Annotated in this window: 99 protein-coding genes, 1 tRNA gene, 4 pseudogenes and 1 riboswitch (2 of these 105 only partly in view); of the genes and pseudogenes, 22 read left to right on the top strand and 82 right to left on the bottom strand. The window is 40.3% G+C overall.

The genetic code is table 11. The features are described 5' to 3' along the window. Together SanJ4206_RS01310 and SanJ4206_RS01305 are read left to right on the top strand one after the other, a co-directional pair. Nucleotides 1–896, top strand: partial view of a replication-associated recombination protein A gene (locus tag SanJ4206_RS01310; protein ID WP_003028906.1) — the 3' portion only. The gene continues 376 nt to the left of window position 1, outside the view; 896 of the gene's 1,272 nt are visible here — the last part of the coding sequence; its start codon lies beyond the left edge, outside the window; it ends in the stop codon at nt 894–896. A 272-nt stretch (nt 897–1,168) separates the two neighbouring features. Next, a tRNA-Lys gene (locus SanJ4206_RS01305) sits at nt 1,169–1,241 on the top strand. 44 nt (nt 1,242–1,285) lie between these two features. Here SanJ4206_RS01305 and SanJ4206_RS01300 read toward each other — a convergent pair. Then, nucleotides 1,286–2,542 carry an ISL3 family transposase gene (locus tag SanJ4206_RS01300; RefSeq protein ID WP_157622003.1) on the bottom strand — a complete coding sequence of 419 codons (1,257 nt, stop codon included), beginning with the start codon at nt 2,540–2,542 and terminating at the stop codon, nt 1,286–1,288. 341 nt (nt 2,543–2,883) lie between these two features. Between SanJ4206_RS01300 and SanJ4206_RS01295 the strand changes: the two genes are divergently transcribed. Next, a complete protein-coding gene (locus SanJ4206_RS01295) occupies nt 2,884–3,399 on the top strand; it encodes a DUF308 domain-containing protein (protein WP_003028540.1) in 516 nt (171 codons plus the stop codon). A 72-nt stretch (nt 3,400–3,471) separates the two neighbouring features. Here SanJ4206_RS01295 and SanJ4206_RS01290 read toward each other — a convergent pair whose 3' ends face one another. From SanJ4206_RS01290 to SanJ4206_RS01205, 18 genes are all read right to left on the bottom strand, one after another. Further along, a complete protein-coding gene (locus SanJ4206_RS01290) occupies nt 3,472–4,131 on the bottom strand; it encodes an HD domain-containing protein (protein ID WP_003028539.1) in 660 nt (219 codons plus the stop codon). Nucleotides 4,132–4,196: 65 nt separating this feature from the next. Then, nucleotides 4,197–4,835, bottom strand: a complete 639-nt coding sequence (locus tag SanJ4206_RS01285) for a deoxynucleoside kinase (protein WP_022525275.1) — start codon at nt 4,833–4,835, stop codon at nt 4,197–4,199. A gap of 186 nt (nt 4,836–5,021) precedes the next feature. Next, entirely contained in the window at nt 5,022–5,789 is a 768-nt protein-coding gene (locus SanJ4206_RS01280; protein WP_003028537.1) for an epoxyqueuosine reductase QueH, read from the bottom strand. A gap of 331 nt (nt 5,790–6,120) precedes the next feature. Beyond that, on the bottom strand, nt 6,121–7,743 hold the full coding sequence (groL, locus tag SanJ4206_RS01275) for a chaperonin GroEL (protein WP_022525276.1): 1,623 nt from the start codon (nt 7,741–7,743) through the stop codon (nt 6,121–6,123). A 32-nt stretch (nt 7,744–7,775) separates the two neighbouring features. Continuing rightward, complete coding sequence (gene groES, locus SanJ4206_RS01270; protein WP_003070727.1) at nt 7,776–8,057, bottom strand: co-chaperone GroES; 282 nt, start codon at nt 8,055–8,057, stop codon at nt 7,776–7,778. A gap of 144 nt (nt 8,058–8,201) precedes the next feature. Then, on the bottom strand, nt 8,202–8,492 hold the full coding sequence (locus SanJ4206_RS01265; RefSeq protein WP_003028533.1) for a hypothetical protein: 291 nt from the start codon (nt 8,490–8,492) through the stop codon (nt 8,202–8,204). 15 nt (nt 8,493–8,507) lie between these two features. Next, a complete protein-coding gene (locus SanJ4206_RS01260) occupies nt 8,508–9,338 on the bottom strand; it encodes a PTS system mannose/fructose/sorbose family transporter subunit IID (RefSeq protein ID WP_022525277.1) in 831 nt (276 codons plus the stop codon). 1 nt (nt 9,339) lies between these two features. Beyond that, entirely contained in the window at nt 9,340–10,188 is an 849-nt protein-coding gene (locus tag SanJ4206_RS01255) for a PTS mannose/fructose/sorbose/N-acetylgalactosamine transporter subunit IIC (protein ID WP_003028530.1), read from the bottom strand. A gap of 32 nt (nt 10,189–10,220) precedes the next feature. Continuing rightward, entirely contained in the window at nt 10,221–10,715 is a 495-nt protein-coding gene (locus SanJ4206_RS01250; protein WP_003028529.1) for a PTS sugar transporter subunit IIB, read from the bottom strand. A 23-nt stretch (nt 10,716–10,738) separates the two neighbouring features. Further along, a complete protein-coding gene (locus tag SanJ4206_RS01245; protein WP_003028528.1) occupies nt 10,739–11,173 on the bottom strand; it encodes a PTS sugar transporter subunit IIA in 435 nt (144 codons plus the stop codon). Between the two features lie 196 nt (nt 11,174–11,369). After that, a complete protein-coding gene (locus tag SanJ4206_RS01240) occupies nt 11,370–12,656 on the bottom strand; it encodes an ABC transporter substrate-binding protein (protein WP_037593416.1) in 1,287 nt (428 codons plus the stop codon). Beyond that, complete coding sequence (locus tag SanJ4206_RS01235) at nt 12,653–13,336, bottom strand: response regulator transcription factor (RefSeq protein WP_003028525.1); 684 nt, start codon at nt 13,334–13,336, stop codon at nt 12,653–12,655. Before SanJ4206_RS01235 ends, SanJ4206_RS01240 begins: the two co-directional genes overlap by 4 nt. Continuing rightward, nucleotides 13,329–14,642, bottom strand: coding sequence for a sensor histidine kinase (locus SanJ4206_RS01230; RefSeq protein WP_003028524.1), 1,314 nt, complete (start codon nt 14,640–14,642; stop codon nt 13,329–13,331). Before SanJ4206_RS01230 ends, SanJ4206_RS01235 begins: the two co-directional genes overlap by 8 nt. After that, nucleotides 14,642–15,628 (bottom strand): sugar ABC transporter substrate-binding protein, encoded by a 987-nt coding sequence (locus SanJ4206_RS01225; protein WP_003028523.1) that lies wholly within the window; start codon nt 15,626–15,628, stop codon nt 14,642–14,644. Before SanJ4206_RS01225 ends, SanJ4206_RS01230 begins: the two co-directional genes overlap by 1 nt. 292 nt (nt 15,629–15,920) lie before the next feature. Beyond that, nucleotides 15,921–16,316, bottom strand: a complete 396-nt coding sequence (locus SanJ4206_RS01220) for a single-stranded DNA-binding protein (RefSeq protein WP_003028522.1) — start codon at nt 16,314–16,316, stop codon at nt 15,921–15,923. Nucleotides 16,317–16,396: 80 nt separating this feature from the next. Then, nucleotides 16,397–17,023: a YtpR family tRNA-binding protein gene (gene ytpR / locus SanJ4206_RS01215; RefSeq protein ID WP_003028521.1), complete on the bottom strand. Its 627-nt coding sequence runs from the start codon at nt 17,021–17,023 to the stop codon at nt 16,397–16,399. Nucleotides 17,024–17,039: 16 nt separating this feature from the next. Then, nucleotides 17,040–17,357 carry a thioredoxin family protein gene (locus SanJ4206_RS01210; RefSeq protein ID WP_003028520.1) on the bottom strand — a complete coding sequence of 106 codons (318 nt, stop codon included), beginning with the start codon at nt 17,355–17,357 and terminating at the stop codon, nt 17,040–17,042. Beyond that, a complete protein-coding gene (locus SanJ4206_RS01205) occupies nt 17,354–17,641 on the bottom strand; it encodes a DUF4651 domain-containing protein (RefSeq protein ID WP_003028519.1) in 288 nt (95 codons plus the stop codon). Before SanJ4206_RS01205 ends, SanJ4206_RS01210 begins: the two co-directional genes overlap by 4 nt. 119 nt (nt 17,642–17,760) lie before the next feature. Between SanJ4206_RS01205 and pepA the strand changes: the two genes are divergently transcribed. Next, on the top strand, nt 17,761–18,825 hold the full coding sequence (gene pepA / locus SanJ4206_RS01200; RefSeq protein ID WP_022525279.1) for a glutamyl aminopeptidase: 1,065 nt from the start codon (nt 17,761–17,763) through the stop codon (nt 18,823–18,825). A gap of 62 nt (nt 18,826–18,887) precedes the next feature. Here pepA and SanJ4206_RS01195 read toward each other — a convergent pair whose 3' ends face one another. The 39 genes from SanJ4206_RS01195 to pbp1b all read right to left on the bottom strand — a co-directional run bounded on the left by SanJ4206_RS01195 (nt 18,888) and on the right by pbp1b (nt 69,540). Continuing rightward, nucleotides 18,888–19,448: a folate family ECF transporter S component gene (locus tag SanJ4206_RS01195; RefSeq protein ID WP_022525280.1), complete on the bottom strand. Its 561-nt coding sequence runs from the start codon at nt 19,446–19,448 to the stop codon at nt 18,888–18,890. A 33-nt stretch (nt 19,449–19,481) separates the two neighbouring features. Then, a riboswitch (THF riboswitch) is annotated at nt 19,482–19,571 on the bottom strand. A 54-nt stretch (nt 19,572–19,625) separates the two neighbouring features. After that, on the bottom strand, nt 19,626–20,930 hold the full coding sequence (locus SanJ4206_RS01190; RefSeq protein WP_022525281.1) for a bifunctional folylpolyglutamate synthase/dihydrofolate synthase: 1,305 nt from the start codon (nt 20,928–20,930) through the stop codon (nt 19,626–19,628). A gap of 65 nt (nt 20,931–20,995) precedes the next feature. Beyond that, a complete protein-coding gene (locus SanJ4206_RS01185; RefSeq protein ID WP_003028515.1) occupies nt 20,996–21,634 on the bottom strand; it encodes a hypothetical protein in 639 nt (212 codons plus the stop codon). A gap of 263 nt (nt 21,635–21,897) precedes the next feature. After that, the gene (locus SanJ4206_RS01180; protein WP_003028513.1) at nt 21,898–23,757 is read right to left on the bottom strand and encodes a proline--tRNA ligase; all 1,860 of its coding nucleotides are present in this window, start codon (nt 23,755–23,757) and stop codon (nt 21,898–21,900) included. A gap of 37 nt (nt 23,758–23,794) precedes the next feature. Beyond that, nucleotides 23,795–25,066 carry a M50 family metallopeptidase gene (locus SanJ4206_RS01175; RefSeq protein ID WP_022525283.1) on the bottom strand — a complete coding sequence of 424 codons (1,272 nt, stop codon included), beginning with the start codon at nt 25,064–25,066 and terminating at the stop codon, nt 23,795–23,797. 441 nt (nt 25,067–25,507) lie between these two features. Beyond that, nucleotides 25,508–26,311: a phosphatidate cytidylyltransferase gene (locus SanJ4206_RS01170; RefSeq protein WP_003028511.1), complete on the bottom strand. Its 804-nt coding sequence runs from the start codon at nt 26,309–26,311 to the stop codon at nt 25,508–25,510. 8 nt (nt 26,312–26,319) lie between these two features. Beyond that, on the bottom strand, nt 26,320–27,069 hold the full coding sequence (locus SanJ4206_RS01165; protein WP_003028510.1) for an isoprenyl transferase: 750 nt from the start codon (nt 27,067–27,069) through the stop codon (nt 26,320–26,322). A gap of 344 nt (nt 27,070–27,413) precedes the next feature. Next, nucleotides 27,414–27,752, bottom strand: coding sequence for a preprotein translocase subunit YajC (gene yajC, locus SanJ4206_RS01160; RefSeq protein ID WP_003028509.1), 339 nt, complete (start codon nt 27,750–27,752; stop codon nt 27,414–27,416). 102 nt (nt 27,753–27,854) lie between these two features. Beyond that, the gene (locus SanJ4206_RS01155) at nt 27,855–28,343 is read right to left on the bottom strand and encodes a prolyl-tRNA synthetase associated domain-containing protein (RefSeq protein ID WP_003028508.1); all 489 of its coding nucleotides are present in this window, start codon (nt 28,341–28,343) and stop codon (nt 27,855–27,857) included. A 93-nt stretch (nt 28,344–28,436) separates the two neighbouring features. Further along, on the bottom strand, nt 28,437–30,413 hold the full coding sequence (tkt, locus tag SanJ4206_RS01150; RefSeq protein ID WP_022525284.1) for a transketolase: 1,977 nt from the start codon (nt 30,411–30,413) through the stop codon (nt 28,437–28,439). A gap of 114 nt (nt 30,414–30,527) precedes the next feature. Then, nucleotides 30,528–31,619, bottom strand: coding sequence for an L-ascorbate 6-phosphate lactonase (ulaG, locus tag SanJ4206_RS01145; protein WP_003028504.1), 1,092 nt, complete (start codon nt 31,617–31,619; stop codon nt 30,528–30,530). 160 nt (nt 31,620–31,779) lie between these two features. Continuing rightward, entirely contained in the window at nt 31,780–33,450 is a 1,671-nt protein-coding gene (locus tag SanJ4206_RS01140) for a BglG family transcription antiterminator (protein ID WP_022525286.1), read from the bottom strand. Nucleotides 33,451–33,646: 196 nt separating this feature from the next. Then, nucleotides 33,647–34,348 carry an L-ribulose-5-phosphate 4-epimerase gene (locus SanJ4206_RS01135; protein ID WP_003028497.1) on the bottom strand — a complete coding sequence of 234 codons (702 nt, stop codon included), beginning with the start codon at nt 34,346–34,348 and terminating at the stop codon, nt 33,647–33,649. After that, entirely contained in the window at nt 34,342–35,211 is an 870-nt protein-coding gene (locus SanJ4206_RS01130; protein WP_022525287.1) for an L-ribulose-5-phosphate 3-epimerase, read from the bottom strand. The genes SanJ4206_RS01135 and SanJ4206_RS01130 overlap by 7 nt, the downstream gene beginning before the upstream one ends. A gap of 3 nt (nt 35,212–35,214) precedes the next feature. Continuing rightward, nucleotides 35,215–35,880 carry a 3-keto-L-gulonate-6-phosphate decarboxylase UlaD gene (locus SanJ4206_RS01125; RefSeq protein WP_003032302.1) on the bottom strand — a complete coding sequence of 222 codons (666 nt, stop codon included), beginning with the start codon at nt 35,878–35,880 and terminating at the stop codon, nt 35,215–35,217. A 47-nt stretch (nt 35,881–35,927) separates the two neighbouring features. After that, complete coding sequence (locus SanJ4206_RS01120; RefSeq protein ID WP_006269994.1) at nt 35,928–36,413, bottom strand: PTS sugar transporter subunit IIA; 486 nt, start codon at nt 36,411–36,413, stop codon at nt 35,928–35,930. A gap of 186 nt (nt 36,414–36,599) precedes the next feature. Continuing rightward, nucleotides 36,600–36,881, bottom strand: coding sequence for a PTS sugar transporter subunit IIB (locus tag SanJ4206_RS01115; protein ID WP_003028490.1), 282 nt, complete (start codon nt 36,879–36,881; stop codon nt 36,600–36,602). A gap of 30 nt (nt 36,882–36,911) precedes the next feature. Then, nucleotides 36,912–38,369 carry a PTS ascorbate transporter subunit IIC gene (locus tag SanJ4206_RS01110; RefSeq protein WP_003028488.1) on the bottom strand — a complete coding sequence of 486 codons (1,458 nt, stop codon included), beginning with the start codon at nt 38,367–38,369 and terminating at the stop codon, nt 36,912–36,914. A gap of 196 nt (nt 38,370–38,565) precedes the next feature. Beyond that, nucleotides 38,566–40,698: an AAA family ATPase gene (locus SanJ4206_RS01105; protein WP_022525288.1), complete on the bottom strand. Its 2,133-nt coding sequence runs from the start codon at nt 40,696–40,698 to the stop codon at nt 38,566–38,568. A gap of 437 nt (nt 40,699–41,135) precedes the next feature. Further along, nucleotides 41,136–42,950 (bottom strand): glutamine--fructose-6-phosphate transaminase (isomerizing), encoded by a 1,815-nt coding sequence (gene glmS / locus SanJ4206_RS01100; protein WP_003028480.1) that lies wholly within the window; start codon nt 42,948–42,950, stop codon nt 41,136–41,138. 388 nt (nt 42,951–43,338) lie between these two features. Continuing rightward, on the bottom strand, nt 43,339–44,538 hold the full coding sequence (locus tag SanJ4206_RS01095) for an acetate kinase (protein WP_003028479.1): 1,200 nt from the start codon (nt 44,536–44,538) through the stop codon (nt 43,339–43,341). Between the two features lie 46 nt (nt 44,539–44,584). Next, nucleotides 44,585–45,538, bottom strand: a complete 954-nt coding sequence (locus tag SanJ4206_RS01090) for a class I SAM-dependent methyltransferase (RefSeq protein ID WP_003028478.1) — start codon at nt 45,536–45,538, stop codon at nt 44,585–44,587. A gap of 67 nt (nt 45,539–45,605) precedes the next feature. Then, a complete protein-coding gene (comGG, locus tag SanJ4206_RS01085; RefSeq protein WP_003028477.1) occupies nt 45,606–45,932 on the bottom strand; it encodes a competence type IV pilus minor pilin ComGG in 327 nt (108 codons plus the stop codon). Further along, nucleotides 45,913–46,350, bottom strand: coding sequence for a competence type IV pilus minor pilin ComGF (gene comGF, locus SanJ4206_RS01080; protein WP_003028476.1), 438 nt, complete (start codon nt 46,348–46,350; stop codon nt 45,913–45,915). The genes comGG and comGF overlap by 20 nt, the downstream gene beginning before the upstream one ends. Further along, nucleotides 46,334–46,627, bottom strand: coding sequence for a competence type IV pilus minor pilin ComGE (gene comGE, locus SanJ4206_RS01075; RefSeq protein WP_003028475.1), 294 nt, complete (start codon nt 46,625–46,627; stop codon nt 46,334–46,336). Before comGE ends, comGF begins: the two co-directional genes overlap by 17 nt. Then, complete coding sequence (gene comGD / locus SanJ4206_RS01070; protein WP_037582611.1) at nt 46,599–47,027, bottom strand: competence type IV pilus minor pilin ComGD; 429 nt, start codon at nt 47,025–47,027, stop codon at nt 46,599–46,601. The genes comGE and comGD overlap by 29 nt, the downstream gene beginning before the upstream one ends. After that, on the bottom strand, nt 46,987–47,304 hold the full coding sequence (gene comGC, locus SanJ4206_RS01065; RefSeq protein ID WP_003028473.1) for a competence type IV pilus major pilin ComGC: 318 nt from the start codon (nt 47,302–47,304) through the stop codon (nt 46,987–46,989). The genes comGD and comGC overlap by 41 nt, the downstream gene beginning before the upstream one ends. Further along, nucleotides 47,301–48,323: a competence type IV pilus assembly protein ComGB gene (gene comGB / locus SanJ4206_RS01060; RefSeq protein ID WP_003028472.1), complete on the bottom strand. Its 1,023-nt coding sequence runs from the start codon at nt 48,321–48,323 to the stop codon at nt 47,301–47,303. The genes comGC and comGB overlap by 4 nt, the downstream gene beginning before the upstream one ends. Next, complete coding sequence (comGA, locus tag SanJ4206_RS01055; protein WP_003028470.1) at nt 48,265–49,206, bottom strand: competence type IV pilus ATPase ComGA; 942 nt, start codon at nt 49,204–49,206, stop codon at nt 48,265–48,267. The genes comGB and comGA overlap by 59 nt, the downstream gene beginning before the upstream one ends. A gap of 69 nt (nt 49,207–49,275) precedes the next feature. Then, nucleotides 49,276–49,641, bottom strand: coding sequence for a DUF1033 family protein (locus tag SanJ4206_RS01050; RefSeq protein ID WP_022525291.1), 366 nt, complete (start codon nt 49,639–49,641; stop codon nt 49,276–49,278). A 184-nt stretch (nt 49,642–49,825) separates the two neighbouring features. Beyond that, on the bottom strand, nt 49,826–51,172 hold the full coding sequence (glnA, locus tag SanJ4206_RS01045) for a type I glutamate--ammonia ligase (protein ID WP_022525292.1): 1,347 nt from the start codon (nt 51,170–51,172) through the stop codon (nt 49,826–49,828). 38 nt (nt 51,173–51,210) lie between these two features. After that, the gene (locus SanJ4206_RS01040; protein WP_003028467.1) at nt 51,211–51,570 is read right to left on the bottom strand and encodes a MerR family transcriptional regulator; all 360 of its coding nucleotides are present in this window, start codon (nt 51,568–51,570) and stop codon (nt 51,211–51,213) included. 76 nt (nt 51,571–51,646) lie between these two features. Continuing rightward, nucleotides 51,647–52,177, bottom strand: coding sequence for an FUSC family protein (locus SanJ4206_RS01035; protein ID WP_003028466.1), 531 nt, complete (start codon nt 52,175–52,177; stop codon nt 51,647–51,649). Between the two features lie 150 nt (nt 52,178–52,327). Next, nucleotides 52,328–53,011 (bottom strand): CHAP domain-containing protein, encoded by a 684-nt coding sequence (locus SanJ4206_RS01030; RefSeq protein ID WP_003028465.1) that lies wholly within the window; start codon nt 53,009–53,011, stop codon nt 52,328–52,330. Between the two features lie 182 nt (nt 53,012–53,193). Continuing rightward, entirely contained in the window at nt 53,194–58,107 is a 4,914-nt protein-coding gene (locus SanJ4206_RS01025; RefSeq protein ID WP_157622002.1) for an antigen I/II family LPXTG-anchored adhesin, read from the bottom strand. Between the two features lie 221 nt (nt 58,108–58,328). Further along, on the bottom strand, nt 58,329–59,528 hold the full coding sequence (locus SanJ4206_RS01020; protein ID WP_003029436.1) for a phosphoglycerate kinase: 1,200 nt from the start codon (nt 59,526–59,528) through the stop codon (nt 58,329–58,331). 131 nt (nt 59,529–59,659) lie between these two features. Further along, nucleotides 59,660–63,298, bottom strand: a complete 3,639-nt coding sequence (rpoC, locus tag SanJ4206_RS01015; protein ID WP_003038969.1) for a DNA-directed RNA polymerase subunit beta' — start codon at nt 63,296–63,298, stop codon at nt 59,660–59,662. A gap of 38 nt (nt 63,299–63,336) precedes the next feature. Then, nucleotides 63,337–66,903, bottom strand: coding sequence for a DNA-directed RNA polymerase subunit beta (gene rpoB / locus SanJ4206_RS01010; RefSeq protein ID WP_003029439.1), 3,567 nt, complete (start codon nt 66,901–66,903; stop codon nt 63,337–63,339). Nucleotides 66,904–67,200: 297 nt separating this feature from the next. Then, nucleotides 67,201–69,540, bottom strand: coding sequence for a penicillin-binding protein PBP1B (pbp1b, locus tag SanJ4206_RS01005; RefSeq protein ID WP_003029441.1), 2,340 nt, complete (start codon nt 69,538–69,540; stop codon nt 67,201–67,203). Between the two features lie 182 nt (nt 69,541–69,722). Between pbp1b and tyrS the strand changes: the two genes are divergently transcribed. Beyond that, on the top strand, nt 69,723–70,979 hold the full coding sequence (gene tyrS / locus SanJ4206_RS01000; RefSeq protein ID WP_003029444.1) for a tyrosine--tRNA ligase: 1,257 nt from the start codon (nt 69,723–69,725) through the stop codon (nt 70,977–70,979). A 244-nt stretch (nt 70,980–71,223) separates the two neighbouring features. After that, a complete protein-coding gene (locus SanJ4206_RS00990; protein WP_003029446.1) occupies nt 71,224–72,060 on the top strand; it encodes a putative RNA methyltransferase in 837 nt (278 codons plus the stop codon). 57 nt (nt 72,061–72,117) lie between these two features. On the opposite strand, the gene SanJ4206_RS00985 is transcribed toward SanJ4206_RS00990, so the two are convergent. The 8 genes from SanJ4206_RS00985 to SanJ4206_RS00950 all read right to left on the bottom strand — a co-directional run bounded on the left by SanJ4206_RS00985 (nt 72,118) and on the right by SanJ4206_RS00950 (nt 79,933). Then, on the bottom strand, nt 72,118–72,798 hold the full coding sequence (locus tag SanJ4206_RS00985; RefSeq protein WP_003029447.1) for a rhomboid family intramembrane serine protease: 681 nt from the start codon (nt 72,796–72,798) through the stop codon (nt 72,118–72,120). Beyond that, nucleotides 72,791–73,318, bottom strand: coding sequence for a 5-formyltetrahydrofolate cyclo-ligase (locus tag SanJ4206_RS00980; RefSeq protein WP_003029448.1), 528 nt, complete (start codon nt 73,316–73,318; stop codon nt 72,791–72,793). Before SanJ4206_RS00980 ends, SanJ4206_RS00985 begins: the two co-directional genes overlap by 8 nt. 44 nt (nt 73,319–73,362) lie before the next feature. Continuing rightward, on the bottom strand, nt 73,363–74,493 hold the full coding sequence (locus SanJ4206_RS00975) for an N-acetyldiaminopimelate deacetylase (RefSeq protein WP_022525454.1): 1,131 nt from the start codon (nt 74,491–74,493) through the stop codon (nt 73,363–73,365). A 12-nt stretch (nt 74,494–74,505) separates the two neighbouring features. After that, nucleotides 74,506–75,204 (bottom strand): 2,3,4,5-tetrahydropyridine-2,6-dicarboxylate N-acetyltransferase, encoded by a 699-nt coding sequence (dapD, locus tag SanJ4206_RS00970; protein WP_003029450.1) that lies wholly within the window; start codon nt 75,202–75,204, stop codon nt 74,506–74,508. Nucleotides 75,205–75,318: 114 nt separating this feature from the next. Continuing rightward, nucleotides 75,319–76,776, bottom strand: coding sequence for a glutamate--tRNA ligase (gltX, locus tag SanJ4206_RS00965; RefSeq protein WP_022525455.1), 1,458 nt, complete (start codon nt 76,774–76,776; stop codon nt 75,319–75,321). 207 nt (nt 76,777–76,983) lie between these two features. After that, nucleotides 76,984–78,402 (bottom strand): DNA repair protein RadA, encoded by a 1,419-nt coding sequence (gene radA / locus SanJ4206_RS00960; RefSeq protein ID WP_100069431.1) that lies wholly within the window; start codon nt 78,400–78,402, stop codon nt 76,984–76,986. Then, nucleotides 78,362–78,805 carry a dUTP diphosphatase gene (locus tag SanJ4206_RS00955; RefSeq protein WP_003029453.1) on the bottom strand — a complete coding sequence of 148 codons (444 nt, stop codon included), beginning with the start codon at nt 78,803–78,805 and terminating at the stop codon, nt 78,362–78,364. Before SanJ4206_RS00955 ends, radA begins: the two co-directional genes overlap by 41 nt. Before the next feature lie 93 nt (nt 78,806–78,898). Continuing rightward, on the bottom strand, nt 78,899–79,933 hold the full coding sequence (locus SanJ4206_RS00950) for a S66 family peptidase (RefSeq protein WP_157622001.1): 1,035 nt from the start codon (nt 79,931–79,933) through the stop codon (nt 78,899–78,901). 332 nt (nt 79,934–80,265) lie between these two features. Between SanJ4206_RS00950 and SanJ4206_RS00940 the strand changes: the two are divergent. After that, nucleotides 80,266–81,375, top strand: a pseudogene (locus tag SanJ4206_RS00940) (IS110 family RNA-guided transposase). A 265-nt stretch (nt 81,376–81,640) separates the two neighbouring features. Here SanJ4206_RS00940 and dinB read toward each other — a convergent pair. After that, entirely contained in the window at nt 81,641–82,708 is a 1,068-nt protein-coding gene (gene dinB / locus SanJ4206_RS00935; protein WP_022525442.1) for a DNA polymerase IV, read from the bottom strand. Nucleotides 82,709–82,957: 249 nt separating this feature from the next. Here dinB and pflB point away from each other — a divergent pair, with 249 nt between their 5' ends. The 5 genes from pflB to SanJ4206_RS00910 all read left to right on the top strand — a co-directional run bounded on the left by pflB (nt 82,958) and on the right by SanJ4206_RS00910 (nt 89,189). Further along, a complete protein-coding gene (gene pflB, locus SanJ4206_RS00930; RefSeq protein WP_003029425.1) occupies nt 82,958–85,273 on the top strand; it encodes a formate C-acetyltransferase in 2,316 nt (771 codons plus the stop codon). A 100-nt stretch (nt 85,274–85,373) separates the two neighbouring features. Further along, nucleotides 85,374–86,150, top strand: a complete 777-nt coding sequence (locus tag SanJ4206_RS00925; protein WP_003029424.1) for a threonine/serine exporter family protein — start codon at nt 85,374–85,376, stop codon at nt 86,148–86,150. 3 nt (nt 86,151–86,153) lie between these two features. Then, nucleotides 86,154–86,603, top strand: a complete 450-nt coding sequence (locus SanJ4206_RS00920; protein ID WP_003029423.1) for a threonine/serine exporter family protein — start codon at nt 86,154–86,156, stop codon at nt 86,601–86,603. Nucleotides 86,604–86,734: 131 nt separating this feature from the next. Then, nucleotides 86,735–87,907 carry a hydroxymethylglutaryl-CoA synthase gene (locus tag SanJ4206_RS00915; RefSeq protein ID WP_037582701.1) on the top strand — a complete coding sequence of 391 codons (1,173 nt, stop codon included), beginning with the start codon at nt 86,735–86,737 and terminating at the stop codon, nt 87,905–87,907. A gap of 1 nt (nt 87,908) precedes the next feature. Continuing rightward, complete coding sequence (locus tag SanJ4206_RS00910; protein WP_003029420.1) at nt 87,909–89,189, top strand: hydroxymethylglutaryl-CoA reductase, degradative; 1,281 nt, start codon at nt 87,909–87,911, stop codon at nt 89,187–89,189. 29 nt (nt 89,190–89,218) lie between these two features. Here the strand turns inward: SanJ4206_RS00910 and fni are convergent, their stop codons facing one another. From fni to gla, 8 genes are all read right to left on the bottom strand, one after another. Next, on the bottom strand, nt 89,219–90,235 hold the full coding sequence (gene fni, locus SanJ4206_RS00905; RefSeq protein WP_003029419.1) for a type 2 isopentenyl-diphosphate Delta-isomerase: 1,017 nt from the start codon (nt 90,233–90,235) through the stop codon (nt 89,219–89,221). Next, nucleotides 90,236–91,231, bottom strand: coding sequence for a phosphomevalonate kinase (locus SanJ4206_RS00900; protein WP_003029418.1), 996 nt, complete (start codon nt 91,229–91,231; stop codon nt 90,236–90,238). It lies immediately after the preceding gene. Continuing rightward, nucleotides 91,224–92,168 (bottom strand): diphosphomevalonate decarboxylase, encoded by a 945-nt coding sequence (gene mvaD, locus SanJ4206_RS00895; protein ID WP_003029416.1) that lies wholly within the window; start codon nt 92,166–92,168, stop codon nt 91,224–91,226. Before mvaD ends, SanJ4206_RS00900 begins: the two co-directional genes overlap by 8 nt. Next, a complete protein-coding gene (mvk, locus tag SanJ4206_RS00890) occupies nt 92,150–93,028 on the bottom strand; it encodes a mevalonate kinase (RefSeq protein ID WP_003029415.1) in 879 nt (292 codons plus the stop codon). Before mvk ends, mvaD begins: the two co-directional genes overlap by 19 nt. A gap of 165 nt (nt 93,029–93,193) precedes the next feature. Next, a complete protein-coding gene (locus tag SanJ4206_RS00885) occupies nt 93,194–94,129 on the bottom strand; it encodes a serine hydrolase domain-containing protein (protein WP_022525439.1) in 936 nt (311 codons plus the stop codon). Continuing rightward, nucleotides 94,126–94,866 (bottom strand): CppA N-terminal domain-containing protein, encoded by a 741-nt coding sequence (locus SanJ4206_RS00880; protein WP_003029412.1) that lies wholly within the window; start codon nt 94,864–94,866, stop codon nt 94,126–94,128. The genes SanJ4206_RS00885 and SanJ4206_RS00880 overlap by 4 nt, the downstream gene beginning before the upstream one ends. A gap of 81 nt (nt 94,867–94,947) precedes the next feature. Beyond that, nucleotides 94,948–96,213, bottom strand: a complete 1,266-nt coding sequence (locus SanJ4206_RS00875) for a hypothetical protein (RefSeq protein WP_003029411.1) — start codon at nt 96,211–96,213, stop codon at nt 94,948–94,950. A gap of 216 nt (nt 96,214–96,429) precedes the next feature. Continuing rightward, nucleotides 96,430–97,281, bottom strand: a complete 852-nt coding sequence (gla, locus tag SanJ4206_RS00870; protein WP_003029408.1) for an aquaglyceroporin Gla — start codon at nt 97,279–97,281, stop codon at nt 96,430–96,432. Between the two features lie 108 nt (nt 97,282–97,389). Between gla and SanJ4206_RS00865 the strand changes: the two genes are divergently transcribed. After that, entirely contained in the window at nt 97,390–99,669 is a 2,280-nt protein-coding gene (locus tag SanJ4206_RS00865) for a Xaa-Pro dipeptidyl-peptidase (protein WP_003029407.1), read from the top strand. Nucleotides 99,670–99,705: 36 nt separating this feature from the next. Beyond that, nucleotides 99,706–100,005, top strand: a complete 300-nt coding sequence (locus SanJ4206_RS00860) for a YbaB/EbfC family nucleoid-associated protein (RefSeq protein ID WP_003027109.1) — start codon at nt 99,706–99,708, stop codon at nt 100,003–100,005. A 54-nt stretch (nt 100,006–100,059) separates the two neighbouring features. Here SanJ4206_RS00860 and SanJ4206_RS00855 read toward each other — a convergent pair whose 3' ends face one another. From SanJ4206_RS00855 to SanJ4206_RS00845, 3 genes are all read right to left on the bottom strand, one after another. Next, on the bottom strand, nt 100,060–101,817 hold the full coding sequence (locus SanJ4206_RS00855) for a glycerophosphoryl diester phosphodiesterase membrane domain-containing protein (protein ID WP_022525438.1): 1,758 nt from the start codon (nt 101,815–101,817) through the stop codon (nt 100,060–100,062). A gap of 87 nt (nt 101,818–101,904) precedes the next feature. After that, on the bottom strand, nt 101,905–102,093 hold the full coding sequence (locus SanJ4206_RS00850) for a hypothetical protein (protein WP_080554327.1): 189 nt from the start codon (nt 102,091–102,093) through the stop codon (nt 101,905–101,907). Between the two features lie 48 nt (nt 102,094–102,141). Beyond that, nucleotides 102,142–102,636, bottom strand: coding sequence for a DUF536 domain-containing protein (locus SanJ4206_RS00845; protein WP_003029403.1), 495 nt, complete (start codon nt 102,634–102,636; stop codon nt 102,142–102,144). Between the two features lie 144 nt (nt 102,637–102,780). Between SanJ4206_RS00845 and aao the strand changes: the two genes are divergently transcribed. After that, nucleotides 102,781–103,953 carry an aminoacetone oxidase gene (gene aao, locus SanJ4206_RS00840; protein WP_003029401.1) on the top strand — a complete coding sequence of 391 codons (1,173 nt, stop codon included), beginning with the start codon at nt 102,781–102,783 and terminating at the stop codon, nt 103,951–103,953. A 53-nt stretch (nt 103,954–104,006) separates the two neighbouring features. Here the strand turns inward: aao and SanJ4206_RS00835 are convergent, their stop codons facing one another. Then, nucleotides 104,007–104,738: a MerR family transcriptional regulator gene (locus SanJ4206_RS00835; RefSeq protein ID WP_003029399.1), complete on the bottom strand. Its 732-nt coding sequence runs from the start codon at nt 104,736–104,738 to the stop codon at nt 104,007–104,009. 606 nt (nt 104,739–105,344) lie between these two features. On the opposite strand from SanJ4206_RS00835, the gene SanJ4206_RS00830 reads away from it, so the two are divergent. The 3 genes from SanJ4206_RS00830 to SanJ4206_RS00825 all read left to right on the top strand — a co-directional run bounded on the left by SanJ4206_RS00830 (nt 105,345) and on the right by SanJ4206_RS00825 (nt 106,756). Continuing rightward, the gene (locus SanJ4206_RS00830; protein ID WP_003029397.1) at nt 105,345–106,019 is read left to right on the top strand and encodes a hypothetical protein; all 675 of its coding nucleotides are present in this window, start codon (nt 105,345–105,347) and stop codon (nt 106,017–106,019) included. 12 nt (nt 106,020–106,031) lie between these two features. Next, nucleotides 106,032–106,181, top strand: a complete 150-nt coding sequence (locus SanJ4206_RS09895; RefSeq protein ID WP_003029396.1) for a hypothetical protein — start codon at nt 106,032–106,034, stop codon at nt 106,179–106,181. 68 nt (nt 106,182–106,249) lie between these two features. Beyond that, nucleotides 106,250–106,756 (top strand): hypothetical protein, encoded by a 507-nt coding sequence (locus SanJ4206_RS00825; protein WP_003029395.1) that lies wholly within the window; start codon nt 106,250–106,252, stop codon nt 106,754–106,756. 382 nt (nt 106,757–107,138) lie between these two features. On the opposite strand, the gene SanJ4206_RS00820 is transcribed toward SanJ4206_RS00825, so the two are convergent. Together SanJ4206_RS00820 and SanJ4206_RS00815 are read right to left on the bottom strand one after the other, a co-directional pair. Next, nucleotides 107,139–112,010, bottom strand: coding sequence for an SspB-related isopeptide-forming adhesin (locus SanJ4206_RS00820; protein WP_157622000.1), 4,872 nt, complete (start codon nt 112,008–112,010; stop codon nt 107,139–107,141). Between the two features lie 25 nt (nt 112,011–112,035). After that, entirely contained in the window at nt 112,036–113,463 is a 1,428-nt protein-coding gene (locus SanJ4206_RS00815; protein WP_003027933.1) for a MucBP domain-containing protein, read from the bottom strand. 513 nt (nt 113,464–113,976) lie between these two features. Here SanJ4206_RS00815 and SanJ4206_RS00810 point away from each other — a divergent pair. Both SanJ4206_RS00810 and SanJ4206_RS09820 read left to right on the top strand, forming a co-directional pair. Then, nucleotides 113,977–114,087: pseudogene (locus tag SanJ4206_RS00810) on the top strand (type II toxin-antitoxin system prevent-host-death family antitoxin); the annotation flags it as partial. Between the two features lie 79 nt (nt 114,088–114,166). Beyond that, nucleotides 114,167–114,424, top strand: a pseudogene (locus SanJ4206_RS09820) (IS3 family transposase); the annotation flags it as partial. A gap of 3 nt (nt 114,425–114,427) precedes the next feature. On the opposite strand, the pseudogene SanJ4206_RS09890 reads toward SanJ4206_RS09820, so the two are convergent. After that, nucleotides 114,428–114,532: pseudogene (locus tag SanJ4206_RS09890) on the bottom strand (IS982 family transposase); the annotation flags it as partial. 169 nt (nt 114,533–114,701) lie between these two features. Between SanJ4206_RS09890 and SanJ4206_RS00790 the strand changes: the two are divergent. Together SanJ4206_RS00790 and SanJ4206_RS00785 are read left to right on the top strand one after the other, a co-directional pair. Continuing rightward, nucleotides 114,702–115,043: a DUF771 domain-containing protein gene (locus SanJ4206_RS00790; protein ID WP_022525474.1), complete on the top strand. Its 342-nt coding sequence runs from the start codon at nt 114,702–114,704 to the stop codon at nt 115,041–115,043. Nucleotides 115,044–115,096: 53 nt separating this feature from the next. Next, on the top strand, nt 115,097–115,343 hold the start of the coding sequence (locus tag SanJ4206_RS00785) for a site-specific integrase (RefSeq protein WP_157621999.1). 896 nt of this gene lie beyond the right edge of the window; only the first 247 of its 1,143 coding nucleotides appear in the window; the start codon lies at nt 115,097–115,099; its stop codon lies off the right edge, out of view.

Below are 115,343 nucleotides of genomic sequence, written 5' to 3'. Positions count from 1 at the left end.
CGACAGAAAATCCTTTTTTCTCCGTCACTCCCGCTATTCGCAGCCGGGTACAGATTTTCGAGCTGGAACCTCTGACAAATGATGATATTAAACAAGCCATTCAAACAGCCCTGACGGACACCGAACGAGGTTTTGATTTTCCTGTCCAGCTAGATGATGACGCTCTGGATTTCATTACCACTTCCACCAACGGTGACCTGCGCTCAGCCTTTAATTCTCTAGATTTAGCAGTTCTCTCTACCAAAGAGGATACTGAAGGGGTTCGCCATATCACTCTGGATATTATGGAAAACAGCCTGCAAAAGAGCTACATTACTATGGACAAAGACGGAGACGGGCACTATGACGTTCTGTCCGCCTTACAGAAGTCTATTCGCGGGTCTGATGTCAATGCCAGTCTCCATTATGCAGCTCGCTTGATTGAAGCTGGAGACCTTCCCAGTCTTGCACGACGTCTGACGGTCATCGCTTATGAGGACATTGGTCTGGCAAACCCCGATGCTCAGATTCATACGGTGACTGCACTTGAAGCCGCTCAAAAAATTGGATTCCCAGAAGCTCGCATCCTCATTGCCAACATTGTCATTGACCTAGCGCTCTCTCCTAAGTCCAACTCGGCCTACGTAGCCATGGACAAGGCGCTCTCTGACTTGCGCCAGAACGGAAATCTCGCTATCCCTCGCCATCTACGAGATGGTCACTACGCTGGCAGTAAGGAGCTGGGAAATGCGCAAGATTACAAATATCCACATAACTATCCTGGTAATTGGGTGCAGCAAGACTACCTTCCTGAAAAAATTAAAAATGCCGATTATTTCACTCCGAACGAAAATGGGAAGTACGAACGAGCCCTTGGCATGACTAAAAATAAGATTGAACAACTCAAAAACCACTAAAAAATCATGGTATCGTTTGCAAAAAATCAATTTTTTCTCTTGAATTTTTCAAAAATTGTGGTATCATAATTATAGAAACGCTGTGGTGTACGACTTCACACTTAAGTGTTGACCGACTATTTTTTGTATTATTAGGGAAACAAAAGACTTCTAACAGCTTGCAGGCCGTTTCACGCGGAAGCAGCTTCAGTTAGAGCGAGTTGCCCACCTGCTTAATTGCGCGGGTTCAATACAAATCGTGAAGGTCCGGCACCAATACAGCTTTTTCTGTTGCCTCCTTAGCTCAGTTGGTAGAGCAGTGGACTCTTAATCCATGGGTCACAGGTTCGAGCCCTGTAGGGGGCATAATAAAATTTGGCTCTTTGTCAACTGTAGTGGGTTGATGTCAGCTAAGCTTTAGAGAGGACGAGATTCGTTCTCTCTCTTTTGATGTTCAAAGCGATGAGAATGCGTTTCTTAAAGTTGTCAAAGTTCCTGAATCCAAAAGCGTTTCGCTTAATGACCTTGATGAGATTGTTAGTTGCTTCCAGCTTGGCGTTGGAGTAGGGCAGTTCCAAGGCATTGAGAATCTTGTCTCTGTCCTTCAGAAAAGTTCGAAAAACTGTCTGAAAAATCGGGTGAACATCAGAAATAACCTCCTCAATTAGGTCAAAGAAATAATCAGCTTGCTTTTCCTGAAAGTGAAAGAGCAGGAGCTGGTAAAGCTCATAGTGCTGTCGAAGTTGGTCCGAATAGCTGAGCAGCTGATGGAGAATCTCTTGATTGGTTAAATGCGCCCGAAAAGCTGGTCTGTAAAAACGCTTATGGCTAAGCTTGCGGCTGTCCTGCTGGAGGAGTTTCCAATAGCGTTTGAGGGCTCGGTATTCCTGAGATTTTCGGTCGAATTGGTTCATGATTTGGATGCGGACACGGTTCATAGCTCGGCTGAGGTGCTGGATAATGTGGAAACGATCCAGAACGATTTGGGCATGCGGGAAAAGCTGCTTGGCCAGCTGATAGTAAGGACTGAACATGTCCATGGTCATCACTTTGACCCTCATACGAACCTGTCTAGGATAGCGTAGAAAATGATTTCGAATGACCGCTTGGGTTCTGCCGTCCAGGATGGCTAGGACCTCATTGGTATTAAAATCCTGAGCGATAAAGCTCATCTTCCCTTTCTTGAAGCCATACTCATCCCAGCTCATGATTTCTGGCAGTCTCTGCCAGTTGGTTTCAAATTTGAATTCCTTGAGCTTGCGAATGACGGTTGAGGTCGAGAACGAGAGCCTGTGGGCAATATCAGTCATGGCTTGCTTCTCAACCAATAATTGAGCGATTTTTTGTTTGACTGCAGCGGCAATCTGGTGATTTTTCTGGACGAGGGAGGTTTCAGCGACGGCCATTTTTCCACAGTTTTTACAGCGAAAGCGCCGCTTTTTGAGTCGGATAAGGGTTTTGTATCCTGCTGTCTCCAGATAAGGGATTTTAGAAGGTTTCTGGAAGTCGTATTTGGTCATCTGTCCCTTGCAGGCAGGGCATGGAGGGGCATCATAGTCAAGGTGGGCCAGGATTTCTTTGTGAGTACCGGCATCAAAAAGATTGTCTATTTTGATATTTTGGTCTTCAATTCCAAGAAGTTTTGTGATAAAATCGAGTTGTTCCATATGAGTCTTTCTAATGTGAGTTTGGTCGCTTTTCATTATAGGTCATATGGGACTTTTTGTATACACAAAAATAGCTCCATAATCTCTGCGGTGGTGTTACCCACTACAGAAATTATAGAGCCAAAATTTAAGTAGAAAGCCTATATGATAGGCTTTTTTGTTGTTCTCACTTATAATCTTCTAACCTTGTTATAGTTACAAAAAATAATAAAACAGCCTTTTTTGTTCCACAAAAAGCCATACTAAAATTCTCAAACTATCTATTTCCTTTCTTGACATCTCCCATCAAAAAAGTTAAAACGCTTTCATCCTCAAACTATACTATACAGGGAGGTATTGAAATGAAATTTTCTAATCGTTTACTGCTATTCCTTGCAGGAGTTGTTTTTGTCCTTTTAGCACTTTTCCTATTTACAAACCCAGTAGCTAATCTTGTTGCTTACAGCTGGTGGATTGCATTTGGTTTACTGGTTGCTTCTATAGCAGCTATTTTAGGCTATTTCTCTGTACCAAAAGAGCTTCGCTCACCAGTTTATCTTTTCCAAGGGATTGTTAATCTTCTCTTAGCTCTTTACCTCGTTGCCTATGGCTTTGTGACCCTGCCAGTTGTCATTCCAACTGTTTTAGGAATTTGGTTAATTGTAGAAGCCATTATAGCTTTCTTTAAAGGTAATCGTCTGGGATTGATTTTCCCTATTATTGGTAGCCATATCATGTGGATAGCATTGCTTGCATTTTTACTAGGTCTAGTGATTCTGTTCAATCCAGTAGCTACAAGTGTCTTTGTCGTTTATGTCGTTGCCTTTGCATTTTTAGTTGCTGGCTTCACCTACATTATTGATGCCTTTCGTAAATAATCTAGTTGCTATTTCTATCGCATTCAAAAAAGCTGGGAAATCATATTCTCAGCTTTTTCGTCTCTTTAATTATCACTTTTTCGCATCCCATTCTGCGTAGAATTGCTCTAAGTATTCTTCCAAAAAGTGATGACGACCTATTGCTAATTGCTTAGCATAGTCTGTATTCATCAAATCTTTTAACTTCAACAACTTTTCATAAAAATGTAGAATTGCTGTTCCTTGATTACTTCGATATTCTTCTACCGTCATATCTTCTCGTGGTCGCAAGGCAGGGTCATGAATGGGTCTGCCCGTATATCCAGAATAAGCCATAGCTCGCGCTATTCCAATTGCTCCAATCGCATCTAAACGGTCGGCGTCTTGAACAATTTTCCCCTCCAAAGTGCTGACATTTTTCTGCTGATGTCCACCTTTAAATGACATCGTTGCAATAATCTCCAGTACATGAGCTGTTTCCTCATCTGAAGCCTGATGATTCTGTAGCCATTGCTTGACCTTTTGCAAGCCCACCCCTTCATTCTCATTTAATTTCCCGTCAGCTATATCATGCAGCAAGGCAGCTAGCTCACAAATAAAAACATCTGCTTGTTCTTGTTTAGCAATTTCTACAGCATTGTTTGTGACACGCACAATATGCCACCAGTCATGCCCACTCATCTCGTTTTTCAATTCAGCATAAACAAAATCTCTTGCTTCTTGAAGAATTTTCGCTTGTCTATCCGTTATCATCTATCTCCCTTTTTATTTATATATACAAAAATCTCGAAGTGATTTCGAGACTTTCTTGATTGAATTTATTTCTCAAGCCCAATTGTTCTCATTTTTTCTTGAATTTGTTGGTAGACGTGATTCCAGTCATTTGGATTTGCAATATCTAAATCATCCGTTGCAATTCTCATTTTAGGACTGTAGTTGTAATCCTCATACCAATTTTGATAATGCTTATAAAGCAGTTGATAGTAGTCAGCTAGTCCATTTTCTTCATTTGGTTGCTCATAATTGCGACCGCGTTTTTTGATATTGTTCATAATATGGTCGAAACTACCATCTAAATAAATCAACAAATCTGGCGCTTTCTTAGGCAGACCTTCGATTTCTTCCATCATATTGTCCAAAAGTTCCAAGTAGATATCATACTCTTGCTCACTGATACTTCCCTTGAGTGTATTGATATAAGTAAACAAAGCGTCTTCATAAATAGAACGATCTAGAATATTATTATCGTCATGATAAGCCGCTTTGATCATTTTAAAGCGTTTATTTAGAAAATAAATCTGCAAAGCAAAACCATACTTATCAGGGTCTTCATAATACTTATCCAAAATAGGATTTTCTTCTACAGGCTCAAAAAAAGGCTGTGTCCCTAGTTCCTCGGCTAGTCGATAAGTGTAGGTCGTCTTTCCTACCCCAATCATGCCCGCTAAAATAATCACTATCTTCCTGCACCTCCCAAATCTATCCAATATCAGGTTATCAGCCTCAGCCGAACCACCATATATTGTGCCAAAGAAAATGATAACACAATATATTGATGACGTCAAGATATAAAACTTCTAAATGTATAAACAAAAATAACCTTGTACAAAGAAGCACAATTAGCTCCAATACAAGCGTTATTTTTAGGATTCTCCATTCGTGACAGTAAATTTAATATGCGAATAATCTTTTTCTAAATCTTTCCCTTTCAAAAAAGCTGTCGCATCTTTTTTAATCTGAATGAGGTCAATTCCTTGCGCTTGTGCTGCAAATACACAACCACAATAGCATTGGCGGTAAATGTCGTACTCCTCGCACATTTCGACCGAGCGCTTATAGCCTTGATTTTTCTTGAAATCACTAGGAAGATACTGCGTTGCGTAAACTTTCTGCACTTCAATTCCAACGCTATTGATCGTCTGCGAATTTTTATGAGGGCTGATTGTCAAGGCGCTTCCAAAATAGTCAAATCCCAAATCAACCGCTACTTGCGCTGTCTTATCCAAGCGATAATCATAGCAAACTTTACAACGATCGCCACCTTCCGGCTCTTCTTCCAAACCGTGTACTGTTCGGAAAAATTCTTGTGGCTCATAGGGGGCTTCTAAATATTGAACATGATTACCAGTATTTTCATTAAAATCGTGAACAAATTTTTGGGCAACATAGGCACGACGCTGGTATTCTGCTTTGGGATGAATATTTGAATTGGCAAAATAAACCGTCACGTCCGCATACTTGGTCAAATACTCCAGCGTATAAGTGGAGCAAGGTGCACAGCAGGTGTGCATTAAAATCGTAGGACGCTTCTGGTCCGCCTCCCAAACTTTGACCATTTTTTGCATCACGCGGTCGTAATTGATCTTTTGATTGGGATTCATCTTGCTCAGAATGGCTTCAACATCAATCATCGTTTTCTCCTTAGAAATGTATCACTATTTTACCACAGAAAGGGAGTAGTGACAAATAGACAGAATAGAATATCATTCTCATGACAACACGAATTTATTCAGCAAGAGAGAATAAATCTCTAATATTCAATGAACAATCATTCTGTTTCGTTTGTCTTCTCTGTACCTATCTTATGTGCCCAAACTAAAAAATAATAAAAAGAGAAGCGAGCTTGGATTTATTGAATCCATCACCACTTCTCTTTTTAATATCCTTGAGGACACGCTTACACTTTAATATAAAAGTAATCTTGTACAAAATTGAACATGATTAAGAACTGTATTTCTTAAACTACATCATTCCACCCATCATGCTTGGATCCATTGCTGGAGTTGGGCTAGCTGGTTCTGGTTGGCTGGCAACAACTGCTTCTGTTGTCAAAATGAGGCTAGCTACTGAAGCTGCATTTTGAAGGGCAGAACGAGTGACTTTGACTGGGTCAATGATCCCTGCTTCAATCATGTTAACCCATTCGCCAGTTGCAGCATTAAAGCCTGTACCAACTTCAGAGTTTTTCAAACGGTCAATGACGATCGAGCCTTCAAATCCTGCATTGAGAGCGATTTGACGAACTGGTTCTTCCAAAGCACGAAGAACGATATTACGACCTGTTGCTTCATCACCTGATAAGTCTAAGGCTTCAACAGCATTTAAAACATTCACAAAGGCTGTTCCACCACCTGAGACAATTCCTTCTTCAACAGCGGCGCGAGTTGCATTGAGGGCATCTTCAATGCGGAGTTTCATTTCTTTGAGTTCTGTTTCTGTTGCAGCACCCACTTTGATGACTGCCACACCACCTGATAATTTCGCCAAACGTTCTTGTAGTTTTTCTTTGTCAAATTCAGATGTAGCACTTTCAATTTGCGATTTAATGACAGCCACGCGGTTAGCAATCGCTTCAGCAGCTCCTGAACCTTCCACAATCACTGTGCTATCTTTGTCGACAGTAACTTTTGAGGCTTGTCCAAGTGCTTCAATGGTTGCATCTTTCAATTCTAGACCAAGATCTTCTGTAATCACTGTACCGCCAGTCAGAATCGCAATATCTTCTAACATAGCCTTACGACGGTCACCGAAGCCTGGCGCTTTCACAGCGACTACATTGAAAGTACCGCGGATTTTATTTAACACAAGAGTTGGAAGAGCTTCACCGTCTACATCATCTGCGATAATCAATAATGGACGACTAGTCTTCAAGATATTTTCCAACAAAGGAAGAATTTCTTGGATATTAGAAATCTTCTTATCTGTAATCAAGATATATGGATTATCTAAATCAGCAACCATTTTTTCATTATCTGTTACCATGTATTGAGAAAGATAGCCACGGTCAAACTGCATACCTTCCACAACATCAAGCTCTGTTTCCATTCCTTTTGATTCTTCAATAGTGATGACACCGTCGTTGCCAACTTTTTCCATAGCTTCAGAAATGTATTCTCCGACTTTTTCAGAACGTGATGAGACAGCTGCAACTTGCGCAATCGCTTCTTTATTAGAAACCGGAACAGAATTTGCTTTTAAGGCTTCAACAGCTGTTGCAACAGCTGTTTCAATACCACGACGAATGCCAATTGGGTTTGCACCAGCCGTTACATTTTTGATTCCTTCGCGAACAATGGCTTGGGTCAAGACAGTCGCAGTAGTTGTTCCGTCACCAGCGATATCATTAGTTTTTGAAGCAACTTCTGACACCAACTTAGCGCCCATATTTTCAAAATGATCTTCGAGTTCAATTTCTTTTGCAATAGTCACACCGTCATTTGTGATGAGTGGTGAGCCAAATGATTTTTCAAGAACAACATTGCGTCCTTTAGGTCCTAAGGTTACTTTAACGGTATCTGCCAAAATATCAACACCACGTACCATAGCACTTCTTGCATCTGCTGAAAATTTAATATCTTTTGCCATTTTTACAATTCCTCTTTCTATAAATGTTTAATTTATTCAACAATCGCTAGAATATTTGTCTCATTGACAACGAGATACTTTTCTTCGCCGTCTTTGACTTCAATTCCTGCATGGCTTTCAACGAGAACAGTATCATCGGCCTTCACGCTTGGAGCAACGAGTTCACCGTTGAGCGTACGAATTCCTTCCCCGACAGCTATAACTTTTGCCGTCTTCGTTGCATCTTGTCCTGCTCCTGCAATGACAAAGCCACCAACTTTTTGTTCTCTTTCTTCTACTTTTAGGACCACACGGTCGCCTAATGGTTTAAGCATTTGTTTACCTCCAATATCTTGTTTTAGCACTCTACAAGTGCGAGTGCTAATATTTACATTTTCTATTGTATCACTTGGTCAGAAATAGTCAAGAAAAAAACTCTGTCAAACGACAAAGTTTTTAGGGGGAAAGCAAATAAATTTTTATCGAACCAATCTTAATTTTTCTTCAAAATCATCAATGACTCTTTGAAGATTCAGTCGTCCTTTGTAAATACCATAACCAAAGACAAGCATGGCTAATATTCCCAACACTGCTAGGATCATTCCAAGAACAAAGGCAATGAGATTGATTTGACGGAAAAAATAGACCAGAACAAGACCGATACTAGCAATGGTAAAGAAGAGACTAAACCAACGTCCGAGATTTTCAATCATGTGTTTTTGATATTGAATTTCCGTTTCATAGCCTTGAATCAATTCTTGTTCTGTCATAATTTTCTCCTATTTTTAGTATTTCAATCCTGGGTTGAAGAACCCAACCAATACACCAAGGAAGGCTACTACAACGAGAAGCAACATTACTTTAATTGGTGAAAGGTTTTTCTTCGCCATCAACCACCAGCAAAAGACGATAAACAAAGCTGTCAATAAACCTGGATAAACACCGTCTAATTGGCTTTGTAAAACCAAGAAGGCTTTCCCTGAAGAATCTTTCAATTTGAAAGCTGTCTTAACAGGTACCCATGTCGCTGCAACCGCACCGATGACCATACCACCAATGATAGACACAGACTTACGGATAGCTTGTCCTTGAGGGCCTACAAGAAATTCAACTGCTTTATCTCCTAGTTCGTACCCTTTAAAGTAGGCGAATTTCATACCAAAGTAGGCGAGCAAGTTCCAAACCACGATATAGAAAATCGCACCAAGTGGTGAGCCACCATTTGACAAACCGAGAGCAATACCTAGTATAATCGGAATCAAGGTACCAACAATCAGTGAATCACCAATTCCTGCAACAGGTCCCATGAGACCAGCACGAAGACCGTTAATTGTTTCATCATCTACTCCATCAGCCCCATTCGCACGCGCTTCTTCTAAACCTGCTGTAATCCCTACAATCAATGCACCTAATTGCGGCTCCGTGTTAAAGAATGCGGTGTAGGTGTGCATTGCTTTTGCTTGATCTTCTTTTTTAGAATATAATTCTTCCACAATTGGTAGCATTGAAGCCAGATATCCAAAGGTTTGCATGTGTTCTTGTGAGAAGCAAGTTAAGTTCCCATAATACCAATGATGAAAAGATTTTCCTAATGTTTTTTTCGTTAATTTAACCATTTTAAATATCCTCCTCATCGTCATCATCAAAACTTGCACTAGCAGCCGCTTGTGCTCTTACATTTTTCGCCATTTGAATTTCATAGAATAATACTGCAAAGATTAATGAAATGACTGCACAAGATACAAGGTTAAGTCCTAATGAAGCTGCTAAAGTAAATCCAACAAAGAATGGAATGAAATCAACAGCTTTTTCAACGATTTGTTTTAAGAGGATGGCAATTCCGACACATGGAAGGAGAGAGCCGACCGTAAAGAGGGTTTTCATTGGAATACCATCCAATGGAAGAGCTGTTTTTAAAGCAGTAACCGCATCGGCACCTAATTTACACATAATAAGCGTTGGCAAGAATGAGAATACTAAATGGGAAATCCATGGGAAGCCCCAGTCTACCACATATAAGCGTTTAAATTCACCTTTTTCAACAGCTTTCCAGCCAATATGTTGCCAAAGTAGATTCATAGTAGCTGTACCATAGAAAAGAACTGTACCGACTGTACCAACGAGTGTTCCCATTGATTTAGCCAAGTTAGCAGCATCTGCAGAATCAAGTGACAGTCCTTGTGATTGAATAGCAACCATTGCCAGAGGAATCCCAATATAAGAAACCGCACGAACGTCAGCTGAAACAGTACCGCCAGGTGTTACCAAAGCAATGTAAACAAGTTGCATCGCAACCCCACAGATGATACCTAATTTCACATCTCCTAGGATCAGTCCTGAAACGAGACCACCTACAAGTGGGCGTCCAAGAGTATAGTTACCAATGGATGTACCACCTAGTCCAGGCATGGATGATAGACAGGCAAATAACCCTAATAAAGCGGCTTGAAACCACGAAATTGTCATAATAAAGCCTCCTTAATGCTTATTATATTTTATTAAAAACCGAATTTAGACTTGAAATCGTCCCAATAGCCAATAGACACATCTGGTAAGAGTTGGAATTTCACTTTATAGCCAGCTTTTTGAATTGCTTCAAGTGCTTCTGCTTCTTCCTGTGTAATGGATTGATTGTTTCCCAATTTAGTAGCACCCGGACGATCATTAGCTGGACCAACGATGATTTCTTTGATATCACCAGGCACAAAACCTTGATCAACTAGTATTTCTTTCATATCAATTGGATTTTTAGTAATCAAGAAATAGCGACTATCGGAATCCAATACCTTTTGTGATTTTTCTTTCCATGCTTCTTTTGTCCAAACAAATGTTTTTTTATCAGAAGCTGCTTTGTAGGCTTGTTTCAAAACTGCATTTCCTGCTGCAGCATTATTGACAGCAACTAAGCCGTCACAAGGATATTCTTTTGCCCAACGAGTTACTGTTTGACCGTGAATCATACGGTCATCAATACGTACAAATGAAATTGTCATGATAAATCTCCTTTTATTTCTTCTTAAATATCATCTTCGTCATCTTCATCACTAGCAGTCACATCAAATTCTTGCAGAGCTGCGGATGCTTCTGAGAGAATGGCTTGTGCCAAGTCTTTTCCTTCCAACATATCCTTCATTACTAAGCCTGTGAGTGCCATTGTCAAATTGAGACCACCAAGTACGACTGCCGTGTTTAACTTACCAAGTTCTGACAAAACGTTGCAAGCTGTCGTCAAAGGGCTTCCTCCGACAATGTCTGCCAACACCAAAACCGTATCTTCTGTTCCCAGATTTGCTAACGCTTGACGAAAGTCAAGAGCGAAATCATCAACAGACTTGCCTTCTTTCAGACCTACTGCAATGACTTGGTCGGTCTTATCACCAGCAAACATCTTCAATGAGCTTTGCACACCTTCTGCTAGTCCACCATGACTGACTAGTACTAGATATTTCATGTTCTTTCCCCCTTCATTTCTGTCTTTATTTTACTAAATCTGGAACCGGTTTCACATTGTCAAATGTCACTTTGTAAAGATGACATTTGTTAGTTAAAATATGACAAATGTCATATAGTTTTTCAAAAAGAAAAATAGCCAGCTTTGAGCTAAATCTCTCATCTGACTATTTTGATATTTATTCTTCGTTAAATCTCTATTTGCCTGTTTCTTCCATTTCCCTTTGAATACTTGGTAAGATACTGTCTATTTCATTGTTTTTGAGAGCATTTCCTAGTAAATAATCCAGTCGTTCCAAAGAATGATAATCTAAGTCTCTGCTAATATCTAACACCGAATGCTTCATCATATGATCCAGTCGTTGCGATGTCAGCGAATCTAGCCCCAAATCATCTGCCTGTAAAATCTTTTTCGTCTGACTGCTTTTGACAACTGATGTCAAGACAGAGGTCCCTTGTGATTTTGCAAATAGTTCTTGCTGATTTTTTTGATTTTGACACAGCAATTTCATAAACTCCCAAGCTAATTTATCCTGTTTTGTCTTTGAAGACATAGCAAAAAGAGACGTTTTCACTTGGGTCGCAGGAATGCCCGCTTTAGCGGCTGGCATAGGAATGCAGGTCCAAGAAAATCTAGAATATTTTGCCACATGGTAGGGATAGGGTTTATAGGTTCGATATTGAGCCAAACTCATGGGATAAAAGGCTACCTTACCTTCATCAAAATCATTTGACGTTACCTTGTACCGTTGATTTAATGAATCCAATTTACTGATAAAGGAGAGTGCTTGATGCATTTCCACACTATCAACATTGACACCACTTTGATTTCTCAAATGCCCCTTATAAGCTACCAGAGCCTGTTTCCAAGTATAATCCGTAATGCCATACTGGTCAATCAAACCGTCACCATTTGTATCCTTTGTGACTTTTTGACAAATTGCATATAAGTCTTCTAAAGTCCAATTGGAATCAGGAATCGAAATGCCTTCTTTTTCCAGCAAATCCTTATTGACACACATCATGATAGGATTGCTTTCAATCGGTAAAGCATAACTGTGTCCCTGATATAGCCCAGCTTGATAAGCAACTGGATAGTAAGCCGCAGCCTCCTCTTTACTAATCAAAGAATCCAAGGATTTAAAAGCCCCAGAAGCCGCTAACATAGAAAAATCATTTTCAGGCACCATAAACACATCTGGTTGTTCACCTTTTAGAATCTTTTCTGCTAGCCAATTGTCATAGTCCTTTTTAGGAATGCCGCTCTCATAGACGACTTTGACATTGGGATGTGACTTTTCAAATTGGCGGATAATATTGTCTAATACTCTATTCTCACGACTATTCGGAACGTCCCAGCTGCTGCCTGCATACACTCCAATTCGCAAAATCTTTTTTTGATTGGAAGTCCATAAAACAAAGCTAAGGGTCACTAAAAGGAGAGCCGAGACGAACATCGTCAAATACCTCATCCGCCACTTCATTTGTCATTGTCCTTACTAAAATCACGTTGGGTAACACCTGTCTGCACAGCCCAAATAGCTAATTGCGTGCGATCTCGCAAATTTAATTCCGCCAGAATGCCTGACAAGTAATTCCGCACTGTCCCTTCAGACAAGAACAACTTCGCTGCAATTTCCTTGTTTGAAACTCCAAAACCAATTTGTTGGATAATCTTCCACTCAGTCTGACTCATGTCTTCCACATTTTCTTCGGCAACAGAAATAGCAAAATTTGACTGTGCCATTTGTGAAAAGATTTTAAACACTTTGGTAGCAATGTTGGGGTTAATCATAGCACCACCTTTGTAAACCGTTTGAATGGCTTGGTGCAATTCTTCAGTAGAAACTCCTTTTAAAATGTAACCAGAAGCGCCATATTTCAATGCTGAAAAAATGAAATCATCATCATCGAAAGTTGTTAGAATGATAATTTTGATATCTGGATATTGTTCTTTGACCGCCTTTGTACAGAGAACGCCATCCATAACAGGCATTCGAATGTCCATCAAAATCACATCTGGATGTATATGGTGAAGTTTTTCGAGCACTTCCTTGCCGTCACCGACTGTTCCCACCACTTCAATATCTGAATGAGCCGATAAAATAATTTGTAAAGACTCACGAATCAAGGCTTGATCATCTGCAATTAAAACTTTAATCATTCTTTCCTCCTATTTTCGGAATTTCAATATAGGTATAGAAACCGTTGCGATTTTCAAAATGAACATTCCCACCAATAATCGCCAAACGCTCCTGCATTTGTTTGAGACCGAAACCATAGTGAAGCTCATCAAAGCCGACCCCATCGTCTTGTATGGTCATGATATAATTCTCTTTTTCTAACAATTCAATCCAAATCGTCTTAGCATGTCCATGCCGCACCGAATTTGTAATGGACTCCTGAATCACCCGAAAGACAATATCCTCTTTTGCAACATCCAAATCAATCGTGTCCCATTCATAGAGAAAATGAATTTCTAAATTAGAAATGGCTTCATATTCTCGAATAATTTTGAGCAATGCTTCTTTTAAACTATTGTTTTCTAGAGCGCCGGGACGCATTTTATTGAGCGAGCCTCGCACATCACGGATACCGTCTCGCACAACCACAGAAACATTTTCTAACTGCTCCTTAGCACGATTTTTGTCAATATCCACCAATACTTTAACCGCATCAATCCCAGCTGAAATTCCTGTCAAAGCATGCCCTAATGTATCATGGATTTCTCTGGCAATCCGCTTTCTTTCACGGTCTTCCGCAATTTTTTCAGATAAGGCTAAATAACTATTTAACTCACGATTGGCTTGCGCTGCCATCCGCAGCTCTTCTTCAATATGGTGCTTTTCGGTCATTGCAGATAAAATATAGAATAGCAAAGAAATCATAAAGACAACCAGATTTAGTGAAAAGAGAAAATTCTTTCCAAAAAGGAGTGCCATGCGAATAGATTCTGGACAAAAGCGAATATAAGTATCTAACGAAGGCAATTTAACAAAAAGCGACATCAAGTCATAGTTGGATACGAGCAACATACTAAAGCTCAAAACGATAAAAGAAAACCAATATTTCCGATCTTTGGAGGTGTTAAATTCCTTAGAACCGTAAAAAATATCCGCAAAAACCAATAGAATCAGACCATTATAAGAAGAATACAAGACAGCAAAAATAACCAACATCAGCAAAATCTCAATAATAGTTACTTTATCATAAACAGATAGCTGATTTGGATGCTTCTCACGGTAATAAAAAACCAATAATAAGCAAGCATAAAAGGCAATCGACATCCAAAAACTAAAGCTCGGCGAGCCTGGGATAGCATCCAAACGCCCCAATAGTGAATGAGCATAACCTCTTGCGACCACGTAATTTGTTGCAAAAAGATAAATAGAGGCATTATAAACAATGGCAACGAAATTGATGACCATTAAAGCAATCTTGCTATAAAAAATACTTTTATTTCGTCTCATTATTGCCACCCTGTAATTGTATATTGCCCGATATTATCTTTATTCACCAAATGAACAGGAATGAGATATTCCTCTTTGTAGGCTTGATGCTTCATCATGTGCTCAATCACTTCTGTCACCTTTCTACCCATTTGAATCGGAGACTGGGCAACCGTTCCTTGAATATCATTGGTGTTGGCAAGGAAATTCTTAATATCAGGCGAGCCATCTACGCCATAAATTGCAATCTTGTCTGTCACACCTTGATCTTTTATGGCTGCGAGAGCTCCGATTGCAGCACGATCATTTAAAGACATGACCACATTAAATTGCATTCCTTCGTTCAATGCTTTTTTTACTTGAGGCATACTTTCTTCCGTCTGCCCCAATGTTTCCCGCTTAGAAACCACCTGATAAGCAGGATGCCCTTTAATCGTATCTAAAAATCCTTGAATCCGATCCATCGCAGACACAGCGTTATGATGTTCCAATAGTAAAATCTTCGCACTTGACAATCGTTTCATCATATCGTTTGCTATCAACACACCGGCTTGATAATTGTCTGACACAATAGTAGTATCAACTTTAGCATCTTTGCTAACAGGTGCATCCACAACAATAATCTTGATTCCCGCTTTTCTGGCTTTATTTAAAGAAGTCAGAATCTTTGGACTGTCACTCTTAACTGGGTTTATAACAATCACATTTACTCTTTCTTGAACAAAATAATCAATCTGCTGACTTTGCTTGTCTTCGTCTAATTCTGGGTCCCGCACATAAAGTCGACTTCCTTGTTGATTGGTTTTTTTCTCAATTTCAGCATTTAAGGTTTTATAAAAATCATTGTTCATCGTCATATAGGTCGCTCCTATCTTGACCTGCTTGCTATCTGATGAATTCCCTTTTACATAGAGGAAAACTAAGCCAGCCAATACAAGGACAAACAGAAAAAATAATAGATATTTACGATAATAGCGATATTGCTTTTGTCCTTTACCTGCTCCCATTTTTTCTCCTTATCAACATCAGTCTTAAACAGAAGACTCTGTTTTATCTAGGTTTATTATATTATATTTATACAAAAAAGCAAAACCTCGCCAAGAAAAAGAAGTGTAAAAAATTTGAAAAATCCCCCTAACTTCCTTGTTTTTAAACTCAAGTTAAAACTAAATGCAATTCTCAGACTGTTGACTTCTATCTTCCCCATATTATTCATACATCATTGAAAGCATAAAATGCTAATTTTTTCGCTGACTAGAGACAAATAGACTGGATGTTGTCCAGCCTAGCTTATCTTTATTAAAATGGCAATTCCTCTTCTTCCAGAAGCAAATCTGCCAAGTCTGCACCTGCATTATTCTCACGAAGAGCTCGCTGTGCACGGCTTTCTAATAGCTGGAAACCATTGCAAAGCACTTCTGTGACATAATGCGTCACTCCGTCCTTCTCATAGCGGCGAGTGCGAAGTTCGCCGTCTAGTGAAATCAAGCTGCCTTTACTTGCATAACTTGCCAATGTTTCGGCTAACTTGCCCCAAACAACGACATTGACGAAGTCTGCTTCTCGTTCACCATTTTGTCCTTTGTAGCGACGATTGACCGCAAGTGTTGCACGCGCCACAGATTTATCATTAGCTGTTTTGTTTAACTCTGGTGTATTCACCAAGCGACCGATTAAAATTACTTTATTATACATTTTGTTTTCCTCCTAACTATTTATTCGTAAGAGAAAAGAAAAAAATCGTGAAAATTCACGATTAAAACTTAATTTCTATTTTACTCTTGCCAATGCTTAGTTGGATCAAAGGCTGTTCCTACTACTTCCGAACTTGCTAATTCAATAATCCCACGTTTTTGCGGAGCGTTTGGCAGCTGCAATTCGCGAGGACTACACATCATGCCAAAACTCTTTTCTCCACGCAACTCACCAGGGAAAATCACGTTTCCTTTTGGCATCATAGCACCCGGAAGCGCCACAATCGTCTTGAGACCTACTTTAGCATTAGGCGCACCTGCTACGATTTGAACCACTTTATCTGCTGCTACTTTTACTTGACAAATATTAAGGTGGTCACTATCTGGATGGGCTACCATTTCCATAATTTCACCAACCACAAATTTCGGATCAAGGTCATTAACCAATTCTGGTTCAAAACCTGCTTGGCTCAATTCTTGATTCAGAATTGAAATTTCTTCATCTGTCAAAAAGACTTGACCGCGTTCGGTAATATTAACAAGATTAGAAATCTGAAAAATATTCCAAGCAACCGTTTCTCCATTGTCCAAACGATAAACACGCGCTACGTTGCCCTTGCGTTCAGCAGCTAACTTAGCAGCTTGATCGTCTGCAACAATCACCATTAGCACGTCACCCACATGCTCTTTATTATATGTAAAAATCATTATTTCTCCTATATCTTCAGTTTAATTGGGCTAAAAATTCATTGATTTGCGTCTGCGTTTTTCGCTCGCGATTAACAAAACGGCCAATTTCTTGTCCATTTTCTAGGACTACTAGGCTAGGAATACCATACACATCCCACTTTTTGGCAACTTCCATATAATCGTCACGATTGACCTCAACAAAGGTAAAATCAGGATTCTCTGCTTCAATCTCAGGCAAAAAAGGTTTAATAAAACGACAGTCTCCACACCACTCGGCTGTGAAAAAGAACACAGTCTTTCCTTCGCGTTTCACAAATGATGCCAATTCTTCTATATTTGCTGGAATAATCATTGTTCTTCCTCATAGGTCAATTCACCATTTTCATACACAAATGAAATATGGCGATCATCTTCATATACTACACCACCAACCAATCGGTGTTCGTCTGACTTGTATAATTGCACATACAATGTGGCAATCGGACCCCATTCAGACAAACTTTCCCGAATTTCAGCAACTAATTGCTCACGCTGCTCAGCTTCTTTTCGTTCGTCCAACGTTTTTTTAGTCGCATAAGCTGCAATCCCTACTCCTGCAAGTGCAGCCGTTGTTAATAGAATCTTTTTAGCTTTCATGACAATATTTTAACACAAAAGATAAATTGGGACAAATCGAAACACTACTGTTTTTTATCTTTGAATGCTACCCAACTATGATAGAAAATGATAAAATAAGAATAGAAAGAAGGTTAATGATGTCAGAATTATTTTCAAAAATCAAAGAAGTAACAGAAATTGCTGCCATTTCAGGACATGAAGCGCCTGTTCGCAATTATTTACGTAAAAAAATGACTCCTCATGTGGACGAAGTCGTAACAGACGGCTTAGGAGGCATTTTTGGAGTGAAACATTCAGAAACTGTTGATGCACCGCGTGTCTTAGTAGCTGCCCACATGGATGAAGTTGGCTTCATGGTGAGTGAAATCAAACCCGACGGAACTTTTCGTGTGGTGCAAATTGGTGGCTGGAATCCACTCGTCGTTAGCAGCCAACGCTTTAAACTTTTTACTAGCTCTGGAGTTGCAATTCCTGTCATTTCAGGATCCGTTCCTCCACATTTGACTCGTGGAACAGGTGGACCAAGTCTACCAAGGATTGAAGATATTGTTTTTGACGGTGGATTTGCTGATAAAGCAGAAGCTGAAAGCTACAGCATTCGTCCAGGCGATACGATTGTACCAGACAGCTCTGCTATTCTCACAGCTAATGGGAAGAACGTTATCTCAAAAGCTTGGGACAATCGTTACGGTGTCCTCATGGTGAGTGAACTGGTTCAAGCTCTAGCTGGACAAAAACTTGGCAATGAACTCTATGTTGGAGCCAATGTCCAAGAAGAAGTCGGCTTGCGTGGAGCCCATGTTTCAACGACTAAGTTTGACCCAGAAGTTTTCTTTGCAGTAGACTGTTCGCCTGCTGGCGACATTTACGGAGATCAAGGAGCTATCGGAGAAGGGACTCTGATTCGTTTCTTTGACCCAGGTCACCTCATGTTGCCAAATATGAAAGATTTCCTTTTGACAACGGCAGAAGAAGCAGGCATCAAGTATCAATACTACTGTGGCAAAGGTGGAACTGATGCCGGCGCCGCTCATCTCAAAAACGGTGGTGTGCCTTCTACAACTATTGGTGTTTGTGCACGTTACATTCATTCTCATCAAACACTCTACGCAATGGACGACTTTTTGCAAGCTCAAGCTTTCTTACAAGCTCTTGTTAAGAAATTGGATCGCTCAACCGTTGATTTGATTAAAAACTATTAAAAAGTGCATATTTGAAAAGGCTGTGGACAGTGATGTCTCAGCCTTTTTCTGCTCTCATTTTTTTACTTATTGTTTAATCCCATTAACTTACGTAATTCGGGGATTCGTTGCAACTGTGGAACAATGAGCATCGTCACAACTACTCGTAAAGGAATTTCAAAAACAGACCATGCCCGAGTAGCGTATAGTGCAACAAAGGGTACTCCATATTGTAAATGGAGAGCTAAGGGCGTTAAAGTAAAGGTCCCCACTCCCATAACAGCGATAGTTGCTAGCGTCACCCAAAGCCAGTCTTTCTTCCGTTCAAATCGTAATTCTTTGCCATAAAAGAAATAACCATAGAGAATACCTTGCAAGGCTTCAATCAATGTAAACCAGATAATGAATGGTTGCCCCTGACTCAAAAAGAAAAAGGAAATCATATCATATACGGCAGAAACCAGACCAGATAAAACCGGACCAGCGACACTTCCCATAAGGGTATAACCGATAAAAGCTGGACTCAGCTTCAGCAAACGAGGGATGACAAAGATTGAAAACTTCTCTAAGACAAAACAAAGAGCCACAATCATTGCGAGGGCAACCAATAGTTGCACCGATAACTTTGGCGAGTTTTTTTTCATATTCGCTCCTTTTCTTTCGGGAGCCGTCAAAATGACAGCGGATGCAATGGCCTACCGCACAAATGTTTCGTTGTATGGCAACATCCCATCCATACACACTTAACGCAGACCACTTACTCTGTGCAAACAAATTGCTCTTTCATTCTATCACATTTTAACTATTTAGAAAACCTCCTTTTACCTATCGCTCATTAGATATTTTCTAACTTCTGCAAGGAAATAGAGGGAGCCTGTGATAAGCAGCAGCTCTTTCTCTCCATGCTTGGCTTTTTTGTATTGCTCCAAATAAGGCAACCACTCTACATATGCTAACTTTTCTCGCTTTGCCAAACATTGCATTTCTCCTGTTGAAAAACTCCGTGAATCCTCAAAAGTTGTCAAAAGTACGCGAGATGTGGGAACCATTTTTAGTAAAGCAAGCATTTCATCCAACGCCTTAGTTTGAATACATGTAAATAAAATCGTTTTTTGATAATCTGGAAAATGGCTTTCTAGGGAAGCAAGCAGAGCTTTCAGTGCATGAGGATTGTGCGCCCCGTCCAGCAAGATCAAGGGTGCTTTTGAAATTTTCTCCAAGCGAGCAGGCCAATACGTTCGTTTCAATGCCCGTCGCACCTCATTTTCACTCAACAATGGTAAACCTTTCAAGCTGCAATATTGATCACACAGTTCAATTGCCAGTCCCGCATTCTCAACCTGATGAACGCCCAAAAGAACAGTTTGATAGTCCTCTTTTCGTCGAAATGCATTTGAAAAACGAAATTTTTCTCCCTCTTCTAAGCCTTGCACAGACTCCACCTGATAATCTTTCTTATATCGTATGTGGAGTGCCTGACATTGCTGAGCAATAGTGTGAATAACTGTCAGTGCTTCTGAAGAAATCTTCCCTGTCACTACTGGCACACCTTGCTTGATAATCCCCGCTTTTTGCTTGGCAATGTCTTCTAATGTCGTACCTAAAATAGCTGTGTGATCTAGTCCGATTGTCGTAATAGCTGTCAAAACCGGTTGACACACATTGGTACTGTCCAATAAACCACCCAGACCTACTTCCATTATGACCACATCTACCTCTTGCTGGCAGAAATAATCATAAGCCAATGCCGTAATAATCTCAAACTCTGTTATTTCCTGCAATATCGTATCATCTGCCTGCTTTTTTAATAACTCTTGATAAGATTGCAACAAAGAATAAAAGTCTTCGCCTGAAATAGGCAAACCATTGATTGCAATTTGCTCATTATAGTTAAGAAGATAAGGCGATGTAAACGTTCCTACACGCAGTTTCTTTGCTTGCAATAGCTGACGTAAATGTGCAATCGTTGAGCCTTTTCCATTGGTACCTGCCACATGAATGACTGATATTTGTAAATGAGGATTGCCTCGCAGCGATAATAGTCGTCGCACTCTTTCTAAGCCCAAATGTGGCTCTTTTGTTTGGTGCTGCTGCAACCATTCTAACTGTTTTTCTTTTTGTATCATTGCTCTTCTCATCCAATCTATAATGCTCTCATTTTATCATAGAAGTGGGATTTCTACAAAACAATTTACCAAAAAATAATCAAGAAAAGAAGAGAAAAGCTATTGCGCACCAAATGACTGAAAATGGAAAATTCCAAACGAAGAGTTGGCTTGGAAATCAAGAAAGAAAGTAAACTCCCTAAACCTGTATAAACAATAAAACAAGTCAAATCAGCTGGATTTCGTAAAAGGATAAACAACAAACTCCCTATCACAAAACTCGTTCGTGCTTGACCTTTTGACACAAAAAAATGAATAATGAATGACCGCACCTCAGGCACGAGAGCTACTATATCAACACCTAATAAGAAAAGAGACGAGTGGACAAACAGGCTCAGGAGCAGTTGTTGACCTTCTGACGCTGCTGTCATCCCCTCCAATATCATCAGATAAGCTCCTATAGCATTGATAAATACCATCATGAGATAGGATAATCGCAGTAGGGGCCAGTAACGAGCCGTTAAGATCTCTGATTTAAAATCTGTTAATTCTCTGGAAAAATAGCGAAAATAAAGCAAGCCACAAGAAAATAGAATGAACAAAAATACAAAACTTGACTGCTGAAAGGTCAATGTTTTGGACAACGGCGTCGTTAGCAGTACCAAGGTAATCTGTGTCAGAACGATTAGCAAACTCATTTGAAGAATATTTTTTATCTTTCTCATTTCAACTCCTTTTTCTACTTTTTAGTATAAAATATTCCAAAGATTTCCTCAGAAGACGCCCTAAAAAGTTATTTTTTATCTTCAAATAGTAAAAAATGAAAGAAAAATAAAACACATTTCCCTTAACAGTCGTTCTTTGTCCCACACCAACAAGTCGACGTAAAGTGACAACTCAAAAAAACAGACAAAATCTCTTTTGGATTATCTCCAATTAAGATTTTGTCTGTTTTTGAATGATAATTTAGTTCTTGTTTCAGACCTATTTATTTGTCCTTCTTCGTTAAGATTGCAAGTGTTTCAAGAAGATTGTCAACATGAACTTCAATGGTATCACCTGTCGCTTTGATTTTGACTTCAACGATGCGGTCAGCTGCTTTTTTCCCAACAGTCACACGAATCGGTAACCCAATCAAGTCACTATCGCTGAATTTCACACCAGCACGTTCGTTACGGTCATCTGTCAAAACTTCGTAGCCAGCTTTGACCAGCTCTGCTTCTAGTTGTTCTGTCAAGACAAGAGCTTCCTCGTCTTTGACATTTACAGGGATTAGATGCACATCAAATGGTGCCAATTCTTTTGGAAAATTGATTCCCCAAGCATAGCGATAGTCTCCTTTTGGAGTTTTATTGACAAAGAGACGTGCATGTTGCTCCATAACAGCTGATAAGAGGCGACTAACACCAATACCATAGCAGCCCATTACGACAGGAACTGCACGACCATTTTCATCTAAAACCGTCGCATTCATGCTTTCTGAATAACGAGTTCCTAATTTAAAGATATGTCCAATTTCAATGCCGCGTGCAAATTTCAAAACGCCTTGTCCGTCTGGTGAAACTTCGCCTTCACGCACCTCGCGAATATCTACATATTCTGCTGTGAAGTCTCGCCCTGGATTGACACCTGTCAAATGATAACCGTCTTCATTCGCACCAGCGACTGCATTGCGGATGTCTTCTACCTTGCGGTCTGCGATGACTTGAACATCTTCTGGAAGATGAACGGGTCCAAGAGATCCAAAGTTTGCTCCAAACAGTTCACGAACTTCTTCTTCGCTTGCCGGTTCAAAGAAATCAGCACCTAGATAATTTTTCAACTTCACTTCATTCAATTGATCATTTCCGACAAGCAGAGCCACGATAGGCTTTTCGTCAGCAATGTAAACTAAGGTTTTGATTGTTTGACTTTCATCAACATGAAGAAAAGCAGCGACTTCATCAATTGACTTGCAATCTGGGGTTTCTACACGAATCAATTCCTCTTCTGCCACAACACGATTGCTTGGTTTGTATTCATTTGTTGCCATTTCAAGGTTTGCAGCATATCCTGACTCACTCGAATAAACAACAGTATCTTCACCAGACACCAACCAGCTCGTCAATTCTTCTTTTATCGCTTCTTGTACATCTGTCGGAATTTCATCAAAACTAGTGACTGACTTATCTAGAACAACCCAGCGCGTAAGGTCTGTCCGTTCAGGTGTAATGGCCATAAATTCTTGACTATCCTTTCCACCCATGGCACCACCATCACCGATAATACCTTTAAATTCAATCTCACTACGAGTAAAAATATTTTCATAAGCCGTCTTGTATTCATCATAAGTCACGTCTAGGCTATCGTAATTGGCATGGAAGCTATAACCATCTTTCATGATAAATTCACGTGTCCGCAAAAGACCATTCCTAGGACGTTTTTCATCACGATATTTAGCTTGGATTTGATATAGATTGAGCGGGAGCTGTTTATAAGACTTGACAGAATCCCGTACAATTGCGGTGAATGTTTCTTCGTGAGTTGGCCCCAAGATAAAATCTGAACCTTCACGATTTTTTAATTTATAGAGATCTTCACCGTAAGTTTCATAACGACCAGATTCACGCCAAAGATCGGCACTAAGAAGTGCTGGAGCCAGCATTTCGACTGCACCAATTTTCTCAAATTCTTCCCGCATGATTTTTTTTGCTTTTTCAATCACACGATTTGCTAAGGGCAAATAAGAATAAACACCTGCTGATATTTGACGGACATAACCAGCCCGCAACATCAAGGCATGACTAATGACTTGCGCATCACTAGGCATTTCCCGCAGTGTTGGGATTAACATTTTACTTTGTTTCATAAATTCTTCCTTTTATTTATTATTTAGAATTCACCTTTTAAAAGAAGGTTCTCATAATATCATTCCAGGTCACCGCAATCATTAGGAGTACCATAACAGCGACACCTGCCAACGTGACATAGGTTTCTGTTTCCTGCTTTAATGGTTTACGACGAATGGCTTCAAGCAGATTGAGCACAATTTTTCCACCGTCAAGCGCCGGGATAGGAATGAGATTAAAAATGCCGATATTCAGAGAGAGCATAGCTAATAAAGCGATAACACTTTCAATTCCACCTTTAGCTGCTTCACTGCTGGCTTTGTAAATCGCCACAGGACCGCCCAGTTTATTGATATCTGGATGGAAAATTAAATTTTTTAAAGCATCAAAGATGCGGAAGCTAGCGTTCCAAGCCATGCTAAATCCGCCCGCAATCATAGACGGAAAATCCGATTTCAAGCCCGGCATCACTCCTAATAAATATCTACCTTGCTCTTTTTTAGGCTTAACTGTCAGCTCTTGAACTTTATTTCCGCTTTTAACAGTCACATTTAGTTCTGACTGCCCTTTACTGTTTTTCGTCTCAGACTGAACAGCTTGGGTCAAATCCGACCAATTCTTGATTTCTGCTTGACCAACTTTTAAAATTTGGTCATTGTTTTTTACACCAGCCTGAGCCAAGGCACCGCCCTGTAAAATGCGAATGTGATTTGTATTGGGATTGGCAACGCCACCCTGCATAAAAATCAACAGCAGAAAAGCTACAATCCCTAAAATGAAATTATTCATTGGTCCTGCAAAGTTGGTAATGAGGCGCCCGCCTAAACTAGCATTTTGATACTGCACATCAAGCGGAGCAATCCGAACCTCTGTACCGTCTTCTTCTACAATTGTTGCATCATGGTCAACTGCATAGGTCTTTTGTTCATCTAGTACCAAACCAGTGATTTCCAGCTTGTCTTCTAAATCAAAGCCTGTCACATTCATCGGTAGAGCGGTTTGATCAATTTTCTTGCCCGAAAGATTGATTCGGACGACCTTACCTGCTTCATTTAAAGTCAAACTAGCAGGTGTTCCTGTTTTAATCTCGGTCGAATCTTCGCCCCAACCAGCCATACGAACATAGCCACCCAGCGGTAACATTCGAATGGTATACGCCGTACCGTCTTTTCCGATATGAGCAAAAATTTTCGGGCCCATTCCGATAGCAAACTCCCGCACCAAAATACCCGATTTTTTCGCAAAATAGAAATGTCCAAACTCATGAACGACCACAATAATTCCAAAAACAATGATAAAGGTGATAATTCCTATAATACCTGACTGCATTACACCAACCTTTCTACTTTCTGACACGATCATCTTACTGAATTGCACACAGCAAATCAAGAATACTTCACTCGGCTTAAGATTTCCTTATAAAGTTCATTCACAAAGAGGCTGGGATGAACGTTCCCCAGACTCTTACAATATATTATTTTTACTACAAAACGCAGTGGTGAGAAACTCTGTTAACTTTAGTCAATTTAGAGTTCCCATGCACAATTGATTAGGTACTTTAGTGCCAATCAATCACTGCTGAGTGGCAGTTCTAATCCCTTGCTACGCAAGGTATGACGACCAACCCCTAGTCAACTGCATAAAGTGAAATGACAAAATCAATTTCTTGCGAAATATTGATTCTTTACGTCATCTTCTCAGATTTCATTTTTCTGTGAGTGACTATAAAACAATCACGTTAGTCTGTCCTACTTCATTTTATCCTTCTCATTAGAACAATCCAAAGAAATGCATCAAGGGAAAGACAAACAGCATACTGTCAAAACGATCTAACACACCACCATGTCCGGGTATAAATTTACCAGAATCTTTGACTCCAAAATGGCGCTTAATCGCACTTTCTACCAAGTCTCCAAACTGTCCTGCAATACTAAAGAATACTGTGAAAAGAAGCATGACAAACATATGATGAGGTGCAGCAACGTTTTTATCAAACAACATGAAAACAAATGTTACAAGGACTGCTGAAGCAATGCCCCCTAGACTGCCCTCAATAGTTTTATTTGGAGAAACATGAGGAGCCAAGCGACGTACGCCATATCTCCGTCCGATCAAGTAAGCTCCGCTATCCGTTGCCCAGACAATAAACAAGGCTAAGAGCACTTTGTCAAAACCAGCCACTCGTGCATCTAGCAAAGCATTGAAGCCAATCCCCACGTAAAAACTCGCAGCGATTGGATAAGCCGCATCTTCAAAACTGTAATTTTTCCCTAGAACAGTTGAGCCTAATAGAAGAAAAACAACTAAACTATAGGCCACAACATTTCCGTCTATCGGCAAAAATTTCAAATAGTTTTCGAGTGGAATCGTCAACACAAAACCTGCCAACATGGCTAAGACACCTTCTAGCGTGGTACTTCTCAGCCCTTTCATTTGCAGCAATTCATGAACACCCAACATGGCTAGAAGCCCCATTCCAATTTGCAGAAGCGCCCCTCCTATCATCAAAACTGGAATGAAGATAGCAAGTGCCACTCCGCCAAAAATAACACGTCTTTGTAAATCCTTATCCATAAATTCTCCTACACACCGCCAAAGCGACGATTTCGTTTACTATATTCTTCAATAGCTGCTTTCAAAGCTTTCTCATCAAAATCCGGCCATAAAATATCTGTAAAATACAGCTCACTATATGCACTTTGCCAAGGTAAGAAATTACTCAAACGCAATTCTCCGCTCGTTCGAATGACCAAATCCGGATCGCGCAATAATCGAGGTAGATTGCTGGTTTGTAGATAATTGGCAATCATCTCTTCATCAATCTCACCCGGACTGAACTTGGCATCTAACACATCTTGAGCAATCATTTTAACCGCCTGAACAATCTCAGCACGGCCACCATAATTCAAGGCAAAATTCAGAATCAAGCCTGTGTTGAGCCGCGTTAATTCTTCTGCTTTGTAAAGCGCCTCATAAGTTGCCTTAGGTAGCCGCTCTGTATCTCCAATCATTTGAATTTTTACGTTATTTCTATGCAACTCAGGCACATAACGGTCGTAAAATTCAACCGGCAAGTTCATGATAAAGCTGACTTCTTTTTCAGGGCGCGACCAATTTTCTGTGGAGAACGCATAGACTGTCAATACTTGAACCCCCAGCTCTTTAGCTGCAATGGTAACGTTTTGTAAAGTTTCCATTCCAGACTTATGCCCGAAAACGCGCGGCTGCATTCTCTTTTTAGCCCAACGACCATTCCCGTCCATAATAATACCGATATGTTTTGGTATTTGTAACGGAACTTCAATTTTTTCTTTTTTCTTAAAACTAAACATCTGCTTGTTTTCCTAATAAAGTTTTACATTTCATTATATCATAAATCCTCTAAAAATGGGATTTATGCTAAATTTCAGATAAAAAAGAAGCCGAAACATAGAAATTTTTGGCTCCAACTTCTTTTTCACATTATTTTACGATAAAAATTAAATGCTTTATCTTTTTTAAGTTCCTATTCTGCTAAAGGAATATTTGTTACTTGGTTAGCTTTGGCGTCAAAAATATCTAATTGGCGACATCAAAGTAGAATAAGAATTATTCTTATAAGTTGTAAAAGAAACCTTTCAAGCAAAAATAAAAGAACTGGAGAAACTCCAATCCCTTTTTCCATCTTAAAACACTACTATTCTTCTTCAATAGCTGTATCTTCTGACATATCAACACTTCCGTCTGCACCAGCAACTGCTGTGATTCCCTCTGTGAGAGGTAATACAGTCTTGATAGCTGTTAATTCAAATGTCAAGTAAACACCGTCTACATCAAGAACAACCGTTTTCTTTTCAGTATCAACTTCATCAACCGTACCATACAAGCCACCAATTGTGATAACTTCATATCCTTTTTGTAGTTTGTTCAAGCTTTCCATCCGTTTGTCTGCTTGTTTCTTTTGAGAACGTTGCATGAAGAACATTAAGCCCATCATCACAACCAACATGATTAAAACTGAAAAACCGTTACCCATTTTAGTCTCCTTTAGATTTCATATATTATCTACTATAGCAGATTCCTAGAGAATTTACAAGGAGGGGCTGAAATTTCTAAAAGGATTCCTCCTTAAGCCTGACTAGCAGCGAATTCTTTTGACAGTATGCTCTGCTTTTTCCAAAAAGCGTAAAAAGTCCGCATAAGCGATATTGAGCGTTGTTGTATTGACAAAAGGATGAAAACCCACGGTCAAGTTCGGATCAACCTCCTCGTCCACAATCAGCTGGACTTTCTTTTCCTTATCAAAAAGCAACCCAAAAGGTGTAACCGCACCTGGCTCTACCTGTAAAAGCTCCTCCAGCTCCTTATCATTGGCAAATGATAATCGTTTTTCATCAAGGATTTCTGCCAAATGCTTGATATCTGCCGTTTTTTCGTCCCGCAAAATGACCAAATAAAATTGACGTCCCTTTTTATTTTTCAAAAAGAGATTTTTGACCTGTTGCCCCGGTAAGACGACTCCCTTTTCAGCCGCCTCAATAACGGAAAAAATTGGTTCATGATCCAGACGAACATAAGAAATTTTCAATTCATCTAATAAATGATAAATCATACTTTCCTTTGTCATCTTCACACCTCCGAGATAGAATTTTCTATTTTCATTATAGCACTTCTAGTTAGAAAAACCGAAGCAAGCCTCGGTTCTTTTTCTTGATAATTACTATTTCAAATTTTTCACAACTTCTATGACATGAGCAACGGTGAAGCCATACTCTTCCATTACCTTAGCAGCTGGGGCAGAGGCACCGAATTTGTCAATGCCGATAACAGCTCCGTCAAGTCCGACATATTTGTACCAAGACTGGGTTGCAGCCATTTCGATTGCAACACGTCGACGAACTGCATTTGGTAAAATTTCTTCTTTGTAAGCAGCGTCTTGTGCATCAAAGATGTCTGTTGACGGTACGCTGACAACGCGAACTTTCTCCCCTTGTGCTTCCAACTCTTTTGCAGCTGCAACAGCTAAGTTGACTTCAGAACCAGATGCTAGAAGGATTGTATCAAAACCACCTGCTGTCTCATACACGACATAAGCTCCTTTTGCTACCTTGTCAAAGTCAGTTCCAGCTTCAACAGTCAAGTTTTGACGGGTGAGAACAAGAGCTGTTGGGGTTGATTGACTCTTCAGCGCCAAGTACCAAGCGGCCTGCGTTTCACGCGCATCTGCTGGACGCAAAACATTGAGGTTTGGAATGGCACGAAGTCCAGCCAAATGCTCAATCGGCTCATGAGTTGGACCATCCTCACCAACTGCGATTGAGTCATGTGTAAAGACATAGGTCACAGGTAAGCCTTGAAGAGCTGACAAGCGAACAGCCGCTTTAACATAGTCTGAAAAGACAAAGAATGTACCACCATAAACACGAAGTCCCCCGTGAAGTGCCATACCATTCAAAATAGTTCCCATAGCAAATTCACGCACACCGAATTGAATATTGCGGTTAAGGCGGTGGGTATCGTCTTGCAAACCGTCTTCTTTGATATAAGTCATATTAGAATGAGCGAGGTCAGCAGAGCCACCGAGGAATGTTGGAAGTACTTTTGCTGCGGCATTTAAAGCATCTTGGCTAGAATTACGAGTAGCTTGTGAGAAACCTGTTTCTACTACTGGGAAATCTTCTGGCTTGATCTCAACTGGATCTTGTCCAGCAATAATGGCAGCAACTTCATCAGCTAAGTCAGGATAGGCTTGTTTGTATTCTTCAACGAGTTTTTCCCAAGCATCATAGGCAGCTTTGCCGCGTTCTGCAACATTAACTCGATAATCTTCGTAGACTTCTTCTGGAATTTCAAATGGTGCGTAATCCCAAGCAAGAGCTTTGCGAGTAGCCGCTGCCTCTTCTGCACCAAGAGGCGCTCCATGAACAGCATTTGTCCCTTGTTTATTTGGCGAGCCATAACCAATCACCGTTTTGACTTCAATCAATGACGGTTTGCCAGAAACTTTTGCAGCTTCAATCGCCGCATTGATTGCTTCTAAGTCTGTTCCGTCTTTAACCAAAGCTGTGTGCCAACCGTAAGCATTGTAACGGTCACGAACACTTTCTGTAAAGGAATCTTTCGTTTCTCCGTCCAAATTGATGTCGTTTGAATCATAGAGAACGATGAGCTTATCTAGCTTTTGCAGTCCAGCATAAGAAGCTGCTTCAGCAGACACACCTTCCATTAAGTCCCCGTCACCACAGATGACATACGTATAGTGGTCAAAGATATTATAGCCTTCACGGTTGTACTTAGCAGCTAGGAAACGTTCTGCTTGCGCAAAACCAGTTGCCATCGAAATTCCTTGACCGAGGGGTCCAGTTGTCGCATCTACGCCAGCTGTATGTCCAAATTCTGGATGACCAGGCGTTTTAGAACCCCATTGACGGAAGTTCTTGATTTCGTCCATAGTGACATCTTGAAAACCAGACAAGTGAAGAAGTGCATAGAGCAACATAGACCCATGACCTGCTGACAAGATAAAACGGTCACGATTGACCCAATTTGGTACTTCTGGATTCACACGCATTTGCTTGGTAAACAAGTCATAAGCCATCGGTGCTGCGCCCATGACAACACCTGGATGCCCAGATTTTGATTTTTCAATGGCATCAATTCCTAAGAAACGAATGGCATTGACAGATAAATTTGACATTGAATTCTCCTTTTATAATACTACTACCCTTTCAGTAGCTATTTTTTCTACACTATCATTATATGAAAATTATCCGCATATCGCAATGTATACGGATAATTCCCACTTAATTTTTTATAGTAAAGCCTTAAATTGAATATTCGAATCGTGCTCGAAGCAATCATCAAAGCCACGTGGATGGTGGTATTCAATTCTGTCTTTGTCTTGCGGATAGGTATATTTACCACCAACTTCCCAGATGAATGGGTGGAATTGATATTGGAGGCGCTCTTTGCGCATCTTCCACAAGGCTAAAATCTCGTCCGTTGAAGCCATGAAGTTAGACCAGATATCATAATGAACTGGAATAATAACTTTGGCACGAAGGTTTTCAGCCATACGAAGCAAATCAATCGAAGTCATCTTATCTTGAATACCGATTGGGTTATCACCATAGTTATTAATAGCCACATCAATCTTGAAATCTTTTCCGTGTTTGGCAAAATAGTTTGAGAAGTGAGAATCTGCACCATGATAAATCGTACCGCCCGGTGTTTCAAAGACGTAGTTGACTGCTTTACGCGCCATTTCTTCGTCAGTTACAGCAAGCCCCTTCAGCTCACCATCTTGAGCATCTGCACCATCAACTGGAAGTGTGACCAAGCAAGTTCGGTCAAAGGATTCCACAGCTGTAACCTTTATATCTTTAAACTCGAAGCTTTCGCCCGGTTTGATAATCATAATACGTTCTTCTGGAACACCCCATTTTTTCCAAATTTCGCCACATTCGTAAGGACCGACAAACTTCACATGATTTAATTTTGGATTGTTGACGATAGCTGCAGCAGTATTGATGTCAATATGGTCGCTGTGGAAATGAGAAACAAGGTAATAGTCCAGTTCGTTAATCGCAAATGGGTCAATCACCATTGGTTGCACACGGAGATTTGGTTGCAATTTGCGGACACCAGCCATATTGGCCATTTGGTGACCACGCACCATGTCTTTGACCTTTTTGGTTGATTTTCCGCGGTTGGACCAGAGATCCATGACAACATTTGCACCACCAGGTGTCTTAATCCAGACACCGCAGTTGCCTAGCCACCACATAGCAAAGTTGCCTTCTGGCACAACTTCTTCTTCAATTTCTTCATTGAGCCATGTTCCCCATTCTGGGAAAGTGGATAAAATCCAAGATTCTCTTGTGATTTCTTTTACATTTGGCATTGCTTATCCTCCTCAAGATATTTTATTCTACATTCTTAGTATAACTCCCTTCAATAGATTAAAAAAGACCAAATAAAGCACATGTCTGTGTTCAAGATTGGACTATTTTTCACAACTAAAAAAGCCGGGATTTTTATCCCTAGCCAGTCATCTTATTCTTTCATTCTTCCGTTGAAGTTGATAATAATTCTTCGTTGACAAGTTTTTGAATTTTATTTTTCAGCTCTTGTGTACGAGTTGAATCCTTGAGGTATTGTGACAAAAGTCGTTCTAACTCTTGACTAAATCGCACGCCTTTAGTAGAAAGAGTTTGATCTTTCACAAAAGAAGTAATATTCAATACATCCTCGTAGTCCAAAATGGGCTGAACCTGTATCGTTGGCAGAGTAGTTTCCAATCCGTCATTTGTCGTAATTAATAAATCCACATCTAAAATGTCTTCGACGCTTTTGAATTGTTCTGTCGTAAAAACAGCACTTAAATTTTCATTTGGTAGATGATACAAGCACTGTTTGAGTAGCAATTTCTGAACAGCGACTCCTTCATCACAGACTAAATAAATCCGTTTGGCATCTTGTTTTTCAGCACGATTATGTTTTAAGAATCCACCCATATGAAGAGCAAGATAAGCAACTTCATCATCAGTTAGTGAAATAAGCCATGCTTCCTCCAAAATCACAGAGCAAGACTTGGTGACTGCAAACAAATCTGCATATTTTTCCTTGATCTGTCGTGTCAATGGATTTTTAGACAGAATGCCGTAGGTTTTACGAAACAGCAAAGCCTTGCAGTGCGTCAATAAATTTCGCAACAAATCTTCTTTATTTTCAATTTCAAAATGCGAACTGACTTCAAACCGCCAAATAAACTCATCAATCGCTTCTTTTAATTGGACAAAATCTTGACTGGTTGCATGAATATCCCGATCTTTCCGGTAAGAAAGCAAAAGAACGGCTAAGAGAGAAATTTCAATATCATTTAATTGCAAGCCAAATGTTGCCCCTAAATTACTATTCAAATTCTTGGCTGCTTGGTATTCTATCCGCTTGCGAATCAAGGTAAACTCACGCTTCAAGTCTTCCTGCTCTTCCTCATTTAAAGCCATATTGCGACAGCTCAACAGCAGATAGGGCAAAACTTGCAGCATGAATTTGATTTCATGGCGATTGATTTTCTTGCCTAAATCCTGCTCCACATCTTGCACTCTTTGATTGAGAAAATCTTGCAATTCATCGGACAAAAGTAAATCTTCTCCGATAAATTCTTTTATCTTTTCTGTCAAAATCATCACAAAACTATGATTTCCCTCTGCAAAAATGTCATACAAAAGAGAATGAACGTACTGAATCTTATTGAGCGGGTGGCACTTCAAAAAATATCCTTGTGCTTTTGTGGAAGTGAGATTGACTTGATACTGCTCCGAAGCCAACTGATTGCGGATTTCATTCAAATCATTGAGAACCGTATTGCGGGATACTTCTGTCAATTCCATTAGCTTTTCAATAGTCACACGCTCCTTAGCAATACAGATATAAAGCACAGTCAGCTGCATACGCTCGGTCATGCTCATGACATAGCTATAAAAATCAACGCCTTCCAATAACTCTTGACAGAGTTCTTTTTGGTGTGCGGTTAAGACAATCCCTACTCTCGGACGGCTACTAATGACTTCGCCGACATCCGCTAAAGCATCATTGATTTTTTCTAAATGATAATAGATTTTCCTCCGCGATTGATTGGTTGCCCGTGAAATGGTCATAATCGTTTCTGGCTCTTCCAACTGAATGAGGTATTTTAGTAAGTCACAACTTGTTTGATCCAATAATATCATCATTTACTCCTTGAAAGGGATTGCAAACCATTATAACATCTTTTCACACATCATTCACATGAAATCGAAAGAATTTATTCGTTATTTTGGTCATTTTTAGCGCTTTTTCATAGCAAAATGAGAAAAGCAAGGCGAGGAACCGGCATCATGACTGCTCTCAATCATGGTAGTCGTCCTTCTCCTTGATTTTTCATAATTATTTTTTCTGTCCGTAGTAAGCATTCTTTCCATGTTTTCGCAGGTAATGCTTATCTTTGAGATCTTGCGGCACTTCCGTCACTTCTGGATTGATAGCTTCTGTGTAGCGTGCCATACGAGCGGCTTCTTCAAGGACAACTGCATTATAGACGGCCGCTTTTTCGTCCTTGCCCCAAGCAAATGGTCCGTGATTGCGGACGGTTACAGCTGCTACTGCGAGCGGATCTAAGCCACGTTTGGCAAATTCTTCGATAATGACTTTCCCAGTTTCTTTTTCGTACTCGCCATTGATTTCCTCTGGTGTCAAGGCACGAGCGCATGGAATTGGACCGTAGAAAGTATCAGCGTGCGTGGTGCCATAGCATGGAATATCACGCCCTGCTTGCGCCCAAGCCACTCCTTCTGTCGAGTGCGTATGAACAATGCCACCCACTTCTGGAAATGCTTTGTACAGTTCCACATGCGTCGGCAAATCTGACGACGGATTCAGGTCTCCTTCGACAATATTACCGTCCAAATCAGTCACAACCATATTTTCTGGAGATAATTTTTCATACGCTACACCAGAAGGTTTAATGGCAATCAAGCCCTTCTCACGATCAATTGCCGAAACATTTCCCCAGGTAAATTTCACCAAACCATGCTCTGGAAGCTCCATATTGGCTTTATAAACACGTTCTCGTAATTCTGGTACTAACATTCACATAACCCCGCTTTCTCAATGAGTGGATAAAGGAAATCTTGCGCTTCTTTGATAGCAGCTTTGGTTTCTTCCACCGTTTCGCAATTCTCAGACCACATTTCAATCAAGAACGGACCTTGGTAATTGGTTTTCTTCAAAACAGCAAACATTTCTTCCCAATTGACACAGCCTTCCCCAAAAGGTACATCTCGAAATTGCCCTTTAGAATGCTCCGTCACGGCATAGGTATCTTTTAAGTGCAGCGCAGCAATTGCCTGATGACCAAGGTAAAATTCACTCCAGAGGTCATTATGCCAAGCAGAAACATTACCTGTATCTGGATAGACAAAGAGATAAGGCGAATTGATTTCTTTCGCCACAGCCAGATATTTTTCAATGCTGTTGATAAATGGGTCATCCATGATTTCAATCGCCAACATAACTTGTGCCTGTTCAGCCCAATCACATGCTAGACGCAGATTTTTTAAGAAACGAGCACGCGTTTCAGGTGATTTCTCTTCGTAATAAACATCATAACCTGCTAATTGAATGACCCGCACACCTAAATCCTGTGCTAACTTGATACATTGTTTCATCGTTTCAAGCGATTTTGCTTCTAACTCAGGATTGTTTGAGCCTAATGGATAACGCCGATGTCCACTAAAGCAAATACTTGGAATCCGCACACCTGTATCATAGATAGCTTTGACAATTTCTAGACGTTCTTTTTTAGACCAAGCGAGACGCGCCAGCCGAGCGTCACTTTCATCAACCGACATTTCCACAAAATCAAATCCCATTTCCTTGGCAAATTCTAACCGTTCCCGCCAAGAAAAATGCTTAGGCGTTGCCTTTTCATAAATTCCAATCGGACGTGTCATAGTTTACCCCCAGATTCGCTTGATTTCGTCTTTGAAAGCACGCGCAGCTGCTGCTGGATTTTCAGCTTCTGTTATTCCGCGTCCAGCAATAAAGGTAAAGACATCCACTCCTTCAAAGAGTTTGAGTGTATCCACATTCAAACCACCTGTCACAGACACACGAAAGCCCATTTCAATCAATTTCTTAACTTTATTGAGATCTTTTTCACCCCAAGTTTCGCCAGCAAGAAGAGCATCGCGTGATTGGTGATAAATGGCTTGTGAAATGCCAGCATCAAGCCAAGTCTGAGCTTGCTCATAAGTCCAATCGCCGTAAAGTTCAATTTGAATCTCACCGCGCTCGCCACGTTCTTCTTGAATCGCTTTTAGAGCGGCTTTCATAGTTGGAATTGTTGCACAGCAAATGCAAGTCATCCAGTCCGCTCCGCGAACGGCATTATTTTTGGCAACCGTACCACCAGCGTCAGCACATTTAGTATCAGCTACGATGATTTTATCAGGAAATAAACTACGCAGCACTTCTACCAACTCACTGCCGACTTGCAAGAGGCAAACTGTTCCTGCTTCAATAACATCTACTTCATGACCTACCGAGACAGCTGCTTTAATAGCTCCTTGCAAATCGGAATGATCCAGTGCAACTTGTAAATTTGGAATATGTTTTGACATCATTTTCTCACTTTCTATTTTCTAATATATTGAAACACAACCATTTACTAACTATCTAAATCCAATCCTTCTAAATAAGGACTATTTTTTGACTCATCAATCAAAGCTAGAACTTCTGCTTCTGTTTGACAAGCTAACAAACGATTAATAGAATTTTCCAATTCAAAAAGAGCAATGATTTGTGGAATTGCAACACTCGTATGAATTTTTGAACTCGTTGCTGCAAGAGCTAACAAAACACTCACGCCTTTTCCGTCCGAGAAAGTTACAGGCTCCTTCAACGTCACCAAAGAGAAAGCATCTCTTTGAACACCAGCTTCTGGGCGTGCATGCGGCATAGCCATACCGGGCATCAAAATATAGTAAGGACCATATCCTTCTGTGGATTCGATGATAGCATCATAATATTCAGGCTTAACAGCTCCACTTTCAATCAAAGGGTCAACAGCAAGTTTGACCGCTTCTTGCCAAGTTGAAGCAGAAAGACCTAAACGAATGGAGTTATTTTCAATCAATGCTTGCTTTAGGTTCATCATGTTTCCTTTCATCAGTTATAAGAATAAGAAAAAGTCCTTTTCTAAAGAAACTACCGCTTCCTATCCGTTCTAACATTTTCGTCCAAGTTCTATTCTTGTTAAGTGAATGAGGCTAGAGCATTTGCTCTAAGCCCCTCATCCTTTCCTATTGTATCAATCTTATGACAAGGTCAGTCGTCCTCATCACTTTAGTACCTGAGACAATTTTTCAGTAATTTCTTTGTCATCCATCAGATTATCCAGACCAATCAATTTACCATTTGTCCGTCCATCCAATTCATGAATCAAATGAAGAGAAGCAATGACAATATCATAACCAGAAGCAAGGCTTTTTGCTTCTCCAACACTGCAAGAATTGACGGTAAAATCTGTTTGTCCTAATTTTCGCAGAGCATTTTCTACTTTCATCTTAATCACCATAGATGAGCCCATGCCATTTCCGCACGCTGTTAATACCTTAACCATATTATTTTCCTCCAATATTTAAATCTATTTTTATTCTTCTGCTTGAACATCACCACGATAGTAGGCTTCCTTGTCTTTTGCTTTGGCAAATTGTAGTTGTGGAATAATCAGCAAGAATACACAAACAAGAATGTAACCTACAATGCCAAGATATTTGAAAAGATAGCCAAATCCAAGCCATGGGAATTCAAAGTCAATATTTCCATGGTAACCGCCGTAAGAAGCAAGACCGAGAAGCGCCACACAGAGAGCACCAAGCGCTACTTGTAGCACCCCTGAGATAAAGGACAGGATAACCGCTGCTTTCCAGCCACCACGTTTATCCGCATAAACTGCAATCGCTGCATTGTCAAAGAATACTGGAACGAAACCGGTGATAATCAGAATTGGATTCTTAAAGACAATTAAGAGCATAATGGTAATCAATTGTCCAATCAAACCGAAAGCAAATCCTGAAAGCACCGCATTTGGTGAACCAAAACCGTAAGAAGCTGCAACGTCCACAGCTGGGAATGAACCAGGAAGCAATTTGTTAGAGATACCTTGGAAGGCATTGGTCAATTCTGCTACGAACATCCGTACACCTTGCATCAAGACAAAGAGATAAACGGAGAAAGTGAAGGCTGTTTGAATGATATACATGTAAAAGTCTTGCTTAGCAGAATTGTAAACTGTACCTGATGTGATAACTTTTGCATTTGACATGATATCTGGACCCAAGATTAAGAGAATGGCTCCAAAGAAAACCAACATCAATGTCGCCGAAGCAACCACTGTATCATGGAAAATAGACAAGAATTTTGGCAACTTCAAATTGTCAAGATTTTCTTCTTTCTTGCCAAATTTGCTTGCAACTTTATCCACAAACCAAATCGCAAACTGTTGTTGGTGACCAATCGCAAAACCACCGCCACCAGTTAAACGTTGTGTTGCTTCTACTGTCATATTAGAGCTGACTGCCCAGTAAAGTCCACAGATGACACCGATTGCCAGCACGCCCCAGCTATTACGCAATTGAGGAACAAGGAGAAGAACCATCAATGAAACGGTCGCTGCTTGTTGAACCATGATATGACCTGTAATGAACAGCGTCCGTACTTTCGTAATTTTCCGAAGAGCAACGAGCAGGATATTGACACCAAAACCAATCAAAAGTGCTGTTGTTGCTGCTCCGACAAAGTTTGGAAATTCTTCTGCAATCTTTGTATTTGCCGCTGTTAGTCCAAAGTATGGGTCAATAACCGCGGCACCAATCTTAAACTTAAAGTTCAAAGCCGCCAAAATCGGACGGAAAGTTGTTACCAAACCTCCAGCACCAACGTTCAACAGCATATAACCAACTGTCGCTTTGATGAAACCAGCATAGACATCATGCGCTGGTTTTTTCAATAACGCATAGCCAATGAGAACCAAGAGACCTACAAAGAAGGCCGGATTCTGCAAAATATTTTGCGAGAACCAGTTCAGAATGTTTAAAATGATGTTCATTTTAACTCTCCTTTTTCTATTTTATTTGTTCTTTATAAGCCTATTATAAACCATGTAAGCGGTAACAAAAAGACCAAGAATTACACAAGCAACTGTTCACTCTTGGACTGTGAAAAATAGGGTGAATAAAAAAAGAAGCTGAACAGCTTCCATGATTGTTCTACAATCATAGGAAACCGCCCACTTCTCTGGAGAATTATGCTTTTGTAGCTGAATCATCTGTTGCTTCCTCAATGACTAATTCATCATCTTTAAGGTCAGCTAAGAGATGTTTTACATCCAAATGATCCAGATGATAGTCGGTTACTTTGTCACGGATTTGTTGTTCAATCACACGGCGAAGCGGACGAACACCCATGACTTCATCGTAACCTTCTTCTGCTAGGTAAGCTTTTGCGGCATCCGTTACCGTCAGAGTGATGTCTTTCTTAGCAAGCGTTTGGTTGACTTCATCTAGCATCAATTCAACAATTTCAGCCAAGTCTTCTTTACCAAGGTGTGAGAATTCAATAACTGCATTGAACCGATTCAAGAATTCTGGACGGAAGTATGGTTTCAATCGATCCATAATTTTCATATCTTTTTCTTCGTCACCTGTAAAGCTTTCATAGCCAAATCCTGCGTTAGAAGTAGCAATAATAACCGTATTCTTAAAATTGACAGTATTTCCTTGTCCATCTGTCAAACGCCCATCATCTAAGACTTGTAGTAACAGCGTGATGACTTGCGAATCAGCTTTTTCGATTTCGTCCAGCAAAATGATCGAGTATGGATTGCGACGAACACGTTCTGTCAAGGTATTGCTGTTGTCATCATATCCCACATAACCAGCTGTTGTACCAATCAGCTTCGACACAGCTGTACGGTCAGAGTATTCAGACATATCCAAACGGATAATCGCGTCTTTTGTACCAAACATATCAAGCGCTAATTGCTTAGCTAGCTCTGTTTTTCCGACACCAGTTGGTCCGACAAAGAGGAAGCTACCAATCGGACGATTGCCTTCATCAAAACCTGCACGATTTCTCCGAATAGCACGCGCCACCGCTTCAACTGCTTCATTTTGTCCGATGACTTTTGTTTTCAGGCGCGCATTCATCTCTTTCAAGCGCTCAATATCGCTGCTGCCCATTTGGGAAACAGGAATACCCGTCATGCGTTCTACAGACTCTGCCACATCATTGACAGTTGCTGTCACTTTCATGTCTTCTGTATGATTTTCAATTTTCTTTTCCAGCTCTTCAATGCGCATCTTAGCATTCAAAGCCGTTTCAAAATCTTCTTTTTCAACTGCAGCTTCTTGTTTGGCCTTTTGCTCTGCGATTTCACGTTCCACGGCGTGTACGTCTGTAACAGGGTGTTGAGCTGCCAAGTGAGCTGCTGTCACATCCACTAGGTCAATCGCTTTATCTGGCAAACTGCGTTGCGGAATATATTGAATCGAATAATCCACAGCTGCTTTTAACACTTCATCTGGCAAGATAACATTGTGGTGTTTTTCGTACAAATCACGAATTCCTTGCAAAATCTTATAAGTATCTTCTGCAGAAGGAGCATTTACCTTTACTTCATTGAAACGACGAGCCAGAGCTGCATTTTTCAAAATGGTGTTGCGGTATTCATCTTGCGTTGTCGCACCAATCACCGTTAAATCCCCGCGAGAAAGGGCTGGTTTCAAAATATCCGCCAAACCTTTAGAGCCACTATCTCCACCTGTGCTTCCAGCACCGAGGATTTGATGAATTTCATCAAAGAAGAGAATAACATTGCCCGCTTCTTTTACTTCAGAAACCAAATTTTGAATATTTTCTTCAAAGCTACCACGATACTGTGTACCTGCTTCTAATCCCGAAATATCTACAGAAATAATTTCTTTATTCTTAATAGCAGCAGGAACATCACCATTAACAATCGCCTGCGCCAAACCTTCAACAACTGCAGTCTTACCAACTCCAGCATCTCCGACTAGAACTGGATTGTTTTTCGTCCGACGAGACAGAATTTCTGCTGTTTCTTGAATTTCCTTGTTACGTCCAATGACGGGATCTAGCATATCTTGACGCGCTTCCTCTGTCAAATTGCGACCCAATTTTGCTAAAATGCCATCTTGTTTTGGATTGCCTGTTTGCGTTTGCATTTGTGGATTTTGAGCCTCCATTGCCTGTTTCGGAAGTTTTCCCGTTGCACGGTATTGTGCAAATTCCTCTGGTGTTACTTCACGTCCATTGATGAGATAACGCCGATTTTCACTATTAAAACCGCCCATTCTTCCCATCAATTGATTGAAAAGATCATCCATGTTATCAAAGTTGTTGTAGTTGTTGTTCATATCTGTACCTCACTTGTTATTTTACATAATTTTTGCAACTGCTTAAAATATAAGACAAAGTGAGCAACTCTATCTTTTGGATTTATATTTATAAAAGGCAGTTAATATTTTACATAATTTTAATCCTCTCCCGAAATAGAGATGAAATCCCTTTAACTGAGCGCAGCTAAGAATTTCATCTTGTTTGGATGAGTGTAACGGATTTTATTCCTTTCTGTTTACAAATGTAATTATATACTATAAAAATAAAAAAGTCAATAGATTTTTAGAAAAAATTTACATAATTTTTGTTTTTCTTTTCTGACTGGCTTTACTTTAATATTAGTCTTTCTAGTTTAAAATTTTATATTTTACATAATTTTTTAAAATCATACTTCTACTTTATCTCAATGGAACAAAAAATCACCAAGTCAACACTTGATGATTCTTCATAGGTATTATTCAACTGTCACAGACTTAGCTAAATTCCGTGGTTTATCTACGTCAAGTCCACGATGCAATGTTGCAAAATAGGCAATCAACTGTGTCGGCACAACCATAGAAATTGGTGATAAATATGGATGAACAGACATCAAAACAATATCGTCCCCTTCTTTTGCCACGTTTTCTTCCACAATGGTCAAGACATTTGCACCACGCGCTACGACCTCTGACACATTTCCACGAGTATGGCTGGCCAATTGCTCGTCAGAAGAAATCAAGGCTAATACTGGCGTACCGTCTTCAATCAAGGAAATAGTTCCATGTTTTAATTCTCCTGCTGCAAATCCTTCACACTGAATATAAGAAATTTCTTTTAGCTTTAGACTAGCTTCCATAGCAACATAATAATCTTGACCACGACCGATATAGAAAGCATTGCGTGTTGTAGCGAGTAAATCACGCACTTTTTCGTCAATACCGTCTTTTTCAGATAGTGTAGCTTCAATTGCTTGCGCTACAATGGATAATTCATGCACTAAATCAAACGTTTTCGCTTTTTCATTGTCATTGGCATCGCCAACTGCTTTCGCAAGGAATGCTAGAGTCGCAATTTGTGCTGTGTAAGCTTTTGTAGAAGCAACCGCAATCTCTGGTCCTGCATGAAGTAGCATCGTGTGAGTCGCTTCACGAGACAACGTTGAACCCGGTACATTGGTTACAGTCAAGCTTGGAATTCCCATAGCATTGGCTTTGACCAAGACCTGACGGCTGTCGGCTGTTTCGCCAGATTGGCTAATCAAGATAAACATTGGTTTCTTGCTAAGCAATGGCCATCTGTAGCCCCACTCAGAAGAAATTCCCAATTCGACCGGTGTATCCGTTAATTCTTCTAGCATGCGCTTGGTCGCAAAACCAGCATGGTAAGATGTCCCAGCCGCAAGAATGTACAAACGGTCCGCTTCTTGAACAGCTTTGATAATGGCTGGATCTACTGAAACTTGATCATCTTCATCGGTGTAAGCTTGAATGAGTTTGCGCATCACAGTTGGCTGCTCATCAATCTCCTTCAACATGTAGTAAGGATAAGTGCCTTTACCAATGTCAGACAAATCAAGCTCTGCCGTGTAGCTTTCACGCTCAATAGGATTACCGTCATAGTCTTGCACTTGGACATTGTCTTTTGTCACAATGACCAATTCTTTGTCGTGAATTTCCATAAATTCACTTGTTTCACGAATCATTGCCATAGCATCTGAGCAGACCATATTGTAGCCTTCTCCTAAGCCAACCAAAAGAGGGGATTTATTTTTGGCAACATAAACTGTATCTGCATCTTTTGCATCAATCAAAGCAAAAGCATAAGAGCCTTCGATAATATGAAGAGCTTTTTTGAATGCTTCAAGAACTGATAAATCCTCTTCCTCAACGAATTTTCCAATCAAGTGAACCGCAATTTCTGTATCCGTTTGACCTTTTAAATCATGTCCAGCGAGATAAGTGTTCTTGATGTCAAGGTAATTTTCAATCACACCATTATGCACCAAAACAAAGCGTCCAGTTTGAGAAGTATGTGGATGCGCATTGCTTTCGCTTGGTTTTCCATGCGTTGCCCAGCGTGTATGCCCAATACCAGCAGTTCCAGCCACGTCAATTCCGATTTTTGCACGAAGATCAGCTATGCGACCAACTGATTTCACCAAACTAGATGTTTTTCCATTGGTCACAAAAATCCCAGCCGAATCATAACCCCGATATTCTAATTTTTCTAGACCTTGCATTAAAATATCTGTTGCATTTCGATTTCCAACAACTCCAACGATTCCACACATACTATTATTTATAGCAAACAACTTTCAGAAGTCTGCTATCTCCTCCTTCGTTTTATAAATTGGTATAGTCTAATCACAGCTATCCAAAACAAGCGAAATCAGTATATAATTTTATTGTGAATTTGTCAACAAGAAAATTGGTATAGTTCAAAAAGAAAGTATAGAGGAAATCAAAAGACTTTTAAACAGCTCATTCTCCTACCTGTACGGTTGATTCAGACATTTTTATTCACATTTTATGTTCCAGGAGCATTAGGTAATCACTTCAACAATCTTTTTTCAAACTAAAAATGAAAGAGAGTGAGACAGACAGCCATGATTGCTGCGCACTCATGGCTGTCTGTCTCAGCTTCTCTTCTTAAATATTATGACTTGTAAATTCCAAGTTTTATTTTTGGTTTTTGAATCGCTCAACATCACGTGCAATAACTAATTCTTCATCTGTAGGAATGACAAGCACTTTCACCTTAGCAGCATCACTTGAGATGATCCCTTCAGCTCCACGTACATTTTTTTCCGGTAAAATATCACAACCAAACCACGATAGACCTGAAATAACAGCTTCGCGCACCTCATCAGAATTTTCTCCGATGCCAGCTGTGAAAATAATCGCATCCGCACCATTTAAAACAGCAAAATATTGACCGATATGTTTTTGAATGCGATCAACAAAAATGTCAAAAGCCAGTTTACAATTATGATTGCCTTCATGCATTCCTGCAATAATGTCGCGCATATCACTTGATGTTTCAGATACTCCTAAAAGCCCAGACTGTTTGTTTAAAATATAATTGATGTCTTCTGGTGTATTAAAATCTTCTGTATGCTCTATCAAATAAGGAATAATCGCCGGATCAATATCCCCTGTGCGAGTTCCCATCATCACGCCACCTAGCGGAGTAAAGCCCATTGAAGTATCTACAGAAATTCCTTGATCAACCGCTGTAATGGAAGCACCATTCCCAATATGGCAAGTAATTAGCTTCAACTCTTCAAGTGGCTTTCCAAGCGCCTTTGCTGCTTCCTTGGCAACATACTGATGACTTGTACCATGAGCGCCATATTTCCGGACTTTGTTTTCTATATAATATTTGGTTGGCAATGGATAGCGGTAGGCTTTTTCTGGCATTGTTGTATGGAAAGATGTGTCAAATACAACAACACTTGTAATATCCGGTAACAATTCTTTAAAAGCACGAATTCCTGCTGCATTTGCTTTGTTATGAAGTGGTGCAAGAAGTGCTAATTCTTCTACTTTTTGAATCACCTCTTCGCTATCAACCAGTGCAGATTCTTTGAAGTATTCACCACCTGCCACGACACGATGACCAACACCCGTGATTTCATCATAGGATTTGATAATACCAAAGCGCATCAAGTCATCTAATAAAATTTTTACAGCTTGCGTATGGTCATCAATATCTAAAATTTGCTTTTCTGCACGACCGTCAAATTTCACTGTTGAAATGGAGTCTTTGAGACCAATCCGTTCAATCAGTCCTTTGGCAATGACTTTTTCAGCTGGCATTTCGTATAATTGCCATTTTAGACTTGAACTTCCAGCATTGATTGAAATTGTTTTTGACATAAATTACCTCTTTTAAGCGTTTTCATTTATTATATCAAAAACTTGTTTAAATTTCACTTTCTCTGCTCCAATTTTGAAACTTTTCGCTAAATTCCAATAAATCGTTCTGATCTTGCAAATCAGACAAAGCATAAACAAACGGTTGAACAGCTTGTTCTTCTTGCTTTTTCAGCACAAAAATTGTCTTGGCATAAGCGGCATTTCCAAAGAGTGCTTCTGGCAATGCAATCATCGCAACTATCTGGGCATGCTTTTGTAGCCATTTCTTCAATAAATCACTTTGTGAGCTGCTCAATAAATCATTGGGGGCAAGGAAAATAGCATAGCCATCTGGTTTGAGATACTTGAGCGATTGCTCCATTAACAGATGATGAGCATAGGTATGCTCTTGTGTACTAGCCACTTCATAGCGCGCCGCAATGTTATCATCAGGATAAAAGCCAACTGGTAAATCACTGATAATCACATCGCTTTCTTTCAATACTTGCGGGCGCACCGCATCACCTTGCACAAAACTAACTTTTGCATCCATCACATCTGCGATACTGGCTGATATATCAATTAACAGATCGTCCAATTCCAGCCCTAGATAATCCACGTTTTTTTGTGTATTATTGAGAATCGTCTCAGCTAAATTCCCCATTCCACTACCAATTTCTAAAATATCAATGTGTTCTTTTTTACTCAATTGATCAATGAGAAAGGTTAAGATAAATCCAATAGAATCTGGAGTGAATTGATGATTTGCTTGCAAAGGCTCTGTTTGAGCCGCTTTCATCAGCAAAAATTGGTATGCTCGTCGCCATTCTTCTTTGTTTAATTTCAACACTTTTAGTTTTTCATTGTTCTGTCGAACACTATCTAGTTCGATATTCCCGTCCAGATAGCTGCCATTTTGCTCTATCAAAGCATCATAAAAGCTCGTTAAAAGCTCATTTTGGATTTCTTGGACATTTTCTAACAAGAGCGCATAGGCCTGTTCAATTTTTTCAAAATTCATAGCATCCTCCGCTCCCTATCATACCAAAATTTAGCTTTTTTTGCGAGTTTACTCTGTTGCACGCACATCATTTATTCAATTCTTTACCCGTCTGCTTTACTTTTTCAGTCGGAAAGGAAAATTGATAACGGCGACCAGACTTCATTGTTACTGTCAGGATGAGCTCTTTCTCACCCTTTTGGTCTTGGACATGCCCTTTATCAAATTCTCTTTGCTTAGAATTTTCGTTGGCTAGAAGAGCCATTGCATAAGCCTGTGTTCGTTCTCGGTTTAGGGTGAAATTCCTGTGATTAGCAGTTTGACGATGAAGGTAAAATTGCAAAAGCAAGCTAAAAACTGCCGCTATAAAGAGGGCATAGAGCATAATGCCCGCTTTAACTTTCTGTTTCCACACGATAGACAAACTCCCTTTCTAATCCTCGCCTAAACGTCAGTCTGACATGAATCAGCTCATTTTTCTGTGAGATTTCTGCTTTTTTCACATCATAAACCATCGGCTGGTAACCTTTCCCATTCGCATTGGTTTTTCTAAAATCACGTCCACTTGACTTTCCAAATGCAATCACCTTGCCGTCCTGTTTCATATATAAACGATTATTCTCCACCTTTTCAAATGAAGAACGAGCCAACTCTGCTTCTAGTTGATCAGCAAACAAAAGCCATTCTCGTTGTTCACTATGTTGCCGGGCTTGAACTTCAAAAGCCAGAAGACGCGTCATTGACTGAAAAAGCAGCACACTTCCGCTGAGTACAAATAAGGCAATCAGAGCCTCTAAAAGGGTAAAAGCTTTCACTTTATTTGCCTTGAACACCGAGAATCAGCTCCTTCCCATGATAAATTTGAATACCTTGTTGACTTGTTTCAACACGCACTTCAATACCATTCATTGTCAAATGGCTTTGCTTTGTCTGCAAAGCCATTTTAGCTACCCTTAAAACTTCTTCTTCTCTAAGCAAGTCATTTTCTGCTTTTCGAGACTGGTGAATTTGTCCCAACAACAGGGTCACAATTGTCGCAAAAACAGCCAAAGCCAGCAGCGCCTCTAATAAAATTGTTCCTCTAACGCATTGTTTTCTTAAATTTTCCATTTCCTAGATATAATTGATACATAACTGTCTGCTTTTTTGTCTGAAAGACAATCTTTCCGAGCGATGAATTACCACCTGCCTTATCAAAATGAAGCGTCAAATCTTCTGGCGCTTGAATCGAACGAGGAACCGCCAAACGGTTGTAACCATTGGAAATCCTCTCGCGAGAAAAATTCATGTCCAATTGACTTTGAGCTGAACTGCTCAACTTCTGACTTTCCCGATAAAAATGCTCAAACTCCAGAAAGAAAATCTGCTCTTCCACCTGTTCAAAAGAAGAACGAACAGAGCCCGATACAGCAAGCAATAAGAAACTCGTTATAAATAAAGTCAGCAAACTTTCCAAAAGCGTAAATCCCTTAATCTGCAACGGAACGAGCTTCTTTTGTATGTTTCGCATAGTAAGCCTTATAAGATGCCGCTTGCTTGTCTGTAATCGTACCTTCGTTGACTAATTTTGAGAGTGTCGCTTTTTCATTAGTGTGATTGACCTCAAACAGCTCCGCTTGGCTTTCCACAACTTTTACCACCGCTGCATTTCCTTTTTCCGTCACCGCTTCTTTTTGCTTGGTCAAATTCGGTACAAATAAGAGCATCAAAACACTGATGATAAGAAGCACGACTAACATCTCTACTAAAGTAAAACCTTTAACCTTCAAACTTTTTAATTTTTTCATAATTGAACCTCCATATTTTGATAAATTGGCAGCAACATGGCTGCATACAACAATACAATCATTAAAGCCACAAAGACAAACACTAGTGGTTGGATGACATTCATCGCTTGGTGAACACGTTTAAAAAATGTCTCCCATGTTTTTTGAGCATAAACTTCTAATTCACGCCCCAATCTAGACTTCACTTCGCCGTATTCGATCATCAAGCCCAATTCCTTTTTAAAAAATGGGTATGTTTTAACCCTTTTCGAAAATTCCTGACCATTTTGCAGTGCAACTTCTAAATCTTTCCCAATTTCTTGAAACATAGCAGAGCGTTGTCCTTGCATCATCTGAAAAATCTGACTAAGTTCTAAACCTTGACCAATCATATTTCCCCATTCTCTCGCATAATAAGCTGTCAAATACGTTTGAATAAAAGCGCCAAAAAAGGGAAGGCGAGCTAACAAGCCAAATGTTGTTATTTTTGAGTTTTTTTGGAACCAATAAAAACCTATCGCTAACAAAACAAAGACTACTCCTAATGAACCCAGAAAAAGTTGCGGCAAATTACTGATAATCTGCGTTGCTACATTTTGACGATCGAGTTGCGGGAGTAAATAATTACGTAACCCCAGCATAATGAATATCAAAAAGACAAACAAAATAAAGGGATAAGTCGCCACTTCAACCAACTTTTTCTTAATTTTTGAGACATTTTCCAAGTATTCCTCAATCTTACTCAGGCTGAGTGAGAGATTTCCGTGTAATTCTGCCAGCGAAAGTTGTGTTACTACATTATCTGAAAAACCTAAGCTTGCCATGATGTCCGAAAAAGACTTTCCTGTTGACAACCCCTCTTTCATCCTGTCCACATAGACTTCTTCTAACAAGGCACTTCGCTTCAAAAAGTCGATAATTTCTGCCAAATGAAAGCCACTAGAAAAAAGATTATTCAGTAACTCTACGACCTTTTTCTGCTTAACTGTGGATAATTTTTTCCGCTTCTGCTTGTTCAAGATTGATATGTCCTGCTGCATGAAGCTGATCAATCTGCCTATTCCAGTCGATTGGCTCGTGTTCTTGATACTTTTCACTGACAAAATCCACTATTCCTCCTTTTGCAATTAAACGTTGGTAACAAATCCCTTGCAAGACAATTTTCAGCTCGGCTTCTGTCACTCCCAATTCCAACAACCGTTCATAGACACCTCGTACGCTTTTAGCATGAATGGTTGAAAAGACAGTCACTCCTGTCAAGCTAGCTCGGACAACAGCCCGTGCTGTCTCCCCATCTCGAATTTCTCCGATGATTAGCAAATCCGGTCGGTGCCGTAGAGAAAGTTTAATCAAATTTTCATAAGTCAAACCAATCGCTTCATTTAATTGCAACTGTAACATGCTAGGCTGCTTGATTTCAACAGGGTCTTCAATGGACATGATTTGCTGACCAGCAAAACGCTCTTGGGCGAGTTGGTGCATGAGAGTTGTTTTTCCACTCCCTACTGGTCCCGAAAAAAGATAAAGCCCTCGCTGTTTGAAGCGTTCTTTTAACTCTGGGATTTGAGCAAACCAAAACTTCAACTCTGCCTCTTCATCATGTAATAAACGAATCACCAGACTTTCATATCCACGATAATCCCCTACTGTTGACAGTCGTAGTGACGTTTGCTTGTCACCATATTGATAATCACAAGATCCTAACTGGCTTCTACGTTTTTCGCCGACATTCATTCCAGCGGTAAACTTGAAATGACTAATTACTGCTGCCATCTCTTCAAATGCATACTGTTGGATGAAACGCCGTTCATCGCCAATTCGCATGTATAGCTCATACATATTTTCTTTTGGAACAACGTAAATATCCTGAGCCTGTTCTTCCTTAGCTTGGCAAATAATAGCCTGTGCAATATTTTGAACCATATCTCCTCCTCACTTTATACTATTCGCAGAAGAAAATAAAAAATGGTGAAAAAATCACCATTTTGCAAATTATTTAAATGTTAGAGAGCAGGCACGATGTTCTTCTTCACTATTTTGTTTATTGTAGCCCGGCTGCATTTTTTCTTTAGGAATAACAGTATCATTTTCTAACAGAGCCAGAGAATGATACTGCTGAACAGAGTCGCCACATTCCTCGCACCAACGCAAATCTCCTGCATCCCAAAAAATAGACATCAAATCACTTCGACTTTTATAGAAAGGAAAAGAATCTGCCAACTTCAGCCATTGGCGTTTATAATATTTTAAAGCAGCATAATAGTTATCAAAATGCTGTACTGATACGATATTAGCTTCCCAGCCGTCGAAAAACCACCACGGTTCATCTTTGCCATACATTTCAATAACACGATACACCTGCTTCACCTCCCTTTGTTCTGTTTATTATACCGAAAATGTCATAATTTTCAATAAATATGCTCCATTATACCAGTTTTTTCGCCATTTGCTCAAAACTGTAGAAAAAAGTGGCATTATTCTGATTAGTCGTTTTTCATTCATCAAGAAAACGAGACTTTTTCTAAGCCTCGTTTCCAATTTATTAATATAAATCAAGATAGTTGTCTACTTCCCATTGGGAAACGAAAGTGGCATAGCTTGCCCATTCGATACGTTTTGCTTCTACAAAGCTTGTATAAATATGGTTCCCAAGTGCAGCTTTTACAACTTCATCTTCTGTCAGTGCTTTCACTGCATTATGTAGAGTAGAAGGAAGGTCTGTAATACCCGCTTCTTTGCGCTCTTCTGCTGTCATGACATAGATATTTTCTTCAATCGGAGCAGGGGCTTCGATTTTATTTTCAACCCCATGAAGTCCAACTTCAAGAAGAACCGCCATAGCAATATAAGGGTTAGCCATTGGGTCAACAGAGCGCAATTCCAAACGTGTTCCCATACCGCGTGAAGCTGGCACGCGAACAAGTGGAGAACGATTTCGTCCTGCCCAAGCAATATACACAGGAGCTTCATACCCCGGAACCAAACGTTTGTAAGAATTGACAGTTGGGTTCATGATAGCTGTATAATTGTAAGCATGCTTAATTAAGCCACCAAGAAAATAGTACGCTGTTTCTGATAATTGCATACCATTTGGATCTTCCGGATCAAAAAATGCATTCTGACCATCTTGATTAAAGAGTGACATATTACAGTGCATACCTGAACCGGCAATACCAAATTTTGGTTTCGCCATAAACGTTGCGTACAAACCATGCTTGCGAGCAATTGTTTTGACAACCAGTTTGAACAATTGAATCTTATCACAGGCACGGAGCACTTCATCGTATTTAAAGTCAATTTCGTGCTGACCGATTGCTACTTCATGGTGACTGGCCTCTACTTCAAATCCCATCGTTGTAAGGACATTGACGATTTCACGGCGTGTATTATCAGCCAGATCAGTCGGCGCAAGGTCAAAGTACCCACCCTTATCATTCACTTCAAGAGTTGGATCGCCATTCTCATCGAGTTTAAATAAGAAAAATTCTGGCTCAGGACCTAAATTAAAGGATTTGAATCCTAATTCTTCCATGTGACGTAAAGCGCGTTTTAAATTTCCACGTGGATCTCCTTTAAAAGGCGTTCCTTCCGTCGTATAGACATCGCAAATCAGTCCTGCGACACTTCCGTTTTCGTCTCCCCAAGGGAAAACCGTCCATGTATCCAAGTCAGGATAAAGGTACATATCTGACTCATTGATACGCACAAAACCTTCAATGGAAGAACCGTCAAACATTACTTTATTTGACAAAACTTTATTCAGCTGTTCATCGGTCGCTGGAATTTCAACGTTTTTCATCGTTCCTAAAACATCCGAAAACATCAAACGGATAAAGGTAACATTTTTTTCTTTCACTTCGCGACGAATGTCAGCTACTGTAATTGGCATGAGTATCTCCTTATGAAATTTAAAAAAATTGATATTGGTCAATGCATACGACCAAATGGTGGAAGGGAAGAAGCAAAGCGACCTTGTTGTAAAATGTCTTTATGAAGGGCTCGACGAACGTCTTTCTCACTCACCGGCTTCTTGTATTTCGCTTCGCGCTCGGCATATTTTCGCTTAATCGCAGCAATATTGTAACCTTCTGAAATGTAATCTTTAATCTCCAACAAGCGATCCATATCATTTAATGAATACATGCGGCGATTTCCTTCATTTCGATCAGGCTTGATCAATTCTTGATCTTCATAATAACGAATCTGACGTGCTGTCAAATCCGTCAATTTCATAACGCTACCAATAGGAAAAACAGCCATATTGCGACGAAATTCTTTTTCCTTCATTGCAAATTCCTTTCTTATACTCTATTATAATCTGAAAAAATTTCTATGTCAAGAACTCATGTTATATTTTCTAACATTATTCTTCGCTTTTTAATTTCAATACTTTCCGCAAGCGATCCACATCAGAATTGACCAGCATGGCAACGAAAACCCCCATGAACGTCTCAAAGACACGTGCAAATACATACAAAACTGTCTCTCCTGTGGGAATAGATAAAGTAATAATCAGCATGGCAGAAACACCACCAATCACTCCCGCTTTGTTGTTCATAGCGACATTTGTCATAATCGTTAACATCGTACAAAGAGGAACAACCAGTAAGGTCACCCAAAACTGCTCATGAAACAGGTTATTGATGAGAAAGAAGAGCAAGGCATACAAACCACCAATACTATTTCCTAAAATACGAGAGGTTCCAAAATGGACGCTCTTATCAAAATCTTCGCGCAAACTGAAAACAGCTGTCAGAGCACCAATCTGTAACCCTTTCCAGCCAAAAAGCCCAAAGACAAGCAGAACAATAAAAACCGCGACCCCCGTTTTAAAGGTTCGCATTCCTAATTTAAATTTCGACTTATCAAACTTATACTTCTTAAAATAACCCATTCACGCATTTCCTTTTATCTTTATTCTAACATATTTTAGAGAAAAGATAATGAACTTTCTTATGGAATTATATTTTTCCAATAAAAAAAGTGGAACAACTAACTATTCCACTTTCATTATTTAATGATTTCTATGTATAGGAAAAGTTTATCAATAAGGGTAAATATAAGTTACCTTTCCATAAAATATTGTAGGGTCAAACCAACCACGGTAATTGTTAACTTGTTTTTGACCTTTGTAATTTGACTCCAGCACTTGAATTGCGCGATTATTTGCCACAGCTGTTACATAGGCTACATGTCCAAATTGACCGCCATCCCAAACAGCAATGGCTCCAACTTGAGGAGTTGTTCCTATACGAAAGCCTGAGTATGCAGCATTGGCAACCCAATCTTTTGCATTTCCCCACCAATTACTAGCCCAAGGTGCCAATGTTTTTACACCCCAAGCGCATTGACCAACTGGATAAGAGTTTCCTGTTGTTGTAGGCGTATTTAGTACCACATCCTCTGTATCAGAACTTGGACCTGCACTTGTAGCAGTTGGTTGTGCTACTGCATTTGTCTGACTAACAGTAGTAGCCGTTGGGCCATTTACTTGTAACGTATCTACAGGAAGGATAGTATCGTAAATTATTTTTCCATTTTTTGCCGCTAAATCATAGGGACTCATTCCAAATTTTGTCGCAATATCATAAAATGAATCACCATATTGAACTGTATAGGCATCTGCTTTAGCTGTGTTTTTACTTACTATCAACAATAAAACAGCTGCTGAGAGCCCAACTGTAAACTTGCCTATATGGGGATACTTAGATAATTGACTGACTTTCATAACCTTCTCCTTTTTCTATTTCCTATCCTATATTACTATATAATTATTGCATAAATTTTAATCCTATATTTTGAAATCATTACAAAAAATAAGGTTAAAAGACAGAAGCTTAAAATCTATCTTTTAGCCTTATTAAAATAGCCATAAATTAACGGAAAATCTCAAGTCAATCCAACCAAAACTTAGTCATTCTCCTCTGTTTTCCGTTTTAACTGTCCTAAGCCTAAAACACTTAACAATGCAGCTACTCCCAAGTAAGGCATATAGCTCACACTCGTTCCTGTTCTTGGAAGGCTTGGAACAGCTAAAGCATGAAGTGCCTGCTTCGGTTTAGCTGGAGTTGATGGGGTTGATGGGGTTGGAGTTTTCGGTTTTGGTGTCGTTGTACGAACTGTATTAGATGCGTAAGTCACACCATTAACCGTATTTACATAGGTATTTTCAAAAGTGCCAACTACAATCCGTTTCATTTGGACATAGCTTTCGGCTTGGAAGGCTGAATCAACTGAAACAGAGCGTAAGAAATCTTCCTTGAATTTAATCGTAATGATCCCTTTAACTGAATCAACTTCTGCTTCCGTATACTTCGTTAAATCATCACCTGATTTGATAACTGTTCCATCTTTAAGAGTCATATCAACCTTGGCAAAGACCTTATACTGACCAGTATATTGATCGCCTGTTTGATCATAATCATCAGAGAAACTATATTCAAAGAGCTCTTCTGAATGATTGGAAGGAATGATACCACCGATTAAACGGTAATTAAAGACTGTATTTAACGGAAGTGTTTGACCATCCACATTGTTGGTGTCTGCGGGATCCAATGTTAAAGTGACATCCTTTTTAGGATCAATTTTAGGGACATTATTCGTGACAATATTGGATTCATAACCATTGCCAAAGTCAATTTGGTAGGCTCGGTTTTCATAGCTGCCACCTGTTTGACCCATTTGTGCTTTCACCACCATCGGAGAGACAAGCGTCAAATTGATGCCCGTTTTAACATAAGTATCATAAAACGCTTGTGAATCATCTGCCGTAAAGACTTGGAAAGCACCTTTAGGATGAATACGGGCTTTGGTAAGCATATCTTTAACTGCTTGAGGTGCAGTCTCCACACTCTTATAATGAGCGACGCTGACACCTGTTACAGGATTTCCATTAGCATCTTTCATCGTCACTAAATCCTGACGTAAATCCAGTGCTTCTTCTGGATAATCATCAACATAATAGAACCCTTTTTGAATGGTATCCGCTGACGATTTATCTCCTTTGTATTGATCCAAATCCCAAGTCAGCTCATAATAGTTGGTTGATCCTGCAAGAACAGTTTTCCCATCAATCACCACACCATCTTTGTTCTTGTTTACCTTGTTTGGTTTGATGTAGTTGTTACTTGGATTATCCGGATCGTTTGGTTTGCCCGGTGTTGTCACACGAACGATATTGGATTTAATTCCATAAGCATCATTGACTGTCAGCGTGAAGTTATTCTTATAAGTTGCACCATCATTAAGGACTTGTCCCACTACGGTCGGATAAACCGTTGCTACTGACTTGGTCAGATCCGCATTAAAAGAAGCTAAAGTTTGTGCAGTTGCTTTGAAGGTAACTGTATTCGTCGCTGAATCATAGCTAACATCAAAGCCAGGACTAGCTACTTTCGTTGCCTCAAGATCCAATTGATAGCCAGAGGGTAATGGATCGGCTAAAACAAAGGAAGTCGTCTTATCCCGTCCAGCTGGTAGATCAGCCGTCTTCAACTGAAACTTAACGATAGACTGTTTAGCTACCAGCGTTTTATCAATATTCGCATCATTATTATTTTTAATTTCTTTATTGACTTGTGGCTGTACGGCTAACTTAAAGTAATGGTAGTGAACAGTCGGTACAGCCCGAGCCGGAGGCGTCTTCTTATAGACAGGATCTGCTGGTGGCGTTGGTAACACCTCATAAGTTGGTTCAGCAGGTTTGTTTGGTTCCGGTTGATCTGGTGTTGGGGTTGGCGGTGTTGGCTCTGCCTCATAGCTTGGCTCAACAGGAGCCGGCTCTATTGGTTTTTCAGTCTCATAAGTTGGTTCTGTCGGCTTATTGGGCTCTTCCTTGTCCGGAGTTCTGGTTGGCGGTGTTGGCTTTGCTTCATAGGTCGGAGCTACTGGATCTGGCTCTATTGGTTTTTCGGTCTCATAAGTCGGCTCTGTCGGCTTATTGGGCTCTTCCTTGTCCGGAGTTCTGGTTGGCGGTGTTGGCTTTGCTTCATAAGTCGGAGCTACTGGAGCCGGCTCTATTGGTTTTTCGGTCTCATAAGTCGGCTCTGTCGGCTTATTGGGCTCTTCCTTGTCCGGAGTTCTGGTTGGCGGTGTTGGCTTTGCTTTATAAGTCGGAGCTACTGGAGCCGGCTCTATTGGTTTTTCGGTCTCATAAGTGGGTTCTGTCGGCTTATTGGGCTCTTCCTTGTCCGGAGTTCTGGTTGGCGGTGTTGGCTTTGCTTCATAAGTCGGAGCTACTGGAGCCGGCTCTATTGGTTTTTCGGTCTCATAGGTTGGTTGAGCGGGAGATGTTGGTTCCACCGGTGGTGTTGGTTTTTCCTTGGTCACCTTAGGAACATTAACCGCACGAATCTTACCATTGAGGGAGTACCAAATATTTGGTTTTTTCCCTTCTGTATTGTCTTTTCCGTTGACTTTAGGCATTTCAGAAACGGACATTACATTTGTTGCGGAGGTTGCACCTACTGTAACTTTGTTATTAGACCCAGACATCTTAATAGCACCTGCACCATACCAGGAGTTAGGGGCATCTGAAGTATCCCAACCAGAACCTGATTGACTGTTCTTATACATAGTCCAACGGGCACCGCCTTCACCCTGTTTAAAGTTTAGGGTATCCGTTGCATAAATCATACCATTTTTCTCACCAATGGATGACCCTGAAATTTTAACGAATTTACCTGTATAATCTTTAGCCATTTCAATAGAATTATGTTCACGATTAAGAGAAGCTACTGATAGCAGGGCATTGTCAAAGTTGATCGGATTTCCCTCTTCGTCATAAAAAGTAAATTCATTTTTAATGAAGATGGAAGTATTTTGCTCTACCTGACCAGTATAAGCGGAAGCAAAAACACCTAAAGTTGGATCAGTGAAAATACCTAACCAAACCTTTTGACCCTTAAATTTTGATTCAGGGTCTACTGTATACTTGTAAACAATTTTAGAAATCTTTTTACCATTATAGTAGGAATTTTGAAGATTAGTATAGGTTGCCGTAGCACTTTGACCGCGCTCTAAGAGTACAGAACCCCACTTTGCCACACCAGAACTGCTGACTGTTGTAGTCCAACCTGCTTTAGTGCCAAAATTACCATAAAGTTCCATAGATGAAGCCACATCATCAACCTGCTCTAAGTTGCTTATATCTAAATCATCTAACTGCAGGATCTTTTGATCATATTTTCCTTTTGACGTACTTTTGCTAAATGCATCATCCACAGCAGAAGCCTTAAGGAACTTCCCATTTGTTGTCAAAGATAGATTTGCATTTGGTTCAAGATCGTAGACCAAGCTTTGAGCAGAAGGTTCAGTTAAGTTCCCATCTTCATTTTTATGTTTTTCTAGTTCAGCTAGCGCTGCCTTAATAGCTGCCTGTTCATCTTCATAGGCTTTGAGCTTGCTTGGATATTCAGCTAGATCTTTTTGATATTTAGCAAGATCCGCTTGGTATTGAGCTAATTTAGCTTCATAATCTGCTTTTGCGATTGTATTGCGCTGTTTGATGGCTTTGTTTTCTGCTGTAATCGCTGCATTGGCCACTGTATTTTCTGCTACTGCTTTTTCATAGGCAGCCTTAGCTTCGGCATTGGCTTTTTGAACACGAGCCAGCTCTGTTTGATAAGCTGCCAGCTTGGCTTGGTAATCTGCTTCGTTATCGGCATTAGCTTTTTTCACCGCAGCTAAATCCGCTTGATATTGAGCTAATTTAGCTTCATAATCTGCTTTTGCGATTGTATTGCGCTGTTTGATGGCTTTGTTTTCTGCTGTAATCGCTGCATTGGCCACTGTATTTTCTGCTACTGCTTTTTCATAGGCAGCCTTAGCTTCGGCATTGGCTTTTTGAACACGAGCCAGCTCTGTTTGATAAGCTGCCAGCTTGGCTTGGTAATCTGCTTCGTTATCGGCATTAGCTTTTCGGATAGCCGCTAAATCAGCTTGATATTGGGCTAATTTAGCTGCGTATTCAGCTTTTGCTGTTGCATTGCGCTGTTTGATGGCTTCGTTTTCTGCTGTAATCGCTGCATTGGCTGCTGTATTTTCTGCTACTGCTTTTTCATAGGCAGCCTTAGCTTCGGCATTGGCTTTTTGAACACGTTCTAATTCTGCTTGATAGGCGGCTAATTGGGTTTGATAATCTGCTTCGTTATCGGCATTAGCTTTTCGGATAGCCGCTAAATCAGCTTGATATTGGGCTAATTTAGCTGCGTATTCAGCTTTTGCTGCTGCGTTGGCGGCATTAATCCGTTCAACCTCTGCTTTGTGAGCAGCCATATCCTTCTCATATTGTTCTTTAGTTGCTTGATTTTCAGCGTTGATCTTAGAAACTTCTGCTTCATGAGCGGCTACATCCGACTTATATTGATCTGTCGTTTTCTTGATGTCTTCAGCTTGTTTGGCATAGTCTTCTTTAATTTCAGTTTCTTTTTGATCCGCCTCTTGAGCTGTTTTTACCGTCCCTTTATCAACAGTTTCATCTTGGACAACATTAACACCAGCAGCTTGAGCATTATTTATTGCTTGATTAACATCAGTTTTAGGCACTTCTACTGGCATGGAGCCATTTGACTCTCCAGCTTGTTTTTGACTCTGTTCTGCTTCATTGCTCGCATTTCCTTGAGCATCTGGCAAATTAGTGGCTGGATTGCCTGTTTGGGTTCCAACCACAGCTGTGGTATCTACTTTACTTGTCGTTGTTGTCGTTTCATCAGCAAAAACATGTTGTCCTGCCATAGAAACCGCTGCTACGGTCCCTAGAACAGCGCCACAAAGCGTTTTGCTAATTTTACTTTTACGAAAACCAAATACTTCTCTTTTTTGCATTTTTCTTCCTTATTTCAAATTATTAGATTGTTCAAATTACTTTAAATTTGACACTTATTATATTTTAGCAACTTTTCAAAACATTTACAAGTGTGTAGCACACTCTTTCAATCCTTTACTTATTTTATTTCAAAACCGTGAATACAGCAAATTAAAATACAGAAACTAGCTAGTTTATTTACAAAATATAAAAAAGGCGGAAAAACCGCCTTCTGTTAAAATTATTTTTCGGTAAGTGCTGCAAGTCCTGGTAACTCTTTACCTTCGAGAAGCTCCATGCTAGCGCCGCCACCTGTAGAGATCCATGAAAACTTGTCTGCTCGACCAAGATTGATAGCTGCAGCAGCTGAGTCACCACCACCGATGATAGATTTCACGCCTGGTTGTTTCACGATAGCGTCCATGACACCGATTGTACCAGCTTGGAAGTCAGGATTTTCAAAGACACCCATTGGACCATTCCAAACAACTGTTTTCGCACCAGTCAATTCTTGGTCAAATTTAGCGATTGATTTAGGACCGATATCAAGTCCAAGGAAACCAGGGTCTACTGCTTCACCTTCAGTATCTTTTACTTCAGTGTAGTCCGCAAAAGCATTGGCTTCTTTCGAGTCAACTGGCAAAATCAATTTACCGTTTGCTTTTTCAAGCAGAGCTTTCGCAACCTCCAACTTATCTTCTTCTACAAGTGAGTTACCGATTTCGATACCTTGTGCTTTGTAGAAAGTATAAGTCATACCACCACCGATAAGGACTTTATCAGCTTTTTCAAGAAGATTTTCGATAACACCAATCTTGTCTGATACTTTAGAACCACCTAGGATTGCTACAAATGGACGAACTGGATTTTCAACAGCTTCTTTGATATAAGCAATTTCGTTTTCAAGAAGGAAACCTGCAACTGCTTTGTCCACATTAGCAGAAATACCAACATTTGAAGCGTGAGCACGGTGAGCTGTACCAAATGCATCATTTACAAAGATACCGTCTCCAAGGCTTGCCCAATATTTACCAAGTTCTGGATCGTTTTTAGATTCTTTCTTGCCGTCAACATCTTCAAAACGAGTGTTTTCAACAAGAAGAACTTCACCGTCTTTAAGGGCATTGATCGCTGCTTCAAGCTCTGCTCCACGAGTTACTCCTGGAAGGAAAGCAACATCTTGACCTAATTTTTTAGCTAAATCAGCCGCAACTGGTGCAAGAGATTTTCCTTCTTTATCAGCTTCTTCTTTCACACGTCCAAGGTGAGAGAAAAGAATAGCACGTCCACCATGTTCAAGGATATACTTGATTGTTGGAAGAGCAGCTGAGATACGGTTATCATTTGTGATAACTCCGTCTTTAAGCGGCACATTGAAATCAACGCGAACAAGGACTTTTTTGCCTTTCAATTCAACGTCTTTAACAGTAAGTTTTGCCATGTTACAAAAACTCCTTTTTCTATTTTATACGAAACTATTATATCATATTTTCTAAAAGTTTTCTTGATATAAGGAAAGTTTTCACAAAATAATTTTGAACATGAAAAGAGCCGAGAAGGCTCGACTCTTTATTATTCTACTGGAGTGGTTTCTTCCACAGGTCCTGTTACAGTTGCATCTTCGATAATTTCGACTTCATTGACAGCTTGTGGTTCAAGGTTACGGTAACGAGCCATACCTGTACCAGCTGGGATGATTTTACCAATGATAACATTTTCTTTGAGACCAAGCAAGTGGTCTTTCTTACCACGGATAGCCGCATCTGTGAGGACACGAGTGGTTTCTTGGAAGGAAGCCGCTGACAAAAAACTATTGGTTTCAAGAGATGCTTTAGTAATTCCCATAAGGACTGGACGAGCAGTTGCCGGAACTCCTCCAGAGATGACCACATCACGGTTAGCATCGGTAAAGTCTGTGATATCCATGAGTGTACCCATGAGAAGGTCTGTATCTCCTGGATCCATGACACGCACTTTGCGAATCATTTGACGAACCATTACCTCGATGTGCTTGTCACCGATTTCTACCCCTTGGCTGCGGTAAACTTTTTGTACTTCAGCAAGCAAGTAAGTTTCAACAGACAAGACATCACGAACAGCCAGCAAGTGCTTAGGTTGGATAGAACCTTCTGTCAGAGCAGCGCCACGAGAGATTTTATCCCCTACTGCTACTTTCATACGAGCTGTAAATGGTACTACATATTCCCCTTCACCAGTTGCCCCTTTAACAAAGACTTTCTTAGTCCGAGTAGAAGCGTCTTCTTCAATCGCAGTCACCTCGCCTTTGACTTCAGTAATAACTGCTTCCCCTTTCGGATTGCGGGCTTCAAAGATTTCTTGGACACGAGGAAGACCTTGTGTGATATCGGTATTAGACGCAACACCACCCGTGTGGAAAGTACGCATTGTAAGCTGTGTACCAGGTTCACCGATAGATTGAGCAGCAATCGTTCCGACTGCCTCACCGACTTCAACCGCATCGCCCGTTGCCAAGTTGATACCGTAACAACGACGGCAAACCCCATGACGTGTATTACATGTAAAGACAGAGCGAATAGTGACTTCTTCGACACCAGCGCTAACAATCTCATGCGCCATATCTTCTGTAATCAATACATCTGGACCAACGATGATTTCGCCTGTTTCAGGATGTTTAACCGATTTCTTCGTATAACGACCAATCAAGCGTTCTTCTAATGGCTCAATCATTTCTTTACCATCAGTAATTGAGCGGATAACAAGACCACGATCGGTTCCACAGTCGTCTTCACGGATAATCACATCTTGCGCCACATCAACCAAACGGCGAGTCAGATAACCTGAGTCAGCTGTTTTAAGGGCTGTATCAGTCATCCCTTTACGAGCACCGTGAGTAGAGAAGAACATTTCCAAAACAGACAAACCTTCACGGAAGTTAGATAGAATAGGCAATTCCATGATGCGGCCATTAGGAGCAGCCATCAAACCACGCATACCAGCAAGTTGTGAGAAGTTAGAAATGTTACCACGGGCTCCAGAATCCATCATCATAACGATTGGATTCTTAGGATCTTGGTTGGCAACCAAACGTTTTTCCAATTTTTCACGAGCTGCACGCCATTCAGCAGTAACTGCATTGTAGCGTTCATCGTCTGTAATCATACCACGGCGGAATTGTTTGGTGATTTGTTCTACACGTTTGTGGGACTCTTCGATAATTTCTGCCTTATCTTCAACGACCGGAATATCAGCAATCCCTACTGTCAAGCCTGCTAACGTTGAATGATGATAGCCGAGATCTTTCAAACGGTCAAGGAAAGCAGATGTTTCAGTTGTACGGAAGCGTTTGAAGATTTCAGCGATGATATTTCCAAGATTTTTCTTCTTGAATGGCACATTTAATTCCAGCTTACTGATAGCTGCTTTGACATCTTGACCAGGTTCTAAGAAATACTTAGCTGGCACACCTTCTGCCATGTTTGAGGCATTTGGCTCTTGCAAATATGGTAATTCATCTGGCATGATATCATTGAAAAGAATCTTACCCACTGTTGTCAAGAGGATCTTGTGTTTTTGATTTTCTGTCCATGGTTTGTTTAAACTATCCGTCGCAATCCCAACACGCGTATGTAAGTGAACATAGCCATTACGGAGAGCCATTACAGCTTCATCACGGTCTTTAAAGACCATTCCTTCTCCTTCACGACCAGCTTCTTCCATAGTCAGATAGTAGTTCCCCAAGACCATATCCTGTGAAGGGGTTACTACTGGCTTCCCGTCTTTTGGATTGAGGATGTGCTCAGCTGCCAGCATGAGAATCCGTGCTTCTGCTTGGGCTTCTTCTGACAAGGGCACGTGGATCGCCATTTGGTCTCCATCAAAGTCGGCATTATAAGCTTCACACACAAGTGGGTGCAAACGAAGAGCTTTTCCGTCAATCAAAACTGGCTCAAACGCTTGAATTCCTAATCTGTGAAGCGTCGGTGCGCGGTTAAGGAGCACTGGGTGTTCTTTAATCACATCTTCTAAAATATCCCAGATGCGTTCATCATTCCGTTCTACCAAGCGCTTAGCAGCTTTGACATTTTGCACAATATCACGCGCGACAATTTCACGCATGACAAATGGCTTGAAAAGCTCAATAGCCATTTCACGTGGCACACCACATTGGTACATCTTGAGTGTCGGACCAACTGCAATAACCGAACGTCCTGAGAAATCAACCCGTTTACCCAGCAAGTTTTGACGGAAACGACCTTGTTTCCCTTTGAGCATGTGACTCAATGATTTGAGCGGGCGGCTACCTGGTCCAGTAATAGGACGACCACGACGACCATTGTCAATCAAAGCATCAACCGCTTCTTGCAACATCCGCTTTTCATTTTGCACGATGATTCCAGGAGCATTTAGTTCCAAAAGACGTGCCAAACGATTATTCCGATTGATAACACGACGGTAAAGGTCATTCAAGTCAGAAGAAGCGAAGCGCCCACCATCCAACTGAAGCATTGGACGTAAGTCTGGCGGAATAACTGGCAAGATGTTTAAGACCATCCATTCTGGTTTGTTACCAGATTTTTGGAAGGCATCTAAAACATCCAAACGACGAATAGCCTTGACACGTTTTTGTCCAGTTGCCGTTTTTAATTCATCTTTGAGCTCTGCAATTTCTTTTTCCAAATCTACTTGTTTCAAGAGATCTTGAATTGCTTCAGCACCCATTTTTGCAACAAAGGAGCCTTGACCATATTCCCGTAAGCGTTCACGATATTCCCGCTCCGTCATAATGGATTTGTGCTCAAGTGGTGTATCTTTAGGATCAATCACCACATAAGCTGCAAAATAGATGACTTCCTCAAGGGCACGAGGGCTCATGTCCAAGGTCAAGCCCATTCGGCTTGGGATTCCTTTAAAATACCAAATATGAGAGACAGGTGCTTTCAACTCAATATGTCCCATACGTTCACGACGAACTTTAGTACGAGTTACTTCAACACCACAACGGTCACAAATGATTCCTTTATAACGAATCCGTTTATATTTTCCACACGCACATTCCCAGTCTTTCGTAGGACCAAAGATGACTTCATCAAAAAGCCCTTCGCGTTCTGGTTTTAGTGTGCGGTAGTTAATTGTTTCAGGTTTCTTCACTTCCCCATAAGACCAAGAGCGGACTTTACTAGGAGAAGCTAGGGTGATTTGCATACTTTGAAAACGATTTACATCAACCACTATTTCTTACCTTTCTTTATTATCTATTGAATCAGTTCTTATTCTTTCCCTTCAGCATCAAAAGCGGCTTTTGCTTCTTGTGCTGCTTTTTCACGTGCTTTTTCAAGATCGTCTACATGAATCACATCATCATCCATGCCTTCATCCAAGTCACGAAGTTCGACTTCATTGTCGTCTTCATCAAGGACACGCATGTCAAGACCAAGTGATTGCAATTCTTTTACAAGGACACGGAAGGATTCTGGAACACCTGGTTTTGGAATTGGCTTACCTTTGGTAATGGCTTCATAAGCTCTCAAACGACCATTGATGTCATCTGACTTGTAAGTCAAGATTTCTTGAAGGACGTTAGAAGCACCGTAGGCTTCAAGAGCCCAAACTTCCATTTCTCCAAAACGTTGTCCACCAAACTGCGCTTTACCACCAAGAGGTTGTTGCGTAACGGTTGAATAAGGACCAACGGAACGGGCATGAAGCTTATCATCGACCATGTGGTGCAATTTAATCATATACATGACACCGACAGATACACGGTTGTCAAACGGCTCGCCCGTACGACCATCATAAAGAATCGTCTTGGCATCGCTATCCATGCCTGCTTCACGAACAGTATCCCAAAGGTCATCTGAGCTTGCTCCGTCAAATACTGGCGTTGCTATGTGGATACCAAGGTTGCGAGCAGCCATACCAAGGTGAAGCTCCATAACCTGTCCGATATTCATACGTGATGGCACCCCAAGTGGGTTCAACATGATGTCTACTGGTGTTCCGTCTGGAAGATAAGGCATATCCTCAACTGGAACGATACGGGAAACAACCCCTTTATTTCCGTGGCGTCCGGCCATCTTATCCCCAACGCGGATCTTTCGTTTTTGAGCAATGTAAACACGCACCAACATGTTGACACCAGATTGCAATTCATCACCGTTCGCACGAGTAAAGATTTTCACATCACGGACAACCCCAGCACCACCATGTGGTACACGAAGAGATGTGTCACGTACTTCACGAGATTTATCACCGAAAATTGCATGAAGCAGGCGTTCTTCAGCAGATAAGTCTTTTTCACCTTTCGGTGTTACTTTACCGACAAGAATGTCGCCTTCTTTTACCTCAGCACCAATGCGGATAATTCCCATTTCGTCAAGGTCTCTCAAAGCATCTTCCCCAACATTTGGAATTTCGCGCGTAATTTCTTCAGGTCCAAGCTTTGTATCACGTGTTTCTGATTCAAATTCTTCCAAGTGAACAGACGTGTAAACATCGTCTTTCACTAAACGTTCACTCATGATAACGGCATCTTCAAAGTTGTAACCTTCCCATGTCATATAAGCAACGATTGGATTTTGTCCAAGCGCCATTTCACCTTTTTCCATAGAAGGTCCGTCTGCGATAAAGTCACCTTTTTCAACTGTATCGCCAACTTTTACCAGCGTACGTTGGTTGTAAGAAGTACCAGAGTTTGAACGGCGGAATTTCGTAATATGATAGACATCAAGTGAGCCATCTTCACGACGAACTTCAACTTTGGCTGCATCAGAATATACAACTTTACCGTCGTGTTGGGCAATAATCGCCGCACCAGAGTCGTGAGCTGCTTGGTATTCCATTCCCGTACCAACGTATGGTGCATGCGGATCAATCAACGGTACCGCCTGACGTTGCATGTTGGCACCCATGAGAGCACGGTTTGAGTCGTCGTTTTCAAGGAAAGGAATACAAGCCGTCGCAACCGCAACTACCTGCTTAGGCGATACATCCATGAAGTCTACTTGATCTGAAGGAAATTCTTGGTTGTTCCCTTGGTGACGTCCCATGACAATCGCTTCTGCAAAACGACCATCTTCTGTTAATTTAGAATTTGCTTGCGCTACGATAAATTCATCTTCTTCATCCGCTGTCAACCAAACGATTTCATTAGTGACCAGACCTGTTTCACGATCCACTTTACGGTAAGGCGTTTGGATAAAGCCATATTTATTCAAATGCCCATAAGAAGACAAGTTATTGATCAAACCAATATTTGGTCCTTCAGGTGTTTCAATCGGACACATACGACCATAGTGGGTATAGTGCACGTCACGCACTTCGTATCCTGCACGGTCACGTGTTAAACCACCAGGTCCTAAGGCAGATAAACGACGCTTGTGAGACAACTCAGACAGTGGATTGTGTTGATCCATAAATTGAGACAATTGAGAGGAACCAAAGAATTCTTTGATAGCTGCTGTAACTGGGCGTATGTTAATGATTTGTTGCGGAGTCAGTACTTCGTTATCTTGCACGCTCATGCGTTCACGCACATTGCGCTCCATACGAGACAAGCCAAGACGTACTTGGTTAGCAAGTAATTCACCAACGGCACGAATCCGACGATTTCCCAAGTGGTCAATATCATCCACACGACCCAGCCCTTCAGCGAGGTTCAAGAAGTAATTCATCTCAGCCAAAATATCTGCTGGCGTAATCGTATGAACTCGATCACCTGGGTTAGCATTACCAATAATAGTCACCACGCGATCTGGATCAGTTGGCGCCACCACTTTGAATTTTTGAAGAACGACTGGATCCGTCAATACAGCTGCATCATTTGGAATATAAGTAATTTTATTCAAATCACCGTCCAAGTATTCTGCAATGCTATCAATGACACTACGTGTCATAACAGTTCCAGCTTCAACCAAGATTTCACCTGTTTCTGGATCTACCAAAGGCTCTGCAATTGTTTGATTTAACAAACGTGTTTTAATGTTTAATTTTTTATTGATTTTATAACGACCAACTGCCGCCAAGTCGTAACGATGTGGATCAAAGAAACGAGCGACCAATAGACTACGTGAGCTATCAGCTGTTTTAGGCTCACCTGGACGAAGACGTTCATAGATTTCTTTAAGCGCTTCATCCGTACGTGAATCCATTGGATTTTTATGAATATCCTTTTCAATCGTGTTGCGAACGAGATCGCTGTCGCCGAAAATGTCAAAGATTTCATCATCACCAGAAAAACCAAGCGCACGAACAAGTGTCGTAAACGGAATCTTACGAGTACGGTCAATCCGAGTATAAGCAATATCTTTTGAGTCTGTTTCCAGCTCTAACCAAGCTCCACGGTTAGGAATGACAGTTGAACCATAACCAACTTTACCATTTTTGTCTACTTTATCGTTGAAGTAAACACCCGGAGAACGAACGAGCTGTGATACGATAATCCGCTCACCACCATTGATAATGAATGTCCCCATTTCGGTCATGATTGGGAAATCGCCAAAGAACACTTCTTGGGTCTTGATTTCACCAGTTTCTTTATTAATCAAACGGAAAGTCACAAAAATAGGTGCAGAATAGCTGGCATCATGGATACGTGCTTCTTCTAAAGTGTATTTGGATTCTTTAATTTCATAACCAACAAACTCTAGCTCCATTGTGTCTGTAAAGTTTGAGATAGGAAGTACATCTTCAAATACTTCTTTCAAACCATGGTCAAGAAAATCTTTGAACGAATCCGTTTGGATTTCAATCAAATTTGGTAAATCAAGAACTTCCTTGATTCTTGAAAAACTACGACGAGTACGGTGTTTCCCGTATTGAACTTCATGTCCTGCCAAGTTTTTTACTCCTTCTTCTTTCTACATTCTCTATTACATGATAGAGTAGCAATTTTCATTTGTCCTTTTTGAGTAATTTTCAGAATCTTTAAGTTTTAATGACAAACAATAAAAATCCCAAAAATAGGCACAAAAAGAGCAGCTAAATCTGACTCTGAAAGTATGATTTAACTGCTGTAAGCTTTATATGGACAATATTTCAAATAAAGCAGACGACAAATTATTAGTAATATTATACCTTATTTAACTCTGCTTTTCAAGTTTTTTACTTATGAAAGTGTTTTTATTTACCTTTATTTAGCGTCCGCCTAAAAGTGCTACCCAAGCTTTTTGATAATCACTATCTGTACCACCGATTCCAAATTTATAGGTGGTCATCGGAGCACCGTTTTTTGCCCAATAGCTAGTAACTGTCTGTCCGGCCAGATTCATACTGCGACCATTGACTGTTACTGTGCCAGCTCGTTCACCCGTTGCTTTAAGAACATTGGACTTAATGACACTAGAATCTAGATTGAACTTGTCACCAACTCCCCAGAGACTTGGGTCGGCTTGATAAATTGCATTTACTAGTTGAGCCATATACTGAGCATTGTTGTTGTAACCCGTCAAAGGTGCCATTGAAACATTATTGTCATGACCAATCCAGCCACCCAACGTTAATTTAGGAGTGGATACCATGAGCCACATGTCACCATTGCTGTTAGTCGTACCCGTTTTTCCAATCCAATCAGCACTAGCTAAACCGCTATTGATCTGCGTTAAACGAGATTTGAAGGTCGTCGTAGCACCCGAACTCAATACCCCACGCATAAGACTTTGCATAATCGTCGCTGTTGCCTTAGAATAAACCTGAACAGGTTTTGCTTTGTGTTCATAGACAACTTTCCCGTTTTTTGTCGTAATCTTTTCAATCATATAGCGCTCTTGGTATGCCCCATTATTGGCTAAAGTTTGGAAACCATTGGTGTGTTGGGCGACAGATACTTCAACACCTCCTCCCATTGGCAGACTTTCAATATCGTAATTTTCAATTTGATAGCCCATTTTCTCCATGTACCCTTGGACATTAACTCCTTTGTCACGAAGCAATTTATAAGTCCAATAAGCTGGAATGTTCCAAGAAGTATTTAAAGCCTCCTGCAAATCCATCATGGCTGTACCACGGCTATCTACGTGCATAATGGGTTCGCCGCTAGAGAAATTTGCAGGGTAGTTAGACAACATGCTGGCACTTCCCATAAGCCCTTGGTCTATGGCAATACCATAGGCTAAAATCGGCTTAATGGTTGAACCTGGTGAGCGCTCTGTATCAAATGCATGGTTGTTCTGGTTAGAAGCATAATCACGTCCTCCCACAAACCCCAAAATAGCTCCTGTACGATTATCCATGAGGACATTTCCTGCTTCGACTGCACCTGTTCCATCATCTAAGACACTACCAAAATTAGCTATTGCATTTTGCATTGCATTATGCACATTCTTATTAATGGTTGTGGTGACAGTATAGCCGCCTTCGCTCAACTCTTTCGTAGCTAGTTCTCTGTAGGCTTTCACCGTTGCATCATTTTTCAACTCTTGCTGTGAAACATTGTCACGTTTGATTAAGTAATCATACATTGCTTTTTGAGCTTCTTTCATAGCAACGTAATATAGATAGTCATGTGTTCTTGCCGAAGTCGTATCACTTGGTAAAAAGTCTCGTTTTAAATCATAATCTTTATACAATTGGTACTCGTCTTTACTAATCGCACCTGTCCGGTACATATTGTAAATAACATTTTTCGCACGATTGAGACCAAAAGTCATATCTTTAGCACTTTTCAGGCTACCGTCAGCTGCATAAGGAGAGTAAACAATTGGACTTTGTGGTAAACCAGCAATAAAAGCTGCTTGAGGAATTGTCAATTTGCTGGCAGGAACTCCAAAAATTCCTTGTGCCGCTTCTTCCACACCAGCAATATTTTGCCCTTTGTTATTTCTCCCAAACGGTGCCACATTCAAATAAGTCGTTAAAATATCGTCTTTGCTCATGTAGCGTTCTAAAGCCAGCGCATCAATGATTTCTGATGCTTTACGACTAAAGGTTGGAGCATCGCCGACAACTTGTTGCTTGATTAACTGTTGAGTTAAGGTAGAACCTCCACTTGAGGAACCAATCCCTACAACAGAGCCTAGCGTCGCCCGCAAAACAGCTTTTGTGACAACCCCATTGTGCTTCCTAAAATTCTCATCTTCTGTCGCAATGACCGCTTTTTTCACATTGTCAGAAATATCTTTACTCTTAATTGGCACTCGCAATAAATCACTATCAATGGCTGAAATGGAGCTGCCGTCAGCATATTTTAATTCAGAAATAGTTGAAATATCTTGAATTTTTTTAATGAGCTCTTCTTTTTTAGGAGTTTCAACGTTGTTAAAGATTCTAGCACCATAACCTAATGCAATACCTCCACCAAACAAGCAACCTAAAAAAACAAGCACAAAAAAGACATTTGACAATAACTTTAGAGTACGAAGGACAGTCCCGCCAACACTCCAAAGTGTCCAGCTTTCTTTTTCATTTTTGCTAGGACGATTCGTTTGAAAAAATTTCTCAAACAATCGTTTCATCTTTTCAAAAACTTGTTTACTCATTCTTTCTCCTTGAACTTTCTCTGCCTATTATAGCAAATTTATGAAACTTCTGACAACAGGAAAGGCAATCCTTGGCTGGAATCATTGTTTTTTTAAATTATTTTTGCAATTTCACTACATTCTAATGGCTGTTTGTGATACAATGTTACAATAACTAGAAATTTTATAAAGGAGAGACAGATATGCACATTTTTGATGAGCTAAAAGAACGTGGTTTAGTTTTTCAGACAACTGACGAAGACGCGTTGCGCAAAGCCTTAGCGGAAGGAAATGTTAGTTTTTATTCTGGCTACGATCCAACAGCTGACAGCCTGCACCTCGGTCATCTTGTACCAATCCTTGTCATGAAACATTTACAGTTGGCAGGTCACAAACCCTACGCTCTCGTCGGCGGTGCAACTGGCTTAATTGGCGACCCATCATTTAAAGATACAGAGCGGAGTTTACAAACAAAAGACACCGTTGAGGGCTGGGTACGAAGCATTCAAGCGCAAGTATCTCGTTTTCTTGATTTTGAAAATGGCGATAACAAGGCTGAAATGGTCAACAACTACGACTGGTTCTCCGATATTAGCTTTATTGATTTTCTACGCGATGTTGGAAAATATTTCACCGTCAACTACATGATGAGTAAAGAGTCCGTAAAAAAACGAATTGAAACAGGGATTTCTTATACAGAATTCGCTTACCAAATCATGCAAGGCTATGACTTTTTTGAGCTAAATCGGCAATACGGTGTCACTTTACAAATCGGTGGTTCTGACCAATGGGGCAATATGACTGCTGGTACAGAATTGCTTCGTCGAAAGGCAGACAAAACAGCTCACGTTATTACAGTGCCCCTTATCACAGATGCAACCGGTAAGAAATTTGGAAAGTCAGAAGGCAACGCTGTATGGCTCAATGCTGATAAGACCAGTCCTTACGAAATGTACCAATTCTGGATGAATGTCATGGACGCTGATGCCGTTCGTTTCCTTAAAATTTTCACCCTTCTTCCGCTTGATGAAATCGAAGAAATCAGAAAACAATTTGAAGCAGCTCCACATGAACGTTTGGCACAAAAAATCTTAGCGCGAGAAGTCGTTACACTCGTGCACGGTGAAAAAGCCTACAAAGAAGCACTCAATATTACCGAGCAGCTTTTTGCCGGAAATATCAAAAATCTTTCTGTCAAAGAGCTGAAACAAGGTCTCCGTGGTGTGCCAAATTATCAAGTGAAAGCAGATGATAATCTCAATATCGTAGAACTTTTGGTAACGGCTGGCGTTGTCAACTCTAAACGCCAAGCGCGTGAAGATGTCCAAAACGGCGCTATTTATATCAATGGTGAACGCATTCAAGACCTTGACTACAGATTAACGGACGCTGACAAATTAGAAAACGAACTAACTGTTATTCGTCGTGGTAAGAAAAAATATTTTGTTTTGACTTACTAAAATAGGAAAGAGAGCAATCAACTACTACATCGTTGGTTTATTGCGCTATATACTTTGAAGCTGGAGACTTTTCGCTCCAGCTTCTTTTCATTCTCACTAGCAAAAAGCATATTGTCATAGTGCTTGTTTTAGCTCCAACCGCTTTAAAAGTGTGGTTCATTTTAAAATTCCCTTTCTTTATCTACTTGTCAAAGCATTTCTCACATGTTACACTAGACACAGAAATTGATGAAAGAGAAAACGCATGAAACCCAAACTTAAACGCTTTGAAACAGCTAAGCTTTTTTCTTGCCCTTTTTGTCAGCAAGCCTTGTTTTTATCAGAAAATAGTCTCAAATGCAAAAATAAGCATTCCTTCGACTTGGCAAAGTTTGGCTATGTCAACTTGGCTCCACAGGTGAAGCAATCAAAAGACTACGATAAATCCAACTTTCAAAATCGACAATTGATTCTCGAAGCAGGATTTTACCAGCCAATTTTGAAGAAATTACTAGAAATTTTATCATCTTTATCACAACACGACAATCTGCTGGACATTGGCTGCGGAGAAGGCTATTATGCTCGAAATTTGCAAGCACAATTGCCAGCTAAACATATCTATGCATTCGATTTATCAAAAGAGTCTATTCAACTAGCAGCCAAAAGTGACCACAGCCTGACGGTAAGTTGGTTTGTTGGAGATCTGGCGCACATCCCTATTCAAGATGCTAGCATGAATGTGATTTTAGACATCTTCTCTCCCGCCAATTACCAAGAATTTCAGCGCGTCTTGCGGAAAAACGGCCTGCTCATTAAGGTTATTCCTAGCAGCCAACACTTGCAAGAAATTCGTAGTATCGTTGCCGAGCAATTAACAAACACAAATTATTCCAATCACAAAATCATTGAGCATTTTGAAGAAGCCTTTACCATTACGAATTCTTATGACGTTGCAGCCACTTTCAGCTTGAGAGAAAATGAGAAAGCGGCACTTCTTCACATGACACCGCTTCTTTTTAATATTGACATTGATAAAATAGATTGGTCACCATTAACTGACATCACGATTGCTGCAAAGATTTTAGTTGGTCAACAAATATAAAGCAAAAAGAGGTGAAAACAGATTGCTGCGAGATACAGCAGTCTATCTAACCTCTTTTTATATGCTTCGATTAAAAGCTAACCAAATCATTCCCAAAGCTAAAACAACATAAGCAATCAACGCCAATAACCGTTGCCCCACTTGATAAGCTCTTCTTTCCCCTCGAACTGGAAAAATAACCGCACACAAAGCGCCCCCGACTGCACCACCTAAGTGACCTGCCAGACTAATTCCCGGTGTCAAGCTCAACACCAAGTTCATAACTAGAAGAACTAGGTATGACTGACCGAGTTGCTGAATATAGGGATTGCGAACTGCATAGCGCAAAGTAATAATAGCGCCAAAAATCCCAAACAAAGATGTAGAGGCACCTGCCGCCACAACATTTGGAGTGAAAAAGAAGACAAATACATTTCCTAAAATGCCAGACATCAAGTAAAGAAACAGAAAATTCCACGAGCCAAAAATGTCCTCGGCTTGCCGCCCGAGAAAATACAGCGTAATCATATTCATCACAAAATGCTCCAAGCCGATATGAACAAAAATCGCCGATACTAAGCGCCAGATCTGGCTTGGGAAATATTGAATCGTTCGACCATTCATCGCTCCAAATTCGTAAATCGTTTGGGTACTAGCATAATTAAAGCCACGCAACAGAAACATTGCTAAGAAAACTCCTGTCGTGATAAGCAATAATAAGCTCGTCACTGGATAACGTTTATCATAAATTTTATTCACAAATCAATACCTCCTGAACGGGAATATCATAATTATCTGGTTGAAAATCAACTAACTGGTAAGGATAAATTGTACTGACTGTCATCCCTTTAAAATCAGCCAAATAGCGGTCATAATAGCCGCCTCCATAGCCAATACGATAGCCTTTTTTGTTAAAAGCAACACCTGGAACATGAATCAAATCAATATGAGATTTTTCCACCGCTCGTTCACTTCTTGGTTCCCAGATACCAAAAACAGTCAATTCCAAGTCATTTGGATTATAATCTACAAAAGTCATGCGCCCTTGGGGATAAGTCTTAGGGACCAAAACCCGCTTGCCATCTGCTTGAGCCTGCCTGATGAAAAGACCTGTGTCAAACTCGTGTGGCAAAGATAAATAAACCGCAACTGTTCTAGCTTGTTGATAAGTAGAAGATTCCAGCAAGTACTGAGTGAGCAAAGCATCTCTCTGCTGTTTTACTATCAATTCCTGCTCTTTCATTTTTCTGACTATAGTTTTGCGCAAATCTGCCTTCATTTATCTTCTCCTCAATCAGAAACATTATCAACATTCCCAGCCCATCATTCATTAACTTTTGAACTTAAAAACTTCCCAAATTTTTCAATAGCAAAAGGCAAGGCTGCTTCATCTGGCGCCATTTTAGGATGATGAAGTGCATAAGGACTATCAATCCCCAACCAGAACATCACACCCTTGACTTTACTGAGCAGATAACCAAAGTCCTCACCGGTCATTGCGGGTGAAATATCAATCATGTGCACGTCACTCTCTTTTTGGAAAAAGTTCATACATTGAGCAGCTAATTCAGGATGATTTTCCACAGGAAGATAACCACCTTGTTTCAGCTCCAAATCAAGCTCTACACCAAAAGACTGGGCTACTCCTTCAGCGATTTCCCGCAGGCGTTTTTGAGTGAGCAAATTCATCTCCTGCGTCAATGTTCGAATGGTTCCGTGCAGAAAGGCAGTTTCAGCAATCACATTATTCGTTGTTCCAGCATGGAATTCACCAAAGGTAACGACAGCTCCTTCAATCGGATCTACATTGCGACTCACAATGGTCTGAACCTGAGTGATAAAATAGCTAGCTGCTACCAAAGCATCATTAGCATTATGTGGAAATGCAGCATGACCACCCTTGCCCTTAAAAGTTAATTTAACTTCACAAGTCCCTGCAAAAAGTGTACTAGTATTCGTAGCAATATCTCCTACCTTGAGGTCAGGTCGCACATGAAGCCCATAAAATTCATCTGGCAACCAATCGCCAAAGGCTCCATCTTCATACATCAGCATACCCCCAGCTTCATTTTCCTCAGCTGGCTGGAAAAGAAAAAGTAGATTATTCTTAGGCTGCTCAGTAGTTAATTTCTCCAACAAACCCAGAGCGATTGTCATGTGCATATCATGCCCACAGGCATGCATATGTCCCTCATGTTGACTAGCAAAGGCAAACCCTGTCTCCTCAACAATCGGCAAGCCGTCAATATCTGTCCGCCAGCCAATCGTCTTAACAGGTGTACTGCCTTTGACAAAGACTAAAATTCCCGTACGCCAGGTCCGAATCTCAACAAAATCCAAGCCAGCAATCAACTCATCAATTATTCTCATCAGATAGGCATGAGTCTTATACTCTTCCAGCCCAATTTCCGGAATTTGATGCAAGTCTCGGCGAATTTTTTGATAATCAATCATACATTTCCCTCTTTAAAGTGTCCGAAGAGCGTCTTCCAATGCTGTTTTCTGCTGGGTTTGTTCATCAATTTTCTTAATCACACGCGCTGGCACACCAGCTACAACAACATTTTCTGGCACATCCGTCGTCACAATAGCCCCTGCAGCGACGACAGAACCATTGCCAATCTGCACTCCTTCAATAACGACAGCATTGGCTCCAATCAAAACATTATCTCCCACGCGAACTGGCTCAGCACTGGCTGGCTCAATAACACCGGCAAGAACAGCCCCAGCACCCACATGACTGTTTTTTCCAACAATAGCTCGACCACCTAAAACGGCTCCCATATCAATCATCGTTCCAGCACCAATTTCAGCTCCGATATTGATAACGGCTCCCATCATAATCACGGCATTATCACCGATTTCCACCTGGTCGCGGATAATAGCTCCTGGCTCAATCCGAGCATTGACCTCACGCTTGTCTAACAGCGGCACGGCAGAATTTCGAGCATCCTGCTCCACCACATAGGTTTTATTCTCTTCTAAATTAACCAAAAGAGGTTTAATTTCTTCCCAGTCACCAAATAGAACATTGCCCAATTTGACAACAGAATCCGGCACTTCGTCCACTAGTTTTCCTTCAAAGGTCACTTTTACATTTGTCTTTTTCTTAGCATCCGCTATAAACTGAATAATTTCCTGAGCGGTCATTTTAGTGGCTGACATAGACATTCCTCATTTCGATTTAGTATTAAGAGTTATTATAACATAAAACCAAGCATTTCATCATATAAAAGCAAAAACACCACAAGTTTAACACATGTGATGTTTTCGTTAAATTTATTGGATGTTCTTCAACATATTTTCGATGTGCTCAATAGATTTTTCACGTCCAAGCAGGTAAATGGTGTCTGGTAATTCTGGACCGTGCATTTCGCCTGAAACAGCGATACGAATTGGCATAAAGAGATTTTTGCCTTTGATACCCGTTTCTTTTTGCACTGCCTTGATTTGTGGGAAGATATTTTCTGACTTGAAGTCTTCATCACTCATAGCTTCCAATTTTTCTTTGAATGCTTTCAAAACAGTTGGTACTGTTTCGCCTGCCATAAACTCTTTTTCTTCTGCCGTTAGCTCTGGAAAATCTTCAAAGAAAAGGTCTGTGAGCGGTACGATTTCATCTACAGACTTCATTTGTGGTTTGTAAAGTTCAACTAATTTTTCAGCTTTGTCAGTCAAACGACCAGCCGCTTCCAAGTAAGGTTTCGCCATATCAAAAATGGTTTCAAAATCCGCATTTTTAATGTATTCATTGCTCATCCAGTCTAATTTCTTTTGGTCAAAAGCAGCCGGAGACTTGCTGAGACGATGTTCATCAAAGAGTTGGATCAATTCTTCACGAGAGAAGATTTCATTTTCACCGCCAGGATTCCAGCCAAGCAGAGCGATAAAGTTAAAAACAGCTTCAGGCAAGTAGCCTTTCTTACGGTAATCCTCGATAAATTGAAGGGTGTTTGTATCACGTTTGGACAATTTCTTACCCGTTTCAGAGTTGATAATCAAGGTCATGTGACCAAATTGTGGCGCTTCCCAACCAAGTGCTTCATATACCATGAGCTGCTTAGGTGTATTAGCAATGTGGTCATCTCCACGGATAACGTGAGAAATTTTCATCAGGTGGTCATCCACCACAACCGCAAAATTATAAGTTGGATAACCGTCTTTTTTCTGGATAACCCAATCACCACCGATGTTGCCACCTTCAAATTCAATCTCACCTTTGACAAGATCGTTCCACTTGTAAATACCAGATTCATTGACTGCAAGACGGACTGTTGGAACAATGCCTGCTGCTTCACGCTCTGCTATATAAGCTGCTTTTTCATCTTCAGACATTCCCAGATATTCATTGATGTAACGAGGTGTTTCTCCAGCAGCTTCCTGACGTTCACGCTCTGTTGCCAACTCTTCCTCCGTCACGTATGACTTGTAAGCCAAGCCTTTTTCAAGTAACTCATTGATATAACCTTGGTAAATGTCCAAGCGTTCAGATTGGCGATATTTTTCATGCGTTTCTGGACTCTCATCCCAATCAATTCCTAACCAACGCAGATTTTCCAACTGCGAACGCTCCCCGTCTTCCACATGACGTTTACGGTCAGTATCTTCAATCCGAATGATAAAAGTTCCGCCGTAGTGACGAGCGTAAAGATAATTAAAGAGCGCAGTCCGCGCATTCCCGATGTGTAACAGTCCCGTTGGACTTGGTGCATAACGCACACGAATTTGATTCGCCAATTTTATGTCTCCTAATTTTTATCTTATATTTTCAACAGGAAAAACCTGTTTTTATTTCAAACGTTACTATTATACCACATAGTTGTCGAAAAGAAATAACAGAAACGATGAAACTTTATTATTCTTCCAATCATTTACAGAATTTTCTTAGCAATGTAGAGTCCGTTGTCTGGCTCACCTATCAATTCAATGCTCAGTTACACTAACTTACCCAAACACCTTCTCCAATACTTCTCCAATCGTTGTTACACCAATAACTTCAATAGTTTCGGGAATGTTCAATCCGTTCAGAGAGTTTTTAGGAGCGTAAACTTTGGTGAAGCCCAGCTTAGCAGCTTCATTGATACGCTGCTCAATGCGATTGACACGGCGGATTTCGCCCGTCAGACCGATTTCACCAATAAAACATTCTTGTGGATTCGTTGGCAAATCTTTATAACTCGAAGCAATTGCAACGGCAACAGCTAAGTCAATAGCTGGCTCATCTAATTTGACACCGCCTGCTGACTTGAGGTAGGCATCTTGATTTTGCAATAATAACCCTGCTCGCTTTTCCAAAACAGCCATAATCAGACTGGCGCGATTAAAGTCCAATCCTGTCGTTGTCCGCTTGGCATTGCCAAACATGGTCGGCGTCACCAAAGCCTGCACTTCCGCAAGGATTGGACGCGTCCCCTCCATAGTCACCACGATAGAAGAGCCTGTCGCTCCATCTAAACGCTCCTCTAAGAAAACCTGGCTAGGATTGAGTACTTCAACCAGACCACCTGACTGCATTTCAAAAATACCGATTTCATTCGTAGAGCCGAAGCGGTTTTTAACCGCTCGCAAAATACGAAAAGTATGTTGACGCTCACCCTCAAAATAAAGTACTGTATCCACCATATGTTCCAAAGTTCTAGGTCCAGCCAGAGTGCCCTCTTTCGTCATATGACCGACGATAAAGGTGGCAATATTGTTGGTTTTTGCCAGCTGCATCAGCTCCGCTGTCACTTCTCGCACTTGCGAAACCGACCCTTGCACGCTGGAAATTTCTGGCGATAGAATCGTCTGAATGGAATCTATAATCAAAAAATCTGGTTTGATTTTTTCAATCTCAGCACGAATACTCTGCATATTGGTCTCAGCATAGAGATAAAACTCACTATCAATATCGCCTAGACGTTCCGCGCGCAGCTTAATCTGCTCGGCAGACTCTTCCCCACTGACATACAAGACCGTTCCTTTGTGAGAGAGTTGGGTCGAAACCTGCAATAAAAGGGTAGATTTCCCAATACCTGGGTCTCCTCCGATTAGAACTAAACTTCCTGGCACCACGCCACCGCCCAAGACGCGGTTAAACTCTTCCATATCTGTCTTGGTACGGTTGACATTGATAGAAGTCACCTCTGCTAACTTCATCGGTCGACTTTTTCCCCCTGTCAGAGAAATACGCGCATTCTTAACCTCCGTAACTTCGACCTCTTCGACAAAGGACGACCAAGCCCCACAGTTAGGACAGCGCCCTAAATACTTGGGGGAATGATATTCACAATTTTGACAAACAAATGTTGCTTTTTTCTTGGCTATGATAGATTCCTCTTTCTTAATGCCCAGTGCTTCCAAAACCACCTGTCCGCACACCATCTGCTTCATCATTATCAGCAAGCAAGAACGGCGCAAAAACAGCTTGAACGATACGATCTTCTTCTTCTAAAACCACCTCTTGATCTGTAATGTTCTGCATTTGCGCAAAAATGTGCCCTTCATTTCCCGGATTACCGTAGTAATCCCCGTCGATAACACCCACAGAGTTAATCAAAACTAATCCTTTTTTACGTGGATTAGATGAACGATCATAAAGATAAAGCACCTCACCAGCCTGCATATAGGCCTTGACACCTGTCGGCACCAACTTAATCTCTTTGGGCGCAATAACTGTGCGCTCTGCTACCTTCAAATCATAGCCAGCCGCATGAGCCGTCTCACGCTTTGGCAGTAAATTTTCATTTGTAAAGCTTGAAACAAGCTCAAAACCACGAATTCCCATATTTTTCTCTTTTCTACTTTTGCTTCCCCTATTATACTAAATTCGTAAACAACACGCAAAATGCAGGTCATTCTTCAACCTGCACTTTTAAAGTTATTTCAGTTCATTCAAGAATCGAATGACTTGCTCGTTGGCATCCACTTGAGCTTTCACCCCAAAAGGAACAATTGCTCTTGGGGTAGCATGTCCAACATTTAAATTATACAAAATAGGAATATCCGTATCAATGACATCCAGCAAGATTTGCTTATACTCATTATAGTAAGTTTCATCCATTGGTTTTCCAACAAGCACACCATTTAAAACAGCAAAAATCCCTGTCGCTTTCAAGACTTCTAGCATTTTTCGATATAAAGTTGGTTCTGGTTTTTCCTCACTGGTTTCTAACAAAAGAATTTTTCCTGCCCACTCTGAAAGACTAGAAAAGAGCTGATAGTGAGTACACAGTTCAATCGTATCCTCATGTCTTGTATTATCAAATATCTGATAAAGCGACTCCAAACAGCCTCCTAAAATTTCCCCTTCAAATGTTGCTTTTCCTTTCAGCAATTCAAATCTCTGATTTTCATGGCGAGTCCGCTTCGTTCCTAAGGCTTTTTCACTAAAATCCATCCTCTCATCATACCAGAAATTGCTCGGTCTGATTTCAGAGATAGTCCCTGTTCCAATCAGTTCTTTAAAATATGAAAGCGTATAAGGCAGCATTTCTTCCTCTAACTCACAAACATCAGCAAGAAATGACTGACCATAAAAAGTCTTCACTCCCAACTTATGGAGCATGAGGTGATTCATAGTAGTGTCTGAAAAGCCCAAAATACTTTTCTGATTCACAACCTTTTTTAATTGGTTATCTTCAAACAAATAGGGTAGCAATCGATGCGTATCATCTCCACCAATAGCACATAAAATCATATCAATTAAAGGATCTTCAAAAGCTTGAATCAAATCTTGCGCTCTCGATTCAGGATGGTCTTTCAGATAATCCATTCCTCTTTGTGCGTGCTCTAAAAACGTCACTTCAAGTCCCAAGTCTTTCAAGCGCTTCAATCCCAGCTCAACCTCATGTCTAACGAAACTTTCTCCTATAATCCCGCTTGATAGACTAACGATTCCAACCGTCTTTATCATCTAATCTCCTCCCTTACTGATAATTTGAATCATTATATCACAAAATACAATCAACTAAAATGCTAAATGGCCAATATTCACAAAACAAAACATACTAAGATTAGTAGTGAAGAAATCTCCGACGGGAGAGAGTACTCACTGCTTTTTCTTTATGTTAAAGTAGAGGTGTCTTGTTAAGTCGAGGGTCTTTTTGACGCTTGATGTCGTACACAAAACTGGCAAGACACCTGTTTTAGGAAGAATGTTATCAAAGTATGTGGGACGCTTGACGTCGTGTATTGAAAATGACATCACTAAAACAAGGTATCATCCAAGACAAAGAGGGAATTATCATGCGGACTGTGTTTGGAATTGATGTGAGCAAAGCAAGTTCAGAGGTGGCTATTTTAGTCAACAGTGAGACGGTTCATGGCTACACCATGCCCAACGATACCATTGGATTCCGCCGTCTCTTAGAAGACCTGAAGCAAGTCCAAACACCAGAGATTGTTTTTGAAGCTACAGGAGCGGCTCCAAGCTTTTCTGGAGGAAAAGGGCTACACTTATACACGGCTCAATCCTTTGGAAACTAAGAAGCAACTGGATAGCCTGCGAGTTCGTAAAACGGATAAGATTGACGCTGAAAAACTAGCACAATCTCAATTTGTGCTCAATCGTAAACCGACCTATGTTCAAGAGGAGGTTTATCAAGACTTGCGGGATTTGAGTCGTTTCTATCAGAATCTGACAGAGGATACCGTTCGTACTAAGAATCGCCTTCACAAAGTACTGCAAGTGACCTTCCCAGAAATAGAGTCTATTTTATCAGCGCCAACAGGTGAACAATACTGGCAGCTGGTGAGGGCATTCCCAAGTAAAGCTTTCGTCCTGGAAGTGTCTGAGATGGAACTGACTGCCAGCATTCGGCAGTCTACAGCCAAACGCATCTCTGACAAGCGTGTCGCTTATCTGGTGGGGAAACTCATTGAACTAGCCAAACAGTCTTATTGTGCTACTTAGACAAAATGATAGAGCTGGCCAAACCTCTACCAGAATACGAGATTCTTCTCTCCATCCCTGGTATCGCTGAAACAACCGCCACATCTATCATAGGCAAATTAGGGGATATCCGTCGTTTTCAGTCTCCCAATCAAATCAACGCCTTTATCGAGATTGATCTGAGACACTATGAATCAGGGAACTATTTGGCCCAAGAACATATCACCAAGCGGGGCAATCCTTATGCCAGAAAGATTCTCTTCAAGACCATTCACAACATTGCTTCGGCCAGTCATACCAATCCTTGCCACATTGCGGACTTTTATGAGAAACGAAAAAGACAATCGCAGACGACTTCAACTAAGCCTCATACGATTGCCTCAATGCATCGCCTCATAAGGACAATGTATTACCTCATTACGCATAACAAACTTTACGATTACACTTTAACCCAAAATCATTAAAGCCGTCTATGCTCTATCATTGTAACACCTTATGAAAAAAATAGCTAGATAAGGTGTTGTTTTTGTGTACTCTTTTTCCAATCAAAAGAGCCGAAAAGGGCTAGGATAAACTATTAAAATCAAATCAATCATCAATTCTTTGACTGAAAAACATTGAATTCCTTGACAAATGGTAGAAAAATGGCTCCATAATCTCTGCAGTGGTGTTACCCACTACAGAAATTATAGAGCCAAAAAAGTTTGGAACTCCCCATTCCAAACTTTTTTACATCCCAAATCCTGTCACTGTCACTCCTAAAAGACGCACACCATTTGTCTGCTCGTCCAATCTATCATAAATCTCATGTGCAATGCGTTCAATCTGCTCCGCATCTTGCGTTCTTGTCGCTAAGCTCTGCCTTTTTGTCAATGTTGAAAAATCCGCATAGCGAATCTTCAGAACAATCGTCCTACCAGATTTTCCATGCTTTTTTAAGCTACGAGCTACCTTTTGTGATAAAAGGGTCAGCTCCTTTTTTATGTCGTCTTCGTTATGGAGCAATTTCCCATAAGTTCTTTCCTTGCCGATAGACTTACGAATACGGTTGACTTTTACCGACGAATTACTGATTCCTCTTGCCTTGCGGTAAAGGTCAAATCCAAATCGACCAAACAAGTCAATCAAGGTCATCTCAGGAATTTCTAATAAATCTGCTCCTGTGTAAACGCCCATATCATGCAGCTTTTCCACCGTCTTTTTTCCAACACCGTAAAACTTTGCCACATCCATTTGAGAGAGAAAAGATTCTGCTTCTTCTGGCAAAACAACTGTCAAGCCGTGAGGCTTTTTATAGTCACTAGCCATTTTTGCCAAAAATTTATTGTAGGACACACCAGCTGAACTGGTCAAATGAAGCTCTGTCCATATCTCGTGCTGAATTAGCTTGGCTATCTTGACAGCAGATTTCATACCCAGCTTATTTTTGGTCACGTCCAGATAGGCTTCATCAATACTGATTGGCTCAATCATATCTGTATATCGTTTAAAAATGGCTCGAATTTGCTGGCTGACTGCCTGATATTTTTCATAATTTCCCGAAATGAAAACCGCCTGTGGACAACGCTCATAAGCTTCTTTGGAGCTCATAGCTGAGTGAACACCAAACTTGCGCGCCTCATAATTGCAAGTTGAGACAACGCCTCGTCCGCCTGTTAAACGAGGGTCTGCTCCGATGATGACCGGCTTGCCTTTTAGTGCTGGATTGTCTCTTTCTTCTACGGAGGCAAAAAAGGCATCCATATCAATGTGAATGATTTTCCGAGATGTATCATTGATTAAGGGAAAAATTAACATCAATACATCTCCTTTCTCGACTCTGTTCTTTCTTCCATTATACAATTTTTATCATTTTTTCCAAAATATTTGAAAATATGCTGATTTTTTCAAAAATATAATACAATTTACGCTAGTTTTTAAATCTGTATTATAAAAGAAAGTGCTTTTATGACCAGATTCCATTTGTGGAAACGATTACTATATGATATACTTATTTTATAAATGTAACAGATTTGTGTTACTAGAAAGATACAAGAGGAAAAAAACATGGTTGTTAAAACTGTTGTCGAAGCACAGGATATTTTTGACAAAGCTTGGGAAGGCTTCAAAGGGGAAGATTGGCGCGAAAAAGCTAGCGTATCTCGTTTTGTACAAGCAAACTACACTCCTTATGACGGAGATGAAAGTTTCTTAGCTGGTCCAACTGAACGCTCTCTTCACATTAAAAAAATTATCGAAGACACAAAAGCACATTATGAAGAAACGCGTTTCCCAATGGATACACGTGCTACTTCAATCGCTGACATTCCAGCTGGATACATTGATAAAGACAATGAATTAATCTATGGTATCCAAAATGATGAATTGTTCAAATTGAACTTCATGCCAAAAGGTGGTATCCGTATGGCGGAAACTGCTTTGAAGGAACATGGCTATGAACCAGATCCTAAAATGCATGAAATCTTCACAAAATACGTAACAACTGTAAATGACGGTATTTTCCGTGCCTACACAACAAATATCCGTCGCGCACGTCACGCACACACTGTAACAGGTTTGCCAGATGCTTATTCACGTGGACGTATCATCGGTGTTTATGCTCGTCTTGCACTTTACGGAGCAGATTACTTGATGGCTGAAAAAGTGGAAGATTGGAACGCTTTGACAGACATTGATGAAGAAACTATTCGTCTTCGCGAAGAAGTCAACCTTCAATACCAATCATTGAAAGAAGTTGTTCGCTTAGGTGACCTTTATGGTCTTGATGTTCGCAGACCTGCTATGAACGTAAAAGAAGCTATTCAATGGGTGAACATTGCTTTCATGGCTGTCTGTCGTGTTGTCAACGGTGCTGCTACTTCACTTGGACGTGTTCCAATCGTTCTTGACATTTATGCAGAACGTGACTTAGCTCGTGGTACTTTCACCGAATCAGAAATCCAAGAATTTGTTGATGACTTCGTTTTGAAACTTCGTACTGTGAAATTCGCTCGTACAAAAGCTTATGACGAATTGTATTCAGGTGACCCAACTTTCATCACAACTTCTATGGCTGGTATGGGAAATGACGGTCGCCACCGTGTTACAAAAATGGATTACCGTTTCTTGAACACATTGGACAACATCGGTAACTCTCCAGAGCCAAACTTGACAGTTCTTTGGACGGATAAATTACCATACACTTTCCGTCATTACTGCATGCACATGAGTCACAAACATTCTTCTATCCAATACGAAGGTGTAACGACAATGGCAAAAGACGGCTATGGCGAAATGAGCTGTATCTCTTGCTGTGTGTCACCACTTGACCCAGAAAATGAAGAACAACGCCACAACATCCAATACTTCGGTGCTCGTGTAAACGTCCTTAAAGCTCTCTTGACTGGTTTGAACGGTGGTTACGACGATGTTCACAAAGACTACAAAGTATTTGATATTGACCCTATCCGCGACGAAGTACTTGAATTTGAATCTGTTAAGGCAAACTTTGAAAAATCACTTGATTGGTTGACAGACACTTATGTAGATGCTTTGAACATCATCCACTACATGACAGACAAGTACAACTACGAAGCTGTTCAAATGGCCTTCTTGCCTACACATCAACGTGCTAACATGGGATTTGGTATCTGTGGATTTGCCAATACTGTTGATACATTAGCTGCTATCAAATATGCTACTGTTAAACCAATTCGCGATGAAAATGGCTACATTTACGACTATGAAACAACTGGTGACTACCCACGTTGGGGTGAAGACGATCCTCGTTCAAATGAATTGGCAGAATGGTTGATTGAAGCTTACACTACTCGTCTTCGCAGCCATAGACTTTACAAGAATGCAGAAGCGACTGTATCACTTCTCACTATCACTTCGAACGTTGCCTATTCTAAACAAACTGGTAACTCACCGGTCCACAAAGGGGTATACCTCAACGAAGATGGTTCAGTGAACTTATCTAAATTGGAATTCTTCTCACCAGGTGCGAACCCATCTAACAAAGCTCGTGGTGGTTGGTTGCAAAACCTCAACTCACTAGCCAGCCTTGACTTTGGCTATGCAGCAGATGGTATCTCTCTCACTACACAAGTTTCACCTCGTGCTCTTGGTAAAACTCGTGAAGAACAGGTAGATAACTTGGTAACGATTCTTGATGGTTACTTTGAAAATGGAGGACAACACGTCAACTTGAACGTTATGGACTTGAAGGATGTCTATGATAAGATTATGAATGGTGAAGATGTTATCGTTCGTATCTCAGGTTACTGTGTCAACACTAAATACCTTACAAAAGAACAAAAAACTGAATTGACTCAACGTGTCTTCCACGAAGTTCTCTCAATGGATGATGCCCTTAGCTAATTCAATTCTATTCTCAAAAACCAGTTGGAAATTCCAGCTGGTTTTCTTCTTTTTTATGCTATAATAGACTTATTGTTAGTTAAAAGAAAAGGATATAGAAATGGTGGAGAAACGAAATTTAGAAAGGGAAGAACAATTCAATCTAGCTGTTGATGTCTTGATGTTAGCAGGCACACTTTTGCTTCAGAGTGGCTCTGAGATTTATCGGGTAGAAGATACGATGATTCGGATTGCCCATTCTCAAGGGATTATAGATTGTAATGCTCTCGCAATGCCAGTTGCTATTTTCTTTTCAATTGAAAACACCAACATTTCGCGGATGAAACGTATCACTCATTCAAATTACAATATTGAAAAGGTATGCGATGTCAATCAAGTATCGCGTGAACTGGTTAGTGGGGACATCAGTCTTGAAGATGCTTTTGAGAAATTAACTCAGCTAAAAAAGAAGAAAACACCTTACACAAACAGGCAACTGACACTTGCTGCTACTATTAGTGCCCCTTTTTTCTCTATCATGTTTGGTGGCAATCTCTATGATGCGCTCGGCGCTGCTCTTGCAACCTTCTTTGGCTTTGCCTTTTCTCTTTCGGTCAATAAATACGTGCGCATTCCTTTTGTCACAGCTTTTGCAGGAGCTTTTATTTTTGGTCTGCTGGCACAGATCTGGGCGCGCTATTCTGGCTTTCCTTCCAGTGCTGACTTAATCATCGCTGGTGCTGTCATGCCTTTTGTTCCCGGTATTGCTCTGACCAATGCCGTGCGTGATTTGATGACCAATCATCTCAACTCCGGAATGAGCAAAATCTTTGAAACGCTGTTGATCACTTTGGCACTCGGAGCTGGTACTTCCGTAGCTCTTGTCCTAATGAAATAAAAGGTGAATCCATTGACTGTCTTACTACAAGCTGCTGCAAGTTTTCTTGCAATTGTAATGTTCTTAATCGTTTTAAATGTTCAAAAAAGTATGTTAATCCCAGGAGGAATCCTTGGAATGTTCATCTGGCTTTTGTATTATGTATTAAAAGGCCCAACAAATGTGATTATTGCTACGTTTATTGCAGCTATTATCGGATCTTGCATTAGTCAAGTTTTGAGCATTCTCTATAAGACCCCTGCTGTCGTCTTTATCTTAGCCATTTTAGCTCCCTTAGTTCCGGGCTATCTTTCTTATCGTACAACTGCCTTTTTTGTTACCGGAAATTATAGTCATGCTATGGTTAATGCTACCTTGGTAGTGATTTTAGCCTTGGTCATTTCAATTGGAATGGCAAGTGGTACGGTGGTGCTCAGACTCTACCATTATCTGCAAAAACACCGTTCTTCGTAATTCAATAAAAACAACCAAACTGTCTAAAGCCCTTCTTATCTTAAGATGGTCTTTTTCTCAGTTTCCACTTGAATTATGATAAAATGGAATAGAATAATATTTACATGAAACCGAAATATATAGAGGTAATGATGACAATTGGAATTGATAAGATTGGTTTTGCAACAACCAACTATGTATTAAAATTAGAAAATTTAGCAGCCGCACGCAACATTGACCCAGAAAAACTAAGTAAGGGGCTTTTATTAAAAGAAATCAGTATCGCCCCTGTCACAGAGGATATTGTAACCATGGGAGCGAGTGCAGCAGCATCTATTTTGGCCGAAGAAGATAAACAGGCTATTGACATGGTAATTGTGGCCAGTGAATCTGGAATTGACCAAAGCAAGGCTTCTGCTGTTTTTATTCATGGTTTGCTTGGAATTCAGCCATTTGCGCGTAGTTTTGAAATGAAAGAAGCATGCTATAGTGCTACTGCCGCACTGGATTATGCAAAACTACACGTTGAAAAACATCCAGACTCAAAGGTCTTGGTCATCGCTAGTGACATTGCCAAATACGGGATTGGAACACCGGGCGAGCCGACACAAGGCGCTGGTTCGATAGCTATGCTCATCACTAGTCATCCACGAATTCTAGCCTTCAATGAGGACAATGTCGCTCAAACACGAGATATTATGGACTTTTGGCGACCAAACTATTCGACAACGCCGTTTGTCAATGGCATGTATTCTACGCAACAGTATTTAGATAGTCTAAAAACAACTTGGGCAGAGTACCAAAAGCGCAATCAAGTCTCTTTGAAAGATTTTGCAGCAGTTTGTTTTCACTTACCTTATCCAAAGCTAGCTTTAAAAGGTATGCGGAAAATCATGGATAAGACATTGCCAAGCGAACAACAAGCACAACTGCAAGAAAATTTTGAGCAATCCATTCTTTACAGTCAAAAAGTAGGTAACATTTATACTGGCTCCCTCTTTTTAGGTCTCCTTTCCCTGCTTGAAAATAGTACGACACTCAAAGCAGGTGACCGCATTGCGCTCTTTAGCTACGGAAGCGGAGCTGTATCAGAAATCTTTAGTGGGCAGCTCGTAGCAGGCTTTGAGCAGCAGCTTAAAGCCAATCGTATGGAAAAACTTGACAGCCGTACACCTCTGAGCATTCCAGATTATGAGAAGGTATTTTTTGAAGAAGCAGAACTAGATGAAAATGGCTCTGCTAGCTTTACAGGCTATGAAAATCAAGACTTTGCCTTAGCAGAAATCGTAGAACACCAACGTACATACATCAAGGTGGAAAAATAATATGAAGATAAGTTGGACGGGCTTTTCAAAAAAATCGCTTCAAGAACGTTTGCAAATTTTAAAAGACTATCACTTACTAAACGAGGATAATCAAACAAACCTTGAGCATAATCACATGCTCCCTCTCTCAACAGCCGACCAAATGAGCGAAAATGTTCTGGCGACATTTGCTCTGCCCTACTCTTTCGTTCCTGATGTTGTGGTAGACGAGCAAGTTTATCAGGTACCTTTCGTAACAGAAGAGCCCTCTGTCGTTGCGGCTGCTAGCTTTGCAGCAAAAATTATTAAGCGCTCTGGAGGCTTCAAAACGACTATTCACAATCGTCAAATGATTGGACAGGTTTCTCTCTATCAAGTAGCAAATATTGAAGCGGCTATAAAAAATATCCAAAATCACAAGCAAGAATTGCTAGAGCTGGCCAATCAAGCACACCCGTCGATTGTCAACCGCGGAGGTGGTGCGCGTGATTTACGTGTAGAATGGCTAAATGGCGAAGCTGAATTTTTAGTCGTTTATCTAACAGTTGACACCCAAGAAGCTATGGGCGCAAATATCCTCAATACCATGCTAGAAGCGTTGAAAACACCATTAGAAGAGTTGACTGGCGGTGAAAGCCTGATGGCAATTCTATCAAATTATGCGACAGAAGCCTTGGTAACTGCCACTTGTGAAATTGATCTTCGTTTTCTCAGTCGAAATAAATCAGAAGCCATTGACATTGCCAAAAAAATCGTGCTGGCAAGCCAATTTGCCAAGCAAGACCCTTATCGTGCCAGCACCCACAATAAAGGTATTTTCAACGGAATTGATGCTGTCGTATTAGCGACAGGAAATGACTGGCGGGCGATTGAAGCAGGCGCGCATGCCTATGCTAGTAGAAATGGTTCCTATCAAGGATTGACTACTTGGTCAATCAAGGAAGTTACTCAAACGCTCTGCGGAGAGATTACGCTTCCTCTTCCCATTGCTACAAAAGGGGGCTCTATTGGGCTCAACCCTACGGTGAAAGTTAGCTTTGACTTGCTAAAACAACCAACCGCCAAAGAGTTAGCCAGTATTATTGCGTCTATCGGCTTAGCGCAAAATTTTGCGGCTCTAAAAGCCCTGGTCAGCACCGGTATCCAGCACGGTCACATGAAGCTACAAGCCAAATCTCTCGCTCTTTTAGCAGGAGCTAAGGATACAGAAATCGCTCTTCTGGTTTCTCAACTCATTTCTGAGAAACATTTTAGTCTCAAAAGAGCACAAGAAATTTTAGAAAACATTCGTCAAAAATCATAGAAAAAAAAGAATCCGATAAGTGAAAAAACTCATCGGATTTCTTTATTTAGTTGATCTTGTGCTTCTCGCAAACGTCCATACAAAAGATAAGGCACTCGTCTTAATTCCGGCAAATTTTGGCAACCAAGTGCACACATAATCAAACGCAAATCTTCTTTCCAACCGTTTACAATCGTGATGACTTCATCCACCGAATATGTCTCAATCAATTCTAACATGGTGCGTGAAAGTCCTACAGCCTTAGCTCCTAACACAAAAGCCTTCACCATATCAAGCGGCTGCCGTACGCCACCACTCACCAAAATATCCATTTTATCCATCATCGGCTGAGCATTTAGTAAGGCTTGGAGTGTCGATTGCCCCCAATCATTGAGATAGTCTCGATTGCCACCGCGCCTGTTTTCAATATAGGCGAAGCTCGTTCCGCCACGACCAGAAAGATCAACCGTTCGAATACCGAGGTCATAAGCAGTTTCGATCGTTGCCAAATCCATACCAAAGCCAACCTCTTTCAACACTACCGGGACTGTGCTTTGCTCAGCATAGTCTTTTAAATGTGCTCGCCAAGTTTTAAAAGAGCGTTCTCCTTCTGGCATGAGCAATTCTTGCATGAGATTGACATGCACTTGCAAAAAAAGAGGGTGAAGGTCTGTGATTGCCTGCTGACCTAGGGAATACGGCTTATCCACTCCAATATTAGTGGCAAGGAGCAGGTTGGGCTTGTCTTTGCTGACAGCATAAGAATCATCTGCTGGATTATTCACGGCAGCACTGTAAGAGCCTGTGACAAAGAGAATACCGCAGGATTCTGCAACTTGTGCCAAGCGCTGATTGATGTCTTTCCCTTTCTCACTTCCACCTGTCATAGCATTGATGTAAAACGGAAATTCCCAATCTTTGCCTGCAAACTGCGTCGTCAAATCCATCTCGTCCAAATCATACTTAGGAAGCGAGCAATGAATAAGCTCCATGTCATCAAAACTGTTGTAGCCAGAGGTTTGCTCCAAAGCATACTTTATGTGCTCGTCTTTACGATTTTCACTCATTTATTCCCACCTCTCCTTATATAAAAGGACAACCTCTGCCCTTTGCCAACGTTCCACTAAGATTTGACTATCTGTCTCGCTAAATGACAATGCTATGCCGCAGTCACCACCGCCAGCACCGCTACTCTTTGCCACACAGTCCAATCCTTGACTGGCTCTTTTTAAAGCTCTCAGTTTTTCATTGTAAATAGCGGGGCTAAGTTCCGCCAATAGGTGGCTAACCTTTTCTAGGCTTTCTTTCATAATTTCTTTCTCACCAGCAAGCAGCGCCTTCTCCAGTCGAAGAACTTCTTCTTGTGTTTGTGTTAGAAAACTGGATGAAATTGCTGATTTGACCTGATTGATAAGATCTCTAGAAATAGCTGGTTCTTTTGTCCAGCCTACAAAAAAATCAAATGGATGATGTGGTTGGATTCTCCGAATGACAGTTCCCCAATCCTGAGCTAATATACTTTCTAAGGGCGACTCATTGATCTGCTCCGCTATTCTTTTGCGGTCAAAAGATTGGTAATAAATCAAATCTTCATAAGCGATACAAGCCACATCTCCCATTGAGCCATTGTCCCCACGTTTAAGAAGGACATAGGCTGCCAGCTTAAAGGTTTCCTCAGCAGATAACGCCAGACCATACAAGGCTGTTATTGCTCGTATGGTTAAAACTACGACACTCCCACTAGAGCCAAGACCAAATTTTTTTCCATCTTGCTCCATTTTTCCAGTAATGGTTAAGAAAAAGGGACGTAGTGAAATGGATCGACTTTGTAAAAACTCATTCATAACAGCAACCGTATCCTGAATGAGACTGTACTCATCATCAGGTGTCAAATCCACAGTATGGTCAAACATATCTGAAAACAATTGATAACGTTCAGAAAAATGAATTTTTCCCGTCATATAAATCGGAATATTTTTCAGAATCGCGCCTTGCCCCGCTGTCAATACAGAGTATTCCCCTGCCAAATACAATTTCCCGCATGTTCTTACTGTTTTAGTCATCTGGCAATTCCTTCGTTTTAGAGACAATGAGGCGGTATTTTTCTGCAAATATCGGCACCAAATGCTCCAAATCTTCTTCCAAACACAGCACTTTTACATTTGGTCCTGCATCCATAGTGAAATAACAACGCTCTCCTTGACTGCGTAATTGTTTGATGAAGTCCATTGCTTCATAGCTTTTTTCGGTCAGGTAAGAAAACACTGGCGTTGCTGTCTGAGTGGTAGCATGCATGGCAAGCGCATTTTTTTCTGTTAATTCTCCCACCTTAGCAAAATCATTGTTAGACAAATAAGTCAACATGGCTTTATAATCTTCTTCGGACTGTCTCACCCAATCACTAAATGTCGTGGAGGTTTCTGCACAGCGTTTCATTCCCTCACGACTTGAAATCGGCTTTTTCTGATCATACAAAACCAGCATTATCATCGCTAATTTCAAATCTGTCTTTACTGGATAAATCTCTCCGCTATCCTTGTCCCAAGCTGCAATCGGTCCATAAAAACTCCGTGAGGAAGACCCAGAAGCTAATTTTGCTTTTTGTGCTTGCTCTTTTGTGGACAAGTGCAATTCAAAAAAGTCATTACAAGCCTTAACAAGCGCAGACAAACCGCTTGAACTAGATGAAAGCCCCGCTGCTGTCGGCATATTATTTTTTGTATCAATTCGTACAAAACCAGCTCCTTGAGGACGAAAACGATCTATAATATTGCTCATTTTTTTATGTTCAGCTTGATCTTGCAGAACACCATTGATGTAAAATTCATCTGACTGGGCACTCACTGGTAAGCTAGACAGAGTTGTTTCTGTGTACATATTTTCCAAGGTCAAAGAAATACTGCTCGTTGCAGGAATTATCTTGACAGTATCTTTCTTACCCCAATATTTGATAATGGCAATATTGGCATAAGACCGCACCTTTACAGACTTTCGATCCATGTGTTTACCGCTCCTTTCTCTCTCAATAAATCAGCCAAACTGACAGCCTTTTCTTTGCTCGCCACTAGAGCGATAATGCAGCCACCTAGACCACCACCACTCATTTTCGCACCAAGTGCTCCATTTTCTTGCGCTGTGGCAACAAGCCAATCGGCTTCAGGGCAACTCACGCCTAGATTTTTTAAGCTGAGGTGAGCTTTTGACATGGCAATCCCGATTCTCTCTAAATCTTTTACTTTTAAAGCTTCTTCAACTTCATTGGTTAATTTTCCAAGCTGATGAAGATGTGGCAAAGCGGTCATTCCGAGTTGCTCAACTTCTTGGATAGCTTCCCGTGTATGCCCATAAATCCCTGTGTCTGCAATCACAAGATAGGCTCCAAGATTCGTCTCAAACTCTGAAAAACCAACATTTTTGATGAATTTAATAGCACGATCGCTTAAGCATGTCTTAGCATCTAAACCACTCGGATTCATGTGGGCAATCATCTCCGCTCGATTGGCTAAAATTTCCAGAGTTTCCCTATCCAACTCCTGTTCATAATAATCAAAAACAGCTCGAATCGCAGCAATACTCACTGCCGCAGAAGAACCCATTCCGCGCTTTTCAGGCACCATTGACTCAATCTCACAGCGAATATAAGCCTCTTGCACCCCTAGAAATTCCAAAGAAGCAAAAACCGCCATAGAAAGAGTATCTTCTTCATACAAAATCCACGCATGATCTGACGGCAAAATGCGACAAGTCACTTCAATATTAGTTAAAGGTAGAGCCAAAGCAGGGTAGCCATAGACAACGGCATGCTCCCCTATCAAAATAATCTTACTATGTGCCCGACCGACACCTACTTTTTTTGTCATATTCTCTCTCTACATCACAATACTTCATCTATTATTTTAATATAATTCATAGAAAAAAGCGATTGTTAGTAGTCAATTCCTTTTATATTCCAAACTAATTTATTTCAACTTTTAAAACAGCGAAAAAGAGCAGGAAATCCAGCTCTTATCCTAACTGTCTTCATTTTACAGATTTTGTTTAATCAAATCCATAAGCTTATTGCGGTCTAAAATCCATTGTGCACGTTCGTCTTTCTCATACGTTCGGTTGGAAAGGAAGATGACCGCTTTCTGCTGCAAACGATTAAACATAATAAATGTTCCTGTGTAGCCTGTGTGTTGCAACCACTCTTTGTCTAAATCCCAAGCAAGACTGCGTGTTTTCCCAATCTCCTTTGAGAAATTTTTTGTCAAAGTTGCTGCAAAGTCATCCTGTAAATAATGCTCCAAAAAGAGCTTCAAATCCCGAACTGTCGAAAACAAGCCTGCACTACCAGCGTGTCTGCCCAACACACGCGCTTTGGGGTCATGTACAATCCCTGCTTTCACACCGCGAACCGTTGGCACCGCTTGTGCGACAGGACCAAACGCTGTTTCTTTCATACCCCAAGGCTGAAAAATTTTCTGTTCAAAAATGTCACTCAAAGCAGAATGAAAAATTTCTTCTACCATAAAACCCAGCAATAAAAAATTCACATCAGTATAACGAAAACGCTTGCTATCAAGAACTTTCAAATGATTTAGCGCCTCTTTCAATTCAGCCGCATTGAGTGCATCTCGATTGGGGATAAAGGGATCTAGCCCTGATGTGTGAGTAGCCAGCTGACCTACCGTGACAGAATTGTCATGAAAAGCGGGATAATATTGTGTCAGAGGCGCATCTAAATCGAGTTTTTTCTCATGGAATAGAACAGCCAAAATCGTTCCGACACCCACAACCTTACTGACACTTGCTAAGTCATAGACCAGTCCTGCTCGGCTTTTCTCACTGCGCTCAGGATTACTCTCACCAAGATAATATTCTTGCCACTCTCCACGAGTATACAAAGCTAAGCTAGCTCCAGGATAGATTTGTTGTGCTATCTGTTCTTCGACTTTTGAGAGTATCTTGCTTGAACTCATACCGCTTCAATCCAAACTTCAATTTGGCTCTCATCTTTGGTCAGGAAAAATTTGCCCGATTTAGGTATAAAATTTTCTCTTCCTTGAAATAAATCACGCAACGCTTCCACATTAAATTGCTCAACTGTAAATTTAATCATTGCCAAATCCCAAGTTTGAGTACTCTCCGTCAGCAAATCTGGTCCGCTTGCTGGTGAGAATGTTAGAATAGACTGACTTCCTAGCCATTCCTGATAAAAAGTGACTGCTTTTTCCTTATCTGGAGCATTGATATGAATCTGCTCTATAGTAAATTGACTGAGCCCAACAAAATCCTCTAGCGGCGTAAATGCTGGTGCAATCATCACTCTCTGCAAGGTTGTCCAATCTTCCTCGCTATGCAGTAAAAACGTATCTCCTTCCGGCGAAGTTGCTTCAAAAGCATAGCCATTATCACCTTGGTAAAGATAATCAACTTTGCTGCCACGCGCTAAAAGTGCTTCAATTTCTCGTGAATCGGCTACTTTAATAACAATTTTCGCTAATTTCTTAGTCCCAACAACTTTGCGAGTGCGCATACTGGGCGATTCCTCTAGCTGCAATTTTTCAACTTTTGTCTGATCTCCAAGGCTGACAAAAGCTCCTTCCTCTAGCAAATTTTTCATTCCTAAAGTTTGACAATAAAATGCGAGATTGTTTTTTCGATTATTGATTTTTAATACTGGTATCGTATTTACAATTTTATTTGTTGAACACATAAATTCCTCCAAGCCTTTCTATTTTAAATAATTTTTGTGTATTTTACAAATATTTATGTAAAAATAGAAAAAATTGTGCTGTTACTGATAAATATTTTGTGCCACTACCAGCTCATTTGCCGACTCAAATTCATATTGAAGGTAAGACTGATAAGTTCCCGGCGCAATAATCCCACGCATATCTAAAATGGCTGTTCCAGCCTGTCCGATAATGCTATCGGCTAGCAGACAGCAATTGGTAGACAGGATAAAATAAGTCTTAAAACGACTTGTTTTAAACTTATATAAACGAGCATTCAACTCATGCTTCAATTTATAAGCATACGTGCGCTTACCATCTTTCAAATCCGCCGGTGGATTCCACACTTCCAACAACTCATCAATCTCAGCCAACCGTTTCTCCACAGCCAGTTTTTGCTCATCTGTCAAAGATATCCCATAACCAAACAAGGTTTTTTTGCTTTCTTCTTTGCACAAATCAATATAAGCGTCCTTATCTACTTTAAACAAGACACCGTCTCCGATCGTGCCGAATAAACGCTCTGAAAAAACATCATAACTACCATAGGAAACAACTTTTCCTTTATAGCAAATATCAACGTGACCAATCATCCCAAAAAGATTTTGATCTGATGTATGAATCAGCACTTCTAAGTCAACTAGCTTTTGTTCATCTCGAATACGGCTGTAAACCTTTTGGTGTTCTCGTTTTTCACCCTGCAAAAAACGATTAAAACGATTCAGTTGCTCTGCTGGGAAAAAGGCAGCGATAATGATAGGCAGGTTGATCCGAATACGGCGTCGAAGTTGTTTTTTCTCCACATCGGTGTTGAACATAAGACCGTCTCGAACGTTAGAAAAGCCTAGTAATATCAGATAAATACCAACAATCAAAAATTGCATCCTACCATCCGTGCTAGGAGAAAAGACAGTTGTCAGCCCAATCCCGCCATAAAGCAAGGTATCAAAAAGATAACGGAAACCGCCTTTTAGCTTATTTTGACGGTAAAGAAGATAAGTAATGCCATAGACTGCAGCCGTACACAACTGATAGCAGCCCAATATAATAATGACAATATTGACTGGCAGATTGCTGGCACGGTTAAGAAAGCTAACAACCAGCCCTACCAAAACATGGAGGAGGGCAGAACCAAAACTGATACGATTTTTCTTCACTAAGAAACGGAAAAAAAGATTGATAACTCCGACAAATAAAAAGTAAATGACCAATAAATCTAGGGCAAATTTTGTAAAATCAACACCATTTGCAATAATAATAACGCCAAAAAGAATCGCTAAAATACCGAACAATAGAGTCCGTCTCCCACTTAGTTTATCTAATTCCATTTCATCTCTCCCAAATAAAAGGCAGGAATGAGACAAAAATTGCTACTTTGCAAAAAATCAGTTTTGCTGTCTCACTCCCGTTACTGTTATTATCCTTACTCTTTAGTATAGCATTTTATATTGGCAAACGTCTAGTCACTTATCTATTTTTTCGCTCAATCTTATCTCTTCGTTATCAAAAAACGGCTCGTAATGAACCGTTTCTTTTTTGACAACTTATCCATAAATCATCTTGTAAAGTGCTACTGCAGCAATACCGGCAAGGATTGGAGATACAACTGGTACCCAAGCATACCACCATTTTGAATCTCCTTTGTGCTCACCAAGAACTGATTTTGGAAGAAGGAAATGAAGAATACGTGGGCCTAAGTCACGTGCAGGGTTTAGACCTGGACCCGTAGGACCACCAAGTGACGTTACCAATGCCATGACAAGGAAACCAAGTGCTAAGTGGGCAACAGCAAGTCCGGCATTGATGTGAGAACCAATTGCAACTTTTCCTTGGATTTGAGTAGCATCCACTCCACGAGTAGCAGCATATTTAACAACTTCTGCACCAAAATAGTTTTTGGTCATAGCCATTGCTGCAAAGAACAAGATAAATGAACCAATAAATTCATTGACAAAGCCATTTATCATAGAAGCAGCATGTGATTTCTTGCTTCCGTCATCCGTATTTACAATAGTTGAGAATGATCCCAAAATCGCATTAGAATTTGTTGTTTGCAAATAGTAAGGGCGGTGACTTGCTACTACTAACGCTTGTCCAAATATCGCTCCCAATAATTGTGCAATAATGTAAGGCGCAACTTGTGCCCAAGGGAAGTATCCGCTAATCGCAAGTCCTAGTGTGAATGCAGGATTGATATGATTCCCTGATACATTTCCAAACATAAGAGCAGGAATCATAACCCCCATACCATAACCAACTGCAATCACCAACCAGCCACTTTGATGACCCTTTGTTCCCTTTAATTCAACGTTGGCAACAGCCCCGTTCCCCAAAATAATGAGAATTGCCGTTCCAAGAAATTCTGTGATATATTTCACAGTCCATGTGACATCCATTTTTATTCTCCTCTTTAATTAAAAAAATTTTAGACAAATCCTATTTTATCAGTTACAATGGATAATGTAAAGGTTATTTTTTGACAAAGTGTAAAAAGGAGTAAAAATATGCGCTATAATCAGTATAGTTATACACCAGAAACAAACAAAAAAATGCTGGCTGAAATGGAAAGCATTGGATTTTCTTTCCACCCAGAGTATTCTGATAAAGAAAATTTAGAGACTTTTGTACGTAGAACTTTTTTTAATTATAAAAATACAGACTATGCTTTAAAGTCTTTGGTTGCCAATTCAAAAACAGACTTACTCAGCTTTTTTACGTCCAATCAGGAATTGACAGCAGAGATTTTTTATACCATTATTTTTCAATTGCTGGGATTTGTGCCCTTTGTTGACTTTGACGATGTAGAAACATTCCGCAAGGACGTAAATTTTCCCATTACCTATGGAAATTTGCTCGAAAATCTCTATCAATTGCTCAATACGCGCACCAAAAACGGCAATCTCTTGATTGATAAGTTGGTAAGCGAAGGCTTGATCCCTGAAGACAATACCTACCACTATTTCAATGGTAAAAGTCTTGCGACCTTTACTAGCCATAATGCTATCCGCGAAGTGGTCTATGTGGAATCGCGCGTGGATACCGACGAAGATGGGCTGCCTGATTTGATTAAAGTCAGCATCATTCGTCCTCATTTTGATGGACAAATTCCTGCTGTCATGACTGCTAGCCCTTATCACCAAGGAACCAACGACAAAGCCAGCGACAAAGCACTTTATAACATGAATGTGAATTTGGTTAAAAAAGAGGCCGGAAAAATCACCGTCCATGACTCTGAAGTTTGCTTGGTTGAACCACAAGGTCAAGCAGTATTGGTGGAGCAAGCAGAAGAAACACTCGGTCATATCGGAACTTATACACTCAATGACTACCTTCTTCCTCGTGGTTTTGCTAATTTATATGTATCAGGTGTGGGAACCAAGGACTCTGAGGGGCTTATGACGAGCGGAGATTATTATCAAATTGAAGCCTATAAAAACGTTATTGATTGGCTCAATGGTCGTTGCCGTGCTTTCACAGACCATACCAGACAGCGAGAAATCAAAGCCACTTGGTCCAATGGAAAGGTTGCTACGACAGGAATTTCTTACCTCGGAACTCTGTCAAATGGGCTAGCTACGACTGGCGTAGAAGGGCTGGAGGTTATTATTGCCGAAGCTGGAATTTCTTCTTGGTACAATTACTATCGTGAAAATGGCTTAGTGACAAGCCCCGGCGGCTATCCCGGTGAAGATTTTGACTCTTTGACAGAATTAACTTACTCACGCAATCTTCTAGCGGGCGAACGTCTTCGTCACAATGCCGAGTATCAAAAGAGCCTCAAAACATTAAAAGCAAACTTGGAGCGCGAAACGGGTGATTATAATCAATTTTGGCATGACCGCAACTATCTGATTCACGCACACAAAGTCAAAGCCGAAGTCGTCTTCACTCATGGCTCCCAAGACTGGAATGTCAAGCCGCTCAATGTTTACAACATGTTCCACGCCCTGCCACAAAACATCAAAAAGCATTTGTTTTTCCACAATGGCGCTCACGTTTACATGAACAATTGGCAATCCATTGACTTTCGTGAATCTATGAATGCACTTCTCAGCAAGAAACTGCTGGGCTACAATTCCCACTTTGAATTGCCAACTGTAATCTGGCAAGACAATAGTCAAGCACAAAGCTGGTTGTCACTAAAGAATTTCGGCAATCAAGAGCACTACACTCATTTCAATCTAGGTAGTACTACTCAAGATATTCAAAATGCTTACTCCGAGACGGACTACAAGCGTTTTAGCAAGACTTATCAAACCTTCAAAAATGAACTTTTTGACGGAAAAGTCAATCAAGTGACCGTTGATTTTACTTTAGAGAAAGAGTTGTTCCTCAATGGTCCCGTTAAGCTCAATCTGCGCCTAAAATCCAGCACCGATAAAGGTCTGATTTCCGCACAACTATTAGATCTTGGGCAAGCTAAACGCCTCACCCCAATTCCTGGCGTCCTTGCACCAAAAGTCATGGACAATGGTCGCTTTTATATGCTAGATCATTTAATGGAATTGCCTTTCAAAGAGACACCTCACCGCGTCATCACCAAAGGATTTCTCAACCTACAGAACCGCACCGATTTGCTAACAGTTGAAGAAGTCACACCAGACCAATGGTTAGAATTTTCTTTTGGATTACAGCCAACCATTTACAAAATGCAATCAGGCAATACACTCCGCCTTGTCCTCTACACAACCGACTTTGAACACACCGTCCGCGATAATACCGACTATCATTTGACCATTGACCTAGCAAACTCTAGCTTAGATGTGCCAGATATGGTAAAATAAGATGTTAATGTTTGAAAATTAAGGAGAACTAAAACAATGATGAACATGCAATCCATGATGAAACAAGCACAAAAATTGCAAAAACAAATGGAAAAAGGGCAAGCCGAACTTGCTGCGACAGAATTTGTTGGCAAATCTGCCCAAGACCTCGTGGTCGCAACTCTTACAGGTGATAAAAAAGTCGTCAAAATCGACTTCCAAGAAGCTGTTGTCGACCCAGAAGACTTAGAAACTTTATCTGACATGACAACCCAAGCTATCAACGCTGCCCTCGTAGAAATTGATGCCGCAACTAAGAAAAAATTAGGTGCCTTTGCAGGCAAAATGCCGTTTTAAAACAAATCTCAAAAAACTCACCCCCTCCTAGTTCATTGCTAAGAGGGGGCTATTTTATGTAAAATTAAAGAAATCAAAGGCTTTATTAAGGAGTAAGTCTGTATATTTTGGATTGTCTTTCAGCTCTTTAATGGAACTTTGCACCAGTTGAACATCATCCGTTATGATACCGTCAACATTCAAGCGGAAAGATTTTGCAATGCTGTTTACATCGTTGACCGTCCAATCATAGAGCAATTTATCTGCTTGCCACAACTTAGAAACAAAGTTTTCATCTAGTGTGGAGTATTCCATAGTATAACCACTAGCTTTGGTTCGTGGGAAGATTGTATTATAAGGCAGGATAAAAAAGCTTTTAATGCTAGCATCGTATTTCACAACTTTTTCAATCACGCGATAGTCCAATGAGTGCATTTGATGACCGTACTTTTTAATCGTTGGGCCATATTTTTTCAAAAAGCGCTCCATCATATCCGAAGAATCTTTTTTGCTGGTTTTGATTTCAATGAGCAACCGCTGCCCCAATTCGTTGGCACGGTTGAGATACGCATCAAAACTGGAAATTTTTGTCCGATAGCCATTTTCTGAAACCTCTAAAGCAGTTAGTTCTGCCAAGGTCAAATCCTGCGGACTTGCATTGACACCCGCCAAATTGAAAAGATTAGCATCGTGCATCATGACAAATTGACCATCTTTTGTCTCTTGTACATCCATTTCTATGTAATCTGGTTTCAGCAAAGCCGTCTTTTCCAATGACTGAATCGTATTTTGTACACCATTTTCCTGCGACACTCCTCGGTGAGAAATCGTAACAGGAACAGTTTCCAATGGAAAAATGAGATACATATAACCTTCTACAGCAAAGAATATAGAAGCAATGGAAATCACAAGCCAGCGCAAAACGCGATCAAACTTCCGCCGCGGACAATCCGCCAAGCCTTGCTCAGTTAGAAAAGAAACAAATTTAATCAAGAAGTAGCTCAACATCAGATAGTGAGCATTTTTCAGCAACACATAATTCATCACACCAGCAATCGTTGCCACTTGATTGGAATGACCGTCTGCAACATGCTGTAAAAGAAAGAGAGGCAGAGCCATTCCAAAAAAGAAGAGAAAAGTCTTGGTCACAATCCAAAACAACTGCCAAGAATAAAAGAAAGTTCGTTTCTTAGTTTTTTCTAAGCTGAACTGCACCGCTTCTCTTACGGAAGAATTTTCAAAAAAGATTTTTGGCAAGGCAAACATCAGCTTGACCGCAATCAATAACATCAGCCATACAAGCAGGGTCAGGACGACAGCACCCCAAAAATACGTCTCTTTCAAATAAGTTAAGATAAAATTTGGAACTAAAATCTTATTTAGATAGTAAATTTTGAGGATTTTTCGGAGAAAAGGAAAGAGCAGAGCGATGTAGAGCAAGACAAACAATATTTTATTAGGACGTGCTTGCTTTAAGGTGAGCAAACTATCTGCTATGGTTTTCTTGGTAAATTTCAAGAGGGTTCGCTTTTCTTGAGTCAATAGATTGTGCGCTCCTAAAAAAAGAAGTGTGATTTGAACATAAGCGACCAACAGATTGGCTAAAAACAAGAGGATAAAAGCCAGAGTAACTAGAGGATGACTAGATAACACTCCAACTACATTGTTATACGATAGAAATTGATAGCCCGTCTGACGAAGCAAAGTACCTGCCGCCCACGAATTAAAAGGCAACCAAGCATATTCTGTCAGCATAAAAATAATAAAAAACAAAAATAGAATTTTATCAAGATTTTGATAGAGTTTTTGAAAACCTAAACGCTGTTGTTTCATCATTCTCCTTTAACTTATTTTTCATCAACTGAAGCATAGAGAGGATTTGCTAGACGGATTAAGTCAGCATAATCTTGTTTTAATGCTTCAAAAGCTATTCTGACCTCTGTCGGAATCTCCATCCGCTAGAATACTCCCACCAAACAGCACCATGACATCAGCCTGTTTTAGGCTATATTTATCTCCTAAAGCTTTCTGTGTTAATTCTGGCAAATCGCGCTTCCCACAAAAAGAAGCAAGAATATTGATATCTTTTGCGACTTTTTCTTTCATCATACCTTTCATTCTATAAAAAAATCTCAGTTTCTTCAACCGAGATTCTCTCTATCGTCCAAACAATCTTGCAAAGAAGCCTTTCTGCTCTTGTGCTTGAACTTTTTCTTTAGCTTCGTCCAATTCTAATAGCAAAGTTTCACGCTCATTCATGGCCTTAGCAGTCAATTGCTGCTGTTGGTCTAATTGCTTATCTTTTTCAGCAATTTGAACATCTTTCACGCGCAACTGCTCATCTTTTTTAGCTAATTGCACATCTTTTGCTTTTAACTGGTCATATAAACGCACAATTTCTGCATTTTTCTCATCTACCAAAATTTCCATGAGCTCACGTTGCTTGACATCTTCGCTGACCGGTTCATCTTCAAAAATCGTCTTTTTGTAGATTTCTTCCAGCTTTATCAAACCGCTGCGTGTCACAACGGTGACCCCTTTTTCATTCTTGTCGGTATCTTCGGGCGCAAGAGTTTTGACCCGATTGTTCATCGCCTGACGGCTAATCCCTAAAATCTCGGCTAGCTCGCTGACTGTCTTTTCAATTGCCATAATTTCCTCTGAAGCTTTTTCTAGATATATACCTAAATCTTATCATATCAAGGCTTAACTGTCAAATTCGCTCTGGATTTCAAGGAATTTCATCACATTTATGATACAATAAATTTGACCTATTCATTTAAAGAAAGAAGTACAATGAACCATTTTGATACAATCGTGATAGGCGGAGGACCTGCTGGTATGATGGCTGCTATTTCCAGCTCCTTTCATGGACAAAAAACTCTCCTCTTAGAAAAAAATAAACGCTTAGGTAAGAAACTTGCCGGAACAGGTGGCGGACGCTGCAATGTGACGAATAATGACACTTTAGAGGATTTATTAGCTGGCATACCAGGCAACGGTCGCTTCCTCTACAGCGTCTTTTCCCAGTTTGACAATCATGACATTATGAATTTTTTCACTGAAAATGGCGTGAAACTTAAAGTGGAAGACCACGGGCGCGTTTTCCCAACAACAGATAAATCTTCTACAATTATTGAAGCCTTGGAACAAAAAATAAAAGAGCTGGGTGCTACAATCAAGACACAGACAGAAGTGGTTTCTGTAAAGAAAAACGCGGATTGCTTTATCATCAAGTCAAGTGAGCACATTTGGAGCAGCGACCGATTGATTGTCACCACAGGTGGTAAATCCTATCCTTCGACTGGCTCTACTGGCTTTGGCTATGAGATTGCCCGCCATTTCAACCATACAATAACAGAGTTAGAAGCTGCAGAAAGCCCACTTTTGACAGATTTTCCACACAAGGCTTTACAGGGGATTGCATTAGCCAACGTCACCCTTCGTTATAATAAACACATCATTACCCACGACCTGCTCTTTACTCATTTTGGTTTATCTGGTCCAGCTGCTCTACGGATGTCCAGTTTCCTCAAAGGTGGTGAAACCATTTATTTAGATGTCTTACCACAGTTTTCTGCGGAAGATTTGGCAGCATTTTTAGAAAATAACCGAGAAAAATCGCTCAAAAATAGCCTCAAACAATTACTTCCTGAACGTCTTGCAGACTTTTTCGCGCAGCCATTCCCTGAAAAAGGCAAACAATTGACTGGAAAAGAAAAAGAAGAGCTCATTCAACAGCTCAAAGCTCTACCGATTCCTATTACCGGCAAAATGTCTCTAGCCAAATCTTTTGTGACCAAGGGCGGTGTCAGTCTTAAGGAAATCAATCCCAAGACTTTAGAAAGCAAACTAGTTTCTGGGCTTTATTTTGCTGGCGAAGTGCTGGATATCAATGCTCATACCGGTGGATTTAATATTACAGTCGCTCTCTGTACTGGCTGGGTTGCTGGAAGTATGGAATACTAAAAATAGAGCAAATGCTACCATGCAGAACACTAGCATTTGCCCTATTTTTTATTTTACTTGTGAACGTATGCTTGGATAACATCTGCTGCATATTGGGCCGTTCCAACTCCAAATTGGTCAATATTTTTCTTAAATTCAGGATTTGCCACGTAGCCTTTTCCAATAAAAGCGAAAACTTCCAGAGAACAATCAAAGGCATAGGTATTCATTGCTTGAAATAACTGCTCGGCTTCTGATAAATTCTCTTGTGCTTCTACAGCTAGACCTTTTTGCATATTGTTAGCTAGATTGCGAAAAACTTTGTTAAATGCTTCCGTCATCTCAGTTTCTTTGCCAACTTGTCGTGTACGAGACTCGTCCATTACTTCTTGACCGTATGTTTCAACCGCTTGATGATAATAATTTGCATGGTCTTCGTAGGTAAATCCAACAAATTTTTCTTGTGTCGTCATTTTTCTTTCTCCTTTTTGAGCTTGAATTGTCTTTTGCAAGGTGAAAATCAAGGTATCCAAATGTTCCCTTTCCTGCTGCAAAAACTGCAATTGCTTGTTCAAGTGAGGCAATAGTTCCTGCTCTTTCTGACCTAGTAGCTCTGCTATTTTCTTTAAAGAAAATCCAAGATATTTGTAAAATAAAATAATTTGCAGGCGCTCTAAATCTGCTTCACTATAAAGGCGATACCCGTTTCCAGACTTTTGCGGCACAAGCAAACCTATTTTATCATAGTGATGCAGTGTTTTGACAGAAACACCTGAAAGCTGCGCAGCTTCTTTGATTTGATACATCATTTCCTCCTTACAAATCTCATTATAAACCCTCCCCTTAGGTTGAAGTCAATACTTTTTTAAAAATATTTTACCCCCAAATAGAGTTATCACAAAGTACGCCCTTGCTTTGTACAAAAAATCACTAATGTTGCTTGCAAAGCAAATCTCAACACCATTCGCTTTTCAAATACGAAAGAGCACTTTTGACGAAAACTTTGTTTTCTTTATCCACCACCTCAATAGTCTAAGGGACTGTTGAGCACCCTTGCGGGGGTGAAACTACCAGCTCCCATTGTGCCTGGGAAACTCTAAACTGACTAAAAACAGCAAAGTTTTTCCGAACTCCCCCTGTAATGATAACTAACATAAACAGAGGCGGCAAGTTAATAGTTCTTTTGTCCCTATTGTCTCTGTTAGCTATCTCTTCTCTCACTTGTTTCAACTGCATCTCAAAACGAAGGAAAACATAGAAATAATAAGGATTTTCGCTCGTAGAATATATGAATTTTATTGTATTATTTGTGAAATTTTGATAATATATATATAATAATACAAGAGTACTTGTATGAGGACAGTTAGTGTCTGGCTATCCTTAAAAATAAACAAAGAATAGAAAGGATTAAAATGTCAAAAAAGAAAAAAGACACACCGTTAGTCTTTCTAGTCTTGCTGAAGTGGTTAGCTGAACTAATCTATTTTGTAGGAATTGTGTTCGTTGCCGGCACAGCTCTCCTACTCTTAACATATAATATTCTCAATATACCGCTAGACTATATCCATATTGCAGCTTTAATTGCTTCTTTCATCTACATATTGGTTGGATTTTTAGTGGCAAATAGTTCCGAAGACATCGTAATCGCTAGCAACTACTTTAAAATCCTATCGGCGCTTGGTTACTTAGCAGTCATTAGCTACTTTGACAATCAACTATTTGATTATTTAAAAAATCCAGTTGTTGATATCTGCTTAGCCATACCATTTTTGATTGCCATTATTTATAAAAAATTTTATAGAAAAATGATTTACCGTGCTGTCTTTAAAAAACATCACTCTGTCTCTTTTTACAGTGAGTATTCAAGTATTGAAGAGATAAAAGACTCGATGTTAGAAGCTGTCCGTGAAGCAGTCAAGGACGGTCACAAAGAAAATGTAGAAGTTGTCGGAAAAAATTTTAGGCAAGATGCAAAAGGAAATATCATCGGTATTTTCAAAATTTCACTAGCTCGTAAATTATTTAAAATCACTCAGCCAAAACTAATGCTGATTACCTTAAACTTTAATATCAATAATAATGAATAGGAGTCTACAACCATGTCAGAAATCGAAAAACCTGTTTTAACACTAGAGCAAGATCGCTTCTTAAAAAATAAATCATTTGATACCTACAAAAAGAAGCTTGAAGTTCTATCAAGAGCATATAGCGCTAATGCCATGAAAACGATCAATGGCTTCTCTCATTAGATTCAGAAGAACAATACAAAGCACTGTTTGAAGCTGTATTTTCAGGTGTTTGGGACGTTGATACCGGCATGCGTTATGTCAACGTTACAGAAATCATTGGCGTATCTAGTTTCTTGGCTGGACAAAAAGATGAAAACGGCTACTATGTACGTAATTCTAACGGTGAGATTGTCTGGGACGTTGTAGACATTGACGAAGCTGAACTTTTTACAGACGAGCAAATCGCAACTATTGTTCCAAAAGAATATCGTGGAAAAGCATTTGTCATTCGAGAGCTAGATGCACGCAAAGAATGGGGAGAAAAGCAACCTTCAGAAGACATTTCTGAAGAAGTACAACCCGTTGCTGAAGAGGCAGTCGTTGATGTAAAGACAGAACCAGAACCTGAGCCCGCACCAATTGTCCAACCAGCACCTACCGCTGACACGAAGGTTAAACAACAAAAACCTATCGTAAAACCAGCCCCCGTAGTAAAGCCACGTCCCATGACAAAATCTGAAAGACAACAACAAAAAAAAGATTACACAAAAGAATCCATTAAAATTATCAATGCAACCATTGATAGTCTTGGATAGTAACAATTTTCAATAATATTAAAGAGTTTGGGACAAAAAGATTTTAATTTTTAAAAATCTTAATTATTAAGCCCTTCTAATCTATAATTAAATGCGAAAAGCGAACAAAGCAGAATTCTGATTATCAGAAAACTAGTTTTATTCGCTTTTTATATTTGAGGTCGGACTTTTGTCCCAGCCTCTTTTGTCCTCTTTCCAATTTGAAAAGGATTAACTTAAATTTTAAAATAGAAGTAGAACGAAGCACTTTTGACTTATTTATCATATATCCAAATACACAATCAACAACGACATTATATTATAACAAAGAGGTTGAGACTCGGTCTCAACCTCTTTTTGTCACTATTGCCTAGCAAGAGTTAGGATAATCATCGTTAGGGACTTATTCTTCCTCTTTACGTTTCTTGAAGCCAAGCATTGACAATGCTGTAGCAGCAAACGCCAAACCTGTCAACGCTGCACCAGTATTTGTAGCTTCACCTGTTGAAGGTAAACTTACTTTCGGAGTTACTGGTTTTTTTGGAGTAGTTGGTACTACTGGAGTAGGGGTTGGTGTAGGAGGTGTTTGCGGTTTTTCAGGTGTATTAGGAGTTTCTGGCGGTGTTTGTGGTTTATCCGGAGTCTTAGGTTTATCTGGTGTTACCACTGTTACCGTATTAGAATTTCTTTCAACACCATTGATGATTTCAGTAAAGGTGTTCTTCACTGTACCATAGTCAAGTTGTTTCACTTGCATGTAACCTGTAGCTTGGAACTCACTATTATCTGAAATACTGTTCAAGAAAGCACTAGAGAATGAATACAGAACTGTTCTCGTCTTGTGATCAACAGTTTGGTTGACAAACTTCGTCAAATCTGTACCCTTGGCAAGTTTTTGACCATTCTTAAGAAGAATATCTGTCTTCGCATACCATTTGTGAACACCATTGTATTCTACTAATGAAGAGTATTTATCTCTTACTTCCATCTTTTCAATAGCTTGTCCACGATTTGCTGGTAAATAAGAAGTTTCTAATTCAAAGTTGTAGACTTGTCCAACCTTAACAGTCTTATTATTCAATGAATTCTGGTCTTTTTGACCATCTTCAACAGTCGCTACAACATCTTTCTTCGGATTGATCTTCGGAATGTTGTTGGTTACAAGGTTTGTTTCATGGATACCAGTAAAGTCGATTTGATAAGCACGGTTATTATACTTGCTAGCTTCCTTGATTTCCTTCTTAACGGTTGTTGGGAAGACTAGTTTCAGATTGATACCTTTCAAAACATAGTTGTTTGTGTAAGCTACTGGATCATCTGCTGTGGTTACGGCAAACTCACCATCAATCTTCAAGCCCTTAGCCTTGATGTAATCTTGAACCTTTTGTGGAGCTTCTGCAACAGATTTGTAAATCTTCGTTGTGAAGCCACTTTGAACTTTACCGTCTTCTGTTGTTACACGAACACCAGCCAAGTTAGGAGTGACATACTTACCAGAGTATTTTTCAACAACCATCAAGCCTGCTTGCTTATCTTTATCCGTTAAGCCTGTCATACCCTTGTATTGGTCATTGTCAATATCAATCGTATAAACTTCGGTTGAACCTGCCAACATGGTCTTACCGTTGACATCTTCACCCTTAGCATTGGTTCCTTTCTTCTTAGGCTCTGCTTTCACTTCCTTGTAGACATAAGTAACTTCGGTTACACCTTTGGTAACTTTACCTTTTTCATTACCTTTTGTCTTTTCAGGAACGAGGTTGTACACTTTATCACCAGACTTGATCGCTGTCGTCTTGTGATCGGTCGTATCGTAATTTTCGCCAACACGAGCATGAGAAGTATCCGTTACATCTTCTTTGATCTTCTTACCAGATTCGTCTTCATAGTGAACAACTACGTCACCGAATACTTGCTTATAAATATAAGTGACATCGGTATTTCCTTCAACGACTCTACCTTGTTCGATACCTTGAGTCTTTTCAGGAACAATTTCATAAGTGCGACCATCTTTTGTAGTGATTGTCTTATGAGCGTGATCACGAGTATCATAAACAGTATTGATTGGAGCACCAGTTGTATCTTTTTCAGGTTCTTTGATAACTTTGCCATCTTCATCTTTATAATGAACGGTTACATCACCAACCACTTCATCGTAAACATAGACAACTCGAGTAGTTCCCTTGACAATCTTACCACTTTCTTGACCTTGAGTTGCATTTAGATCAATGCGATAAACTTTACCATCAGCTGTAGTAATTCTAGTTGGTTTGTGATCTGTTGTATCGTAGTTCGTACCAACTTTGCTATCTGGTGTATCAACAACACGTGGTGCGATAGTATTACCTTTCTTGTCTTGGTAATCAACGACAACGTTACCGTATTCATCTGGTGTTGGTACGTCTGGTACAAGGTCATAGTAGTAGGTAATGTTAGTATTGCCTTCAACGACTTTACCTTTTTCTGCACCTTGAGTTGCTTTCGGATCAAGACGATATTTCTTACCGTCAACTGTCGTAATTGTTTCTTTCCGTTGATCGGTTGTATCATAGTCTGTTCCGACTTCTGATCTTGGTGTATCCGTTACTTTTGGTGAAATTGTAGCGCCGCTTTTATTCTTGTATTCAACGGTAACATCACCATATTTCTTTTCTGGTGTTGGAATATCTGGTACAAGATCATAGTAGTAGGTAATGTTAGTATTGCCTTCAACAACTTTACCTTTTTCTGCACCTTGAGTTGCTTTCGGATCAAGACGATATTTCTTACCATCAACTGTCGTGATTGTTTCTTTCCGTTGATCGGTTGTATCGTAGTCTGTTCCGACTTCTGATCTTGGTGTATCCGTTACTTTTGGTGAAATTGTAGCGCCGCTTTTGTTCTTGTATTCAACGGTAACATCACCATATTTCTTTTCTACTGGTTTTTCAACCTTGTCATAAACATAAATAACTTGAGTTGTACCTTCAACAACTTGACCACTTTCTTTACCTTTAGTAGCGCTTCTGTCAATACGATAAGTTGTGCCATCTGCTGTTGTAATAGTTGCTGGCTTATGGTCTGTCGTATCATAAGCAGTACCAACTTTAGAAGTTGGAGTGTCAACTACACGTTCCGCAATTTTGTTACCTTGCTTATCTTGGTAGTCTACAACAACGTTACCATATTTTTCTGTTGGTTTATCTATTTTATCATAGACATAGACAACTCGGGTTGTCCCTTCAACGACTGTACCACTTTCTTTACCTATAGTAGCGCTTCTGTCAATACGATAAGTTGTGCCATTAGCTGTTGTGATGATTTCTGGTTTATGGTCTGTCGTATCGTAAGCAGTACCGACAGATGTATCTGGTGTATCCACGATACGTTCTGCAATTTTATTACCTTGCTTATCTTGGTAATCTACAACAACGTTACCTTTTACTTCAGTGTAATAGTTTGCTACATTGATTGTACCTAATTTAACAGTACCTGTTGTATTATCAGTAGAAGATACGTATTTGTAAACTTTCCCGTCAGCAGTAGTGATCGTCTCTTGATGAGTAGTGGTGTAACTTTCACCTGTAGGAGTTCCCTTAGGTTTGACTGTTTGAGTAGCTGTTAGCTTAGTAGTTGTTCCTTGAATATAGTTATCTAGCAAGACATTACCAGCAGTATTATACTCAACAAGGTTATAATCAAGGTCAGGTTTTACAAGTGTAAAGCGAGATGGCAATTTACTTGTAAGAGCCAACCAATATCCTCTATCCCATTGAGACGTTCTCTGCATAACAAAGGAAATCGTATCTCCGCTTTCTGCTACACCAGCAATCCCCATTTTATAGAAATTTGGATCATCATAGTTATCTTTAATATCGTGGGTTGGGCTACTTGCTGCCAAACGACCATCAGCTTGTTTTTCAACTAACGAACCCGTGATTTTTACTGGGCGGAAACTATAGTCAGTTATACTTTCTTCATGCTTTTTACCAGCTAACGAACCCGTAGTAGGTTCTGTTTTCGTTAAACTCGTCATGGCTAAAATAGCCGGATTCGTCTTTGTAAATTGGATTGGATTACCATCGGCATCGTAAAAGCGAATATTTACACGATATCTAGATGGTTGATTGATGTTATAAAAAGTGTAAATTCCTTTGGTTGGATCTTTCTCTGCGAAACCAACAATACCAGTTCCACCACTTATATTGGTAACTTCATAAACTACCTTAGAAATTTTCTTTCCATTGTATGTTGAGTTTTGAAGATTGCTATAAGTAGCCGTAATCGTTTGATTGTTTTCAATTTTTGGGATGACAAATCTACTTCCACCACCTGAAAGTGTTGTTGTAAATGGTGCCACTGGAGTAGAACCAAATGTGCCACCACCTGCTACATATTCATCATAGGATTGTGCATTAGGCATATCTTTTTGTCCAAATTCCGTGGCACCACTAATAGACAGCTTCCCATTAGGCTCACTTTCAAACTTCAGACCTTGGCTGACAACTTCACTTAGATAGCCATCCGTTCCAGTGTTTTCTTGTGCTTTTTTCAGATCACGTTTGTAAGCATCTACACCTGTTTTAATACGAGTCGCTTGTGTTTCTTCAAGGGTATTTGCAAGTTCTTTTTTAGCTTCTGCTTCTACTTCACTGTTAGCTGTTCCAATGTTGTTGTTTGGATTTTTCTTAACATCAATATTGTAGCCATTTGCTTCAGAAATTGCATCTTTTAGTTTTTGATTTTCGACAGTTACTTTTGAGCCTTCCGTACGATCTACTGGGGTAGCAGTTGGCGTTGTGGTTGTTGTAGGCGCTGCTGGTTCTGAAGTTGATACTGCCCCTGCTGGCGCAGCAGTTGCTGCTTCAGCCTTTGCTGTTGTAGCAGGAGTTGCCGTTGTTTCAGCCGCTGCAGTTGTTGCGGCTGGCGTTGCAGTCGCTGTAGTCGCTGCTGAAGCTGCAGCTGGTTGCATAGCTGCACTTTCAGTTGTTGTAGTGTCAGCTGTTGAAGTAGCTCCTGCTGGTGCTGTTGTTTCAGCTTTTGCAGTAGTTGCTGCTGCTGTAGAGCTACTAGCTGCTTCAGTTGAAGCTGCTTTTGATTGCACAGCAAGGCTTGTATCAGAAGCTTCTGCTACTGGAGTGGACGTTGTTGGCTTCGTTGCTGTTACTTCATCAGCCGCTACACCTTGGTGAGCACTGAGAATTGCAATGGTTCCAAGCGTCAAGATACCAATGGTTCCATAGACTTTATTTTTTCGGATCGAACCATGACCCTTCGTTTTGCTATTATGAAACATAAAATTCCTCTTTTCTTTTTAATAATTACCCAATTAACCAATTATCTTTCTCAAAAGGCTTGACTTTTTTGAAGCCTAATAGAGCCAAGATAAATAAACCAATCGTTGCAAGAATCGTGGTTGCTTCCCCCGTATCTGGCAACAATGTAAACTTACCATTACTTGATTTGACAGTGACCGTTCCGTCAGGATTTACCCTAGCACCTACTTGCGCAGCTGGTACAGATGTTTTAGAACCGTCTGCGTTTTTGATAGTGACTTCTCCTTGATCATTACCAATAATCTCAAAGCCCTTATCCGTCAAAAGCGGATCAGCTGGTGAGATGATTGATTTGATTGGATTGTCAATCGTGTCACCTTTTTTAGTAGTCACAGATGAAGCATTGTCAAGACTGAATGTTTCATCCTTTTTCAAGTCCACATCAGAAGTTGTCGGTTCATCCTTACTTTTTTCAGTCAATATAGACGGATTGATACCCTCCTCTAAACTATTCGTCTGTTCAAACTGAGTATCCAACATCCCATCACTAGGAATTGTATCCATCGGCGTCACAGTATCTGCTATGGAGCTATCTGGACTAACCGATGAATCCTCCGAAGGATTTGGAATTGGTGGTTTGTCCTGTGGAGTTGCCCCTTTATCGGATGAATCCGATGTACTCGGTTTAGTCTTATCTGGGGTATCTGGCTCCGGCTTCGGTGGCACTACCTTATTAGAGTCTGGCGTTTCTGTGACCAGATCATAGTAGTAAGTAATATTGGTATTGCCCTCAAGAACTTTCCCTTTTTCATAACCCTGAGTAGCTTTCAGATCAAGACGATATTTCTTACCCTCTGAGCTGATAATGGTCTCTCTTCGGTAGTCAGTCGTATCATAATCCGTCCCCACCACAGAAGTCGGCGTGTCTAGCTCTTTTGGAGCAATCAAAGCACCATCTTTACTCTTATACTCAACCGTTACGTCACCGTATTTCTTTTCTGGTTCCGATTGTTTTGGCTTTGAAGACTCAGTTCCTGCTGTTCCAGACTGATCCTTTTCTGGCATAGCTGGAGGTACTGGTTCTATCTTCGGTTTAGTCGGTTCTACCTTACTTGAGGTATCTGGTGAGTCAGTTTTAGTCTTGTCTGGTACAATTGGTGTTGTCGGTGTCGCCCTTGAGGGCTCTACCTTGTCCGACGCACTTGGCATACTCGGATTATCCTTATCAGGAAGAGTCGATGTAGCCTGACCAGAAGTCACAGGAGCAGACGATTTTTGTACATCCGCGGAGACACCTGCATTTCCTTGCTTAGACTCTGGCGTTTCAGTAGAAGCCTTTTTATTGCTGTCAACAGTCGGTGTAACAATCGTTGTGGAGATAGAGCGCTCAACATCCCTAGCCAACACAGGATTTGCACCTAAGGCTGATAACAATACAGCCGTTGACGCTAAAAAGAACCTGCTTTTTTTCATTCTAAATATCCTCTCAATATTTTAACATATTGGATATGTTAAGTCCTAGTTTTAAAAAAAACTATTCACTTTCATGATAGTAATTTTTTTTTTTGAATGTCAAGCCAATTACATGGTTTTCACAAATTTATTTAATCCCATTACAGAGGTATTCTACATTTCTTGACATTTTGTAAATAAATGTAGATTGATTACAGATAAATTACAGATGTCTAATAAAAAGTAATCTAAAGCGCTGATAACTTTTAAACTCCAATTGGTCTAGACAATCGAATGAATCAACATTTTGCATATATACGGGGCTTTTGCGCCAAAATCCAACTATTTTTCACTTCAATAATGGTGTATAAAATGATAATGGTATATCTGTAACGAATAGTTATGCAACAGCGGTAAACTATCTTTTTTATTTTCAACTCTTTAAAATAATAGTCTTAGAACTAGTTGATAATACTTGTACAAGTTCCTGTCAAGTGTTCTAATAAGAATAGTCTTAAAGTGAGGTGATATAAAATGGAAGCTGTCGTCTATTCAAATTTTAGAAACAATTTGAAGAATTACATGAAAAAAGTCAACGATGAATATGAACCTCTAATGGTTGTCAATAAAAATCCTGATGAAAACGGCACTAGCCCCATAAAATGAGACACAAGAAAAACCCTCCTGTTGAAATCTAGTAAACTAGAAACAGGAGGGTTTTGTTATGGTCAAAAAAGCGTATTCGGTAGAAACTAAGTTAGCCTGTATCGAAATGAAGAAAGCAGGTAAGCCCAATAAGGTTATCATGGAGACCCTGGACATCAAAAATGTTAGTCAGGTCAAAACCTGGTGGCGATGGTATCAGAATGATGAACTGCACCGTTTCCATCAACCCGTGGGGAAACAATATACCTACGGTAAAGGAATGGAACAGCTATCTGAAGTGGAACAACTACGCCTACAGGTGGAATTGCTAAAAAAGTATCGAATCTGGGCAATAGTTTCGACAGAGCATCTGACAAATTTTTGATAATTGACCTATGTTCCATTCCAAGTAATGAGAATTAGCGGTATTCTGTAAATGACTCATTTGGATGACCTCCTGTTGATTTTGTCACTTACAAGTACAGTCCAAATGGGTATTTTGAAGTGAACTAGCACCACGGGTAAAATTTATAGAATCAAAACGCTATCACGAAAGCAGACACATCAAAGATGTGACCATCATTGACCAAGAAATGGATACGGACTAACTGCCTATGAAACCAACCACCCTACAAATTGACTTAAAAAATATTACGATACAACTCCCACCCGATAAAATTATCGTTGACCGTTCCGAGTATGAAGAACTCAAAAAAATCTCCTCAAAAGGGCGTTATCTTACGCTCTCTGAGGTTTTAGAACTTCTTTCCGTCTCTCGTCCATGGTTACTCGAAAACGTGCTTTATAAGCCTGAAATTCGTAATCAAATTGACATTGATAAAAATAGCAATGGCTTTGTGAAATACCCAGATAGTCAAGGCGGACGCTATTACTTTCTGGCAAGCAAAACCAAAGAATTTTTCGAGGATCATTTTGCAAAAATTTTTGAATTATGACAAGATAACCAAGATAAAACCTTGGTTATCGATTTCTTAGAAAAGAGGGAACCATGTCACTATACATTACGCAACGCGGAGGGAAAAAAGGGAAGTGGTCTTATCGGATCACTGACAAAAAAGGGAACTATATTACATCAAAATCAGGATTTAAAACCAAAAAAGAAGCTGAAATTGAAGGTTTGACCCAAGAAATTAAATTACATCAAGGAAAGGTCATTGATAAAAACATCAGTCTCTTCCAATTGTGGGAAAAATGGTACCATTTAAAAATCATCCCACTCAATAAAATGGATTCTA

The organism is Streptococcus anginosus, from assembly GCF_001697145.1.
In the GTDB taxonomy this organism is placed as follows: domain Bacteria; phylum Bacillota; class Bacilli; order Lactobacillales; family Streptococcaceae; genus Streptococcus; species Streptococcus hominis.
This window is presented reverse-complemented; position numbering and strand designations above follow the sequence as displayed.

Coding starts and splice junctions, on each gene's coding strand:
- SanJ4206_RS01300 (WP_157622003.1), bottom strand. CDS start 2,542: ATGGAACAACTCGATTTTATCACAAAACTTCTTGGAATTGAAGACCAA.
- SanJ4206_RS01295 (WP_003028540.1), top strand. CDS start 2,884: ATGAAATTTTCTAATCGTTTACTGCTATTCCTTGCAGGAGTTGTTTTT.
- SanJ4206_RS01290 (WP_003028539.1), bottom strand. CDS start 4,131: ATGATAACGGATAGACAAGCGAAAATTCTTCAAGAAGCAAGAGATTTT.
- SanJ4206_RS01280 (WP_003028537.1), bottom strand. CDS start 5,789: ATGATTGATGTTGAAGCCATTCTGAGCAAGATGAATCCCAATCAAAAG.
- groL (WP_022525276.1), bottom strand. CDS start 7,743: ATGGCAAAAGATATTAAATTTTCAGCAGATGCAAGAAGTGCTATGGTA.
- groES (WP_003070727.1), bottom strand. CDS start 8,057: ATGCTTAAACCATTAGGCGACCGTGTGGTCCTAAAAGTAGAAGAAAGA.
- SanJ4206_RS01265 (WP_003028533.1), bottom strand. CDS start 8,492: ATGACAGAACAAGAATTGATTCAAGGCTATGAAACGGAAATTCAATAT.
- SanJ4206_RS01260 (WP_022525277.1), bottom strand. CDS start 9,338: ATGGTTAAATTAACGAAAAAAACATTAGGAAAATCTTTTCATCATTGG.
- SanJ4206_RS01255 (WP_003028530.1), bottom strand. CDS start 10,188: ATGACAATTTCGTGGTTTCAAGCCGCTTTATTAGGGTTATTTGCCTGT.
- SanJ4206_RS01250 (WP_003028529.1), bottom strand. CDS start 10,715: ATGACAATTTCATTTGTACGTATTGATGACCGTATGATTCACGGTCAA.
- SanJ4206_RS01245 (WP_003028528.1), bottom strand. CDS start 11,173: ATGAAATATCTAGTACTAGTCAGTCATGGTGGACTAGCAGAAGGTGTG.
- SanJ4206_RS01240 (WP_037593416.1), bottom strand. CDS start 12,656: ATGAAGTGGCGGATGAGGTATTTGACGATGTTCGTCTCGGCTCTCCTT.
- SanJ4206_RS01235 (WP_003028525.1), bottom strand. CDS start 13,336: ATGATTAAAGTTTTAATTGCAGATGATCAAGCCTTGATTCGTGAGTCT.
- SanJ4206_RS01230 (WP_003028524.1), bottom strand. CDS start 14,642: ATGAGACGAAATAAAAGTATTTTTTATAGCAAGATTGCTTTAATGGTC.
- SanJ4206_RS01225 (WP_003028523.1), bottom strand. CDS start 15,628: ATGGGAGCAGGTAAAGGACAAAAGCAATATCGCTATTATCGTAAATAT.
- SanJ4206_RS01220 (WP_003028522.1), bottom strand. CDS start 16,316: ATGTATAATAAAGTAATTTTAATCGGTCGCTTGGTGAATACACCAGAG.
- ytpR (WP_003028521.1), bottom strand. CDS start 17,023: ATGATTTTTACATATAATAAAGAGCATGTGGGTGACGTGCTAATGGTG.
- SanJ4206_RS01210 (WP_003028520.1), bottom strand. CDS start 17,357: ATGATTATTCCAGCAAATATAGAAGAATTGGCATCATTTGTGAAACGC.
- SanJ4206_RS01205 (WP_003028519.1), bottom strand. CDS start 17,641: ATGAAAGCTAAAAAGATTCTATTAACAACGGCTGCACTTGCAGGAGTA.
- pepA (WP_022525279.1), top strand. CDS start 17,761: ATGTCAGAATTATTTTCAAAAATCAAAGAAGTAACAGAAATTGCTGCC.
- SanJ4206_RS01195 (WP_022525280.1), bottom strand. CDS start 19,448: ATGAAAAAAAACTCGCCAAAGTTATCGGTGCAACTATTGGTTGCCCTC.
- SanJ4206_RS01190 (WP_022525281.1), bottom strand. CDS start 20,930: ATGATACAAAAAGAAAAACAGTTAGAATGGTTGCAGCAGCACCAAACA.
- SanJ4206_RS01185 (WP_003028515.1), bottom strand. CDS start 21,634: ATGAGAAAGATAAAAAATATTCTTCAAATGAGTTTGCTAATCGTTCTG.
- SanJ4206_RS01180 (WP_003028513.1), bottom strand. CDS start 23,757: ATGAAACAAAGTAAAATGTTAATCCCAACACTGCGGGAAATGCCTAGT.
- SanJ4206_RS01175 (WP_022525283.1), bottom strand. CDS start 25,066: ATGCAGTCAGGTATTATAGGAATTATCACCTTTATCATTGTTTTTGGA.
- SanJ4206_RS01170 (WP_003028511.1), bottom strand. CDS start 26,311: ATGGATAAGGATTTACAAAGACGTGTTATTTTTGGCGGAGTGGCACTT.
- SanJ4206_RS01165 (WP_003028510.1), bottom strand. CDS start 27,069: ATGTTTAGTTTTAAGAAAAAAGAAAAAATTGAAGTTCCGTTACAAATA.
- yajC (WP_003028509.1), bottom strand. CDS start 27,752: ATGGGTAACGGTTTTTCAGTTTTAATCATGTTGGTTGTGATGATGGGC.
- SanJ4206_RS01155 (WP_003028508.1), bottom strand. CDS start 28,343: ATGACAAAGGAAAGTATGATTTATCATTTATTAGATGAATTGAAAATT.
- tkt (WP_022525284.1), bottom strand. CDS start 30,413: ATGTCAAATTTATCTGTCAATGCCATTCGTTTCTTAGGAATTGATGCC.
- ulaG (WP_003028504.1), bottom strand. CDS start 31,619: ATGCCAAATGTAAAAGAAATCACAAGAGAATCTTGGATTTTATCCACT.
- SanJ4206_RS01140 (WP_022525286.1), bottom strand. CDS start 33,450: ATGATATTATTGGATCAAACAAGTTGTGACTTACTAAAATACCTCATT.
- SanJ4206_RS01135 (WP_003028497.1), bottom strand. CDS start 34,348: ATGTTAGTACCAGAATTACGAGAACGTGTTTATAAAGCCAATATGGAG.
- SanJ4206_RS01130 (WP_022525287.1), bottom strand. CDS start 35,211: ATGACACGTCCGATTGGAATTTATGAAAAGGCAACGCCTAAGCATTTT.
- SanJ4206_RS01125 (WP_003032302.1), bottom strand. CDS start 35,880: ATGTCAAAACATATTCCAAATTTACAAGTTGCACTGGATCATTCCGAT.
- SanJ4206_RS01120 (WP_006269994.1), bottom strand. CDS start 36,413: ATGAACCTAAAGCAAGCATTGATTGAAAATAACTCCATTCGTTTAGGT.
- SanJ4206_RS01115 (WP_003028490.1), bottom strand. CDS start 36,881: ATGGTTAAGGTATTAACAGCGTGCGGAAATGGCATGGGCTCATCTATG.
- SanJ4206_RS01110 (WP_003028488.1), bottom strand. CDS start 38,369: ATGAACATCATTTTAAACATTCTGAACTGGTTCTCGCAAAATATTTTG.
- SanJ4206_RS01105 (WP_022525288.1), bottom strand. CDS start 40,698: ATGAACAACAACTACAACAACTTTGATAACATGGATGATCTTTTCAAT.
- glmS (WP_003028480.1), bottom strand. CDS start 42,950: ATGTGTGGAATCGTTGGAGTTGTTGGAAATCGAAATGCAACAGATATT.
- SanJ4206_RS01095 (WP_003028479.1), bottom strand. CDS start 44,538: ATGTCAAAAACAATTTCAATCAATGCTGGAAGTTCAAGTCTAAAATGG.
- SanJ4206_RS01090 (WP_003028478.1), bottom strand. CDS start 45,538: ATGAATTTTGAAAAAATTGAACAGGCCTATGCGCTCTTGTTAGAAAAT.
- comGE (WP_003028475.1), bottom strand. CDS start 46,627: ATGGAAAATTTAAGAAAACAATGCGTTAGAGGAACAATTTTATTAGAG.
- comGD (WP_037582611.1), bottom strand. CDS start 47,027: ATGCGAAACATACAAAAGAAGCTCGTTCCGTTGCAGATTAAGGGATTT.
- comGC (WP_003028473.1), bottom strand. CDS start 47,304: ATGAAAAAATTAAAAAGTTTGAAGGTTAAAGGTTTTACTTTAGTAGAG.
- comGB (WP_003028472.1), bottom strand. CDS start 48,323: ATGCAGCAGGACATATCAATCTTGAACAAGCAGAAGCGGAAAAAATTA.
- comGA (WP_003028470.1), bottom strand. CDS start 49,206: ATGGTTCAAAATATTGCACAGGCTATTATTTGCCAAGCTAAGGAAGAA.
- glnA (WP_022525292.1), bottom strand. CDS start 51,172: ATGCCAATTACAGTAGCTGACATTCGTCGCGAAGTGAAAGAAAAAAAT.
- SanJ4206_RS01040 (WP_003028467.1), bottom strand. CDS start 51,570: ATGAAGGAAAAAGAATTTCGTCGCAATATGGCTGTTTTTCCTATTGGT.
- SanJ4206_RS01035 (WP_003028466.1), bottom strand. CDS start 52,177: ATGGGTTATTTTAAGAAGTATAAGTTTGATAAGTCGAAATTTAAATTA.
- SanJ4206_RS01030 (WP_003028465.1), bottom strand. CDS start 53,011: ATGAAAGTCAGTCAATTATCTAAGTATCCCCATATAGGCAAGTTTACA.
- SanJ4206_RS01025 (WP_157622002.1), bottom strand. CDS start 58,107: ATGCAAAAAAGAGAAGTATTTGGTTTTCGTAAAAGTAAAATTAGCAAA.
- SanJ4206_RS01020 (WP_003029436.1), bottom strand. CDS start 59,528: ATGGCAAAACTTACTGTTAAAGACGTTGAATTGAAAGGCAAAAAAGTC.
- pbp1b (WP_003029441.1), bottom strand. CDS start 69,540: ATGAGTAAACAAGTTTTTGAAAAGATGAAACGATTGTTTGAGAAATTT.
- tyrS (WP_003029444.1), top strand. CDS start 69,723: ATGCACATTTTTGATGAGCTAAAAGAACGTGGTTTAGTTTTTCAGACA.
- SanJ4206_RS00990 (WP_003029446.1), top strand. CDS start 71,224: ATGAAACCCAAACTTAAACGCTTTGAAACAGCTAAGCTTTTTTCTTGC.
- SanJ4206_RS00980 (WP_003029448.1), bottom strand. CDS start 73,318: ATGAAGGCAGATTTGCGCAAAACTATAGTCAGAAAAATGAAAGAGCAG.
- SanJ4206_RS00975 (WP_022525454.1), bottom strand. CDS start 74,493: ATGATTGATTATCAAAAAATTCGCCGAGACTTGCATCAAATTCCGGAA.
- dapD (WP_003029450.1), bottom strand. CDS start 75,204: ATGTCAGCCACTAAAATGACCGCTCAGGAAATTATTCAGTTTATAGCG.
- radA (WP_100069431.1), bottom strand. CDS start 78,402: ATGGTGTGCGGACAGGTGGTTTTGGAAGCACTGGGCATTAAGAAAGAG.
- SanJ4206_RS00955 (WP_003029453.1), bottom strand. CDS start 78,805: ATGGGAATTCGTGGTTTTGAGCTTGTTTCAAGCTTTACAAATGAAAAT.
- SanJ4206_RS00950 (WP_157622001.1), bottom strand. CDS start 79,933: ATGATAAAGACGGTTGGAATCGTTAGTCTATCAAGCGGGATTATAGGA.
- dinB (WP_022525442.1), bottom strand. CDS start 82,708: ATGTTAATTTTTCCCTTAATCAATGATACATCTCGGAAAATCATTCAC.
- pflB (WP_003029425.1), top strand. CDS start 82,958: ATGGTTGTTAAAACTGTTGTCGAAGCACAGGATATTTTTGACAAAGCT.
- SanJ4206_RS00925 (WP_003029424.1), top strand. CDS start 85,374: ATGGTGGAGAAACGAAATTTAGAAAGGGAAGAACAATTCAATCTAGCT.
- SanJ4206_RS00915 (WP_037582701.1), top strand. CDS start 86,735: ATGACAATTGGAATTGATAAGATTGGTTTTGCAACAACCAACTATGTA.
- SanJ4206_RS00910 (WP_003029420.1), top strand. CDS start 87,909: ATGAAGATAAGTTGGACGGGCTTTTCAAAAAAATCGCTTCAAGAACGT.
- fni (WP_003029419.1), bottom strand. CDS start 90,235: ATGAGTGAAAATCGTAAAGACGAGCACATAAAGTATGCTTTGGAGCAA.
- SanJ4206_RS00900 (WP_003029418.1), bottom strand. CDS start 91,231: ATGACTAAAACAGTAAGAACATGCGGGAAATTGTATTTGGCAGGGGAA.
- mvaD (WP_003029416.1), bottom strand. CDS start 92,168: ATGGATCGAAAGTCTGTAAAGGTGCGGTCTTATGCCAATATTGCCATT.
- mvk (WP_003029415.1), bottom strand. CDS start 93,028: ATGACAAAAAAAGTAGGTGTCGGTCGGGCACATAGTAAGATTATTTTG.
- SanJ4206_RS00885 (WP_022525439.1), bottom strand. CDS start 94,129: ATGAGTTCAAGCAAGATACTCTCAAAAGTCGAAGAACAGATAGCACAA.
- SanJ4206_RS00880 (WP_003029412.1), bottom strand. CDS start 94,866: ATGTGTTCAACAAATAAAATTGTAAATACGATACCAGTATTAAAAATC.
- SanJ4206_RS00875 (WP_003029411.1), bottom strand. CDS start 96,213: ATGGAATTAGATAAACTAAGTGGGAGACGGACTCTATTGTTCGGTATT.
- gla (WP_003029408.1), bottom strand. CDS start 97,281: ATGGATGTCACATGGACTGTGAAATATATCACAGAATTTCTTGGAACG.
- SanJ4206_RS00865 (WP_003029407.1), top strand. CDS start 97,390: ATGCGCTATAATCAGTATAGTTATACACCAGAAACAAACAAAAAAATG.
- SanJ4206_RS00860 (WP_003027109.1), top strand. CDS start 99,706: ATGATGAACATGCAATCCATGATGAAACAAGCACAAAAATTGCAAAAA.
- SanJ4206_RS00855 (WP_022525438.1), bottom strand. CDS start 101,817: ATGAAACAACAGCGTTTAGGTTTTCAAAAACTCTATCAAAATCTTGAT.
- SanJ4206_RS00850 (WP_080554327.1), bottom strand. CDS start 102,093: ATGATGAAAGAAAAAGTCGCAAAAGATATCAATATTCTTGCTTCTTTT.
- SanJ4206_RS00845 (WP_003029403.1), bottom strand. CDS start 102,636: ATGGCAATTGAAAAGACAGTCAGCGAGCTAGCCGAGATTTTAGGGATT.
- aao (WP_003029401.1), top strand. CDS start 102,781: ATGAACCATTTTGATACAATCGTGATAGGCGGAGGACCTGCTGGTATG.
- SanJ4206_RS00835 (WP_003029399.1), bottom strand. CDS start 104,738: ATGTATCAAATCAAAGAAGCTGCGCAGCTTTCAGGTGTTTCTGTCAAA.
- SanJ4206_RS00830 (WP_003029397.1), top strand. CDS start 105,345: ATGTCAAAAAAGAAAAAAGACACACCGTTAGTCTTTCTAGTCTTGCTG.
- SanJ4206_RS09895 (WP_003029396.1), top strand. CDS start 106,032: ATGTCAGAAATCGAAAAACCTGTTTTAACACTAGAGCAAGATCGCTTC.
- SanJ4206_RS00825 (WP_003029395.1), top strand. CDS start 106,250: ATGCGTTATGTCAACGTTACAGAAATCATTGGCGTATCTAGTTTCTTG.
- SanJ4206_RS00820 (WP_157622000.1), bottom strand. CDS start 112,010: ATGTTTCATAATAGCAAAACGAAGGGTCATGGTTCGATCCGAAAAAAT.
- SanJ4206_RS00815 (WP_003027933.1), bottom strand. CDS start 113,463: ATGAAAAAAAGCAGGTTCTTTTTAGCGTCAACGGCTGTATTGTTATCA.
- SanJ4206_RS00790 (WP_022525474.1), top strand. CDS start 114,702: ATGAAACCAACCACCCTACAAATTGACTTAAAAAATATTACGATACAA.